We start from the raw sequence: 110,103 nt of genomic DNA, 5'->3' as shown, positions 1-110,103 counted from the left end.
GTCGCACCGGTGCGAAGCCGACCCCGCAGTTCCCGGAGACCACCGTGGTCACGCCGTGCGAGGTGGACGGGTCGAGCACCTCGTCCCAGGTGGCCTGGCCGTCGTAGTGGGTGTGGATGTCCACGAAGCCCGGCGTGAGCAGTTGCCCGGCCGCGTCGATCGTCTCGGTCGCCTCGCCCGCGAGCGCCGGGTCCGGGCCGTCGTGTCGGCGTACCGCGACGATCAGGCCGTCCCGGATCCCGACATCGCCGACGAAACGATCCGCGCCGGTGCCGTCCACGATCGTGGCGTTGATGATCTTGAGGTCGTACATATGAGCCTCCCCGGTAACGTGGGCCGACCGTACGGCTGCGCATTGTGCGAGTCAATATGCGCACTATGCGAAATGATCCAGTAGGGTGCCGAGCATGGCCCCACGACCGTCACCACAGACCGACCGACTCGTCTCCCTGATCGACGCGATCGCCGACCGGCCGGCCGAGGGGCTGACCCTGTCCGAGATCGCCCGCCACCTCGCGGTGAGCCCCGCGACGTGCCACCCGATGCTGGCGAGCCTGACCTCGCTGGGGTGGTTGATCCGGCATCCGACCCGGCGCACCTACCGACTGGGTCCGGCGCTGGTGGCGGTCGGCCGGGCCGCCGCGCGCGGGCTCGGCGTGCTCGACGTCGCGCGCCCGATCATGGCCCGGCTGCGCGACGACACCGGACTGTCCTGCCTCGCGATGACCCCCGGCGAGCACCACGTCGCGATCGCCGAGGTGGTCCGCGCGCCGGGGCCCGAGGTGCACCGGTTGCGGGTCGGCGCCCAGGCGCCGATCACCCCGCCGCTGGGCATCGGCTACGTGCCCTGGGCGGACGAACAGACGGTCCGGCGCTGGCTCGACGAGGCGCACGACCCGGCCGCGCGGGCGCGGATGGCGCGCGCGATCGACAACGCGCGGCGTCGGGGCTTCGCGATCGAGCTGGTCACCGACGTGGAGACGCGCCTGGGCGCGACGCTCGGCGAGTTGGACGAGCACCTGGAGGGGCTGGACACGCTGGGCGCGGGCGCGTCGGCGGCCCGGCTGCGCACGCTCCTGGAGGAGATCGCCGCCGAGATCGGCGGCTCCGACGGGGGACAGATCGACGAGCTGGAACCGGAGCGGGACTACCGGGCGGGCGCGATCAGCGCACCGGTGCACGACGGCGACGGCGACCTGGTGCTGATCCTGAGCCTGCGCGGCTTCGCGCCGCGCACCGACGGGCAGACGCTGGAAAAGACCGGCCGGCTGCTCGCGGAGGCGGCGGCCGAGGTGGCCGCCGCGACCTGAGCGAGGGGCACACACGAAAACCGGGCGGGGCGCCGATGCGCCCCACCCGGTCGGATCGCCGAGGGATCCGGCTCAGTCCTTGTCCTTCGCCCGCCCCTCCGGGTTGTCCTGGTCGGGGCTGCGCAGGTCGTCCTCGCGGTGCTTGAGGTCCTCTTCCCAGCGCTTGAGCATCTCCGCCTGATCCTCGGCGGCGCTCGGCTCGCTGGGCTTGCGGTTGTCCTTGTTCAACGAGGCGAGGAACTCGGGGTCGTCGTCCGGGGCCATCTGCCGTCCCTGGCCACGCCCGCCGAACCCGAAGCCGCCGACCCCGCCGGGGGTGTACTCGCGCTTGGGGCGCCCGGCGACGAACCAGCCGATCGGGCCCAGGAAGACGGGCCAGAAGAACAGGATGATGAAGACCCAGGCGATCTTGGGCAGGCTGCGGACCTTCTGCTCATCGGTGGTCAGGCAGTCGATGAACGCGTAGATCCCGACGGCCAGGGGCAGCAGAAACAGCAGGACCCTGATCATGTGGCGGTCTCCCAGGCAGTTACTCGGCGCTCGGTACTCGGATGCGTCTCCCATCCAGCGTAGACGGTCGGCTCCATGAACACCGGACGGCTCACAAGCCGGTGACCTTGCCCGAGGCGTGCAGTTCGTACACGAGGGTGATCCGACGCCGTTCGCCCGCCGCCAAACGCACGTCGTAGCGCACGATTCCCTGCTCGTCGACCGCGTCCGGCGCCGGCTCCGACAGGTCGCCGCGCACCTTGACCTCGACCGCCGACACCTCGGACACCGGGACCCGCTCGCGCAACACGACCGCCCCGGGCGGCTCCGCGTCCGGCGCGCCGACGTGCGAGAGGAAGACGGTCACCGTACGGGTGACCACCGTGCGTCCGGTGAGCGAGGCCGTGTTGCGCGACTCGGTGACCTCGCGCACCACCCGGAAGTCGTCCTCGCTGCCGAACGGCAACCGGACCTCCTCGCCCGGCGCGGCGAAGTCGAGCTGCCCGCGCCCGGTGTACCCGCTGCCGCGGACCAACTCCACCGGGCCCGCGAGCAGCGCGTGACCGGCGTCGTTCGCGAAGCGCACCACCTGGCTCACGAAGTGCGACAACTCGGGCGAGCAGGCCGCCTCGGGCTCGCACGTCGTGGTGAACGTGGTCAGCCGGATCCGATGTGGGTGCCCGTCCGAGGGCACCTCCACCGGCGTCGGCGCGGCCAACACCCGAACCTCGCCGCCGTCGTCGACCCCGGGCAACTCGGCCGTACCGCCCGCGACCCGACCGACCGCGGCGATCTCCTCCTCGCGCAGATCCACCTCGACCTGCTTCTTCTCCACCTGGGTGCGCTCGCGCAGGGTGAGCCGGTCCTCGACCAGGCTCGGCGGGCGGGCGGCCAGGGTGGGTCGCGCCGTGGACAGGGACAGTGCGACGCCGGCCCAGTCCTCGCCGGTGCGCTGCCACACCACCGCGTCGCATTCCACCTCGATCGAGCGGCGATCCGGCGCGAGCGTGGCCCGATAGGCGGGCCGCCACAGCGCGCACGGCACCAGGTGCACCACCCGCAGCTCGGCCGAACCGGCCCGCTCGGCCTCGATCACCACCTCGACGGTCGCGGTCAGCTCCCTCGGCTCCTGCTCGGCCACGCTCAGCGCCGCCCGCGCATCGCGCAGCCGGCGCTCCACCGAGGACTGCTCGTCGGCCAGGACGTGCAGCTCGGCGTGCCGCTCCTCGGTCTCGGCCGAGAGCCGGTCCAGCTCGGCGGCCCAGCGCTCCGGTTCGGCCGTGCCGAAGCCGGTCTGCTCGGCGATGTCGCGGCGCAGTTCGGTCCGCGCCTGGGCGATCAGCGTGAGCCGGGTGTGCAGCCGGTTCGAGTGTCGGGACAGCGCGACGCCGCGCTCTTCCAGGTCGTGCACGAGTCGGCGCAGCTCGGAGGCGTCCGGACCGGGGCCGGTGGCCGGGCGAGGGGTGTATTCGCGGATCACCCGCGCGTCGATCGCGGTCGCGGTGCCGTCGTCGGCGACCACCTCCACGCGCAGCGACCGGTCCACCGCGAGCGGGGTCACCGGGCCGACCAGCACCCGCTGGACGCCCTCGGCCACCTCGATCCGGCCGGACCGGGTCACCTGGGCCCGGTCCTCCAGGCAGGTCACCGCCGTGATCGGCAGCGCCTCCGGCTTGCGTTCGGCCGGGGTGCCCTGTTGCAGAGTCGGCTGAGTCACCGTCAGACCCTCCTGTTGCCGCCGACCACGGCCTTCGCTGCCGGGATCCGGATCTCGTAGCCACCGGTCAGGTTCTTCCGCTCGCCGGCGGCGAGCTCGACATGCCACACCCGCGCGCCCGGGACGTGTCGCCCGTCGCGCAACTCGGTGTCCTCCACCCAGCGCGGCGCGCCGGCGTGCTCCTCGATCCTGACGTCCTTGTCGTCGGTGACCGGCACCCGCTCCAGGATGTCCAGCCGGATCGACCGGCCGAGGTGGTTGACCGCCTCGATCTCGATCCGGTGGTCGAGCACGGCCGTACCGCCGCGCAGACCCGCCGTCGACTCGCGCATGTGCGCGTTGCGCGAGACCTGCACGCTCTCCACCACGCCCACGCCGACCCGTTCGCGCGCACCCGGCGCGAGCGTCGGCAGCGGCACGGTCATCAGGAACTCGCCGGCCACCGAGACGTCCGCCGGGCCAGCGAGCAGCGCGTGTGCCGACGCGTTGGCCAGTACGACGGTGCCGAACACCGCGTCGTCCAGCGCCGGCACGCAGACGAACTCGGGGTCGAGACCGACCTCGATCTCGCACACCGGGATGGTGTGCCACACCCCGTCGGCGGCCACCTCGGCCGGCGCCGCGGTGTCGAAGCGGTAGTCGAAGGACCCGGCCGCGTCGCGGGGCGCGTGTGCGTGCTCGGGCAGCGCCAGTCGGGTCACCGTGTCGGCGCGCCGGCGGTACTCCAGCGCGGTCCCGCCGGGCGCGTACGGCGCGGGGCGCAACCGGCCCCGGGTCGCCGCGTCGTCGGCGTCGCGCAGTTCCAGGGCCGCGTAGTCCAGCAGGTCGCTGCCCGGCTCGTATTGCTCCACCGGCGCGGGTGCGCTCTGCGCGATCGGGTCCTCGTCGGCCCCCACGTCGAAGCGGGCGAGTTCGAACGCACCGCCGGGCGCGGCCGGTGCGGCCGGCGCGGCGGCCCCGATCCGGCGGGCGCGCCGGGCCGCGGGGGCGGGGCGCGGGGGCGGCGGCGGGGCACCGTAGCCGCCCGCCATCGGCGGGGCCGGGGAGGTCACCGGCATCGGGGCCGCCGGCAGGCTCAGGTCGAAATCGGCGACCTCCTCCGCCGCGAACGCGCCGCCGGCGGCGCTCGTCCGCCGTACCTCGGACGACTCCTTGGCCGCGGCCGGCTGCGGGCGCCGCGCCCGGCTCGCGTCGTAGCCCGCGAACAGTTCGGCCAGGCCGGTCGGTGGCTCGCGCCAGCCGGCGTGCGCGGGCGCGGTCTGCCGGCGGCCCAGGCGCAGCGACTTGAGCTCGGGCAGGGCGGTGCTGCGGGCCAGGTCGGCGGTGGACAGGCCGAGGCGCACACCGGTCCAGTCCTCGCCGGTGCGCTGCGCGACACAGGCCCGCATGACCAGCGTGCCGCCGGTCATCGCCGCGTCCAGCCGCAACTGGTACATCGGCGCCCAGCGCGCGCCGGGCACGTGGTACTCCACGGCCAGCTCGACCGCGCCCGCCTCGCCGGTGTGCTCCAGGGTGACCACGGCGGTGCCGAACACCTGGGCCCGCTCGGTGCGCTGCGCCCCGGACGCGGCGTTCAGCCGGGCCCGGTAGACCTCGGTGTCGCGGATCGCCTCGCGCAACCGCTCGTCGCACGCGCCGATGCGCTCGTACAGCGCCTGGGCCCGCTCGTCGGCGAACGCGGCCAGCTCCAGCAGCGCGGTCACCGGTGCGGGGCGCGGCGGATCACCCCGTCGCACGGAGGGCGGTACGGCCTCCAGCCCGGCGATCTCGGCCAGTTCGCCGGCCAGTCGCTCGCTCTGCGCGCGCAACGCCCGAACCCGCGACTCGGCCGCCTCCAGGTCCAGCAGTACGCCCGGCAGGTCCCGCTCCTCGACCACCTCGACGTCGACCACGGGCCGGATGTCGGTGACCCGGACACCCGCGCCGCCGCCGACCACCCGCGCGCGCAGCCAATCGCCGTACGCGGTGAGCGGGAAGCCGGTGACCCGGACCCGGACCGGACCCGGTGGGCCCGCCGGCAGGTCCACCTCGCAATTTCGTACACACACCGCCCCCACGGCGTGAACGACCACCGAACGCAATTCCGAAGCGACCGTGAGCATGTACCCCTCCTGCTCGTCCGTGCGCGTCCCTGCTCGGCACGGGGGGACCAAGGTAGCCCGACCGGCCGGGTGCGCGTGCGGCCGCGGCGAGTCCGTATCGGATACTGGCACGCATGGCATACGGGACCTTGCGCGCTTTCCTGAAGGCACTGGAGAAGCGTGGTGAACTCAAGCGCGTACGCGCCGAGGTCGACCCGCATCTGGAGGTCGGCGAGATCACCGATCGGGTGAACAAGGCCAAAGGCCCGGCGCTGTTGTTCGAAAACGTCAAGGGCAGCTCGATGCCGCTGGCGATGAACGTCTACGGCACCGACGAGCGCATGCTGATGGCGCTCGGGCTGAGCAGCTACGACGAGTTGTCGGACAAGATCGGCGGCCTGCTCAAGCCGGAACTGCCGCAGGGCTTCACCGGGATCCGCGAGGCGTTCGGCAAGCTCGGTTCGGTCGCGCACATCCCGCCGAAGAAGATCAAGGACGCGCCCTGTCAGCAGGTGGTCCTCAAGGGCGACGACGTCGACCTGGACACCATCCCGGCGCTGTTCACCTGGCCCGAGGACGGCGGCTCGTTCTACAACCTGGGCCTGACCCACACCAAGGACCCCGACTCGGGGGTGCGCAACCTGGGTCTGTATCGGCTCCAGCGGCACGACAAGCGCACCATCGGCATGCATTGGCAGATCCACAAGGACAGCCGCAACCACTACCAGGTGGCCGCCAAGCGCGGTGAGCGGCTGCCGGTGGCGATCGCGTTCGGTTGCCCGCCGGCGGTGACGTACGCGTCCACCGCGCCGCTGCCCGGGGACATCGACGAATACCTCTTCGCCGGCTTCATCGGAGGTCGGCGGATCGAGATGGTCGACTGCGTGAGCGTGCCGCTCCAGGTCCCGGCCGAGGCCGAGGTGGTACTCGAAGGCTGGTTGACCCCGGGCGAGATGTTGCCCGAGGGCCCGTTCGGCGACCACACCGGCTTCTACACGCCGCAGGAGCCGTTCCCGGCGCTGACCATCGACTGCGTGACGATGCGCGAGAAGCCGCTGCTCCAGTCGATCGTGGTCGGCCGGCCGCCGACCGAGGACGGCCCGCTGGGCAAGGCGACCGAGCGTTTCTTCCTGCCGCTGCTCAAGATCATCGTGCCCGACATCGTGGACTACGACCTGCCCGAGGCGGGCGGCTTCCACAACTGCGCGATCGTCTCGATCGACAAGAAGTACCCCAAGCACGCGCAGAAGGTGATGAGCGCGATCTGGGGCGCGCACATGATGTCGTTGACCAAGCTGATCGTGGTGGTGGACGCCGACTGCGACGTGCACGACTACCACGAGGTCGCGTGGAGGGCGTTCGGCAACACCGACTACGCCCGCGACCTGCTGCTGACCGAGGGGCCCGTGGATCACCTCGATCACGCGTCGTACCAGCAGTTCTGGGGCGGCAAGGCGGGCATCGACGCGACCCGCAAGCTGCCCGAGGAGGGCTACACGCGCGACGGCGGTTGGCCGGAGATGGTCGTGTCGGATCCCGAGACCGCCGCCAAGGTGACTCGTCGTTGGAAGGAATACGGACTGTGACGTCCGCCGCGCTACCCGCCCCCGGAGCACCCTCGGAGGTGGGCCGGGTCAAGGCGTTCCTGCGCCTGGTACTGATCGAGCATTCGGTGTTCGCGTTGCCGTTCGCCTACATCGCGGCCTTCACCGCGATGTACGAGACGAACGAACGACTGCACTACCGGGAGCTGTTCCTGGTCACCGTGGCGATGGTCGGCCTGCGTACCTTCGCGATGGCCTGCAACCGGATCATCGACCGCGAGATCGACGCGCGCAATCCGCGAACCGCGACCCGGGAGTTGGTCACCGGCGCGGTGTCGGTGCGGACCGCGTGGGTCGGCGCGCTGGTCGCGCTGTTCCTCTACCTGGTCGCCGCCGCGCTGCTCAACCCGCTGTGCCTGGCGCTCGCGCCGGTCGCGGTGATCCCGATGGTGATCTATCCGTACGGCAAGCGCTTCACCAACGTCCCGCACGCGATCCTGGGGGTCGCGCAGGCGATCGGCCCGATCGGCGCGTGGTTGGCGATCACCGGTTCGTGGTCGTGGCAGGCGGTCGTACTGGGCCTGGCGGTGGGCACCTGGATCGGCGGCTTCGACCTGATCTTCGGCTGCCAGGACGTCGCGGCCGACCGCGCGCACGGCGTCAAGAGCGTGCCGGCCAAGTGGGGCATCGCCGCCGCGCTGAACGCCTCGAAGATCACCCATGTGGTGACCACGCTGCTGTTCATCTGGTTCGGCGCCCTCACCGGCGCGGGCTTCTTCTGGTGGCTGGGCCTGCTCATCGTCGGCGCGGCGTTCGTCTACGAACACTCCCTGCTCAAGCCGGACGACCTGTCCAAGCTGAACCGGGCCTTCTTCACCACCAACGGCTTCATCGGCATCGCCCTGTTCGTCTGCGCACTGCTGGATCTGGGCGTGCGGGGGCTGCGGCCGTAGGCCGGTCTTCGGGCTCGGGTGCGGGCTTGCGCGACGGCGGGAGCCGGTGGAGTCGAGGCCGGTTGCTCCGATCGCGCGGGCGCGCAACTTCGCGCAACCAGGTGGCGGGTCGGGCGGCCGGCCTCGCACACTCGGTGAAGGTGTTCCTTCGCGTCGGGGCGGACGCGATCCGAACTCCCGCTTCCCATATTGCGGTTCTTCCCGGAGGTGGACGGCACCGGTGACGACTCCGACGCTCGACGAGTTGTTGAGCTCGGTTCGAAAGCGGGCCTGGCACCTGGAGATACGGGACGACTATGCCGGTACGTCCCCGGCGTTCGTGGCCTGGCCGGCGGGGGTTGCGTACGATCGCGGCCCGGCTGATCGGGCGTGGCATGCCCTGGTGGGCTCGGCCATGGCGCATGGGGCGCAAGTGCGCAGGGCCCGGATCGTGTCCGAGCCGATCGGGGACTACATCCGATACGAGCACGAGGCGACCCCGGCGGCGAACCTCGCGGCCGGCGAAGAGGTTCGGTGGCTGCCGCGCCGACATACCGCCCTACCTGAGACCGTCGACCAGTACGTGGCCGCACCGGAAGCCGCCTCGCCTTCGGGTGGGGCGGCTTCCTTCGGGTGATCAGGTGCGCTTCAGGTCGGCGATCAGGGCCGACCAGGGCCCCCGGCCTGCGCGAATGATGCCGGCGGCACGGTCCTTGCTGTCGCGGATCGCCATCCCATTGTTTGCTGTGGGCGCTATTTCGACACAGTCGTTGGTGGGGCCGCTGCGCGAGGACTTGCGGAAAGGGCCGGCGATGTCGGGCTGCATTCGATTCGCTCCTAAAGCTCGGCGATGACCTGGTTGATCAAGGTCAGGGAATCAGCAGGGCTCTCCGCTGATGACCGGAGGTAGTCGAAGGTCAGGATGTGGTCCGCAACCTCGTTCTCGCCCTCCAGGTAGTTCGACGATGTCAGGTTCTCAAGGAACACCACATCGGGGGCGGGCGGTGGGAACGCGAAGACGACGAATGGCCTTGCCACACAGGCGATTTCGCCCTTCTTCGTCTTCAGGACCTGGACAGTGGTGGTCGGCCGTGCGACGAGTTCGGAGAGGTGCGCGAGTTGGGCACGCATCACGTCACGACCACCAACAGGAACCCGGAGCGCCGGCTCCCAGATCACCGCCCAGAACCGAGGTGGATCGGGCCGGTTCATGACGGCGTTCTGCCGCTCCATGCGGACTTTGACGAGTTGCTCGACCGTCTCCGGGGTGGTGGAGGCCGGGTTCGCAGCCGTGATTGCTCGGGCGTAGTCGACCGTCTGGAGCAAGCCGGGGATCAAACTCGTCTGCCAGGTGCGGATGTAGGACGCCTCGGCTTCGAGCCCCACAAAATCCTCGTACGGCTTCGGCAGAGTGTCACCGTAGTCGCGCCACCATCCACGTCGACCGCTCTGGCGCGCCAATTCGAGCAGAGCATCGCGAGTTGCAGCGTCGTGCACCGCGTACATATCGAGTAGCGCTCGGACATCGATCGGTCGTGCGGCGACGGATCCGGTCTCTATCCGCGAGATCTTCGGCCGCGAGCACTCAAGGTGAGCCGCAGCCTCATCAGTCGACTTGTTCGCAGCTTCGCGGAGTCGTCGCAGTTCAGAGCCCAGTTGTCGCGCTCGGATCGTCGGTCTGGCCGGCATGGCACCCCCAATTTTCGGCAACAGTCTGCCGCGTCGTCGTAACGTATCGCCACCATGTGAATGGTGCACGCGTGCATCTGTAACGGTTGAAGGTGCACGCGTGCAGGAGTAACGTGAGCATTCAGGCACGAAGGGTAGCCGTCCTGGTCGTTTCGGTGATGGTCGAATCGGGAGGCGCCTTGATGGTCCAACCGTCGTCCGCTCGAACCGAAGGTTTGCGCGTATTCGTCAGCCGCCCGTCCGAATATGGCCTCGTTCTTGCGTTCGGGTCCATGCACTGCCCACGTCTCGAAGAACTGTCCGAGGCCCGAGCGATGACGCTTCTGAAGCATCTCGCCGGCGCTCTCAGGCTCGCCATCACCGCACCGACTCCAAGGTTGAGGTGACACACATGACCGATGTCATCCGATTCGCCCTCAAACCAGACGTACTCTTGGCCCGCCGACACCATGAGACCGGCACGATCACGGTCCCCCTCATCGTCCACGAAGAAGACGGAGACCTCAGCGGCTCCGATACCCCTGTGTTGACGCTCACCAAGGCTCAGGCCGAGTTCCTGACCATGGGTCTGATTTATGCGCTCAACCAGGCGTCTACCGCCGAAGAAGAAGCAGCCCCAAGCGCAGAGTTCGCCCCGGTGTCTGCTCGGGCGAGGGCCATATGCGAAGCGCTCTCGCCATCGTTCGGAGAGGCCCAGACGTCGACGGTGCCCGTAGTCGTGAAATCCCCCGTCACCGTGTCGCGATCGTTGCCCGCAATCGCGCAGTCGGCGCGGACCGCGCGGCACCTCGTGTGGGAGGTGTGCGACGGGATCGGGATCGGCGGGGATCGGCGGACCTATGTCGGGCTGATGGTCACCGAGTTGGTGGTCGAGGCGCTTCGCGAGACACCCGCCGCGATCACCTCGTACGTACTCGACATCACGGGTGCGCTCGCCGATGGCCACCCCGTCCTGTGCGTGGAATTCCGCGAGGTCGGCCTCGATCGTCCACCGCACCGCCTGCTCGAACACGGCCGCGGCCTGGCCATCGTCCGGGCACTCGGCGTCGAGTGGCCGCACCACGAGTGCGGGTGGCTGACTCCGAAGGAAGGCCCGACATCGTGGTTCATCGTCGGCGACACCACACCCGAACACGCCCGACTGCTCAGCGCGGAACACCTGTTCAACCTGCGCGGCCTGGAGAACATGCACCACATCACCGAAGCCGCCGTCGGCACCACCCTCCGCCCCATCCATTGGGGGTGTGATCACTGAGCCGCCGACCGTCCGTCGGCCGCCCGATCCGGGGAAGGCAAAGGCAATCGTGAGGACCGACCCCCATCCCGGCCCTGAGTCCTCGGCCGACGAGTCGTTGTTCCCCGTTCCGCCGGTGTGCGAGCAGGCGTTGCGGGCGGCGGTGGTTGCGCTCGACCCGGCGGCGGCGGGTCGGTTCGAGGAGGATTTCCGGGCCACCTGGCGAGCGGCCGTGCGGGCCGACAGCACGGCTCCGATACGGGCCTTCCTGCATCGCTGGGCGGTGTTCGTCGCGTTGCGGCGGGTGCCTGCCCGGGCTCGGCGACTGCGCGAGCTCGAACGAATGGTCACGGACGCGGACACCCTCGCCGCCGCTCGCCCCGCGGTGGCCGAAGTCGCCGCGATTCTGACCCGGGCCGCGCACGAGGCCACCGGGTGAGCGGCCTCCGCGCGGGCCCAGGTGCGGAGAGCCGGGGCCCGTGCGGACGGTCGGACCGGGCCGGCTCCCACAGCTCCGGCCGGCGGACTTCCCGCACTTCAGGGACCCTTCGTCGCCTTGAGAATGCCCACGATCCGGTACCGATCCGCGCCGGCCGAAGCCACAGGGCGGATCGCCGCATAAGGTCTCGGCGGGGGACCGTGTCGACTCTGGGGGGTTGGTCATCGATGACGCATGTCGTGTTGACGACGGGCGCGAACGCGCCGCTCGGCGACGAGGTAGTCGAGGTCGTCGTGTCGTGGGAGGGGCGTGCGGGTGTCGACGTCTCGGCGTTGCTCCTGACTGCCGATCATCTGGTGCGCGGTGACGCGGACTTCGTGTTCTGGAACAACCCCGCGAGCCCCGACGGTGCGGTCCGACTCGCCGACGGCGGGCGGTTGACCGTGGTCACGAGCGCGGTCGCCGCCGACGTGGCGAGCCTGGTCGTGGTGGTCGCGGCCGACGGGGAAACGGGCGCGGACACCCTCGCGGACGTCCACGGCCTGCAGGCGGTCGTGGGCGGGACGCTCTACCGGCCCGACGACCTGAACCGGGGCCAGACCGCGGCCGTCCTGGTCGAGGTGTACCGGCGCGCGGACGCGTGGAAGGTGCGCGCGGTCGGGCAGGGCTACGCGAGCGGTCTCGCGGGCATCGCCACGGACTTCGGAATCGAGGTCGCCGAGGAGCCGGACGACACGCCGACGGCCGGCGACCTGGCGGTGGGCTTCGCGATGCCCGACGCGACGGAAGTACCCCCAGGCTTCGCCGCCCCCGCCGCCCAGCCGGCACCCGTCGCCTTCGCCCCACCCGCCGCACAACCACAACAGCACACCCCGGGGCCCGAGTTCGCCACACCCCCGGCCGCCGCAACCGCTCCGGAGTACGCCACCGGCTTCGCAACACCGGCGCCCACACCGGCCCCCGTCGGGTTCACCCCACCGCCGGCCATCGCACCACCCCCCGCCCCGGCACCCGCCACCCCACCCGCCTCCCCGATATCACGGGCCCTGTCCCGGCTGCGTCGCCGCCCGAGCGCCCCCACGCAGCCGACCCCCACCCCGGCACCCGCAGCCGCACCCGCACCCGCACCCGCACCGATCACCACATCCGTACCCACCACGTCGTATCCGCTGGCGACCCCGCACGCCCCCGCCCCGAACGTCGCCACCCCGCCGAACATGACCAAGCCGTCGCTCGGCGCCATCAAGCTGACCAAGAATCAGAGCGTGTCCCTGCCCTGGGACGGCGACCCCGACCTGGTGATCACGGCGGCACTCGAATGGAACGGGGGCGCCGGGTACAACGAATTCGACGAGGCGGACCTCGACCTGTACGCACTGTTCGTGCCACGCGTCGAGGCGGTGCCGCCGAGCTACGAACGAATACCGACCAGGGGCGCGGTCTACTACCGCGACTTCGGCTCGACGACCGCCGAGCCGTACATCCACCTGGACGGCGACGCCCGCAGCCCGGGTCGCGAGGTGATCCGGATCACCCGCCCCGACCTCCAGGGCCACGTGCTGATCTGCGCCTACAGCGCGATCACCAACGGCAGCGGAAGCTTCAAGTCCTACGGTGCCAAGGCCGTCGTCGACGACGGCCGAGGCTCGGTCGTGACCGTGCCGCTCCTCGACGACAACGCCGGCGGTTACTGGGTCGCAATCACGCTGATCGACTTCACCACACCGCAGGGTCCGACGGTCCGGCACGTCGAGCGCTACTCCGAGCAGGGCGAGGAACGCCCGATGCTCTACGCCGACGGGCGCTTCGCGATGAGCATGGGGCCCGTCGAGTTCAAGGGCGACGACAATGCCATCCACGAGTTCGAATGGGAAATGATCCTGGATCGGGACTACCACCGAGACATCAGCGAGGGCCGCAACCTCTACCCCTGACGAGCCCCGGCAGCAGCCGAGTTCGCCTCGAAACGGCGCTGCCCCGCCGCCCCGGCAAGGGGGCGACGGGGCAGACCGTTCGAGGCGACCGCGGCTCAGACGCCCGCGTACGAGTGCAGGCCGTTCACGAAGATGTTGACGCCGTAGTAGTTGAACAGGAAGCAGGAGAACGCGACCAGCGACACCGCCGCCGCCTTCGTGCCCTTCCAACCCGCCGTGGCGCGGGCGTGCAGGTAGGCCGCGTACGCCACCCAGGTGATGAAGGACCAGACCTCCTTGGGGTCCCAACCCCAGTAGCGACCCCACGCGTTCTCCGCCCAGATCGCGCCGCACACGATGGCGAAGGTCCACAGCGGGAAGATGATCGCGTTGACCCGGTAGGCGGTCTTGTCCAACGAGGCCGAACTCGGCAGCCGAGCCAGCTTGTCGTCGAAGCGGCCCGGCTTGGCCCCGGCCGGGTCGGCCTGCCGGCGCTCGTAGCCCTGCCGGAACAGGAACAGGATCGAGGCGAGCGCGCCGATGTGGAAGGCACCGAACGAGACGATCGCGGACGCGACGTGGATCCACAACCAGTACGAGTCGAGCGCCGGGACCAGTTGTTCGGAGTCGGTGTAGAGCAGCGTGACCGCCACGCCGAGCGTGGTGAGCACCGGCAGCGTGACGAACAGGCCCAGCCAGCGCACCGGATACTTCCACAGCAGCACCAGGAAGGCCGCGACCACCACCAGCGACACCGAGGTGGAGAACTCGTACATGTTGCCCCACGGCGCCCGCTCGACCGAGATGCCGCGCGTGAGCACGGAGCCGGCCTGCAGCAGGAAGGCCAGCACGGTCAGCGAGACCGCGACCCGGCCGATCCGGTCGGCGCGTTCGCTGCCGCCCGACACATCGCCCTGGTCGTCCGCACCGGCGCCGTCGTGCCCGCCCTCGCGCAGCACCACCACCGGCCGCTCGGCCAGTGCGACCCCGCCGGCCGCGCCCACGGCGGCCGGCTCCAGCACCTCGACCGACAGGTCGGCCGAGCGTTTGGCCACCGCTCCGCTGCTGCCGAACGTCCATTCCATGCAATAGGCGAAGAACGCCATCAGGTAGACGGCGATCGCCGAATACATCAGCACATTGCTGAATTGGGCGAGGTTCTCGTTGACGCCCACGCTCACTCCTTGACCTTGGTGCCGGATGAGTTCGCCGGCGCGGCCTCGCGCAACGCGTCCACGAACTCCTGTACCTCTTCGCCGAGGCCCCCGCCCTCGGTGCGGGCGAGCCCGCCGACCTCGACGACCGTGTGGCCGTCGGGGCCCTCCACCGCACGCACCCACATCCGGCGGCGGCGGACGAACAGTGACAACACGAGCCCGAGGATGGCGGCCACCACGCTGAACAGCGCGAGCCCCTTGCCCGGCTCGCTGGCGACCTGGAAGTTGGCCCAGGTCTTGACGCCGTCGAAGGTGATGCTGCCGGCGCCGTTGGGCAGTTGCACGGTGTCGCCGACCTTGAGGGCCTTGCGCCACACGTCCGTGCCGTCCATGAACTTGGCCATCTTGTCGGCCTTGAGGGCGTAGATGTTCTGCGGGATGCCCGAGTCCATGCCCAGGTCGCCCTCGTAGCCGCTGATCATCAACCGCGGGTTGAGCAGCGAGGGGAACACCGAGATCGGACCGCGCCTGGGGTCCACCAGCAGGTTGCCGTCCGGGTCCATCGGCGCGCTCGGCAGGAACTGCGCGTCGAAGCCCAACTGCTTGAGTCCGATGCTCACGTCGGGGACCTTGATCACGCCGGTCGAGGTCCGATTGCCGTCCTGGGGCAGGAAGATGGTCGGGCCCTTGTAGGCGATCTTGCCCTTGGCGTCGCGTACGGTCACCTCCGGCGCGTAGCCGGTGGCGATCATGAAGACCTTGGTGTCACCCACCTGCAGTGGGTGGTTGACCTTGATCGTCCCCGACTTGTCCTTGCCCTCGTGGCCGTACCAGGACTCGATGTGCGCGGTGAACGACCTCGGCTCGCCGCGCTTGGCGCCGGTCGGCTGGAACGTCTGATCGACGGACTTGAGCCGGAACCCGAACGGCTCCAGGTTGTCCGCGTCCACGAGCGCACCGAACTGGCGGTCGTCGTACTGGGTGAGCACGTTCGCGAAGCTGCCGCCCTCGACGACGATCTTGCCGCCCTTGACGCTGTACAGACTGCCCAGCGCGAACGCGACCAGGATGCCGAACAGCGCGATGTGGAACAGCAGGTTGCCGGTCTCCCGGGCGTAGCCCTTCTCCGCCGCGATCGAATCGGCGGTCGGGTTCAGCCGGAAGCGGCGCTTCTTGAGCGCCCCTCGTGCCACCTCCAGCACCGCGTCCGGGTCCGCCGAGGTCTCCCAGCGCGCGTACGCGGGCAGCCGGGCGAAGTTGCGCGGCGCCGACGGGGGCTTGGCCCGCAGTGTCTTGGCGTGCGCCCAGCACCGCGGCACGATGCAGCCCGCGAGCGAAATGAACAGCAGGATGTAGATCGAGGCGAACCACCACGACGAGAACACGTCGAAGAGCTGGAACTTGTCCATGATCTTCGCGCGGTCGGGATGGTCGCGGAAATACTGGCTGACCTTGATCGGACTGACCGGCCGCTGCGGGATCAGCGTCGGTGGCGTGGCCGCGACCGACAGCAGGAACAGCAGGATCAGCGCGACTCGCATCGAGGTCAGTTGCCGCCACAACCAGCGCAGCCAGCCGACCACGCCCAACTGCGGTTGGCGCATCTCCGCGTCGCCGTCGTCCTGCGCGGGCGCCGTGGACATCCCGGCATCGGCTCGCTCCTCGGCGTCCGAGGTCCGCGCGAGGTCGTCGTCCCGTTCGAGGTCGTCGTCGGTGCGGGTCTGGCTCATCAGATTCCGATCGTGTATTGCCCGGCCCAGGACTGCAGCTCGCGCATGATGTGATCCCACGCACCGGTGAGCATCAGTACGCCGAGCAGTACGAGCATGCCGCCGCCCAGGCGCATCACCCAGACGTAGTGCTTCTTGACCCACCCGAACGCCCCGAGTGCCTTGCGGAACGCGAGCGCGGTGACCAGGAAGGGCACGCCCAGGCCCAGGCAGTAGGCCACCGTGAGCAGGGCGCCGCGGTTGGCGCTCGCCTCGCTCACGGACAGGTTGAGCACCGCGGTCAGGGTCGGGCCGATGCACGGCGTCCAGCCGATCCCGAACACCACACCCAGCAGCGGTGCGCCGACCAGCCCGACGGCCGGTCGCTGGTGCAGCCGGAACTCGCGTTGCATGCCCGGCAGTACACCCATGAAGGAGAGCCCGAGCACGATGGTGATCGCGCCGAAGACCTTGGTGATGATCGCCTGGTGCCTCAGCAGCGTCTCGCCGAAGTAGCCGAACGCCGCGCCCATGGAGACGAACACGGCGGTGAAGCCGAGCACGAACAGCAGGGTGCCCAGGAAGAGCCGGCCGCGCCGGGCGTCCTTGAGGTCGGCCCCGGACACCCCGGTGACGTAGCTGACGTAGCCGGGCACCAGGGGCAACACGCACGGCGAGAAGAACGAGATCAGCCCCGCGAGCAGGGCGATCGGCAGGGCCGCGAGCAGCGACCCGGTGTAGACTGTGTTGTTCATTCCTTCGGCTGCGACCAGCACCTCGATCAGGCCTTCTCGTTCGGCACCGGCTCGTTCAACACGGGGTCGATCATCGAGCGCAGTTCCTCGATGGTGACCGCGCGCAGCACCCGGGCCGCGATCCGACCCTCACGGTCGATGATCAGCGTGCTGGGGATGGCCTTGGGGTTCAGGTTGCCGGTGAACTTGAGGATCTCGCGCGCGTCCGGGTCCCACAGGCTCGGGTAGGTGATGCCCTTGCTGTTGGTGAACGCGAGCGCGTTGTCCTGGGTGGCGTCGCGGGTGTTGATCCCCAGGAACTGCACACCCTTGTCCGCGGTCTCGGTGTGTGCCTGCTGGAAGTCGGCGGCCTCGGCCCGGCACGGCGGGCACCACGAGCCCCAGACGTTGAGCACCACGACCTTGCCCTTGAAGTCGGCGAGGCTGATGTCCTTGCCTTCGAGCGTCTGGCCGGAGACCTTCGGGGCGGCGGTACGCGCGCCCACCGCGGCCCGCGCGATGCCGCTGTTGTCGCTGTCCACGTAGCCCTTGCCGTCGCCGCCGCTCTTGCCGCCGGCGCTCATCCCACCGCAGCCGGAGAGTGCGAGCAGGGCCGCGGCGGTGAGCAGCGCGGCACGACGAGGCAGGCGGCGTGTGAGCATGTGAAAAGTTTCGCATGCCTCCACGACCGCTCCACGCGGGGTCCGTCGTGCCGCTGACACTGCTTCAATTCATCCCGATTCGTCCCAAATAAATGGGGCGTCATGCCCCGAATTCGCGGTTTTGCGTCAGGCCCCGAAGCTCTTGCCCTGCGCCTTGCCGGCGAGCTTGGCCGGGAGCAGGTCCCGGGCCGGTTCGCTGTAGCCGACGGAGACGATCTTGTCCCCCTCGTAGGTGAACGTGGTCAGCGACGCGAGCGAGCACTGCCGGTTGCGCGGGTCGTGCCACAACCGCCGCCGCTCGACGAAGGAGCGGGTCACCCAGATCGGCAACTGGTGGCTCACGCAGACCGCCTCGTGCCCGCGCGCGGCGTCCCGGGCGGCGCCCAGCGCGCCCATCATCCGCACCACCTGCTCGATGTACGGCTCACCCCACGAGGGCTTGAACGGGTTGGTGAGGTGCTTCCAGTGCCCCGGGTTGCGCAGCGAACCGTCGCCGACCCCGAAGGTCTTGCCCTGGAAGATGTTCTCCGCCTCGATCAGCCGCTCGTCGGTGGCGATCTCCAGCCCGTGCCGGCCGGCGATCGGCGCGGCCGTCTCCTGGGCACGCTCCAGCGGCGAGGACACCACGTGGGTGATGTCGCGCCCGGCGAGATGGTCGGCGACCCGCTCGGCCATCTTGTTGCCCAGCTCCGACAGGTGGTAGTCGGGCAGGCGGCCGTACAGGATGCCGTGCGGGTTGTGCACCTCGCCGTGGCGCATGAGGTGCACGATCGTCACATCGCGATTGGTCTGCGGCTTCTGAGCCATCGTCAGTTCTCCTGGGCACTCGCTGCGGCGCGGGCTGCGGCCGGCAGCGCGTCGAGGATACGGTTCACGGCCGCGTCGTCGTGGGCGGCGGACAGGAACCACGCCTCGAACGCGCTCGGCGGCAGATACACGCCGGCGTCCAGCATCGCGTGGAAGAACGCGGAGAAGCGGAACGCCTGCTGTGTGCGTGCCTGGTCGTAGTCGTGCACCGGTCGATCGGTGAAGAAGATCGAGAACATGTTCCCGGCGGTGGACACGGTGTGTGCCACACCCTCCTTGGCCAGCGCGGCCGAGACCTCGGTGCGCAGCGCGAGCGAGACCCCGTCCAGGTGCTTGTACACCGCGTCGGTGCAGTGCCGCAGCGTGGTGACGCCGGCCGCGGTGGCGACCGGGTTCCCGGACAGCGTGCCGGCCTGGTAGACCGGGCCCAGCGGGGCCAGCCGGGACATCACGTCGGAGCGTCCGCCGAAGGCCGCCGCCGGGAAGCCGCCGCCCATCACCTTGCCGAAGGTCAGCAGGTCGGGCACGACACCCTCGATGCCGAACCAACCCGCCTTGGACACCCGGAAGCCGGTCATCACCTCGTCCGAGACGAACAACGCGCCGTGCCGCTCGCACAGTGCCTTGAGCCCGGCGTTGAAGCCGGGCCGCGGGGTGACCACGCCCATGTTGCCGGGCGCGGCCTCGGTGATCACGCACGCGATGTCGTCGCCGTGCACGGCGAACGCCGACTCGACGGCGGACAGGTCGTTGTAGGGGAGCACGATCGTGTCGGCGGCCGAGGCGCCGGTCACCCCGGGCGTGTCGGGCAGCGCGAAGGTGGCCAGGCCGGAGCCGGCGGCGGCCAGCAGCGCGTCCACGTGACCGTGGTAACACCCGGCGAACTTGATCACCTTGGCCCGACCGGTGAAGCCGCGGGCGAGGCGGATCGCGGACATGGTGGCCTCGGTGCCGGAGCTGACCAGGCGGACCTGTTCGACCGGGGCGATCCGGGAGACGATCTCCTCGGCGAGTTCGACCTCGCCGGCGCCGGGGGTGCCGAAGGAGGTGCCGCGCGCGACCGCCTCGCGCACGGCCTCCTGCACCGCGGGGTGGGCGTGGCCGAGGATCATCGGTCCCCAGGAGCACACCAGGTCCACGTATTCGCGGCCGTCCGCGTCGGTCAGATACGGACCTCGGCCCGAGACCATGAAGCGGGGCGTGCCGCCGACCGCGCGAAAGGCGCGCACCGGCGAGTTGACCCCGCCGGGGGTGACGGCCCGCGCACGCGCGAACAGGGCGGCGGAGGCGGGTGCGGGGTTCTCGTTGACAGAGCTCACCCGGCCATGCTCTCAAACAAACCGGGCACCCTCGTCGCCCCCGGCGGCGCGGCGCGACGGGCGCCGAAGGAGGGGCGCCGCGGTGCCCGAATGGACCGACCGGATGGGCGCCGGGGAGGGTGTGCACGGATTCGCGTTGGTTCCCGGGGATCCGGCAACCGAAACCGGGGGCCGGGAGCAGTATGATCGGACCACCCGGACCCGTGCCCACGGGTGAGGCATGTCCGGCGGGGTGCAGCACGACGATCGGGGTGCGCGCGTGGCGGCGAGAACACGTCGGAGTGGGCGGTCCGGGCGACACCACCGGATAGCCGGCGGTCTCGGACCGGTGCTCGCGGCGCTGCTGTTGCTGGCCGGGACGGCTGCCTGCGGCGACAAGGACTCGGACGACGGCGGTACCACGGGGCTGCGCGGCGCGCTGGACGCGGTGCGGGACGACGCGTCCACCCGGGGTTGGTTCGAGTACGCCGACACGGCCGCGCTCACCAAGGCCAACGGCGGCACCGCCGCCACCGGGCCCTACGGCACGCTGCTCGGGATCGGCTCGCCCGATCTGGGCGGGCTGCGCGAACAGGTGGCACCGGCCCTGGGGTTCGACCCGAACAAGGCGCGCGAGGCGTGGTCGGCCGGCCGACCGCCGTACCAGGGCGGGGTGTTCGTCGGCGGCTTCGACAAGAAGACCGTGCTCGGCAAGCTCCAGGCACTGGGCGCCAAGCCGGATCCCGCCGAGCCGAAGGCACAACGGCTGCGTGGAGACAACGAGTTGGGCTTGGACGACGCGCTGGCCCAGAAACTGCCGCTGGGCAACAACCACTTCAACGTGATCCGGATCGCCGACCGGCAGATCGGCTACGGCTCGACGCTGCAGGGCGCCGACCTCACCCGCGGCGGCACCAGGCTCGGCGCCGACCCGACCGAGCGCGCGCTGGCGGACTGCCTGGACAAGCCGTTGGCCGCGGTGATCACCGATCGGGCCGCCGGTGGCGAGACCCCGAACGGGCCCAGGATCGCGGTCGGGGTGACCGGCAAGGCCGGCGCGCCGGGCACCGACGTGTTGTGCGTGGCGACCGGGTCGGAGCCGGCCGCCCGGGCCGAGGCCGAGCGACTGCGCGTCGTGTTCACCGGCGGCGGCAGCACCGCGCAGGGGGTGCCGTGGAGCACGGTGTTGACCGACGTGCGCGCCGCGGTGGTCGGCACGAACGTGGTGAAGATCACCGCGCGTTCCGCCGGTTCGGTGCGAACGGGCGTATTCGTCAAGGCGTTGAACGACATGTCGCTCGGCCGGACCTTCTCGGGCGGGCCGCCTGGCCGGGAGTCCTGACGCATGCCGGGGCGGGACCGGTTCCGAGTGGTGCACACCTGTTACCCAACCGCGGTACGGAATGCCCGGATGACCTGCGACGATCTTCAACGAGTCCCCTCGATCACCGATCAGACCGAGACAAGCGAGCAGGGAGCGATGGCGTCGGGCGCCACGGGTGTGCGCACGTGTCACGGAGCCGACCTCGGTCGGGCGGTGCACACGTGGGCGTGACATATGAGTACTTCGGCGCACCCGATCGCGCGACCGCGGCGCGGGTGCCTCCGCTGATCGATCCGACCGACACGGTGGAACGCCCCAGCAATTCCTACGTGTCGTTCGTGAAACCGGAGACGGTCAGCGCCATGGTGCTGTCGCTGCTCGGGGACACCCCGCAGGACGCGACGCCACCACTGGAGTTGGTCGTCCTGCACCCCGCGCACGCGGTGATGCAGTTGCCGCCGATGTTGATGGACGTGCTGCGCAACGCGACCGAGGAGGAACTGGGCGCGGCGGCCTTCATCTGGTCGACGTTCCCGGACCGTCGGGTGCCGCGCGACGCGTATCTGCTGTATCGGATGTTGCACGACTGGACCAAGTTCGCCCGCGAACTGCACCACGCCGGGCACCAGTTGTACTGCCTGATGCATTCGTAGCCGCGGCCGTCCCGGAGTGTCGGTGCCGACCCCCGTTCGATTAACCCACTTGAGTTATTAACCCGCGCGGTTTAACGTGCGTCCATGACAGGGACGCACGGCGCTTCGGCGTCGGACCGCGGTGCCGGCGCACGCCTTTTGATGATCGAGGCGGCGGAACGGCTGTTCGCCGAGCGCGGCATCAACGGGGTGTCGTTGCGGGAGATCGGTGCCCAGGCCGGGCAGCGCAACACCGCCGCGGCGCGCTACCACTTCGGGTCGAAGGAGACCCTGGTGGACGCGGTCTTTCGGCATCGCATGGAGCCGGTGAACGCTCGGCGCCTGGCGATGCTGGACGAACTCGACCGGGCCGGGCACGGGCACGACGCCCGGGGTCTGATCGAGGCGTTCCTGTACCCGCTCGCCGACACGCTGGGCGAGCCCGGCAAGCCCAGTTGGTACCTGCGCTTTTGCCTGCACGCCGCCTATGTGGAGGGCACCGCGGTGCGCGACCTGTCCCGCGAGGAGTGGACGCGCGGGATCCACACCGTGCGCGAGCGCCTGCTCGACCTGGCGGTCGAGGTGCCCGCGCGCGTCCGGGACGAACGCTGGGTGTTCCTGTCGTCCTACCTCACGCACGTACTCGCCGACCGCGAGATGGCGCTGCACCATCCCGGTCGGCACACGCCCACCGACCGGGAGGTCTTCCTGGCGGGTCTGACCGACACCGCCCTCGCCCTCTTCCTGGCCCCGGTCTCCGCCCGGACCGAGGCCGCTCTCGAACAATCCCGCTAGGTCCCGCCCGGCGCGGGACCCCCTTGGTTCCGGAGGTTCGGCCATGACAAGCACCATCGACCAGCCCACCTATGCAGACCCCACCCCCGCCTCGGCCGCCGCACTGGGCCTGGAGGTCCGGCCGATGGCCGGGAACATCGGCGCCGAGATCTTCGGCGCCGACCTGACCCGGCCGCTCACCGACGAAGCGGTCGCCGAGATCCGCGCGATCTGGCTGAAGTGGAAGGTGGTCTTCTTCCGCGACCAGCACCTCACCCAGGAGCAGCACAAGGCGTTCGGCCTGCGCTTCGGCGAACTCGCGCCCGGGCACCCGACGTTGCCCGCCGCGTTCCCCGACCACCCGGAGATCCTGCTGCTCGACAACGAGAAGTTGGGCATGGGCGGCGGCGGCAGCTTCGTGGAGAGCCGCTGGCACACCGACGTGACCTTCATTCCCGACCCGCCGACCGCGTCCATCCTGCGCGGAGTGATCGTGCCGCCCTACGGTGGCGACACCCAGTGGGCCAACCTGGCGCTGGCCTACGAGCAGTTGTCCGACCCGCTCAAGGAGTTGCTCGACGGCCTGCACGCGGTGCACCACAACACGCTGCCGATCAAGCGCGGCGAACTGCCGGGCAAACTCGCCAAGCAGTTCCTCGGGGAGGGGCTGCGCGCGGTGCACCCGGTGGTGCGGGTGCACCCGGAGACCGGCGAGAAGGTGCTGTTCGTCAACCCGAACTTCACCAGCCACATCCTCGAACTGTCCCGGCAGGAGGGCACGCACATCCTGGAGATGCTCTACGCACACATCGCCGACGCGGAGTTCAGCGTGCGATTCCGCTGGCAGCCGGGCAGCATCGCGTTCTGGGACAACCGCGCGACGGTGCACCTGGTGCCCACGGACGTGCCCCCGGGCATGCGCCGTTCGATGCAGCGGGTGACCCTGCAGGGCGCCAACTCGGTCGGCCCGGACGGCGCCGAGTCCTACGCCCTGGAGGGCTGACCGCCCCCGGGATCACCGATCGGCTTCGCGTGTGGGGATCCGGCGCCTCGTCGGCTGACGGGGCGTCGGATCCGCCGGTCGCACATCGATGCGGGGGCTTGTCGGGTCGGCCGATTCGACGGGATGCTGTTCTCCGGGTGGCGTTTGTGCACCACCCGTTCTGCGCCCTCGCTAGATGCGAGATCGCTGCCGACAGCCTTTGGGGGGCGGCCGATGGGTACACGGGACCCGATGTTCCAGGGGCGCAGGCTCCGGGCACTCCTGCGTCAGACGCGCGAGGGGTGCGGGTTCATCCAACGGGACGTCGCACTGGAGATGGACTGGTCGCTGTCCAAGCTGATCCGGATCGAGACCGGCCAGGTCAACATCTCCACCACCGACCTCAAGGCACTGCTCCAGCACTATCAGGTGGTCGAACCCGACCGCGTGGCCGAGTTCATCGACATGGCCAGGGCGTCCAAGCAACGCAGTTGGTGGTACGCGTACCGGAACATCCTGACCACCGAGGCGAAGGTGTTCCTGGGCTACGAATCCTCGGCCATGGTCATCCGCAACTTCGAACCCCTCCTGGTTCCCGGCCTGTTACAGACCGAGGAGTACGCCCACGAGGTGCTCCGGGTGGTGACCTCGCCCGACGACACCACCCTGGACGAGGCGGTCGCGCTGCGGATGGAGCGTCAGGAGCGGCTGATCCGCCCGGACGGGCCCACGCTGCACTTCATCGTCGACGAGAGCGTGATGCACCGCACCGTCGGCAGCCCGGCCGTGATGCGCCATCAGATGCGCCGCATCCGCGAGTACGCGGAGTGGCCCAACATCACCGTGCGCGTGGTGCCGTTCTCGTCCGGCCTGTACTCACGGGCCCGAATCGCCTACCAGCTCATGGAGTTCCAGGACGTCGCGGACGAGGCGGTCCTGTTCATCGAAAACCCGTCCGGTGACATCATCATTCGCGAGGGCAACCCGGAGGACCCGCCGACGGTCTCGCCGTTGTCCTACCTGGAGACCTTCTGGGGTCTGGAACAGCTCGCCGCGCGAGAGCACACACCGGCCCTGCTGGACGCCGCGCTCGAACGCTTCGCCCCCGGCTCGCCGCATCATCCCCACCCCGGCGATCCGGTCGAGTAGCGGATCTGCCGAGGGCAGAGTGGCAGCAGGCCGGCTGACTGCACGCGCGCAGCCAGGATGCGAGTTGAATACATCCCAAGAGCCACTTGGCTGATTGCTTGTTCCTGCGCATAATGACAGATGGGTATCCGTTGCTCGATGTCGATGAGCAGCACGGTTTCGCAGCGGCCACTGCGAGGCTTCGAACGAGTTGTTCCGAGGGTCAGATTTTATGACTTACCGGGGCAACTCGTTCTTTTTTGCATGGGACCCACGTATAGGGGACTCGACTCACTCTGGCGGAAGCAGACATCTCCATGCACAATCACAGATGAGGGCGCAATCGCCGTCCCCCCGCCCCTGCACGGTACACACCGTCGGCAAGAAAGGACGCCTGATCGAAGAAAGGGGGTGAACTCGTGCAGGACGACTTCGAGAGGATGCTTCGCGTGATCTTTCTGCTGGTAGCCGTGGCCGCGGTGACAGCGGGAGCGCTTTATTACACGCTCCGGGCCGCCGGACTGCTCACTCTCATCGGATAACGGATACCAACCCGCTCCGGGCCTCGTGCCCATATCCCTCGCGGCCTGCCGTCAGGCAGGCCGCCTTGCGTGTCGGAACCCGATCGGTCGTCGGGACATCACTGCCGCCGTCGCCGACAAGGAGTGCGTCAATCCGAAAGTCGACCGGTGGCACAGAGGAACGCTCCCCACGATCGATCCCCGAAGGCGAGTCGCAATACGGGCGCCTTCGAGTCCCTGACCTGGACTTCGTCACCCAGCCTGGCCTCGACACAGTTGGTCGCCGCGCTCGCACTGCTCTTGCGCCACGAACGTCCCAGCGGCTCGAACTCCGCCATGGCTTGCCTCCGGAAAAGGGCTGATGAGAATAGGGAAGCCGACAGCCGGATGATTCCGTGCAGGGTCGTCACCTCTGCGGGTTGACCGGCTTCGAGGGCGCGCGCACAGCTTAGCGCCACAGCTCCGTCGCAAGCGAAATCCGGTCACGTCCATCCGTATGAAACCCGTGGATGTCGGCTGGCGAATTGCCAGGTGGCGAATTGCCCGGTCGCTCACCCGTTTGCAGCACTCCCGACCCGCCCGGATATGCCCGGTGAACGGGAGAAGGCGAAAGCCTTGAATTCGGAACATCAGGGCCCTGATCCGTTCTTTCCCAGGCGATCCCGGAGGCCGGCGACCAATCGGAGGAACGCGTCCGTGGGGGGCACCCCGCGCGGGTCGATGACGGTCTCCTGGACCACCGCCACCACCGGGCCGCTGCGCACGATGCCGTAGTCCACGTACTGGTCCAGGTTGCCGTTGATCACACCCTGGGTGCGCCACACGTCGCCCTCTTTGTCCAACGCCTTGATCCGGGGCAGGCCGTCCGCGGCCGGATTGGGCTGATTGTCCGGACAGGATCCGGCCAGGCCGCCGGTGACGTCGGTGGCCGCCACCGCGGCAGTGCGCTCGTCCGGGTAGCGGACCAGGCGGACCAGGCCGCCGCCCTGTCCGTCGTGGTTGAACACCCGCTCCTGTGCTTCCACCGCGCCGAGCCCGGCGAGGGTCTGCGTCGCACACGGGCCCAGGTTCTCGGCCAGCGCGGTCCGGGTCTCGGTGACATGCCAGTTCTCGTACACCCCGGCCACCACCGGAAACTCCTGCGCACTCGGGAAGAGCGCGTCGCTCAGCGCCGCCGGGGTGGTACTGGTCACCGGGCTCGCCGCCGGCGGCGGCGCGGCGGCCTCCCGGTGCGGCGGCCCGTCGTCGCCGGATCCGAGTCCCACCACGGTCGCCCCACCGGCGAGCAGCACGAGCGAGGCGGCGCCGACCAGGACCCGGTTGCGCAGGCGTCGGCGGCGGACCACCTTGTGGATGCCCGCGACGGGCGGCGGCGGGACCTGTGGGGCGAGCTGCACCACGAGTTCCCGAAAACGCTCGTCGAGTCGCTCCACGTCGTGGCCGTCGTCCGCGTCCTCAGGGCTGTGCCGCATGTCCGAACTCGCCATTCCCCACTCGACCGGGCATTCGTGGCCCGACAGGCCGTTCCGCATTCGACAGGTGTTCAGTTTGACGTACGGGCCGCGCGCCATGGTTCCCGGCCGGTGGGGGGCTCATCCGGACTTGCGGGTGAGGGTGCCCCGCGATGTCGAGGTCAGCAGGCCGTTGCCCGGCGAGACGTAGGACATGGTGGGCGGCGTCAACTTGAGTTCGACGTCGCCGTCCACGCAGCCCGAGTTGCGGGTCAGGTGGCTGGTCAACCGGAGGCCGGTGTCCGCCGAGACCGAGAGCAGTTCCAGATCGGCCTCGCAGTCGGCCTTCTCGCCGAGCTGCCCGGTGGCGGTGAGCCGGCTGGTACCGACCTTCTTGTCGCCCACCTTTCCGCCGGTCAGCGTGATGGTGATCTCGGAGGCGCTGTTGTAGTCGGAGCGTGCGGACCCGGACCAGGTGCCCACGTATGTCTGCGGCAGTGCGGTCGAGCCGGTCGGGGGCGAGGCGGTGTTCGAACTGCTGCTGCTCGGTCCGCCGGACGCCTTCGGGTCAGTGTCGGTCACCGGCGACCGGCGCCCCTCGTCGGAGCTGCGCCCGCCGGCGCCCGAGCCGCCGTCGTCGCCCTCCCACGGCCGCAGCACCCCCAACGTGACGGCGCCCGCGATCAGCACGGCGGCGAGCGGGTACACCGGGCGACGCCGCCACCACGGGCGGTGCGCCGGGGTCGGCGGCGGCACGTACGTCTCGGCCGCCACGCCCGCGAAGGGTGCGGCGGCGGGCGCGGGGACCCAGGGCGGCGGGGTCGCGGGGCCCGGCGGGGTCGCGGGGCCCGGCGGCACGTCCACCGGCCGGGGCGGCGCCGTCGCCGCGCGCGAGCGGTCGTCCCACGTGGGCGCGCCGGTGCCCGCGGACACGAACGAGCCCGCGTCCGGCGCGCCGTCGTCGTCGAGTTCGAGCAATTCGATCGCGCGTCGCGACAACGCGGTGGTCAGGTCCGCGGGCAGCCAGTTGCCCGCCACCAGGTCGGTCGTACCCTCCGGCGCCAGTGCGGCGAGCAGCTCGGCGGGAGTGGGGCGCGAGGCCGCGTGCTTGGCCATGCACGCGCCGACGATCTCGCGCAGCGCGACCGGCACATCGTCCAGGCGCGGCTCCTGCGCGACGATCCGGTACATCAGTGCCTGTCCGCTGCCCTCGCCGAACGGTCCCGTACCGGTCGCGGCGAACACCAGCACCGAGCCGAGCGAGAACACGTCGCTGGGCGGCCCGATGTCGCGCCCGTCGACCTGCTCGGGCGACATGAAGCCGGGCGATCCGACGGTGTGCCCGGTCCGGGTGAGCACCGACGCGTCCATCGCGCGCGAGATGCCGAAGTCGATCACCCGCGGCCCGTCCAGGGACAGCAGCACGTTGGAGGGTTTGATGTCCCGGTGCACCAGACCGGCGTCGTGCACCGCCACCAGCGCCTCGGCCAGGCCCGCGCCGAGCGTGCGCACGGTCTCCGCGGGCAGCGCCCCGCGCCCGGACACCGCCTCGTAGACGCTGGGGCCGGCGACGTATCCGGTGACCACCCACGGCGTGCGGGCCTCGGTGTCGGCGTCCAGCACCGGCGCGGTCCAGGCGCCGCCGACCCGCCGCGCGGCGTCCACCTCGCGGCGGAAACGTTCGCGGAAGCCGGGATCGTCCGCCCACTCGGCCCGGACCACCTTGATCGCGACGACCCGACCGCCCCGGTTGCGCCCGAGGTAGACCCGACCCATGCCGCCCGCCCCCAGCACGCGGAGCACCCGGTAGCCGCCGATCTGCCGCGGATCCTCGGGCTCCAGCGGTTTCACAGGACATCCCCCTCGTCGTCCGGCAGTTGGCCAGAGAATACGCGGGTGTCCGTATTTGGGGGGTCCCGGGCGGCCGGACCGGACCGGATCCGAGGCGCTTCCCTCGGGTGGGGTCCGGGCCGGCGCACCGACGGCCGACGGGCGGCTCAGAACTCGACGGGCAGCGCGATCAGGCCGCGGATGAAGGACGACGGGCCGTGCGCGAGGGTGGCGTCCGGAGCCAACCGCAGGTCGGGCAGCCGGCGCAGGAGTTCCTCGAAGGCGACCCGGATCTCCAGCCGGGCCAGCGAGGAGCCGAGGCAGAAGTGCGGCCCGGTGCCGAACGCGATGTGCTGGTTGGGCGTGCGGAAGGCGTCGAAGCGCTCCGGCTCGGTGAACACCTCGGCGTCGCGGTTGGCGGCTCCGTACAACATCATCACGATCGAGTCGGCCGGGATCACCGTGCCGTGCAGCTCCACGTCACGTGTCGTATGCCGGGCCATGTTGACCACCGGCGACACCCAGCGCAGCGATTCCTCGACGGCCGAGGGGATCAGCGTCGGGTCCGCGCGCAGCCTGGCGAGTTGTTCGGGGTTGCGCAGGAGCGCGGCGATGCCGCCGGAGATCACGTTGCGTGTGGTCTCGTTGCCGCCCACGAGCAACAGCAGGGATTCGCCTATGAGTTCGTCGAAGCTCAACTTCTCGCCGTCGATCTCCGCACCGACCAGGATGCCGATCAGGTCGTCCGAGGGGGTCTTGCGGCGGTCCTCGATCACCTGCGTGGTGTAGGCGACGTACTCGGTGAACGCCTCGCCCGCCTTGTGGCTGAGTTCGCCGCCGTCGGAGAGCATCACCATCACGTCGGCCCAGTGCTGGAGCTGGTCGCGGTGCTCGGCGCCGACCCCGAGCAGTTCGCCGATCAGCGTCATCGGCAGCGGCGCGGAGAACTGCCGGACCAGGTCGGCGCTGCGACCGCCCGCGATCATCGCGTCGATCAGCGAGGTCACGATGTCCCGGACGTGATCCTCCATCGCGGCGATCTGCCGGGGGGTGAAGCCCTTGGAGACCAGCTTGCGACGACGGTAGTGGGTCGGGTCGTCGGAGTCGATCATCGAGGGCTGCGGGTAGCCGAGCGGGCGCGAGCCCTTGGCCGAGGAGAACAGTTCGGGATTGCGCTCGGCCCAGGCCAGGTCGGCGTGCCGGCTCAGGCCCCAGACGCCGGCGCGCTCGCTGTAGTAGACGGGTGCGTGCTCGCGCAGCCAGGCGTAGTCGGCGAAGGGGTCACCGGCGTACCAGTCCCGGTCGAGCAGGTGGATGTCGCGGGTCGTGGGAGCCGTCATGGCAAGCCTCCGAAATGGTCATGTGGGGAGCGGAACGAAGAGTCGGACGGCGGTACGCATCAGGTCCTGCACCTCGTCGAGCGCGCGGCCCCGCGCGGTGAGGCTCACCAGGCCCGAGAGCAGGACGTGACCCAGCACCGTCTCGATGTCGCGCCGCCGGGCCGGGTCGGCGCCGTCCTCGCCGTCGGCGGTGTCGCCGAAGGCCAGGCCGGTGATCCGGTGGATGCTCTGGTGGAAGGTCTCCTGCGACTGGCCGGCGGACGCGTCCGGTGCGGTCGCGGCCTGCACCACGGCCTCGGTCAGCAGCCGGTTCTCCGCGCTGACCTCGACGATGCGGCACAACAGGGCGGCCAGTCGGCCGGCCGGGTCCGCGGGCAGCGGGCGAGCCGCGAGTTCGTCGGCGAGCTCGCCGATCCACAGCGCGGACACCTCGCTCAGCAGGTGGTTCTTCGACGTGAAGTAGCGATACACGGTGGCCCGGGCCACCCCCGCGCGGTCCGCGACGTCGTGCATCGTCACGGCCGCGTAGCCACCCTCCAGGGCGAGGTCGCACGCGGCACGCACCAGCCGCTCGCGCCGGGCCTGTTGGTCCCGGGTGAGCGATCTGGTGAGGGTGATCGTCGAGCTGATGCGGGGTTCGGCCACGAGAGAGCCTGTCCTGTCGGGTCGCGCTTCGGGATGGGTGCGGCGGGCCGGGTGCGGGTCCGGCGCGGGGTCCGGCGCGGGGAGCGCCGGGTCCGAGGTGGTGCGCCGACTCGTTCCGCGGTGATCTTGCCTACCGATGAGACGGAAGTCTAGTCTGACGTCTCGTCAGATTAAGTGAGAACGTGTTTCAGTAATTTCGGGGCCCGATCGATCGCCGGAGACGCCGTGACCGCCAGAAAAGGACCCCTCGCAGGCATTCGCGTGGTGGAGTTCGTCGGCCTCGGGCCGGGCCCGTTCTGCGGGATGTTGCTCGCCGACCTGGGCGCCGAGGTGCTGCGCGTGGATCGCGCGGACGAGGCCCGCAAGGGCTTCACCAAGCCGCCGCGCAATCCGATGAACCGGGGCAAACACTCGATCGCGGTCGACCTCAAGCACCCGGACGGGGTCGAGTTGGCGCTGCGCCTGCTCGCCGACGCCGACGCGCTGATCGAGCCGTTCCGGCCCGGCGTGATGGAACGCCTGGGTCTGGGTCCCGACGTGGTCGCCGAGCGCAACCCGCGGCTGGTCTACGGCCGGCTGACCGGCTGGGGCCAGAGCGGGCCGCTCGCGTCGGCGGCCGGGCACGACATCGACTACATCGCGTTGGCCGGGATGCTGGAGCCGATCGGCCGGGCCGGCCAACCGCCGAGCATTCCGCTCAACCTGATCGGCGACTTCGGCGGCGGCGGCCTGCTGCTCGCCTTCGGCCTGGTCGCGGCGCTGCTGGAGGCGGGCCGCTCGGGCCGGGGCCAGGTGGTGGACGCGGCGATGATCGACGGGGCGGCGACGCTGGGCGCGACCTGGTTCACCATGGGCGCCGCCGGGATGCTCGGCCCGCGCGGGACCAACATGCTCGACGGCGGCGCGCCGTTCTACGACGTGTACGAGACCGAGGACGCCCGGTACGTCGCGGTCGGCGCGATCGAGCCGAGGTTCTGGGCCGAGCTGATCCACCGGCTCGGGTTGGCCGAGGACCCGGTGTTCGCCGACTTCGCCAAGCAGCACGACCGGGCGCACTGGCCCGCGATGAAGGCCCGGCTCGCCGAGGTGTTCGCGGGCCGCACCCGGGACGCGTGGTGTGCGCTCCTGGAGGGCACCGAGACCTGCTTCGCGCCGGTGCTCTCCCCCGGCGAGGCCCCGGCGCACCCGCACCACGTCGAGCGCGGCACCTTCCTGCACGCCGACGGGCTGCCCGAACCGGCCCCGGCGCCGCGCTTCTCCCGTACGCCCGCCGCCGAGCCGGCCCGGCCGGTGCACCCGGGGCCCACCGCGCAGGGCGGCGACACCGACACCGCGCTGGCCGGGTGGGGACTGGGCACGACCGAGATCGAGCGTCTGCGGGACGCGGGCGCGATCGTCTGACTTCGCGTCACCGCCCTTGCGGGCTACGGGTACCACGGATCACGGATCAGGCACAGGGATCAGGGACGAGACAGGGGAGCAGATGGAACTTCATGAAGCGCTGTACACCACACGCGCGATGCGCCGGGTCGCGCCGGATCCGATCCAGTACGACGTGCAGGCCCGCATCCTGGACGCGGCGGTACGCGCGCCCAGCGGCGGCAACACCCAGGGCTGGCGCTTCCTGCTCGTGGACGACCCGGGCGTCAAGGGTCGACTGGGTCCGCTGTACCGGGACGCGATGGACAGCCTGTGGAAGACCCTGTACGCACCGCGCGTGGCCGCCGCCGAGGCGGACCCGGACAGCGCGGAGAGCCGGTCCTTCGTCCGGGTGCGGCGCTCGTCGCAGTGGCTCGCGGACAACTTCGAGCAGGTCCCGCTGTTCATGTTCGGCTTCGCCCGGCACGATCCCACCGGCGGCTCGATCTTCCCGGCGGTCTGGAGCGCGATGCTGGCCGCGCGCGCCGAGGGGGTCGGCAGCGCGCTGACCGCGGTACTCGGCATCTCGCATCGGGACGCGGTCCTGGAGGTGCTCGGGGTGCCGCCCGGCGAGGGCTGGCACATGGCGTGTTGCGTGTCGTTCGGCTACCCGACCGGCACGTGGGGCGTGGCGCCCCGGACGTCGGCGCACGAGGTGGCGTATCGCAACACCTGGGGCGCGTCGATCGGGTTCGAGGTACCGGCACCGATGTGGCCGGCCGACGGTGCGGCGTACGTGCCCACCACGTTCGAAGGAGATGCCCGGTGACACGTGCCGACCTGCCGCTGCGGGACACGGTGGCCCTGGTGACCGGAGGGGGCAGCGGGATCGGATTGGGCTGCGCGCGACGGTTCGCCGCCGACGGCGCGCATGTGCTGATCGCCGGCCGCAGTGCGGACCGACTGCGCGGCGCGGTGGCCGAGTTGGAGAAGATCGCGCCGACCGGGGTACGAATCGCGGCCGCGGTGACCGACGTGACCGACGAGGATCAGGTCCGCGCGACGGTCGCGAGTGCGGCCGAACTCGGTTCGCTGCGCGCGGTGGTCGCCTCGGCGGGTGGCAACACCACGATGGGGCCTCTGACTTCGCTCGACACGGACAAGTGGCGCGAGACGGTCGAGCTGAACCTGACCGGCACCATGCTGGTGCTCAAGCACACGGCCCGGCTGATGGCGGCGGGCGGCGGCGGCTCGTTCGTGGCGATCTCCTCGATCGCCTCGACCCTGACCCATCGCTGGTTCGGCGCGTACGGCGTGAGCAAGGCCGGCATCGACCACCTGGTCCGGCTCGCCGCCGACGAACTCGGCGCGAGCGGTGTCCGGGTGAACAGCATCCTGCCCGGCCTGGTCGCCACCGAGATGGTCGACGCGGTCACCCAGGGCGGCCCGGTGCTGGACGACTACCTGGCCTGCACGCCGCTCGGCCGGGTCGGGCAGGCCGACGACATCGCCTCGCTCGCCGCCTTCCTGGTCGGCCCCGAGTCGACCTGGATCACCGGCCAGAACATCAACGTGGACGGCGGCCACCACCTGCGCCGGGGTCCGGACTTCCGGGCCTTCCTGGAGCCGGTCTTCGGCGCCGACGGCCTGCGCGGCATCGTCGCGGAAGGGAACTGACAATGACCCAGCGGGTATTCAACCTGGCGGACCTGTTCGAGGTCGTGGTGGACGCCTGTCCGGATCGGCTCGCGCTGGTCGCGGGCGAGGTCCGACTGACCTACCGCGAGTTGGACGAGCGGTCCAACCGGGTCGCCCACGCGTTCGTCTCGGCGGGGCTGGCCACCGGCGCGCACATCGGCATCTACTCGCGCAACCGGGCCGAGTGGCTGGAGGCGATGATCGGCGCGTTCAAGGCGCGCATGGTGCCGATCAACATCAACTACCGCTACGTCGAGGACGAACTGCGCTACATCGTCGACAACGCGGACCTGACCGGGCTGGTCGTCGAGCGTGGGTACCTGCCCAAGGTCGCCGCGGTGCGGGGCGGGGCGCCCGGGCTCGCGCACGTGTTCGTGCTCTCGGACGAGTTCGATGGGCAGGTCGACGAGCAGCTCGACGGGAGCGTCGACTACGAGAAGGCGCTTGCCGCGGAGAGCGGTGCCCGGGACTTCGGGCAGCGCTCCCCCGAGGACCGGTACATGGTCTACACCGGGGGGACCACCGGCTTTCCCAAGGGTGTCGAGTGGCGCTCGCACGACATCTTCTGCTCGGCGATGGGCGGCGGGAACTTCGGTGGAGAGCCGATCGCCGATCCCGAACTGCTCGCCGCCAAGGCCGAGGGCGCCCCACTGGTCCAGATGTTGACCACTCCGCTGATGCACGGCAACGGCCAGTGGGTCACCTGGATCACCCTGTTCAGCGCGGGCACCGCGGTGCTGTGGACCGGGCTGCGCTACGACCCGGCCGAGATCCTGCGCATCGTCGAACGTGAGGGCTGCGTGACGATGATGCTGGTCGGCGACGCGATGGCGCGCCCGATCGCGGACGAGTTGGAGGGTGGCGGTCACCGGGTGCAGACGCTCAAGGTGATCGGCTCCGGCGGCGCGCTGCTCTCCCCGTCGGTCAAGGCCCAGCTCACCCGGCTGGTCCCCGGCCTGTACATCGCCGACAGCTTCGGCGCCTCGGAGTTCGGTGCGGGCAGCTCGCAGACCCCCGGCGGACGTTTCCCGCTCAAGCCCAGGACCGCGGTGCTCGGCGAGGACCTGCGCCCGGTGGGCGTGGGCGAGAGCGGCCGGATCGCCCGGACCGGATACATCCCGATCGGCTACTACAAGGACCCGGTCAAGACCGCGGACACCTTCCACGTCGACCCGGACGGCGTGCGCTGGGTCATCCCCGGCGACTTCGCCCGGGTCGAGGACGACGGCGACGTGACGCTGCTCGGCCGCGGCTCGGTGTGCATCAACACCGGCGGCGAGAAGGTCTTCCCGGAAGAGGTCGAGGGTGTGCTCAAGGCACACCCGGCGGTGTACGACGCGGTCGTGGTGGGCGTCCCCGACCCCCGCTTCGGCGAACGGGTGGCGGCGGTCGTCTCGCTGCGACCGGGGCACACGCTGACGGCGGAGGACGTGGCCGAGCACGCGCGGGAGCAGTTGGCGGGGTACAAGATCCCGAGGGAGTTGGTCACCGTCGCGGAGGTGCCGCGGACGCCGGCGGGGAAGCCGGACTATCGGTGGGCCCGGGAGACGGCGGTGGGGGTGGTGGGGGGGTAGGGGTGGCGGAGCGGGCGGGTGGGCGGCTTTCGGCGATGCGGCGTTGCTTCTATTTGGGCGCCTTTGGCGCCGGCTCGCGAGGCACCACTTTTTTGTTCCGTCGCGGGCTCCTCCAAAAAGTGGCCCCTCGCTCGTGACTTCGTGTCCCTTCGCTTCGCTACGGGCCACGAAGTCAAAAGTTTGCGGCTCCGCCGCTCTCCGCGCTGCGCGCGTCGATCGCGCGGCTCATCTGTCTCGGGGGCGCTGACGCGCCGGGGGGTGGGGTGGGTCGGCGGGTTGGGGGAGGCCGGTTGTGGCGTGTGTGTCGCGGTGGTGGTCGTGCCTGGTTGGCTTGAACCTGTCTGGTTCGTCGCTCACTTGCCTCGGGGGGGGCGGGTGGGGGTCGGGGGTCGAAACCGGGGTGGAGGTTGGGTGCGTCCTGGGGGTGCGGGGGCTGCGATGTGGGGCACCGCTACGGTGTGGGCCGCCGGTCGTTGGGCCGGGGGGTGCGAGCTGGTTTCGATAAGGGGCTGTGGTGGCGGTTTCGGGGGCGATATCCGGGTCGGCCGGACGGATGGCGGCGGTATTGGCGGCGGGGCGGGTGGCCGCCGGGGTGGTGTCCATGGTGGCTCCGCGCGGTGGGGTGTGGTTGCGGCCCACCGCGGCCCGGGAGGCGTCGTTGCTCGGCCGCGGTCTCGGGGCGCGGGACGTGTTGTTGGGCGCAGGCGTGCTGCGCGCGTTGGCGGCGGGGCGGGGCAGTGCCGAGTGGGGTTGGCTCGTGGTGGCCTCGGATCTGGTGGACGGGGCCGGCGGGGCGCTCGAATGGCGCCGGCTGACCCCCGCGGAACGCACGTGGGTGGGCGCGGTCTTCGCGTTGGCCGCGTGCGAGGCGGCGGTGGCCCTGTCGCTGGCCGGCTCGGATGCCGAGGACGCCTGGGACATGGTGACGGGCCTGATCGAGTAGCCGGGCAGGCGCGTCGAGCGGGTAGCCGAGGCAACCGGCCTTCGCAGCCCGACGCAAACGTTTCGACCGCAGCCGGGTGATCGCTACCGTGGGTCGGGGGGCGCGGCACCGACGCGCGGCGCCGCGACCAAGTCCCCTCCCCCGCACGCTCGTACCCTGGTCGGCGCGGGTGCGGCCGTGCGGGAGTGTCACTCGTTTGCCCTATGCTCAACTCCCATGGTGGCGCGGCCGTTGGGCGAACTTGTCGAGGCAGGATGGGCGAAGGCCCTGGAACCGGTGGCGGGCCGAGTGGCCGCCATGGGCGAGTTCCTGCGAGGTGAAATCGCCGCCGGGCGGCGGTACGTACCGGCGGGCGCGAACGTGTTGCGGGCGTTCACCCAACCGTTCGCGGACGTACGGGTGCTGATCGTGGGTCAGGATCCCTATCCCAACCCTGGGCACGCGGTGGGGTTGAGCTTTTCGGTCGCTCCGGAGGTGCGTCCGCTGCCCGGTTCGCTGATCAACATCTTCACCGAGATGAACCGCGACCTGGGCCTGCCGATGCCCACCAACGGTGATCTGACCCCGTGGGCCGACCAGGGCGTATTGCTGCTCAACCGCGCGCTGACCACCGCCCCCGGTCGGCCCGCCGCGCACCGCGGCAAGGGCTGGGAGGAAGTCACCGAGCAGGCGATCAAGGCGCTCGCCGCGCGCGGCACCCCGCTGGTGTCGATCCTGTGGGGTCGCGACGCCCGCAATGCCCGGCCGCTGCTCGGCCCGGGCGCGGCCGTGGTCGAGTCCGCGCACCCCTCCCCCATGTCGGCCGCCGGCGGCTTCTTCGGCTCCCGCCCCTTCTCCCGTACCAACGACCTCCTGGTGGGTCAAGGCGCCCAACCGGTGGACTGGCGCCTCCCGTAACCCGAAGGCACCAACACCCGCCCCCGGGCCCGCCGCAGGACACCCGTGCTCCGGCCGCGGCACCGGGCACACACCGCCCCACCGGCACCGCCGCAACCGAAACGCCGACCCCGCGCGTCCACGCCTATACGCACCGCCGCCGGCGACGGAAGGTGGTGTGATCTCGATAGGGTGGCGGCCGGTACAACCGGTCATGGGCCACCGCCGGTCGGGGCCGTCGCTTGGAGGAACCTTCTTCGATGTCAGGCAATAGCGTTCCCGGCCAGGGGGGTGCGCCGCAGCGCTCCTCCGAGGCGTTGCCGCCGCGTTCCAAATTGGCGATCACCGCGAGTCGGGTGACCGCGGCCATCTCGCGGCGCGCCGGCAAGGGCAGCGGTTCGGTCATCGGCGGCAAGCTCGCGCTGCGACTCGCCCCGGACCTGCTCGCGCAGTTGTCGGTGGGGCTGCAGGTGGTGCTGATCTCCGGGACCAACGGCAAGACCACCACCACCCGCCTGGTCGCCGAAGCGATGCGCGCGGCCGGCCCGGTGGTGTCCAACGCGCTGGGCGCGAACATGCCGGCGGGCATCACCTCCGCTCTCGCGGGCGCGGGCAACGAGGCCCGCTACGGCGTGATCGAGGTCGACGAGAAGTACCTCGCGGGTGTCGCCCGCGACTCCGACCCCGTCGCCATCGCGCTGCTCAACCTCTCCCGGGACCAGCTCGACCGCGCCGCCGAGACCCGGATGCTCGCCGAGAAGTGGCGCGAGGGTCTGCGCGGGCGGGACGCGATCGTGGTCGCCAACGCGGACGACCCGCTGATCGTGTGGGCCGCGTCCTCCAGCAAGGACGTCTTGTGGGTGGCCGCCGGGCAGACCTGGCAGGAGGACTCCTGGTCCTGCCCGCAGTGCGGCGGCGTGATGCAGCGTCCGGGCGACGACTGGTTCTGCTCGGAGTGCGACTTCCGTCGTCCCTCGCCCACCTGGTCGCTCGCCGGCGATCGCATGGTCGACCCGGACGGGCAGGTGTGGCCGCTGCACCTGCAACTGCCGGGCCGGGCCAACCGCGCCAACGCGGTCACCGCCGCGGCCGTCGCGTCGTTGTTCGGCGTGCCCGTGGAAGCGGCGCTGGAGCGGATGAAGCACGTCACCGCCGTCGCCGGCCGCTACGACGTGGTCGACTACATGGGCCGCAAGTTGCGCCTGCTGCTGGCCAAGAACCCGGCCGGCTGGGTCGAGACGTTCTCGCTGATCGACCCGCCGCCCACCCCGGTGATCCTGTCCGTCAACGCGCTCGACGCGGACGGCAAGGACACCTCGTGGATCTGGGACGTCGACTTCACCCAGCTCGCCGGTCGCCCGCTGATGGTCCTGGGCCAGCGCCGACTCGACCTGGCCGTCCGGCTGGAGGTCGCGGGCCTGCAGTTCCAGGTCTTCGAGACGCTCGGTCAGGCGGTCGCGGCCTCGCCGCCCGGCCAGATCGAGGTCATCGCCAACTACACGGCGTTCCAACAGCTTCGCAAGACGATCAAGGAAGCGGCCCACGCATGATCGGTGAGAGCAGGCTGCGCCTGGTCTGGATCTACCCGGACCTGCTCAGCACATACGGCGACCAGGGCAACGCGCTGATCGTGGAGCGCCGCGCGCTGATGCGCGGCATCGAGGTCGAGCGGGTGGACGTACGCTCCGACCAGCCCGTGCCCACCTCCGGCGACATCTACCTGATCGGTGGCGGCGAGGACCGGCCGCAGCGGCTGGCCGCCGAACGCCTGCGCCGCGACCCGGGGTTGGCCACCGCGGTCGGCGCCGGCGCCGCGCTGCTCGCGGTGTGTGCCGGCTACCAGATCATCGGCAACGAGTTCATCGACGACCTCGACCAGGCCGAAGCCGGTCTGGGCCTGCTGGACGTACGCTCCGGCCGGGGCGCGCCCGGCAAGCGCTGCGTCGGCGAGGTGCTGGCCGAGGTCGACCCCGCGCTCGGCCTGCCGGTGCTCTCCGGGTTCGAGAACCACCAGGGCGTCACCCACGTGGGCCCCGGCGCCAAGCCGTTGGCCCGGGTCACCCACGGCAACGGCAACGGGACCGGCGACGGCACCGAGGGCGCGTACGCGGGTCGGGTGATCGGTACCTACATGCACGGGCCGGTGATGTCGCGCAACCCGGCGCTGGCCGACCTGCTGCTCACCTGGGCCACCGGCGTGCCGCTGACCCCGCTGGGCGACCACTGGCACGAGCAGCTCCGCTCCGAGCGCCTGCGCACGGTCCGCGCCGCCGCCTCGAACTGAGCGAAGAGCAGATGGGCCGAGGGCCCGCGTACCGCCGAGCGGTACGCGGGCCTTCGGTCTGGTCGGCGCTCCCCGTCAGCGCGTGTGCACCGTCCCGTGCGGGTCCTCGCAGTGCCCGCGTGTCGTGCCGATCGCCAGCACCGCCGGGTCGGCGTGATCGACCTGAAGCGTCGTGTGGGTGATCGCGTACCGTTCGCGCAGCCGCTCCTGGAGCCGGTCGCGGACCCGGTGGCAGTCGTCCCCGGGCTCGACCAGGACGTGTGCGGACAACGCCGGGAAGCCGGACGTGATGGTCCAGATGTGCAGGTCGTGCACCTCGGTGACGCCCTCGACCGAGGCCAGGTCCGCCCCGACCGCGTCCGGTTCGATGCCGTTGGGGGCCGCCTCCAGGAAGATCCGCCACGACTCGCGGACCAGCGCGATGCCGGACTTGAGCATCAGCGCCGCCACGATCAGCGAGGCGATCGCGTCGGCCCGGGCGAAGCCGGTGGTCAGCACCACGACGCCGGAGATCAGGGTGGCGATGAACGCCCACAGGTCGTTGAGGATGTGCTGGTAGGCGCCCTCGACGTTGAGGCTGGAGCGGTTGGCCCGGGAGATCAGCCAGGCCGCGATCACGTTGATCACGATGCCGACTGCGGCGGTGACGATCACCAACGAGCCCTCGACGTCGGGCGGCGAGATCAGCCGCCGGACCGCCTCGTAGGTGAACCACACCGCCAGGACCAGGAACGTGATGCCGTTGATCTGCGCGGACAGGATCTCCGCCCGCTTGAACCCGTACGTCCAGCGCCCACGCGCGGGCCGGGCCGCGAGCCGCATCGCCACCAGCGCGAGCCCGATCGCGAACGCGTCGGTGACCATGTGGCCGGCGTCGGTGATCAACGCGAGCGAACTCGCCAGGATGCCGACGGTGACCTCGACCACGATGAACGCGCCGATCAGCACGAGCGCGGCGGTCAGGTAGCGGCGGTCCGCGTCCGCGGCCACCCCATGCGAGTGCCCGGCGTGCCCGGCTCCCCCGTGGTCGTGCCCGCCGTGGCTGCCGTGGGCCGGATCCGGCTCGCGGGTCGGCGCCGAGGACCCGGCCGCGTCCGGGCCGTGGTCGTGGTCGCGGGTGGTCATGAAGTCCCTCCGGGGAGCTCGTTCGCGCAGCCGGTGTGATCGGTGGCGGGGGCGTGACCGATGTGCGCGAGCGCCACGTCCAGGAGCAGCCGAACGTGCGCGTCCGCGAGGCGGTAGTAGGCCATCCGGCCCGCCCGGCGCACCGTCACCACCTGGTGTGCGCGCAGCAACCGCAGTTGGTGCGAGACCGCCGATTCGCCCTGCCCGCAGGCGGCGGCCAGGTCGCGGACGCACAGCTCGCCCTCCAAAAGCGCGACCAGCAGGGTGAGTCGGCCGGGGTCGCCCAGGAGCGCGAACACGTCCGCGGTCTCGGCCAGGTGCGGGCCGTCGGGCAACCGCGATCGCACCGAGTCCACCAGGTCCGCGTCCACCGGCTGCGCCACCGGGTCACCTCCACTTTCGCGTGGTCGCCCACGTCCGCCGTCGTCTCGACTCGGACATCGTATCGTCTGAACAGCTCTTCATACGAGCATGAGAAGAAGATAGGGGCAGGGGGTATCCACACGCAAGCGCGCCGCGCCGTTCCCACCACCGCACCGCACCCGTTCCCGCAAACGCGTCACACCCGTTCCGAAGCCGCGGCCGGCCCCGCTCAACCCCGCCGAGGATCCCGATCCAGGTGCGCCCACCACCGCTGCGCCGGTTCGTGGACTTGGTGCCACGTGGCCACGAACAGGTCGCTCGCCGCCGCCCCCGGCCAATCCGCCGGCAGCAGCGCGGCGGGCAGGCGCGGGTCGCATTCGAAGGTCAGCCGCCACGCGTGCACCAGCCGGGTACGCAGCTCGAACGCCTCCGCGTCGGTGTTCGCCCGCGCGCCGGCGAACCGGTCGACGAACGCCTCCAGGACCACCCGGATCGCGGCCGGGTCCCACGCCTGTTCGACCAGGGCCCGTTCCCGCTCCGGGTCGCTCACGCTCGACGTCATCCAGGTCGCGTGCCCGGCCAGGCCCCGCTCGGCGATCAGCGCCCGCAACGCGCCCACCCCGCCCGGGTCCGCCGCGATCCACACCCCCCGCCCCAGATCGCCGAAGCCCTCGAAGGCGAGCTGCTCCTCGACCACCGCGCGGGCCTCGCGCAGCGTCGCCGGCGGGCGGAACAGCAGTTGTTGCCACTGTCCCGACCAGGGCGTCTCGCGGGTCGCCCGGGCGAGCCGCTCGGTCCATCCGGTCAGCAGCCGATACAACGACGGCGCGAGGGTCAGCCGGGTGTACCGCCCGTCGGCCCGGGCCACCAGCCAGCCCTCCCCGGTCAGCCTGGTGATCGCCCGCCGGGTGGCCGCCTCCGGCACCCCCAGCGCGTCGAGCGCCGCCACGGCCGTCGGCGACCACACCCCGTCGTGCCCGGGCCAGCGCACGTACTCCCCCAGCACGGTCAACAACAACGTGCGGGCGCTGGGCCCGCCATCGGCGGTGCGCCGGGTGCGCGGCCCGGTGCGACCGGCGGGCGTACCCCTTGTTTCCTCGCGATCCTCCATGTAGGACATAACTCATCCAAGCATGTTCTTGTGTCCTACGAAAGGTCCAGCCCGTGTCAGAGGCCGCTCCGCCGACCCGCTTCGGTGCCTTCATCGCCCCCTACCACGGCATCGACGGCAACCCCTCGCTGCAACTGCGCCGGGACCTCGACCTGGTCGAACACCTGGACGCGCTCGGCTTCGAGGAGGCGTGGATCGGGGAGCACCACTCGGCCGGATACGAGACGATCGCCTCGCCCGAGGTGTTCATCGCCGCCGCCGCCGAACGCACCACCCGGATCCGACTCGGTACCGGCGTCAACTCGCTGCCGTACCACCACCCGCTGGTGCTGGCGGACCGCATCGTGCAGCTCGACCTGCAATCGCGCGGCCGGGTGATGTTCGGTTCCGGGCCCGGCCAACTGGCCTCGGACGCCTTCATGATGGGCATCGACCCGATGCGCCAGCGCGCCATGATGGCCGAGGCGCTGGCCGCGATCGTCCCGCTCCTGCGCGGCGAGACGGTGACCATGCGCACCGACTGGTTCACCCTGGACCAGGCCCGGCTGCACCTGGGCCCGTACACGCGCGCCGGCATCGAGACCGTGTGCGCCTCCACCGTCTCGCCGTCCGGATCGGTCCAGGCCGGCACCCACGGCATGGGCCTGCTCTCGCTCGCCGCCGCCGACCCGTCCGGCTTCGCGGCGCTGTCCACGAACTGGGACGTCTACGCCAAGACCTGCGCCGAGCACGGCCACGTCGCCGACCGCGAGCGCTGGCGCCTGGTGGTGCCGATGCACCTCGCCGAGACCACCGAGGCGGCGCGCGAGCAGGCCGAGTACGGCGTGCACCACCTGGTCGACTACATCCAGGGGTTGTCCGGGATGACGATGCCCTGGGGGGCGACGCCCGGGCAGGCCGTGGCGCAGTGGACCGGCGAGGGTTTCCCGACCTTCGGCGTGGCGATGATCGGCACACCGGCGCAGGCGATCGAACGCATCACCGCGATGGCCGAACAGTCCGGCGGCTTCGGCACACTGCTCCTGCTCGACCTGCCGATCGCGCGACCGGCGGACAAGCGGCGCAGCTACGAACTGTTCGCCGAGTACGTGGTCCCGCACTTCACCGGCGCCAACCGTCCCCGGCAGTCCTCGATGGCCTGGGCGCACGACAACAGCGAGCGCTTCATCGGCGCGCTGCGTCAGGCGGTCGTCGCGGCGATGACGCCGCCCGCCTCCTGAACCCGTCCACGCACGTTCGTTTCGGCGATCCGGAGCACCGGTGAGCCGTCGACCCGACAGGGAGATTGCCCAACATGCGAGCAGCGGTACTACGCGGCGGCGCGTTCACGGTCGAGGACATCGCGGCACCCGAACCCGGCGAGGGGCAGGTCCTCGTGGAGACGGTGGCCTGCGGGATCTGCGGCTCGGATCTGTCCGCGTACAAACACACGGCCGAGTTCCTCCGGGCGTCCATCGATTCCGACACGCCGTCGTTCGTCTTCGACCCGGACGCCGACCTGGTGATGGGTCACGAGCTGTCCGCGCGGGTCGTGCGGCCCGGGCCGGGGGTGACCGGCTTCGAGGAGGGCGAGGTCGTGGTCGGCCTGCCCTGGGCGCTGGACGGCGGTGGCGTATTGCGCACGATCGGCTACTCCAACACCTTCCCCGGCGGCTTCGGCGAGCGCATGGTGATGCAGGCGGCGGCCCTGGTCAAGGTGCCCGCACACGTACCGGCGCACGTCGCCGCGCTGACCGAGCCGCTCGCGGTCGGCTTCGGCAACGTGGCCCGCTCCGGCGCGGAGAAGGGCGGCGCGGCGATCGTGATCGGCGCCGGGCCGATCGGCCTGGGCGCGATCGCCGGCCTGATCGAGCGCGGCGTGGCCCCGGTGGTGGTCTCCGAACCCTCCCCGCGCCGCCGCGAACTCGCCCGCGCGTTCGGCGCCCACGTCGTGGTCGACCCGGCCGAGCGGGACCCGTTCGTCGCGTGGCGCGAGATCGCCGAGCCGGGGCAACCGCTGACGATCTTCGAGTGTTCGGGCAAGGCCGGCATGTTCGATCGCATCACCTACGCCGCGCCGCGCGGCGCCACGGTGTTGCTGATCGGAGTGTGCATGACCGAGGACACCTTCCGACCCGTGGTGGGCATCTACAAGGACCTCACGGTCAAGATGTGTCTGACCTATCCGCCGGAGGAGTATCCGAAGACGCTGGCCCGGATCGCCGCCGGCAGCGTGGACGCGGCGGCGCTGGTCACCGGCCAGGTGGGCTTCGGCGGGGTGGCCGCGGCGATCGACACGCTCGGCCGGCCGGACGAGCACGTCAAGGTCCTGGTCCGCCCACATTTGGAGGGGTCGGGCGTACATCCCGCCACGGCGTAGCGGCGGAGCCGGGTACGGGCCGGGTCCCGGGGACGCGCGGGGCGGGTGTCACGCGTAAGGGTGGACCCCGGCCGGTCCCCCCTGGCGCGCGCCGTGCGCGGACGGCGCGCTCGCCAGGGCGTTTCGTTCGCGCACGCCCCCGAACGCCCCGCCGAGCGGGGTGTGGAAGTGTCGCAAACGGGACGCACCGGGTGTCGGAATCGGTACGCTCCGAGGGAATTCCCTCGGAAGATCCGTACACCCGCCATCGGGGACATCATGAGTCACACCGGGCACCGTCACGGTGCCGTGTCCGTCCATCGCGTGACCGCCACCGGCTCGGGAGGCGCGGTATGACCGTGCTCAATGACGCCCATCCGGTGTGTCGGTTCGATCTGCCGCCGCACGAGGCGGAGGTGTCCGCGGCCCGACGCAAGGTGGTCGCGATCGCCGTCGGGTGGGGCATGCCCGCCCACGGCGATCTCGCGGACACGCTGCGTCTGGTCGTGTCCGAGTTGGTGACCAACGCGGTCCGGCACGCGGGGGTGTTGACGCCGGCCATCGGCGTCACCGTGTGCGGCACCGACGACGGCGGGGTGCAGGTGGGGGTGCACGATCGACATCCGTTCTGCCCCAAGGCGCTGTTGGAGACCGTCGACGACGACAGCGGGCGCGGCCTGTTGATCGTCAAGGCCCTGGTCGCCGAGGCCGGCGGGTACGCGGGGATCCAGCCGGACACGACGGGCGGCAAGACGGTGTGGGTGACGCTGCCGCTGCGCTGAGCCGGCACTCGGGCCGTCGTCGGGCCGGGGCGGGCGCCGATCCCGGATCGATTTCCGGGGTCGACGCCGATCACCACTTCAGGTCGAAACGTTGCCTGACGGTGTCGATTCCCCAGGTCCGGGCCGGGTGTTCCTCGGTCAGGGCGAAACCGGCCCGGTCGTACAGGTGCCGGGAGGCCCCCAGGCCGGCGATCGTCCACAGGTAGACGCCGACCGCGTCGCGCCGACGGGCCTCGGCCAGTGCGGTGTCGAGCAACGCACCACCCACCCCGCGACCGCGCGCGGCCGGATCCAGGATCACCCAGCGCAGCCGCGTCCACCCGTCCTCGGCGCGGGTCAACCCGATGCCGCCGAGCACACGTTCGGTGTCCCGGTCTTCCTGGGCGACCCACATCCGACCGGGCCCGTCGTCGCCTTCGCGGGTTCGGGCCAATACGAGTTCGGCCATGCCCGCGGCGACGCCCGCCTCCATCGTCGCGTCCATGCCGTATTCGCGGCTGTACAGCACGCCGTGCAACGCGGCGAGCGCGCCCAGGTCGCCGGGACGCGTCGCGTCGCGAATGCTCACGCCGCGCGTGCTCGGTGTCGAGGTCATGGTCTCGATATCCTTCACTGAAACAGTTGTTTCAGTAGAGGATATGCGGATGACCGCCGACGTGAAACCCCCCACCTCCGCCCGCCGTGACGAGCTGCTCGCCGCGAGCGCGGCCTACGTCGCCGAGCACGGGCTGGCCGAACTCTCGCTGCGCCCGCTGGCCCGGGCGATCGGCTCCAGCCCCCGTGTGCTGCTCTACCTGTTCGGCGCGAAGGAGGGACTGGTCCGGGAGATCCTCGACGTCGGCCGCGCCGAGCAACTCGCCCTGGTCGCCCGCGCCGACGGCCACCCGGGCACCGCCCGGGAGACCCTCGACCTGCTGTGGACCTGGCTGGTCGCCCCCGAACGCCGAGGCGCGCTCCGCCTGTTCTTCGACGGCTACGTGCGATCCTTCGACGGGCCCGACGGGCCGTGGTCCGACTTCGCCGGCAGGTCCCTCGACGACTGGCTGCCCCCGCTCCGGCGCGTCCTGGCCGACCACCCGGTGCCGCCGACCCTGGTGCTGGCCGTGCTGCGCGGCCTGCTGCTCGACCACCTGGCCGGCGGCACGCCGGACCATCGGGACAGGGTGCAGTCGGCCTGGACCGCCTTCCTGGACCACTCCTTCCCGCCGCCCGGGTGACACCCGCCCACCCCGGCGCGCCGGCGGCTCAGCCCAGCGGAAGCTTGGCCTCCTTCTCCGGCGGCAGGCCCACCACCGGGCGGTCCGGGCGTTGCGGCACGACGCCGTTCACCGAGCGCAGCCAGGTCCACGTGTCGGCGACGGTCTCCTCGACCGGGCGCACCCTCAGGCCGGCGGCCAGCGCCTTGCGCACGTCGCGCCGGTGAATGCCGTCGTAGTCCTCGCCCGCCGGGAGCCAGATCGGCAGTTCGAGCCAGGGTTGGATGCCCGCGGCCAGGATTGTGTCCGGGTCGATCCAGCGCAGTTCGGCGTCCGAACCGGTGATCCGCACGCACAGGTCGAGCAGCTCGCCCATCGTGGTGTGGCCGGTCGGCCCGACCAGGTTGTAGGCGCCGCTGCGACCGGCCTCGGCCGCGTCCAGAGTCCACTCGGCCAGGTCGCGCGCGTCGATGTACTGGAGCTGCGCCTCACGCGGACCCGGAGCCGGGACGAGGCCGCCGCGGGCGATCCGGTTCAGCCACCACGGGAGCCGGCCGATGTTCTCCCGCGGACCCAGGATCAGCCCGGCCCGCGCGTGCACGTACCGGTCGCCGAACGCCTGCTCGACGGCGATCTCGGCGCCGCGCTTGGCCCGGGGGTAGGACACGTCGTCGCCGTCGTCGGGCGCGGCCTCGACCAGGGCCGCCTCCTCGCCCAGTCCGGCGGGCGTCGGCTGGTCGTACACCGAGCAACTGGAGATGTAGACGTAACGCCCGACGCGGTCGGCCAACAGCTCGGCCGAGGCGCGGACCACGCGCGGCGCGGCGCTCCAGGTGTCCAGGACCACGTCCCACTCGCCGTCGGCGAGCGCGGCCAGACCGCCCACAGTGGTCCGGTCACCCACCAACGACCTTATGCCGGAGGGAAGTTCGTGCCGACCGCGATTGAACACGGTCACGTCCCAGTCCCTGGCCGACGCGGCGTCGGTGACGGCGCGGCCGACGAACTCGGAACCACCCAGAATCAGAATTCTCATGCCCCGACTCTGCCCACCCGCGACGATCACCGGAAGCACCTCACGCTCTGGGCGGAATCGCTGTCGGCGTAAACCCGCGGCCACCGCTCATCCCCCGTCGCGCGGCGGGCACGAGCGCCCGTCCCGGACCGCCCCCGGCTCCACCGCCTCGTACTCGGCCAACTCCCGGTCCACCAACCGCAACAGCCGCAACAACTCGGCCCGATCCGCCTCGCCCAGTCGATCGAAGACGGCCGCACCCGCGCCCTGCCGGATCGCCCGGATCCGACGCAGCTCGTCCCGCCCCCGCTCGGTCAACTCCACCAGCGTCGCGCGCCGATCCAGCGCGGAGGTACTGCGCCGGACCAGGTCCCGCGCGGCCAGATCGTCCACCACGGTGGTCGCCGAGCGCGGCACGATCTCCAGCCGCGCCGCCAGATCCGCCATCCGCAGCGGCTCCTCGGCGTGCGCGAGCACCTTCATCGCATGCGCCTGAGCCGGCGTCAGACCCAACGGGGCGAGTTCCCGGCCGGCGCGCACCCGAATGCGCCTGGCCAGCCGCATGAACAAATCGCCGATCGGCGCCGAGCTGGATTCCGGCGAACTCACGCGTGTCACGTCCAGGAAACAGGGACCCGAGCGGATCCGAATACCCCCATTGTCCCGCCGCCCCCGACCCGGGACGACGGGGGTGGTCACGGGCCGCTCCGGACGGTCACGCCTCGGGCGCCTACTGCGATTTCGGTAGTGCGTCGTGTGGTTTCGGTAGGTCGCGGTGTCCGTAGCGGCATGACGACGGGACGGGTCCTCCCGGGCGAGCCTTGAGCGGTCATCGCTCGTGGATAGGGAGACCCTGACGTGGCGACTTTTCTGTATCGGCTCGGGCTCGGCGCTTTCCGGCGCCGCCGCCTGGTCGTCCTGGTCTGGCTCGGGGTGCTGGCCGCGGTCGCGGTGGGCGCCGCGGGAGCGCGGGGGCCCTCGGACGAGGAATTCTCGATGCCGGGGATCGAGTCGCAAAAGGCGTTCGATCTCATGGAGGAACGCTTCCCCGGGGCCGCCGCGGACGGCGCCACCGCCAGGATCGTCTTCGTCGCCCCGGACGGGCGGCAGGTGGGCACGGGCGACCTGCGCAAGGCCGTCGTGAACGCGGTGGACACGCTGGGCGGCGGCCCGCGGGTGGCCGCTGTCGCGGACCCGTTCGAGTCGCAGGCGGTCAGCAAGGACGGTACGACCGCGTACGCGACCGTCACCTACAAGGTGGAGTCCGCCGACGTCACCGATGCCGACCGGGCGGCGGTGGACAAGGCGGCGAATCAGGCCCGGGCGGCGGGCCTGACGGTGGAGACCGGCGGGTCGGCGATGGACGGCGGCGGCGGCCCCGGCGGCGTCGCGGAGATCGTCGGCCTCTCGGCGGCGGCGGTCGTGCTGCTGATCACCTTCGGGTCACTGGCGGCCGCAGGTCTGCCGCTGCTGACCGCGATCGTGGGTGTCGCCGTGAGTCTGTTCACGGTCGTATTGCTGGCGGGCCCGTTGGGGCTGTCCTCGGACACGCTCACGCTCGGGACGATGCTGGGCCTGGCGGTGGGCATCGACTACGCCCTGTTCGTGGTCTCCCGCTATCGGGAAGAGCGCGAGCGCGGCCGGCCCCCGCAGGAGGCGGCCGGGGTGGCGGTGGGCACCGCCGGATCGGCGGTCGTGTTCGCCGGGATCACCGTGATGATCGCCCTGGCGGGCCTGTCGGTGGTCGGGATCCCGACGCTGACCAAAATGGGCCTGGCCGCTGCGGGGGCCATCGCGGTCGCCGTCCTGGTCGCCTTGACACTCGTGCCCGCGCTGCTCGGGTACTGGCCCGACGCGGTCCTGGCCCGCAGGACGCGCAAGGCCCGCGCCCGGGGCGCCGACCGGACCGTGCTCCCGAGCGGCGGTGCGCCCGGCACCCGCACACGGGTCAACCTGGGCACCCGCTGGGCCGGCTTCGTGCTGCGTCGTCCCGTGGCGGTGCTGATCCTCGGCGTGGTGGGTCTGGTCGCACTGGCCGTACCGGTGGCATCACTGCGCCTGGGCATGCCCGGTGACGAGGCCAAGTCCGCCGCCACCACCGAGCGACGGGCCTACGACGCGCTCGCGGCGGGCTTCGGCCCCGGCTTCAACGGACCGCTGACCATCGTCGTGGACGCCAGGGGCTCGGCCGACCCGCACGCCGCGGTGCGCGCCGTCGGCGACCGGATCGGCGGCACAGCCGGCATCGTGTCCGTCTCGCAGGCCCGCTTCAACCAGGTCGGCGACACCGCGGTCTTCCGGGCCACCCCGTCGAGCAGCCCCACGGACCAGCGGACCAAGGACCTGGTGGAGGCGATCCGCCGGGACCGGCCGGCCGTGGAGAAGCAGGCGTCGGCGACGTTCGAGGTCACCGGCACGACCGCGCTGAACATCGACGTCGCGGCGAAGGTGCAGGCCGCGCTGGTGCCGTACCTGGCGGTGGTGGGCGGCCTGGCGGTGGTGTTGCTGCTGCTGGTCTTCCGGTCCCTGCTGGTGCCGATCAAGGCGGCCCTGGGTTTCGTGCTCTCGGTGCTCGCGGCGCTGGGCGTATTGGTGCTGGTCTTCCAGGAGGGACACGCCGCGGACCTGTTCGGGGTGGAGCAGACCGGGCCGATCATGAGCCTGATGCCGATCTTCATGATGGGCATCGTCTTCGGGCTGGCCATGGACTACGAGGTCTTCCTGGTCTCCCGGATGCGGGAGGCGTACACCCACGGGGAAGGGGCCGAGCAGGCGGTCGTGTCCGGGTTCCGGCACAGCGCCCGGGTGGTGACGGCCGCCGCACTGATCATGATCGCGGTCTTCTCCGGGTTCATCGGGGAACAGGGCGGGCTGATCAAGATGCTCGGGTTCGGCCTGGCCGCCGCGGTGCTCTTCGACGCCTTCGTGGTCCGGATGGCGATCGTGCCCGCCGTCCTGGCCCTGCTCGGCGACCGGGCCTGGTGGCTGCCGAGCCGACTGGGCCGCGTCCTGCCCCGAGTCGACGTGGAGGGCTCGGCCCTCCTGGGCCACGCCCGGCCCGCCGGCCCGGACCGCGACCCGGACGGGCCGGTCCGGGCGCACCGATGATCGACTGCGCCCGAAGGACCGCCCGAGCAAGCCGTCTCGGGCGGTCCTTGCGCCGTCCTCGTGGGCATCGGCAACCATGGACCCGGCACGCCCCCTCGCGGAGAGCACGATGACCGGCAATCTCGAACGGTACGCGGAGCGCCACGCCCGGGCCGCGGATGTGGTGACGGCGGTGGCGATGTGCGTCTGCACGCTCTTCGGGGCGCAGATCAGCACGTCCGAGTCCTCGCCCCCGCACGCCCTGTGGCCCGCCTGGATCCTCGTGGTCTCCGGCGTGGCCGTGCTCGGCGCCCGCACCCACCCGCGCGCCGCCCTCGCGGTCACCACCGGCGCGGCCGCACTGCTGACCGCGCTCGGCTACCTGCCCAGTCCGCTGCTGCTGGCCCCGGTGATGACCGCCCTGTACTGGCTTGCCGCGCTCACCGACTCGCGGACCACCGGCCGCTACGGCCGGGCGGCGGTGGCCGTGCTGCCGGCCACCTCGCTGGCCGGCGCGCCGCTCGGCGACGACCTCATCCTGCGGACCGTGGGCACCGTCCTGTGGTTGTGGCTGCCGATGTCCCTGGGCAGCAGGAGCCGTTTCCGGCGCGCCTACCTCGAATCCGTCCAGGCCCGCGCCACGCACGCCGAACGCACCCGCGAGGAGGAAGCCCGGCTGCGCGTCGCCGAGGAACGCATGCGCATCGCCCGCGAACTGCACGACGCCATCGCCCACCACATGGCCGTCGCGCACGCCCAGGCCGGCACCGCCGCCCACCTCGCCGACACCCACCCCGAACAGACCCGACGGATCCTCGCCGACCTGGTCGGCACCACCACCTCCGCACTCCTGGAACTGCGCGCCACCGTGGGCGTGTTGCGCCAGAGCGCCGACCCGGACGCCGACCCGCTGGCGCCCGCCCCCGGCCTGGACCGTCTCGCCACGCTGGTCGCGGCCTGCGAATCGGCCGGCCTGACGGTCACCGTCACCACCGAGGGCCGGGCCCGGCCGCTGTCCCCGGGCGTGGACCTGACCGCCTACCGGATCATCCAGGAGGCCCTGACCAACGCCACCAAACACGCGCCCGACCACGCGGCCCGGGTTCGGCTCCACTACCAGGACTCACACCTGCTCGTCACCGTCGACAACGACGGTTCACCCGACGGCGGGGCCGTTCCGCCGGTACCCGGAGGCGGCTACGGACTGATGGGCATGCGCGAACGCGCCCACTCGGTCGGCGGCGACCTGCGCGCCGGCCCCCGACCCGACGGCGGCTTCGAAGTCGCCGCCGCACTCCCCCTCCCGCCTCCCGCCCCGGCGGACACCCCGGCCGGACGACGACCCGAGGAAACCCGTTGACCATCCGCGTCCTGCTCGCCGACGACCAGGCCCTCCTGCGCGGCACCTTCCGGCTGCTGATCGACTCCTGCGCGGACATGGAGGTGGTCGGCGAGGCCGCCGACGGCCACCAGGCCGTGGAACTCACCCGCGCCCGGCAACCCGACATCGTCCTGATGGACATCCGGATGCCCGACGGCGACGGGCTCGCCGCCACCGCCGCCATCTGCGAGGACCCCGACCTCGCCGGCACCCGCGTCCTCATCCTGACCATGTTCGAGACCGAGGAGTACGTCGCCCGGGCACTACGCGTCGGCGCCAGCGGCTTCCTCGGCAAATACGTCACCACGGACGCGCTGCTGGACGGAATCCGCACCGTCGCCGCCGGCGAGGCGCTCCTGTCACCGGGAGCCACCCGGGCCCTGATCACCCGCTTCCTCACCACGCCCGCCTCCGGACCGCCCCTGGCCCCCGCCGAACGCCTCGCCGACCTCACCCCCCGCGAGCAAGAGGTCACCGTCTTGGCCGCCCACGGCGAGTCCAACGACCGGATCGCGGAAAAGCTCGTCCTCAGCGTCCTGACCGTGCGCACCCACATCCAACGCGCGATGACCAAACTCGGCGCCCGCGACCGCGCCCAACTCGTCGTCATCGCCTACCAGAACGGCCTGGTCCGCCCCGAACCCCCCAGCCTCTGACGGCAACGGGCCCAGCGCCCCGCGTCGACCCGCGCCCGCGCCGCTCGACGCGCCCGACCCGCGCGAGCCCGCCGCGGTGGCCCGAGTGTTTTTCGGCTCGCGGGGCGTGGCATTGTTCGGGAATGCTTCCCCTGGTCCATGCCATTCGTTACGTCACGCCGATGCGCGAGGGCGGTTCGTTGCCCGGGCTCGTCGAGGCCGACGATCTCGGCACCTACGTCGTGAAGTTCCGCAGCGCCGGGCAGGGGGCCAAGGTGCTGGTCGCCGAGGTCGTGGTGGGCGAACTGGCCCGCCGGCTCGGGCTGCCGGTGCCCGCCCTGGTGCGGATGGAGGTGGATCCGGTGATCGCGCGCGGCGAGCCGGACCAGGAGGTGCAGGAGCTGATCAAGGCCAGTGCCGGGCTGAACCTGGGGATGGACTTCCTGCCGGGCTCGGCCGACTTCACCCCGGCCACCTGGGAGCCGGACGCCGAGCTGGCCGCACGCGTGTTGTGGCTGGACGCGCTGACCTCGAACGTGGACCGTTCCTGGCGCAATCCGAACCTGCTGGTGTGGCACGGTCGGCTGTGGCTGATCGACCACGGCGCCTCGTTGTGGTTCCACCACGCGTGGCGGGCCGCGACGTCGGCCGCGACGCGTGCGTTCGACGCCGGCGATCACGTGCTGGCCACCCTCGGCGGTCCCGGTCTGCTCAAGGCGGACGCCGAACTGGCTCCGCGGATCACCCGCGCGTTGCTCACCGAGGTACTCGCGCTGGTCCCGGACGAGTGGCTGGAGTCGGGCGACGCCGAGCGCGCACTCGGCCTGGACAGCCCCGACGCGCTGCGCGAGGCGTACATCGCGCACCTGTCCGCCCGCGCCGCCGCACCGCGCGCGTGGCTCCCGGAGATCGCGCCGGAAACGGTCGCGCGACAGGGCGCGGCCTCCTCGGTGTCGAACCGCCCGGATTGGCTCAAGTGATGACGACGATCGCCCAGCGGGAGTTCTTCGAGTACTCGATCATCCGCCTGGTGCCCCGGGTGGAGCGCGGGGAGTGCCTGAACGTCGGCGTCGCGCTGTACAGCCAGGCGTTCGGCTTCCTGGGCGCCCGCACCCACGTCGAACAGTCCAGGCTGTGCGCGCTCGACCCGGACGCCGACGTCACCCAGGCACGCGCGGTACTCGCCGCGTGGGAACTGGTGTGTGCGGGCAGCGAGGCGGCCGGTGCGCCCGGCGCCGAGCCGGTCGGGCGCCGATTTCGCTGGCTGACCGCGCCGCGCAGCACGATCGTGCAGCCGGGTCCGGTGCACGGCGGATTGACCGCGAATCCGGCGGCGGACCTGGACCGGCTCTTCGACCTCTTGGTGTTGTGAGGCGCGGCGAGGGCCCGGCGGTCACCCGGCCGCCGGCCGCCGCGCCACGTGGTTCCCGGGCGCCGCGCTCTGTCCGTCTCGCGAGCTGCTGCGCTACCGTGCCAGACACCGGTTCGTTCCCGGGCTCCGAGGGTGGAGGCGACGATGATCCGTACCTACGGTCCACAGAGTCGGGGCATGGTGGCCTGCACACTCGTGCTGCTCACCATCCTGGGTCTGTACAGCGCGCTGTACGACGCGGTGGCCTGGATGTGGCTGGTGTGGTCGCTGATGGCGATCGTCACCGGCCTGCTGGTGGCCACCGACCGAGGCGTGTGAGACGCCCCGCTTCCGCTGTGCGCGCCCCGCTCACGCGACGGTGAAGCCGTGTTTGGCCCCCAGTCGGGTCAGTGACCGGCGCCCCGGGATGCCGTCCGCGTCCGAGCCGTTGTAGCCCAGTCGGCGCTGCCATTCGGCGTATGCCTTCAGGGTCGCGGTGCCGTAGTGGCCGTCGGCCAGATGGCCGGCGAGCAGGCCCTCGGCGACCAGGGCGTTCTCGACCATGCGGGTGCCCACGTAGGTGACCGGAGTGCCCTGGCGGCTCGGGTCCGACCGTGCCGCGGCGACCAGTTCGGCCAGGTCGACGGCGGGGCGCGGGGCCGGGATGTCGACGGGTGGGGTGCCGCCGGTGCCGGCCACGATGCCCGGGAAGATCCGGTCGTGGAACTGCCGTACGCGCGCGTCGCCGGGGCACGCGGTGCCGTCGATGGACCATTTGGCGAACAGCCGGTGGTAGCCGTACCCGGGGTCGTCCCACGCCCGGCACACCCGCAGCGGCAGGTCGTGCCGTTCGTGCATCCACACGCCGAGCCGGATCAGGCTGTCCACCTGGGCCTCGGTCCACGGGTCGGTGTGCTCCAGGTTGCTCGCGCTCTCGACGCTGACCGCGCCGGTGCCGTCCGACCGGCGGTTCGCCGAGGCGTTCGCGTCGGCCCGGGTCTCGGTGCCGATGAACTGCCACAGGCCGCCGTCGTACGCGCAGCCGAAGTGCGATTCGAGGTTGGTCGAGTCGCGCCAGTACTCGTACATCCGCTCGCCCGACCACGGCGCGGCGATCGAGTGCAGGATCAATTGGGTGGGGCGGATGGCGGGCTGCGCGTCGGATTCGGGCTCCAGCTCGCGCTTGGTGGCTCCGGGGTACCAGGCCATGGCGGTCTCCCTGGGATCGAGGTCGCAAATGCCCATGGTCACGACGTTTTGCCGGCTTTTCGTCGATCTTCCGCAAAGCCGGGACGATCCCGCTGAAGCAGCCCATAATGCCGCGCGCGGCTTGCCGCACCGCACGCCCCGCGAGCGTCCTCGCGCGCGCCCCGCGACTGCCCTCGCGCGCGTCCCGCCGCCCCGGATCCGTCGCTCACAACCGCCGATCATCGGCGGGTATCAGCCGTTTCGATGGCATTTGCGGAGCTGAACCGGTTACCGGTCGGTTGTGGGAACTCAACAAGTAATAGGACGTCCTCTTTATCGGTGTCGATACCCCCGCGCCGAACTTTCCCTGACAGCGTTGCGGATCAAGTGACCCGTACGCGAGCGCGCGTGGGTCACCCGTGTCGTGTTTCCACAATGCTTCGACAGAGCTGGGGTGCGTTTTATGACGCTCGGCAAGACCGATGTGGTGGTGACGGGGATGGGCGCGACCACGCCGTTGGGCGGGGACGTGCCGTCCACGTGGGCGGCCCTCCTCGCGGGCGAGTCGGGAATCGAAGCCCTGGCGGACGCGTGGGCGGCCGACCTGCCGGTCCGGATCGCCGGGCGGATGCGAGTCTGCCCCGAGACGGTGCTCGACCGGGTCCGGGCGCGGCGTCTGGACCGGTGTCAGCAGGCCGCACTCGTGGCGGCCCGCGAGGCGTGGGCGGACGCGGGCGCGCCGGTGGTCGAGCCGGAACGGTTCGCCGTGGTGGTGGGCACCGGCATGGGTGGTGCGATGACGATGCTCGCGCAGCACGACGTGCTGGCCGCGTCCGGCGTGCGCCGGGTGTCCCCGCACACGGTGCCGATGCTGATGCCCAACGGGCCGGCCGCGCAGGTCAGCATGGAGTTCGGGGCTCGCGCCGGCGCCTACACCCCGGTCAGCGCGTGCGCGTCGGGCTCGGAGGCGATCGCGTACGCCCTGGACCTGATCCGCCTCGGTCGCGCCGACGTGGTGATCGCGGGCGGCGCGGAGGCGACGATAGGCCCCCTGCCGATCGCGGGCTTCGCCCAGGCCCGCGCGTTGTCCACCTACGACGGCGACCCGGCCGCGGCGTCGCGTCCGTTCGACGCCAAGCGCAACGGCTTCGTGATGAGCGAGGGGGCCGCGCTGCTGGTCCTGGAGCGGGCCGACTTCGCGGCGGCCCGCGGCGCCGGCAGGCACGCGTACCTGGCCGGCGCGGGGGTCACCTCGGACGCCAACCACATCACCGCCGGGTACGGGCCGGGCCAGGTCCGGGCGCTGCGGATGGCGATGGCCGAGGCCGGCGTCACCGGCGCGGACGTGGATCACATCCAGGCGCACGCGACCTCGACACCGGCGGGCGACGTGCTGGAGGCCGCCTCGATCGCCGAGGCGATCGGCAGGCACGCGGCGGTCACCGCGATCAAGTCGATGCTCGGCCACCTGTGCGGTGCGGCCGGCGCGATCGGCGCGGTCGCGGCCGTGGCGGCGCTGCGCGACGGCGTCATCCCGGCCACCCGCAACCTGGACTCCCAGGACCCGAACATCGACCTCGACGTGGTCGCCAAGGAGCCCCGGGTGGGGCCGCTGAACGTCGCCGTCGCGAACGCCTTCGGATTCGGCGGCCACAACGCGTCCCTGGTGTTCACCTCGGCCGGCTGAGGCCCGACGGATCCGATCGAAACAGGAACGCCCCGGCTGAAGCCCGAGGAGACACCGCGCTCCCCGACCCCGGTCCACCGCGTCGCGACCCGACGCCCCGACCGGGGTCGTCGCATGCCCGCCGCGGGGCGCCAACCGTTCGGGGCGGACACGGCGCGGCGCGAAAAATCGGGTGCGGTCGGTGCCGGTTCTGCACCAGGGTGGTGGGCGGCACGACCGTCCCGCACCCCGGGTCGGCGGGCCCGGAGGCCAAGCGGCAGCGGGGTTTCAGCGAACCGCAGGGTTTTTACCGAACACCTCGCGCGCACCGGGTGAATCAGGAACGTCTCTGGCCTCATTCGTTTCTAGGCTGAAGGACATGAAGACCACGGGGAAGAGCAACAACGCAGCCGGCGGCAGGGCCGGGAAGTCCGGTTCGATCGCCGCGTTCGCGCGGTTCGTGGTCTTCGGGGGCGGCACCGGGATCGCCTCCTCGGGTGCGCTGGTCGTGCTCTCCGGCACGATGCCGATCGCGGTCGCCAACGCGTTCGTGACCGTGGTCTCCACGGTGGCCGCGACCGAGTTGCACAGCCGGTTCACCTTCGGCGGCGGGCGCGCCGGATTGCGCGCCCACGGCCAGTCGGCGCTCAGCGCGCTGGTCGCCTACCTGTTCACCACGACCGCGGTGCTCGGCCTGCACGCGGCGGCGCCGGGCGCGGGTGTCCTGGTCGAACAGGGCGTCTACCTGGGCGCGTCCGGCCTGGCCGGGATCGGCCGGTTCGTGGTGCTGCGGCTGTTCGTGTTCGCCCGCCCCGCCGCGCGCCCGCGCCCGCTCACCCCGACCCTGGCCCGCACCCACGTGGTGGCCGCCGCCTGACCCTCGCGCGAGGGGGACGGCGGCGGCCCGGTCCGGTCGGCGTGCTCAGCGCGGTTCGAGCGCCCACCACTGCGACGGGCTGTCGGTGTCCTCCCACTGCCGCACGTTGCCGCCGGGCTCGGTGCTGCCGTCGGCCACCTCCAGGAGCAGCCCGCTGACGTAGTTGACCAGCGTGACCCGGCCCGGCACGTCGACGTGCTCCTCCAGGATCCACTCCTGCGCGCCGAAGTTGTTCGCCCGCCACAGTTGCACGTTGGCCCCGTTCTCCTCCGAGGCCCCGGTCACGTCCAGCCGCTTCCCACTGGCCACGTGCTCCACGTGGTGGACCGCGCCGCCCGCGTGTACGGCGGTGATCCGCCAGTGCTGCGCGGCGGAACCGTCCTCGGCGCCCTGCCACACATTGGCCCCGCTGTGGGTCCGCCCGCCCTCGACTTCGAGGACCAGCCCACTGCGCACGTTCCGCAGCACATACACACCCTCGCCAACCCCAGCCACGAAGCGCTCCCGGTCCGGATCCATGATCTTGAACCAGTCACCCTCGCACGCCGCACCCACACCGGGCCCGCCGGCCGCCGACCCGGCGATCGCGCGTCGGCGCTACTTGCGCCCCCCGTTCGGGCAGTACCCGGTCATCGCGGCGTTGGTGATGGCCAGGGCCTCGTCGCGGGTGTAGGTGACGCCCATGATGCGGTTGGCGATCTCCTCCCGGTCCTTGCCCATCTGCACCCAGCCGCAGGCCACGTTGGCCATGCTCAGCAGCACGTTCAAATCGGCTTTCGGGCCCACCAGTTGCGGTGCGGAGCGACCGAGTTCGGCGACGAATCTGGCATCGACGGGCGAGCGACTGCCGTCGGCCGGCGAGGAGTCCGCCCGGCCGGCTGCGGCCGGACTCGCCGCGTCACCGTCCCCCTTGCCCTGCACCAGACTTGCCACGAACACGGCGGCGCCGATCACCAGGACGATGGCCACACATGCCCCCACGACACGGTTGCCGATCCGTCGACGCCGCTGCGGCGGTTGATTGCTCACGGGACTCCCCACAGTCGGATGCCGCGGAGGCTACGCCCCCGGACCACTCGAACGGGCGTCCTTCACCGAGTCGTGATCCATCCCGCGCCGAGTCGCCCCACAACGACATGACGGCGCCGCCCGCTGCTCCCGTAACGAACGGCGCCCGTCGTGTTCGGCCGGGCCGCAAACACACGGCCCGGCCGAGTCCCGGGTGGGGCTACTCGCCCGTGTAGTTCACCTGGAGTTCCTTGATCCCGTTGATCCACGCGTGGCGCAGTCGCCGGGGATCGGCGGCCTTGGTGATGTCCGGCATCGCGTCGGCGATCGCGTTGAACATCAGGTTGATCTCCATCCGGGCCAGCGAGGCGCCCAGGCAGAAGTGCGGGCCGCCGCCGCCGAAGCCCAGGTGCGGGTTCGGGTTGCGGGTGATGTCGAACTTCGTCGGGTTCTCGAACACGTCGGCGTCGTAGTTGGCCGAGCTGTAGAAGATGCCGACTCGCTGCCCCGCCTTGATCTCCTGGCCGCCCAGGGCGGTGTCCTGGGTCGCGGTGCGCTGGAAGGACATCACCGGCGACGAATAGCGCACGATCTCGTCCGCCGTGGTCTCCGGGCGCTCCGCCTTGTACAGCTCCCACTGGTCGGGGTTGTCGAAGAAGGCGAGCATGCCGTGCGTGATCGCGTTGCGCGTGGTCTCGTTGCCCGCGACGGCCAACAGCAGGACGAAGAAACCGAATTCGTCCGAGGACAGGCTGCCGTCGGACTCGGCGGTGATCAGCCGGGTGACGATGTCCTGCGCCGGGCACGCCTTGCGTTCCTCGGCCATGCCCATCGAGTACAACATCAGCTCGGCGGCGGCCTGCGCGCCCACCTCGGTGGACTCCGCGTACTCCGGGTCGTCGTAGCCGAGCATCTTGTTGGACCACTCGAAGATCTTCTTGCGGTCCTCCTGCGGTACGCCGATCAGCTCCGCGATCGCCTGCAACGGCAGCTCGCAGGCCACCTCGGTGACGAAGTCGCCCGAGCCCTTGAGCTTGGCGTCGCGCACGATCTGCGCGGCCCGCTCGGTCAGCGCGGCCTGGAGCGCGTTGATCGCCCGGGGGGTGAAGCCGCGCTGGACGATGCTGCGCAGCCGGGTGTGCTCCGGCGGGTCGATGTTGATCATGATGAGCTTCTGCGCATCGATGTTGGACATGTCCATGCCCTCGGCGAACCGGATGATCGCCGTGTTCTTGTTCGTCGAGTAGATCTCCGGCTTGGTGGAGACCTCCTTGACGTCCGCGTGCCGGGTGACCAGCCAGTAGCCGTCGTCGCCGAAGTTGGACACCTCGGGCGTCTGCGGGACCCACACCACCGGCGAGGTCTTGCGCAACTCGGCGAACTCGTCGAGCGGGATGCGCGTGGTGTACAGGTCGGGGTCGGTGGGGTCGAAGCCGTGGTCGAGGACCGGACACGTCATGGTGGAACTCCCGTTGCCGGAGGGTGTGCGAGGTCGCCGCGGGAACCGGCCGGGGACGGGTGCCGGAAAGCGCGGTGGTGCGGTGGCGCGGTGCTGCGTACTGGTACCGGTGGTGGGCCGGTGGTGTGCTGCCGGTCAGGCCCCGGCGACCGGGCCCGGTGCTCTGCGGCGGGGGCCCAGGAGCTTGCGGACCACGCCGCGCAGGATGCGGCCGAGTTCGTCGTCGGGCAGTTCCGCGAAGGCGGCGACGGCGGAGTAGATGCCGCCCATCGCCACGGCCGTGGACACGCGGTACTCGATCGAGTCGTCGACGTCGTCGAGGACTTCGCGCACCCGCGCGGTGATCGAGGCGAGTCGGGGCTGAATGGCGGGGTGGCGTCCGATCGAGACGTCGCGATCGAGGATGACGGCGAGGGTGCGATACCGGATGAGGAAGTCGACGTAGCCCTCGAAAAGCAGGCGCTGGCGAGCGGTGGTGCCGCGTCTGCTCTCGGCGACCTCCAACACTCGGTCCAGATCGTTCAGGGCCGGGCGCAGGAGGGCGTCGAGCAGTTCGTCCTTGGTACGGAAGTGGTAGTAGAGGGCGGCCTTGGTCACCCCGACCCGATCGGCGATGGCCTGCAACGAGGTGCCGGCGAAACCCTGTTCACCGAACAGTTCCTCTGCCGCCTGGAGCACCTTGTCATAGGTGTCCTCGGGTGCCGGGATCGCCACGGGTCCCCCTTCCTGTTGGGCATGAACATACGTCGACCTCTGCCAATCGACAAGGCTGACGGGGCGTCAATTTTCATCTCGGCACCCTTGTTCACAAGGAAAGCGGCTTGCCGTTCGGCCAGGGTCGGGGACGGCCGGACTGACGGTGGGGCAGGCCGTCCGGGTCCGTCCGGGCGGGGTGGAGTCGGACCGGCACGGCGACGCGGCCGGAGCGCCGAGGCGTCGGTGTCGGTCGTGTCCCGCCCGCGGTCGGGTGGTCGCGGGTAGGTTGCCGCCATGAGCGACTTCGACGCGCGTATCGAGGCGGAGCGGCGGCGACCGGCGGACCCGGCGGCCGGTGCGGACCCGGACGCCGGCGCGACGCCGGCCGGGCGCCGGCCTGCGGACTGGGCGCGGATCATCGAACGCGTCGAGGTGCTCCTGATCGCGACGGCGGCGGAGTTGCACGGCCGGGAGGTCGCGATGTTGCCGGTCTTCGGTCGGCCGGCGACGCGGGGGCCGGCCCGGCTCCTGCGCCGCCGGCCGACCGTCGTCGACCGGCGGCGACCGGTCCTGGACCTGTTCTCGCTCGACGGCTCGGGTCGGCCGTTCCTGGAACGTGGCGCCGTACCGGCCGAGGAGATCTGGCTGCGCACCTCGCACCCCGGTCGGGCCCACGCGCTGCGCGCGGCCGTCCTCCGCGCCGGCCTGACCCCGGACACCCTGATCCTGCGCGCGGGGCCGCCGATCGTGTTCGATGCCGACGAGGCCGCACGCACCGACCGCGCCGGCGGCTGTTTCGGTGTCGCGGCCGACGGCACGCTGCTGGTGCATCCGCCGGCGGCCGACGCCGCGCCGATCCCGCTGGTCGACGTCCTCGCCACGGCGGTGGCGAACGCCGCGCCGCGGCCCTGACCGGCGCGGCCGGCGAAGCACCCGAGCCGGCCTCCCCGCGGTCGCGCTCGACACCGACGGCCGCCCGCCGCCCGGCGGCCGGATCAGCGCACGGCCTCCGCGTACATCCCCCCGCCGCTGCCGCGCGCCCGCAGCGCGGCCCACAACCGCTGGGCCCGCTCCGCCGGCATCGCCGCCGCGCCCCGATCCGGCGTCAGTAGATGCCAGGCCCGCAACTCGTCGGTCTGGAGCCGGATTTCGGCAAGCCGGTCCGGGCCCAACACGCCGCCGTCGAACAACCAGCGCATCCCCCCGCGGTGCCCGTCCACCGGTGCCACCCACTGCGCCACGAGCAGGTTCGGCGGCCCCTCCAGCACGATCCCCAGCTCCTCCCGCACCTCGCGGACACAGCCCGCCCAGGGCGACTCCCCCGGTTCGAGGATCCCGCCGGGAAACTCCAACCCCGGCTTGTAGTCCGGCTCGACGAGCAACACCCGCCCCTCGCCGTCGAAGAACAACGCCCCGGCGGCGGCGGTCAACCCACCCGCCGCACCGCTCTCCACCAGGCTGTCCGCATGGGTGTCCATGACCACGAAGTCTGACCCAGCCTCCGCCCCACCGCCCGAACGGGGTCCCGCCCCGGCCGCCGTCGCCTCGATTCAGGGGCGCGTCGCCAGGCCCAGGACGACCACGTCGACCAGCTTGGGCAAACGCTCGGGATCGTCGCCGTAGCGCTGCTCGTGGGCCCAGGCGATGCCGTGCGCGAGGGTGAACAGCTCGTCCGTGTCGACGTCCGGGCGCACCTCCCCGGCCGCCTGGGCACGGGTGAGCAGCTCGGCGCCGGCGGCGCGCATCGCGTGACAGGAGGCGTACAGCTCCGAGTTCTCGTCGGCGAGCGTGTTCAACAACGTCGCGCTCATCCCCCGGAACGTGCCCGCGCCCTCGATCAGCAGCCGCAACCACGTGGCCAGCGCGTCGCGCGCCGCCGGGCCGTCGCGCAACGCCCGCGCCCGCGCGGCGAGTTTGTCGAACCGGTCCCGCACCACCGCCTCGACCAGCGCGTCGCGGGTGGGGAAGTGCCGATACAGCGTGCCGATGCCGACCCCGGCCCGGCGGGCGAGGTCCTCCAACGACGCGTCCACGCCGTGCTCGGCGAACAACAGCCGGGCCTCGGCGAGCAGGCGCTCGTAGTTGCGGCGGGCATCGGCGCGCATCGGTCGGGTCATCGGCGTTCCCTCTCGGACGTTGTCAAACGGAGCCTGCCTCCATATGGTGAGACAGGCAAATCGGAGGCAGCCTCCGAATAACCGGGAAAGGACACCCGATGACGCACGACAAGACCGCCCTCGGCCGGCTCGGCCTGTGGACCTTCGCGTTCGACGGGCAGCCCGCCGGCGCGGTACGCGAGGCGGCGGCCGAGATCGAGGAACTCGGCTACGGCGGCCTGTGGGTCGGCGAGGGCATCGGCCGCGAGGCCACCACCCACGCCCAACTCCTGCTGGCCGCGACCCGGACGCTCCCGGTCGCCACCGGCATCGCGATCATGTCCGAACGCACCCCGCGGCTGATGGCCGCCGCCGAGCGCACCCTCAACGAGGCGTACCCGGACCGCTTCGTGCTGGGCCTGGGCGGCCACCGCGCCGCGGGCCAGGCGGACCTGGCCGGCATGCCCAAGGCGAACACCGCCCCCGCCGTCGCCACCGTCGGCGCCTACCTGGACGAGATGGACGCCGCCGTCCTGGTCGCCCCCGCGCCCGACCGCCCCGGCCGCCGGGTGCTCGCCGCGCTCGGCCCGAAAATGCTGGCCCTGGCCGGGACCCGGACCTGGGGCGCGCACACCTACCTGGTGCCGGTGGAGCACACCGCGGCGGCCCGCGCGGCGATGGGCCCGGACCCGTACCTGTCCGTCGCGCTCACCGCGGTCCCGGACACCGACCGCGCCCGGGCCGTCGAGGTCGCCCGCGGCTTCACGGCCGGCTACCGGGTCGCCCGGCACCAGGCGAACAACCTGCGTCGGTTGGGCTTCACCGAGGCCGAACTCGACGGCGAGGGCACCCGCCTGGTCGAGGCGCTGTGCGCCCTCGGCGACACCGCGTCGATCGCCGAGCGCGTCCGGGCCCACCTGGACGCGGGCGCCGACCACGTCTGCCTCCAGGTCCTGACCTCCGACCAGGGCCGAATGCCGCTCGCGCAGTGGCGCGAACTGGCGGCCCTGACGTCCGAATTCGGATAGCCCGCAGTCGCCCCGCCGGCTCGGCCCGCGTAGGCTCCCCGGCATGGTTGAACCCACCTTCGTCCCGGCGGAGTTCGTCGTGCCCGCACCGCCGAGCACCGCGTCCTTCCGGTTGGAGCCGCTGGCCGCCCGGCACAACCGGGCCGATCTGGCCGCGTGGTCCTCCAGCATCGAGCACATCCGGGCCACCCCCGGCTACGCCGATCGCCACTGGCCACCCCTGGACGGGCTGAGCGCGGACGACAATCTGCGCGACCTGGTCCGGCACGCCGACGACTTCGACAAACGCACCGGCTTCACCTACACCGTGCTCGACAACGGTGGCAACGCCGGCGACTACGACGTGATCGGCTGCGTCTACATCTATCCCGACCACGACGACCCCACCGTCACCTCGGTGCGTTCCTGGGTCCGGGCCGATCGGGCCGAACTCGACGAGCCGGTGTACCGCGAGGTCAGTGCGTGGCTGGCCGAGCACTGGCCGTTCGAGCACGTGCGCTACGCGAAACGGTAGCCGGCACCGGCCCGGCCGCGATCACCCCGGCCGGGCCGCCGCCCACCAGGGCCCCTCGTCCCGATCGGCATCGGTGATCGCGTCCGCCAACGAGGCGAAGGCGTACGTGCGTCGCGGGTCCCAGTCGGTACTGCGCAACAGCCGATCACGCATGCCCGCCCAGCCCGGCGCGGTACCCGCCACCACCCACGCGTCCGGAGCCTGCGCGGTCAGCCGCAACGCCGGGCGCAACCACGAGGCCGCCTGCTCGGGCCAGGAGACGACGGCCGGCACCTCGCCCGGCCAGGCCGCCGCGAGCGCGTGCGCCGCGGCGGTCGAGGCGCGGTCTCGCCCGTGCCCGATCGCCAGCGTCCGGCAGCCGGCCAACCGACCCAGCAACTCGGCCAGTTCGGCGTCGGTGTGCGGCGCCGGCAGGCGACCCTTCCAGCGCGCGTAGGGCTCCGGCAGACACACCGCGCAGGGCCGGAACCCGGCCGCGATCGCGGTGGCCTCGTCGGCGAAGAACACCCGACTCGCGACATAGCCGCCGCGCGCGATCGCCCGCAGCGCGCTGCGACAGTGCAACCGCCCGTACAGCCGACCGTTCGTGGTGCCGCCCAGCGTGCCGGGCGTCGCGCTGCGGTAGGGCCGCCCGTCCGGCCCGATCAGCGTGTACCGCACGTCACGCCGCATCGTGGAAGACCAGGCCGAGGGTGCGGCGCAGCCCGGTGTGCACGGTGCTGACGCCGTGCCGCATGGGCGCCGCGGACCAGCCTCGGGCCGAGCGGATCGGCCGGTCCCGGGTGGTGAAGATCAGCCCGTGCCCCTGCGGCAGGCTGATCGCGGTGCCGCGCGACTGGGCCCGGAACCGCTGCTCGGCCATCAGGAACTCGCCGCCGGTGTAGTCGACTCCGGGTTCGTCCAGGCCGATCACCACCTGGAGCGGGAAGACCAGGTCGCCGTACAGGTCCCGGTGCAACGCGTTCCAGTCGCCCGGTCCGTAGCGCAGCAGGATCGGGGTCGGCCGGGTCTGGCCCGCTGCGTGACACATCGTCAGCCACTCGTCCAGGGTGTCCGGCCAGGGCGCGGGCCGACCCAGGCGGGCGGCCCAGGCCCGGGCGATCGGCAACAGGTGCGGGTAGCAGGACGCGCGCAGCGTCGCGATCGGCTCGGGCACGGGCGCGGCGAAGTAGCGGTACCGGCCGGAGCCGAACCGATGCCTGGCCATGTCGATGGTGGCCCGGAAGAGTTCCGGGCGGTCGTACAGTTCGGCGATCTCTCGGCAGGTGTCCGGGTCCAGGATCCGGTGGGTCAACGCGTGGCCGTGTTCGTCCACGTGCGCGGCGAGTTCCGAGGTGGTCGCCGGCTCGGCCGCGAAGAGCGTGTCCACCACGATCACCGCACCCGCGCCGCGAGCGCGCCTTCGTGCACGAGCAGGTACTCCTTGCGGTCCAGGCCGCCGGCGTACCCGCGCAGCGCGCCGTCCGCGCCGATCACCCGGTGGCAGGGCCGGACCAGGAGCAGCGGGTTGGCGCCGATCGCGGTACCGACCGCGCGCACGCCCGCCCGCGAGGTGCCCGCCCGCTCGGCGATCGCACCGTACGTGGTGGTGGTGCCGTAGGGGATCTCGTCGATCGCGGCCCAGACGCGTTCCTGGAAGGCCGAGCCGCGCGGTGCCGTCGGCAGGTCGAAGTCGTGCAACTCGCCCGCGAAGTAGGCGGTGAGTTGGCGGACCGCCTCGGCGAAGGCGGCCGGGTCCGGGCGTGAATCGGCGGGCACGGCGGCCCCGCCCTTTTGCCCCGGGACGGACAGCGAGGCCAGCGCGAGGGTGCCGTCGGGACGTTCGTCGCCGATCAGCAACAACTCGCCGAGGGGGCTGTCGAGGGTGGTGTGGACGGTCATGAGCGCTTCCTTCGTCGAGGCCGCGACGGCTGTCGCGGGCAGTGGTCGGACACCGTGTGCACTGGTCACAGGTGCTTCCGGATTCCACTGTGCGCGCTCGCGGGCCCATCGTCCGGCGGGAATCGGACATCGCGTTGGGCCCGATGCGGGCCGAGCCGGCGAGCCCGCGTTCGGGCAGGATGGTCCGATGATCGAAACCGAGCGTCTCCTGCTCCGCCGCTGGCGTGCCGACGACCTGTCCGCGCTCACCGCGCTGAACGCCGACCCCGAGGTGATGCGCTACGTGGGCGACGGTCTGCCGCGTACCGCCGAGCAGAGCGCCGCCGCCCTGGCCGCGTACGAACTCGCTTGGGAGAACCGCGGCTTCGGCCTGTTCGCGGTCGAACTGCGTACCGCCGAACCGGGCCCGGTCGGCGCGTTCGCGGGCTGGGTGGGCCTGGCCGTGCCGGAGTTCCTGCCCGAGGTGCTGCCCGCGGTGGAGATCGGCTGGCGGCTGGCCCGCCCGTACTGGGGCCACGGCATCGCCACCGAGGCCGCCGTCGAGGTGCTGCGCTTCGCGTTCGAGTACGCCCGACTGCCGCGGCTGGTCTCCATCTGCCACGTGGACAACACCGCGTCCGCCAAGGTGATGGACAAACTGGGCATGACCGAGGAGCGCCGCACCACCGTGCCCGTACAGGGTCGACCGGTCCTGGTCACCGAACTCCCGCGTGGCCGCTACCTGCGCACCCGGCACTGAGTCGCCGGACGACACCGCTCGGGCGCGGCCACCCGGCGATCACCCCGAAACGCAGAACTCGTTGCCCTCCGGGTCCTGCATCGTGGTCCAGTTCAGCCCCGGTACGTCGCGTTCGGCCACCACCTTCGCGCCCAGCGCCACCAATCGCTCGACCGCGGCCGTGCGGTCCGCCGTGGAGAAGTCCACGTGCACCCGGTTCTTGCCGGCCCGCTCCTCCGGCACGCGCTGGAAACCCAGCACCAGGGGCTGGGCCGCGACCATCACGAACTCGCCGAAGTCCTGGGCGATCTCCACGCCCAGGGCGTTCGCCCACCAGGCGGCCAGCGGGCCGGGCTCGGCGCAGTCGATCGTGATCATCTCTTGCTTCAATTCCATACCCGCACGATAGGAGGCCGGTGTGACAATCCCGCTTCCTTTCCGCCGGAGTGTCGCGGCTCACGGACGCTGTCGCGGCCCACACCGACGGCCCCCGACGGGTCCCGCGGCACCGCGGTCAGGAGCGGACGATGCCTCGGATCAGGGTACGAGCGGTGCTCGCGGCGAACTCGGCCACCGTCGGCCCGTCCTCGATGCCCATGAAGTGCCGTAGGAAGGCCCGCTGGTAGCACGCGCCGAGCAACATCGCGGCGGCGGCCTCCGGGTCGGCGTCCGGGTCGATCCGGCCCCGGTCGCGTTCGACCGCGAGGTAGGCGGCGAGCAGGCGCAGCGGGACGTGCGGGCCCGCGCCGATGCCGCGCAGCGCCTCGCGGTGGCGTTGCAACAGCGCGGGTTCGGCGAACAGCGACGAGGCGATCGGCATGCTCTGTTCGTAGAACTCGGCGGCCCGGCTCGCGATCGCGGCCAGCCGGCGCTCGACCCGGTCGGCCGCCTCGGATCCCTCGGAGTCGTGGGATCCGTCGGAGCCGTCGGAGCCGTCGAGTTCGTCGGCCCCGTCGAGTGCTTCGGCCCCGTCGGGCTCGTCGGCGAGTCGGGCGAGTTCGGCGAGCAGCGGGCCCAGCGGTGGCAGCCGCTCCTGGAGGACCGCGACGAACAGTTCCTCCTTGCCGGTGAAGTGCTTGTACAGCGCGGCCTCCGAGCAACCGGCGGCGCGCGCGATCTCCTTGGTCGTGGTCCGCGCGAGGCCGAGGGTGCGCATCAGGTGCTCGGCGGCGTCCAGGATCCGCTGCCGGGTGGGCACGACGGGTCGCGGCGCCGAATGCGGCTCCCGCTGCCGGCCTTCGGGGCGGGGTGGGTTCGGCATCGCGGCGGTCGTCCGTTCGTCGTGGGTGGGGTGATCCGGGGGCTTCGGGTGCCTCCGATGGGTTCGGGGCGATCCGTCTCGCGGACTTGACGTGGTGGTGAGCAAGTATTCACCATGTGCGGGTGAGTGAGTATTCACCCACCTTCACTCACCCACCTCGGGAGGCAGAAGATGAGACTCACCGTTTTCGGGGCGAGCGGTGCCACCGGCGAGCACGTCCTGCGCCATGCCGCAGCCGCCGGACACAAGATCACCGCCGTGGTCCGGGCGCCGTCCCGCCCCGCCTTCGAACACCCGAACATCGAGCTGCTGCGGGCCGACGTGACCGATCCGGCCGAGCTGCACGAGGCGATCGAGGGCCACGACGCGGTGTTGTCCGGGATCGGACCGCGCGGCCGCAAGAGCACCGGGATCGCCGCGGCGGCGACCGCCGCGATCCTGACCGCGATGGCCGACACCGGCGTGCGCCGGCTGGTGACGATCAGCGCGGCGCCGGTGGGCCCGACGCCGCGCGAGGACTCGGTGTTCGTGCGCGGCGCGCTGATCCCGATGCTGCGCGCGTCGCTCAGGACGGTGTACGCCGACCTGGCGGCGATGGAGGCCGAGTTGGCGCGCAGCGACGCCGACTGGACCGCGATGCGGCCGCCGATGCTCACCAAGGGCCGCGGCACCGGCACCTACCGCACGCAGATCGGCGGCAGCGTCCCGCGCGGCAGCACCATCGCCCGGGCCGACCTCGCGCACGCCATGCTCGCGATCCTGGACGACCCGGCGACCTACCGCCGACCGCTGGGCATCGCGTACTGAATCGCCGAGGCACCCGGCCGAGCCGCCCGATCGCCCGCCGGTGGGATCGCCACGAGTCGGGTACAGGCCATCGATCACCACACACGAGCGGGAGGCACGATGGCTCGACGCGGCACCACCGGCGGACCCACCATCACCGTGCGCCGGGTATACGAGCCGGTCGATCCGGACGACGGTCTGCGTGTCCTGATCGACCGGCTGTGGCCGCGCGGGATCGCCAAGGCGGACGCGCGGTTGGACGAGTGGCCCAAGGAGTTGACCCCCTCCACCGAGCTGCGCCGGGCCTGGCACACAGGCGGCCTGGCCGAGGAGGTGTTCCGCGCCCGCTACCGCGACGAACTCGACAGCGCGCCGGCGCACGCGGCCCGCGCCGCGCTGCTCACCCGGGCGGGCGACGGCCGCCTCACCCTGCTCACCGCCGTCCGCGACCCGGACCACAGCCACGCCCCGGTCCTGGTCGAATACCTGGGCGAGGGCTCGTAGCCCGTGTCCCCGACCACGCCGCAACTGCGCCCCACCCGTGGGGAGTCGCAGGCCCGCCCCGATCCGCCGAGCGCGCCGCGCGACCCTAACCGTGCGCGTGTTCGGCCGCCGGCAACATCGTCCGCGGATCCTGGCCGGCGAACCACATCCCGATCACGATCGCCGCCGTCGCCTCCAGGTAACCCGCCCGGTCCAGCCCGCCGACCGACAGCGGCACCGCGCCCACCGCCGCGACCAACGTGTGCGCCACGGCCAGCGCGGCCGGGTCGTCCCCGCACAACGGCACCGCGACCCCCCGCCCATGCGGCCCCGCCCACAACTCGGCCGCGCCCAGGTGGAACGCCTTGACCACATGCGCCCCCGGCGCCGCGTCCGCGAGCGTGCGGGCCGCCGACGGCTCGCCGTCGGTGGTCAACATCAGCCCGTCCGGCCCGGGCACGATCGGGTTCGAGCAGTCCAACAGCGCCTTCCCGACCAGCAGACCGGCCACCGGCACGACCACCTCGGCGGTCGCCGCGTGCCCGATCGCGGCCAACACCGCGTCGCCGTGCTCGGCCGCCTCGGCGAAAACGCCCGCCCGCGCCCCGATCCGCTTCGCCAACTCCTCCGCGCGCGGCGCCGAACGTGCCCCGATCAGCACGTCGTGCCCGGCCTCGACCCACTTCGCGCCCAACGCGCCCGCCATGTTGCCCGCACCCAGAATTCCGATTCGCACAGCCGCTGCTCCGCTCGTTTGGCCGGGCCGTCTCCGATTCCTCGAAGCTAGGCGGCCCGATCCGCACCATTCGGTGTCCATCGACCGGGCCACAATGGGCCGATGACCACGCACAAGGGCGAGTACGTCGCCGACTGCCGCGCCCGGATGGGCTTCGACCTGCTCACCAATCGCTGGAACAGCGTGGTGGTCTTCGCCCTGGCCGACGGCCCGATGCGGCCCGGCGCCCTGGCCGCGCGGATCGGCGGGATCAGCGCCAAGGTGCTCAACGAGACGTTGCGCAGGCTGGAGTACCACGGCCTGGTGTGCCGCCGGGCCTACGCCGAGGCTCCACCGCGCGTCGACTACGCGCTGACCGACCTGGGCGAGAGCCTCCTGGTCCCGTTCCACGCACTCGGCGCCTGGTCGCTCGAACACGGCCACCGCGTCCTGGCCGCCCAGGACGCGGCGGACACCGCGGCGGACACCGGCTGAGCCGGCGGGCGATCACCGGCCCAATCGGGCCGCCGGCGCCGTGGTGACCAGCGCCGTCGCAGCGATCGCCCAGGCCGTCAGTTCGCCGGCGTGGTGGAAGTCGGCACCCACGGACAGGTAGAGCGTGCCGAAGGCGGCCACCCCGAGCACCTGCCCGAGCTGGATCATCGTCACCATCAGCCCCGACGCGTCCGCCGCCCTGGGCAACGGGACCCGGCCCAGCGCGAGCATCATCACCGGGCTGTACGCGACGCCCAGCCCGAAGCTGCTCACGATCATCGTGGCGAGCAGGATCGCCAACGGTTGCCCGCTGCCGAACGCCCACCCGGTGGCCGCGAACCCGAGCGCGCCGATCGGCATCCCGATCGTCGGCAACCACCGATGCCACGCCGCGGGCAACCGCTGCCAGCGCAGCGACACCGTCGCGAACACGGCCGAGGACGGGATGAAGGTCAGCCCCGCCTCCAACGCGCTGTAGCCCAGACCGCTCTGCACGTACAGCGCGGTGATGAACATCAGCCCGCCGAACGCCGTCATCACCAACAACAGCGTGACCGCCCCCGCCACCACGCCCGGCATCCGCAGCAGTTCGACCGGGATCAGCGGCGCCGACACACGTCGTTCGACGAGCGCGAACAGCACGAACAACACCGCGCAGGCCCCCAGGCCGACCCAGCCCCAGGTCGGCCAGTGCAATTCGTGCCCCATCACCAACGGCACGACCAGCGCGAGCAACGCGGGGGCGAGCAGCGCCAGGCCCGGGACGTCCAGACCGCGCGCCGCGGGGGTCCCACCGGTCGGCAACACCCGGCGGGCGAGCAGGTACAGCACGATCCCGACCGGGATGTTGATCAGGAACACCGGCCGCCAGGACAGCCCGAACAGGTCGGCGCTGACCAGGAGTCCGCCCAATACCTGGCCGGCGACCATGCCGCCCGCGATGGTCGCCGCGTACCGACCCATCGCCCGGGCCCGGTCGGCGCCGGTGTAGGTGGCCTGGATCAGGTTGAGCACCTGGGGCACCATCAGCGCGGCGCCGCCGCCCTGGACCGCGCGGGCCGCGATCAGCGAGGTTTCGTCCCAGGCCAGGCCGCACAGCAGCGATGCGGCGGTGAAGACGATCAGGCCGACACCGAACACCCGCCGGAAGCCGTGCCGGCCGCCGAGCCGCGAGCCGGTGACGATGAGCATCGCGTAGACGATGGTGTAGCCGGAGATGACCAGTTGCAGTCCCGCACCGCTGGTGTCCAGGTCGGTACGGATCGTGGGGCCGGCGACGTTGACGACGGAGGTGTCCAACAACGCCATGAACTGAGCGGTCAGCAATGCGGTCAGCAGCAGCGGATGGGCGCGTCGCGCCGTGTCCGGCGCCGCGGTCGTGGTGGTCATGCCAGGAGCGTGCGGGCCGCGCGATCCTGTTGCCGAGAGTCTGTCGATCCTGGTACCCGGAGCACCTGGCAGCGGATCGGAACAGAGGCGAGGATGGCCGGATGGGTACCAACACCGCGAGCCGACGCACCGAACTGGGCGCGTTCCTGCGCAGCCGGCGCGAACGCCGGACCCCGGAGGACGTCGGCCTGCCGCCGGGCCTGCGCCGGCGTACCCCCGGGTTGCGTCGCGAGGAGGTCGCGATGCTCGCCGGCGTGGGGGTGACCTGGTACACGTGGTTGGAGCAGGGTCGCCCGATCAACGCGAGCGTGCAGGTGCTGGACGCGGTCGCGCGCACGCTGGGGCTCGACCCGGCCGAGCGCACCCACCTGTACCGACTCGCGCAGGTGCCCTGGGAGATCGAAACGCAGTCGGGCACGACGTTGCCGGTGGAGATCCAGCAGATCCTGGACGGCCTGGTCCCGAATCCGGCCGCCGTGTACAACGCCCGGTACGACGTGCTGGCCTGGAACGAGGCGTACCACAAGATGTTTCCCGGCCTGGTCGAGCAGGCGCCGGACGAACGCAACGTGATCTGGGCCACGTTCATGTCGCCCGACCCGTGCAATCCGTTCCTCGACCGGGATTTCGAGGAGCCGCGCATGGTCGCCGAGTTGCAGGCCGCGTTCGCCCGGCACGTGGGCGAGCCGGAGTGGGAGTCGTTCGTGCGACGCCTGGCGAGTTGCAGCCCGAAGTTCGCCCGGCTGTGGGCCCGTCGCGAGGTCGGCTCGGGCAATCGGCACGTCAAGCGGATCGTGCACAACGTGCTGGGCCGGATGGAATTCGCGGGCACCCGACTGCTGTTGAGCGTGCCGGAGACCCGGATGCTGGTGTACACGCCGGCCGACGACGTCACGCGCGGGCGCCTGGCCGAGCTGATGGCGATGACCACCACGCACTGGTGTTGCGCCGCGTGCCGGCGGAAGTCCCGCTGGACCCAACCCACTTCGGCCCTCGGCGTGCCGCCGGATCGACCCGACGAACCCGCCTGCGCGCTCCCGCCCGCCCGGCTGTCCGGGTGACCGCGACCGTCCCGACCGGCGCGACCTCCGATCGCGGCGGCGGCATCGAGGTACCCGTGTTCGCCGACCCGGCCCAGCGGCGGCGCTGGTGGGCCGCCCGGCGTCGGGCGCTGGAGCACGCGCTGCGGTTGGCCGCGGAGGGGCCCTCGGGCAGTGCGCTGGTGTTGCGCGGCAGCATGCCGCTGACCGTGTGGCTGGGGGCGGCGGCGCGGGAGCCGGGCGACCTGGACTGGGTGGTGGCCCGTTCCCCGGTGCGCCCGGTCGGACTGCTCGACCCGCACCCGTACGTCGCGCACCGCGCGGCGGTCCAGGAGTGGCCCGAGGTGTTCGCCGGCGCGGGTGCGGCCGAGTTGTGGTGCGACGAGGAGTTCGACACCGGAGGCATCCGGGCCTGCCCACCGCCCGAGGGGACCGCGTGGGTGCGGGTGGAGAGCTGGGGCGACGACGAGGACGACGGGCCGTCCGACGACGGCGAGGAGGGGGACGACGCGGGCGAGTCGCCGCATCACGAACTCGTCGAGGCCCTGCGCGAGTGCCCCGACGCGGGTGCCGGCGTGGTCCTGGACGGCGGTTGGGCGCACGCGGAAGGGGGCGGGTACCAAGGCGGCGAGGGTGGCGTGCGGCTGATCGTCCCCTGGCGTGCGCACGGGCTGCCCGAAGGCACGATCCGGGTCGACTACGCCTTCGACGAGCCGATGCCGGAGCCGGCCCGGTGGATGGCGATCCCACGCACGGGCGGCGGGCCGCCGGTGGTGGTGCCGGCGGCGAGCCGGGCGTTGTCCCTGGCCTGGAAGCTGCGCTGGTTGCGCCGGGACGCGGCGCGAGGCGGTGTCTTCGCCAAGGACCTGTACGACGCGGTCCTGCTCGCCGAATCCCCGCATCTGCGGCTGCCCCCGGGGCTGCTGGACCGGGTGGTGGGCGGCGCGCCGATCACCGCACCCGAGATCGGCGCCTGGCCGGTGCCCGACTGGGAGCGGTTCCGCGCGGAGCACCCGGCGGCCCGGGACGGCGCGGCGACCTGGTCGGCCGGACTCGCCCGCGCCCTGGCGTCGCTCGCGGACCGGCCCGGCTCGCCGCGGGTGTCGCGGGGGGCTCAGATCTCGTAGGCCACGGTCACCGGCGCGTGGTCGGACCAGCGCTCCGCGTAGGTGTCGGCGCGTTCGACCACGGCGGTGACGGCCGCGTTCGCCAGCTTCGGGGTCGCCACGTGGTAGTCGATCCGCCAGCCCGCGTCGGTGTCGAACGCCTTGCCGCGGTAGGACCACCACGAGTAGGGGCCGGGGCCGTCGGGGTGGATCCGGCGGACCACGTCGTGCCAGTCGGCCGCGCCGAACAACTCGTCGAGCCAGGCCCGCTCCTGGGGCAGGAAGCCGGACTTCTTGACGTTGCCCCTCCAGTTCTTGATGTCGTGCTCGGTATGCGCGATGTTCCAGTCCCCGCACACCAGCGACTCGCGCCCGCCGATCGCCGCCGTCGCGCGCATCACCTTGAGGTGCGCGACCAGGTCGGCCATGAACCGGTTCTTCTCGTCCTGCTTGGGCGTCTCCGCCTCCCCGGTGGGCAGGTAGAGGCTGGCCACGGTCACCTTGGGCAGGTCCACCTCGATCCACCGGCCGGCCGCGTCGAACTCGGCCGAGCCGAATCCGATCCGCACCGCGCTCGGCTCGACCCTGCTGTACACGGCCACGCCGGCCCGACCCTTGGCCGTCGCCGGGGCGTAGTAGGCGTGCCAGCCCTCGGGGTCGCGTACCTCGTCGGTGAGCTGCTCGGGCGTGGCCCGTACCTCTTGCAGGCACACCACGTCGGCCTCGGTCGCGTTCAGCCATGCGGTGAAGCCCTTGCCGGCGGCGGCGCGCAGGCCGTTCACGTTGGCGGTGGAGACGGTGATCATCGGTGCAGATTAGCCCGTTTCGGGGCGGCGCGAAGCCGGGGGGTGAGCCGGCGAGGGTCGGCCGGCCCGCGATCGGCGGCGCCGCCCTCGGACCTCAGCCGAGCAGCGCGGCGTGCAGCGCCGACCAGGCCGCGTCGGGGCAACGTGCGGCCACCCGGTCCGCCTCGACCCACTCGGCCGCGTCGCACTCGGACCCGGCGTCGGGCCGGGTCGGCGCGCCCGGCCCCGGCAGCCGCACCGTGTAGAACGCCTGGAACGCCCGGGTCGGATAGCGGTAGCCGGCCGGCGGCGTGCCCAGCAGGGTGATCCGCTGGCCACCGAACAGGGTGAGCCGCTCGGCGGCCACCCGCGGCCCCGCCTCCTCCGCCAACTCGCGCGCCGCCGCCCGGGCCGGCGTCTCCCCCGGCTCCAGGTGTCCGCCCGGCACCTCCCAGCCGCGTCCGGGCCGGTCCACCCGGGTCAGCAGGGTGCGCCCGAGGCCGTCCAGCGCGAGCACGAAGGCGGTGGTGACGGTGTGGCCCTCGGGCAGGTCGGCACAGCGCAGTACGTCCAGCCGGTGCGCGGTGGGGATCCAGGGCACGGTCAGCGATGCGAGCACGGTTGACGCCATGCCGCCATCCTGGCAGCGGTTGCCGAAGCAGGCTCGATCGGTCCGTCCCCGCACCGCAGACCGGGTCCTGTGGCACGGTGGGCGAATGACAAGGCTCGCCAAGGGGGCGAACACCCCGCTGTCGACGCCGACGTTGCACGCCACCCTGGGTTGGCGACCGGGTCCCGGCGTGCCGGACGTGGATGTGTCCGCACTGCTGGTGAACGGCGACCGTCGGGCGGGCGGCGACGCGGATCCGGTCTTCCACAACCAGCCGAACCACCCCTCGGGCGCGGTGACCCACCGGGGCGGACCACCCGGGTCGCACGTGGTCGCCATCGACCTCACCGCGCGCCGGCCGATCTCGACGCGGTGATCCTGGCGGCCTCGACCGACGCCGGCACCTTCGGCCGAGTCCCGGGTCTGCGGCTGGAGTTGGTCGACACGAACACGGGAGCACCGTGGCCGTGTTCGACATCGACGACGCCGGGCCCGACCGCCCGACCGCCCGACCGGCGAAGCGCACCCACACTGCGGCCGGGCCGCCGCCGGAGTCGCAAAGCGGTGCGTCAGGGGGCACAGGGGGGTGCCTCGGGGAATGCCTTAGGCCGCCTTACCCCGCCTTAGGTCGCCTTAGGGCTCCTCGGCGCGGCTTAGGTATCGGGTGGTGGTCGGGGGTGGGCATAGATGCGGCATCCGCCTCATGCCCGGCCCCCCACTGGCACGCGAAGCTGTTACCACGAGCCGGGGAGACCGGGTCGAAGTAACAGAAGGTGGACACAGTGATCGAGTACGAGCTTTACAAGAGCCGTCAGCAGGAGCTTCTCGCCGGTGCCGACCGCGACCGTCTGGTCATGGCGGCGCTGCGCACCCGGCGGGCCGCCGCCAAGGCCCGGCGCGCCGAGCGCGCGACCCACGAGGCGGTGGTGCAGAGCGCCGCCGCGATCGAATCGGTACGCATGCGTCGGAACCTGCAGCTGCTCACCCGGTGACCGCGGCGGTGACCCCCGACACGCGGTCCGGACCGACCGGACGATGTCGACGGCCGAACGCAACACCGAAACCCCCCGGCGACCCCGAGTGGACCTCAGTCCCTCGGGGTCGCTGCACGTCCGGGCCCGGTGCCCGACCCCGGTCCACCGCGGCACCGCGCCGCCGCGCGCACCGCCCGGGCGGCTACCTTGGCGGCGTTCGCCGAAGCAATCGATGGAGAGGCTCTGCCGATGAGCGTCGCGTTGTTCACACTCGGGGGCACGATCGCGATGGCCGGGGCGGTCGGCGCCGACGCCGGAACGGTGGTCGCCCGGCTGACCGGCGCGCAGTTGACCGCCGCCGTACCGGGCCTCGCCGAGTCGGGCATCACGCTCGACGTGCAGGACGTACGGGCCGTGTCCAGCGGGAACCTGACCTTCACCCAGGTCCTCGACGTGGTCGCCGCCGCGTCGCGCGCGGTCGCCGCGGGAGCGACCGGTGTCGTGGTGGCCCAGGGCACCGACACACTGGAGGAGACCGCCTACCTCGTCGACCTGGTCTGGCCGCATCCGGAGCCGTTCGTGCTCACCGGAGCGATGCGCAACCCGACGCTGGCCGGGCCCGACGGCCCCGCGAACCTGCTCGCCGCCGCCCGGGTCGCGGCGGCCGAATCGGCCCGTGGGCTGGGCGCGTCGGTGGTGTTCGCGGACGAGATCCACGCGGCGCGCCGGGTGCGCAAGACGCACAGTACGAGTACCGCCACCTTCCGCTCGCCGGACACCGGACCGCTGGGGGTCGTCGTCGAGGGCCGGGTACGGATCCTGGCCACCCCGCCGCCGCACCGGCCGCTGCCGATCCCGGAGCCGGCCGCGCTCGCCTCGGCCCGGGTGGCGCTGTATACGGTCGCCCTCGACGACGACGGCGCGCTGCTCGCCGACTACCCGACCGACCAACGGGGCCTGGTGGTCGCCGGATTCGGCGTCGGCCACGTGCCGGCGGCCCTCGCGCCGGTGCTCGGCGAACTGGCCGCGCGCATCCCGGTCGTGCTGACCTCGCGCACCGGCGCCGGTTCCGTGCTGCGGCACACCTACGGCGGGGCCGGCTCGGAAACCGACCTGCAACGCCGCGGTCTGCTCGACGCCGGCCTGCTCGACCCCTACAAGGCCCGGGTGTTGCTACGCCTGCTGATCGCCTCGGGCGCCGACCGAGGCGCCCTCGTCGCGGCCTTCGCCGAGCACGGGTGAACCCGAGGCCGGCGCCCGGTGCCGCCCGGTCGCCCGATTCCCGCGCCGGCACCGCCGGTCGATCGCTCGTACCGCGCTCGCGCCGGGCCGGTTCCGCCGGGCCGCGGCGGACGGCGGCGGGCGCCCCCGCGTCGCCGCGGGATCGAGCCGAGGGCGGTCACCCGTCCGCGCGCGAGAGAAACCGGCGCACGTCCCCCGCGAGCGCGGCCAGTTGCTCGCCCGTCTCCACCACCAGCGTCACCGAGGCGGCCCAACCGCAGCCGCCCAGCCGTCTCGGTCGCAGCTCCCAGGTCAGTTCGACCCGCCCGCCGGAGCGGAAGGCCGCCGTGACGGTGAGATCACGATCGTCGGTGTGCCAGCGGCGTTCGCCGTCCCAGCCGCCGAAGTCCCGGGCGAGATCGGTCAGAAAGCCGTCTATCTCCCTCGTCTCGCCGACCCAGCCGACCACCCGATCGAGCTGCGCGGCCATTTCGGGCGCGTGGATCTCGACGGTGTAGTGCACCAGCCGCGAGGCCGTGAAGCGCACGGCGACCTCGTCGTCGGGGTTGACCGCGTCGCGGAGGCGGATCCGGATGGCCGGATTGTCGTTGCACCGGATGATCACGTCGTTCGGGTCGGTCGATCCGGTCGGCTCGTTCGATTCGTTCGCCGCGTCGAAGTGAGGATGCATCCGCCGAACCGTAGGGCAGAGGGCCCGTCGACGTCATTCCGGTTCCCGGTACCGGGCCCACCGGCCCACCGGTCCGCGAAGGGGCCGCCCCACCACCGACACGACGAACCCCCGGGTGGGCGCGCGACTCCCGCGCCCACCCGGGGGTTTCGGGTCAGCCCCGGACGCGCTCGACGCGCCCCTCGTCCCACACCGGGCCGTCCGTCTCGCGCACCCGACCGTCCTGGCCGAAGACCAGGAAGCGGTCGAAGGAGGACGCGAACCACCGGTCGTGGGTGACCGCCAACACGGTGCCGTCGAAGGCTTCCAGGGCCTCCTGGAGCGCCTCGGCCGAGACCAGGTCGAGGTTGTCGGTCGGCTCGTCGAGCAACAGCAGGTTGGCGCCGGAGAGTTCGAGCAACAGCACCTGGAATCGGGCCTGTTGGCCGCCGGAGAGGGTGTCGAAGGGCTGCTCGGCGCCGTAGGCCAGTTCGTACCGGTCGAGCACCTTCGCGGCGCCTTCGCGGCCCAGCCCGCTGCGGTGTTCGTCGCCCCGACCGAGGATGTCGACCAGCGTCTTGCCGACGAACTCGGGATGATCGTGCGTCTGCGCGAACCAACCGGGCCGTACCCGTGCCCCGAGCCGGGCCCGACCGGTGTGCGCCACCGGTGCGATCACCGTCTCGCCGACCGGTTCGTGCTCGACCTCGGGATCGGTGCCGCCGGCCGCGAGCAGCCGCAGGAAGTGCGACTTGCCCGAGCCGTTCGAGCCGAGCACCGCGACCCGGTCGCCGTACCAGACCTCGGTGTCGAACGGCAGCATCAGACCGGTCAGTTCCAGCGCCTCGGCGATCACCGCGCGCTTTCCGGTGCGCGAGCCGCGCAGCCGCATCTTGACGTCCTGCTCACGCGGGATGTTCTGCGGCGGCCCGGCCTCCTCGAACTTGCGCAGTCGGGTCCGGGCGGCCTGCAGCCGGGAGGCCAGACCGTCGTTGTACGCCGCCTTGGTCTTGTACATCAGGACCAGCGCCTTGAGCTTGGCGTGCTCCTCGTCCCAGCGCCGGCCCAACTCCTCGAAGCGCTCGAACCGGGCCCGCCGGGCCTCGTGATAGGTGCCGAACGAACCACCGTGGATCCAGACGGTGTTGCCCGCCGCGCCGAGTTCGATGGTGACGATCCGGTCGGCGGCCTGGGCGAGCAGTTCGCGGTCGTGCGAGACCAGCAGCACCGACTTCTGGGACTCGCGCAGGGACTGTTCGAGCCAACGCTTGCCCGGGACGTCGAGATAGTTGTCCGGTTCGTCGAGGATCAACACCTGGTCCGGGCCGCGCAACAGCGCCTCCAGGGCGAGCCGCTTCTGCTCGCCGCCGGAGAGCGTGCGCACCTCGCGCCACTTGGCGCCGTCGTAGGTGGTGCCCAGCGCCGCCTGACAACACTGGTCCCAGGCCGGCTCGATGTCGTAGCCGCCCGCGTCACCGAACTCGGCGAGCGCCGTGGCGTAGCGCATCTGGTGCTTCTCGTCGTCGTTCTCCATCAGCGCCAGCTCGGCGTCGTCGACCGCGCGCATCGCGTCCCGAATCCGCGGCGGGGCGAGCGAGACGAGCAGATCACGCACCGTGGAGGCGTCCCGGATCCGGCCGACGAACTGCGGCATGATGCCGAGTCCACCCGTTCGGGCGACCGCGCCGGTGTCGGGTTTCAGCTCCCCCGTGATGATCCGGAGCAGCGTGGTCTTGCCGGCGCCGTTCGCCCCGATGAGCGCCACGGTGGTGCCGTCACCGACCCGAAAGGAGACCTCGTCCAACAGAACACGCCCGTCGGGAAGGGTGAAGCCGACGGTGTTGACATCGATGTAGCCCATGGCCTGCGCGCGTCCTTCGTCCTGCGGTCGGGGGATCCGAGGTGGTCCTCGACGGGTCGTTCCGAGGATGACAACCCTTCCTACCCGTTCCACGCCGACCGGGCCAACGCATTTCGGGCTCCCCCGCACGGTAGCGCGCCTCGGGCACGTCACGGAACGCACCGGCGCGAGCGGCGCCGGCCTGCGGGCCGCTCGAACCGCCGACCCGACCACCTTTCGCATAGTGCAACTATTGATTCGCGCATCGCAACCTGGAACGGTGACGGCTCATCAGTTTTCGGGTATTCCAAGGAGTCGCGGTGGCACACACGGAACCGCAGCAGATCGCCCGGCAGGTCGCCCTGGGCGAGCGCCGTCCGCTCGAGTTCGGGGTCTTCCTGGCCCCCTTCCATCAAGCGGGGCGCAACCCGACCCTGATGCTGGAACAGGACCTGGCCCTGGTCGAGCACCTGGACCGGCTCGGTTACGCCGAGGCGTGGATCGGCGAGCACCATTCCGGTGGCTGGGAGATCGTCGCTTCGCCCGAGTTGTTCATCGCGAGCGCCGCGGCCCGTACCCGGCACATCCGCTTCGGCACCGGCGTCGTCTCGCTGCCCTACCACCACCCGCTGCACGTCGCGGATCGGCTGGTCCTGCTCGACCACCTCACCCGCGGCCGGGTCATGCTCGGCGTGGGGCCCGGCCAACTCGCTTCCGACGCACACATGTTGGGCATCGACACCGCACGTCAGCGGGCGATGATGGAGGAATCGCTGGAGGCGATCGTCGCGCTGCTGGCCGGTCGCGAACCGGTGACCCGGGAGAGCGACTGGTTCACGCTGCGCGATGCCCGGTTGCAGTTGCGGCCGTACACCCACCCGTCGCTGGAGCTCGCCGTCGCCGCGACCTTCTCGCCGGCCGGTCCGCGTACCGCCGGGCGGTTCGGCGCGGGCATGCTCTCGATCGCGGCGAGCCAGGAGGGCGGCTTCGACGCGCTGGGCACGCACTGGGGCATCGCGAACGAGGTCGCCGGTCGGCACGGGCAGACCATGGACCGGTCCAAGTGGCGGCTGATGGGCATGATGCACATCGCCGAGACCGAGGAGCAGGCCCGCCGCGAGGTGGCGTACGGCCTGGAGGGCATCCAGAACTACCAGGCCAAGGTGCTGCCGATCCCGCTGGACACGTCCACTCCGCTGGCGGACCGCATCGACCACGGCAACGCGACCGGCTCGTTCATCTGTGGCACGCCGGAGATGGCGATCCGTCAGATCGAGCGGTTGTGGCAGAAGTCCGGCGGTTTCGGCACCTACCTGTTCATGGGCGCCGACTTCGCCGACCCGGAGGCGACGAAGCGTTCCTACGAACTGATCGCGCGCGAGGTGATCCCGTACTTCACCGGTGCCGCGCACGGCCCGCTCGCGTCCCAGGACTGGCAGGTGGGCCTGTCCCAGACCTGGCGCGACCAGACCGCGCACGCTGTCGGCGGGGCCGTGAAGGACTACGAGAACACGAAGGGAAGCACGGCGTGAGCACGCGGATCGAGGGCGGCGCCGGCCCGGGACGCGTCGCGGGCAAGGTCGCCCTGGTGACCGGGGCGGCGGCGGGCATCGGGCGGGCCGTGGCACACCGCCTGGCGGCCGAGGGCGCGTACGTGCTGGCGGGCGACATCGACGCGGCCGGACTCACGACGCTCGCCGACGAGTTGGGCCCGGAGCGGTGCGCCACCCGGTTGTGCGACGTGACCGTCGAGGACGACGTGGCTGCGCTGGTCCAAGCCGCCGTGGACGAGTTCGGCGGCCTGGACATCGCGGTGGCCAACGCGGGCGGCGGCACGGCGGCCGAACTGGCCGACCACGAGTACGCCGCCTGGCGTCGCGTCGTCGACCTGTGCCTCAACGGCGCGTTCCTGACCGTCAAGCACGCGGGCCGGGTGATGCGCGCCCAGGACGGCCGAGCCGGTTCGATCGTCAACCTGGCCTCGCTCAACGCGGTCCAGCCCGGCCGAGGCATGGGCGCGTACTGCGCGGCCAAGGCCGGCGTGGTCGCCCTGACCGAGGTGGCCGCCCTCGAACTGGGGCCGTCGGGCATCCGGGTGAACGCGGTGGCCCCGGGCCTGATTCGCACCCGGGCCACCGCCGGCATGTGGCATGTCCCGGGCGTGGTCGACGAATACGTCGAGAACGCCCCGCTGGGCCGGTTCGCGGAACCCGAGGAGGTGGCGGCCGTGGTCCTGTTCCTGGCCTCCGACGAGGCCTCGTTCGTCTCCGGCAGCGTCTACGGCGTCGACGGCGGCGCCCGCACCCGACGGTATCCGGACCTGATCGGCGCGCTGGAGCGGTTGTCGGACCGGGGGTGACCACGGCGCCGGAGCGATCCGCCGGCGCCGCGATCGTCCGCCCGGCGACCGAACGGTTGTCGGGCGGACGATCATGGGGCGATCCGGTCGGTTGCGAGCAGAGCGCCGGATCGGTGATCAAGCGGCTGATCAGCGACTAAATAGGGCGGGAAGGCTCCTCTTCCGGTTACTGACGCAGCGTCATATTTCTGTTCGGTAATGGCGCTATCGCCTTCGAATGGACGTCTCCGCGATCGGTTGGAAGCCGGGTCCGGCCGGGTTCGACCTCTTCGTTCGGAGGCGGTTTTCCGGCCTCGCAGCGGGGAAACCAGAGGGCACCGAACGGGAGGGGAGGGGACCTGACACCCCCACTGCGCGACGGCGCACCCCCACCCCGCGGGTATCAAGGCGCCGACGGTCGGGCCCACTCCCCCGTGCCCGACCGTCGGCCGCCGCGAACACCGCGCCGCGGCCGGGCGGTCCCCGGCCGCCGACCCGATCCCCGCCCGCTCAGCGCACGTCGATGCCGCGCAGATGCCGCGTGTCGTTGTAGCGGATCGCCCGCAGCCGCCCGTCGCGCGCACGCCAGCGGGAGATCGAGGCGTTGCCCACCGGATCGGTCCGGACCAGGCGGTCGACGTCCGTCTCGGTGAGGCCCTCCAGGATGTAACGCAGCATCAGCACGGTCGCGTCGTGCCCGACGATCAGCACGTGCGCGCCCGGCGCCTCGTGCCGCAGGTCGGTGAGCAGCGTGCGCAACCGCAGCGCGACGTCGGCGAGGGATTCGCCGCCGGGTGGGCGGTAGTACAGGTCGCCGACCCGACGCCGACGCTCGGCCTCGTCCGGGTGCAGCCGCTCGATCGCGGCGGCCGTCCGCAGCTCCAGGACGCCCATCTCGCGGTCGCGCAGCCGTTCGTCGCGACGAGGTCGCGGCAACAACAGTCCCGCCCGGGCCGCCTCGCGGGCGATGATGCGCATCGTCGAGCGGGCCCGGCGGTACGGCGAGACCAACACCACGTCCGGCGTCTCGGCCCGGAGCGCCAGCCGTCGCCCGACCGCGGCGGCTTGATCCTCGCCTCGGGCGCTGAGCGCGATGTCGGCGTCCCGACCCACCGTCGCCGGATCGAACTCGCCCACTCCGTCGCCCACTTCGGCCACCCCGTCGACCGGGGTGCGGTCGGGGCCGGCTTCGGCGGCGGCAGCGGCAGCGAAGGCCGCGTTGGCCATGCTCTCGCCGTGGCGTACGGCGACGATCTCGGCGGGCCCGAAGGGCGCGGTGTCCGACGTGCCGACCACGGTGCCCCCAAGCCTCGTTCCCTGTCATGGTTCTCACCCCGCCGGCCGCACCGAAACGCCCGCGGGCGGACCGACGGCGATCGCCGGCCCGAGCCGACCGCGCCCTCGCCTCCACCCCGGTCTCCGCGCCACACCCGACGCACGCCCCCACGAGGTCCGCCGTCCGACGAGCGAGCACACGCCAACCACCTCGTGGGTTGTTCGGTCGGGACACGGCCGGACTTGGGTGATCTTCCATCCGCGTATCCGGATAATCTGACCGCATGATCGAACCTCGCGTCGCCCTCGCCACCTGCGCCGAGCTGCCGGACCTCGACCCGGACGAGCGCCTGCTCTTCGCCCCGCTGGCCGCGCACGGCATCCACGCCGAGGCCGTGGTGTGGAACGACCCGACGGTGGACTGGGCCGCCTACGACCTGGTGGTGCTGCGCTCGGTATGGGACTACCCGACGCGCCGCAAGGAGTTCATCGAGTGGGCCGCGGGCGTGCCGCGGCTGGCCAACCCGGCGTCGATCGTGGCCTGGAACACCGACAAGACCTACCTGCGCGACCTGACCAGGGCCGGCCTGCCCGTCGTGGAGACGATGTGGCTGGAGCCCGACTCGACCGTGACGCTGCCCACCTCCGGCCTGCATGTGGTCAAGCCCGCGATCAGCGCCGGATCCCGCGACACCGAGCGATACGACCTGGCCGCACCCGAGCAGCGCGCGCTCGCCGCCGGACACGCCACCAGCCTGCTCGCGGGCGGTCGGACCGTGATGGTCCAGCCGTACCTGGAGGCCGTCGACACCGTCGGCGAGACCGCACTCGTCTACTTCGACGGCGTCTTCAGCCACGCCGTCCGCAAGGGCCCGATGCTCGACGGCACCGCCGAAATGGTCGACGGCCTGTTCCGCAGCGAGCGGATCGAGGCACGCGAACCCTCCGCCGCGGAGTTCGCGGTCGCCGCCCGGGTGCTGACCGAGATTCCGGTCGGCCCGCTGCTGTACGCCCGCGTGGACCTGATCCCGGCCGCCGACGGCACGCCCACCCTGCTGGAACTGGAACTGACCGAGCCGTCCCTGTTCCTCGGCCACGCCGACGGCGCCGCCGGCCGCTTCGCGGACGCGATCGTGACCGCGCTGCACCCGTAGCCGAAAGCCCACCCGCCGCCGGGCCCGACCACCCGGCCGGGTCCGGTGCGCCGGGCCGGGAAACGACCCGGCCGGACGGCGGTACGCGAGCTGTGCGGCCGTCCCGACCGGGGCACCATGGATCCATGAAGCGCGACATTTCCCTCGAATGGGCCGGCGACCCGGCGGCCGAGGAACGGCCGGCCACGGAGGTGTACGCCTCCGTGGACACCGGGGCCGGCGTCGCATCCGACCCGGACCCCTCCGGCACCCGTCTCGGGACCGTCACCGCGCGCCGCGCCGGCCGATCGCTCGGCCGGCTGAGCATCCACGGCGACGGCGAGGCCGCGGTCACCACACAGGGCGAACGTGCGGATCGGCTCGCACGCCGACTGGTCCGGGAGTCCCGTACCGGGGAGGTCCCCGCGACCGCCGAGGAACGGGACGCGTTCGTGCGGATGTACCGGCGGGCCGCCGAGCAGGCCCGTGCCGTCGGGGCCCGGGTACTGCATTGGAGCGGCACCGAGACCGGCCCGGAGGGCGAGGCGGCCCGGGCGCTCGCGGCTCGCACCACCGGCGAGATCGCCCGGATCTGGACGGTCGACCCGAACGGGTGGTGGCCGCCGGGCGGCCTGCCCGCCGTGCGGGTACGCGCGCTGCCCCTGCCCCGGGTGGGCCTGATCGGCGAGGGCGCCGAACTCACCGTCGCCGTCGAAGGCGACCGGGCGTACCTCGACGCGGGCGAGGCGATCACCGCTCCGGGCGTCGCGGCCGACATCCTCGCGGCCCTGGTCGCGGAACTGGTGGAGTCGATCCGCCGGAACCACCCGAACGTACGCGAACTCGCCGTGTTCGAATTCGACGGCGACACCGAGGGCACCGTCCGCCAGGCCCTGCCCCTGGCCGGCCTGCGCATCGAACACCGGGTCTGGGACTTCGAACTCGCCCTCGACTGATCGCCGCCGCCGCGTCAGGTCCGGCGGTAGGTCGCGACGGACATGCCGCCGGCGAGCACCGTGCCACCCGTCCGGGTGAACGCGGTGACCTCGAATCCACCGGACACCATCGGGATTCCGGTGCCGATCAGGATCGGGTAGGTCTTGATCACGAGTTCGTCGATCTCGCCCATCAGGGTCCCCGCCAGGCGCCCGCCGCCCGCCAGCCAGATGCCCTTGCCGGTCGGCTCGGCCTTCAGCTCGCGGACCTTGGCGACCGGGTCGTCGGCCACCAGGGTCACCGCCGGGTCGGGGCTCTCGATGATGCTGCCGGTGACGACATACGTACGCAGGTGGCCGTACGGGTTCGGGAATCCCGCGTGCAGACCCGGTTCGTAGGTGGCCCGGCCCATCACCACCGTGTCGAAGTGCCGGAACTCGGTGTCCGGCCCGACTCCCACGTGCGGGGCGATATGCGCCGGAAGCGTCTCCGGGTATTCGGCGACCAGGTGCGCGACGACGTCCTCGCCCACCGGGAAGAAGTCGAAACCGCCGTCCTCGGCGGCGATGAAGCCGTCGAGGGTGGTGCCGACGAGGTACGTGAGCTTTCGCATCCGGGCTCTTTTCCATGGGTGACGTCCAGCAATGACTACAGTTATAGTACTTCACATGTAGTGGTTGCAATCCCTTTCTCGCGTCGTGCCGCCGGCCCCCTCACCAGGGCCGCGCCCCGGGCTCCGGCAACGGCCGCAAACCCGGCCAGGCGGTGACCATCCGCCCGCGCAACCGCCTTGCCAGCAGGCCCAGTTCCCGCAGCGGCTCGGATGTCGTGTCGGCGACCACGCCGAGCCGGTGCACGAGTCGCTGGCGCGCCGAGACCGAACCCCACGTGAAGTCGGCGACCGGTACGCGGGCCAGTTGATCGGTGCGATCCCGATGCGCCCGTTCGACCAGCGCGTCGCCGCGGATCAGCCAGCCTGCGCACGCGTCGGCGATCCCCGCCCCCGGATCCGCCGCCTGCCCGGTCAGCGCCCGCCGGGTCGACGCGTACACCGCCTCGACCTCGGCCAACGGTGTGGCCGGCACCGCCATCGCACACCAGCAGGTCGGGAAGCCGATCCGGAGATAGGCGAGTTCGACCAGACCGTCGCCGAGGGCGGCCTGTTCGAAGTCGACGAAGCGCACCCCGTCGACGGTCCGCAGGTCGTTGCCCGGACACGGATCGCCGTGCAACAGGGCGTACCGACCGGCCGGATCCAGCCGGGTGAGCAACGCGGCCAACTCGCCAAGCACGCCCGGCGGGATCGCCACACCCAGGGTCGTGGCCAAGGCCAGGAACGACTCGGCGTCGGCGCCGGTCGGTGGTCGCCACGCGGGCAACGCGCCGGCATCCGCCGGTCCGGTCAGCGCGTGCAGCCGGGCCAACGCCTCGGCGTAGCCGGGCAGCCAGTCGTCCGTGCGCCCCAGGTCGTCCAGGTATTCCAGGACCATGACGCACCCGTCGGGATCGGCGCCCAAGACCCGGGGGCCGACCGGGCCGCGGGCGGCCAGCCGCAGACCCGCGACCTCGCGGGCGAACCGCTCCGGCGCGCCGTACCGGTGGTCGCCCCCGTCGGTGATCTGCTTGACGATCGCCCGCTCACCGCCCAGCTCCACCCGCCACACCCGCGAACGGGGGCTGCTGTCCAGGAGTTTCGCCTTCTTCGGCGGGCCCAGCGCGGCCCGCAACGTATCGCCCATCGGCACCCGAAACCTCATGGAACGAACACCCTAGCCGGCCCCGCCCGGGCCACCGCGCACCACGCGCCCGCGCATCGACGGCGGCCACACCCGGGTCGGGGCCCGCCGCCCGGGCCGGCAGACTCACCGGGTGGAGATCAACGGCGCCCCCGCCCACCCCGACGACCTCGCCGCACTGGCCCTGTCGAACATCGGGCATTTCACCTCGATGCGCGTCGCGGACGGCCGGGTGCGCGGGCTCGACCTGCACCTGGCCCGCCTGGTCCGGGACTGCCGGGTCGTGTTCGACGCCGAACTCGACCCGGAACGTGTGCTGACCCTCGCCCGCCGGGTCACCGACGACCGGCACGACACCTTCGTCCTGCGGGTGACCGTGTTCGATCCGGCGATCGGCCTGGCCGATCCGACCGCACCGGCCACGCCGCACATCCTGATCACCACCCGGCCGGCCGGACCGTCGGCGCTGCCGCCGCTGCGGGTGTCGCCCTCGGTGTTCCGGCGCGACCTGCCACAGGTCAAGCACGTGGGCCTGTTCGGCCAGTTGCAGCAGCGCCGGCGCGCGATGCTCGCGGGCTACGACGACGCGCTGTTCGTCGAGCCGGACGGCCGGATCGCCGAGGGCGGCACCTGGAACATCGGCTTCGTGGTCGGCGACCGCCTGGTGCGTCCCGACGCGCCGTGCCTGCGCGGCGTCACCGCCGACCTGCTCCAGGCCCGACACCCGGCCTCGACCCGCCCGGTCCGGATCGACGAACTCGCGTCGATCCAGGCCGCGTTCGCCACCAACACGGCAATCGGTGTACGCCCGATCGGCGCCATCGGCGAGCACGAGCTGCGCACCGACCACCCGCTCCTGGCCACCCTCGCCGACACCTACCGCGCGCTCCCCGGCAACCCGTTGCGCCCGGGTCAGGGGTAGTCGAAGAACCGGATCCACCACGTCGGCCCATCCTCGACCGTGTAGTGGTCCGCCAGCCGACTCGCCCCGTCGTACGTCGTCCGCAGCAGATCCTCCGGCACGACCCGATAGCCCAGGTCGTCGAGCGCCGCCTCGACCCGCTCCAGATCGGCCGGCGCCACGTACGCGGGCGCCGCGCCGACCGGGTCCTCGTCCGGCGTATCGACGCTCGTGACGACCAGATCGCCGAAGTTGCTGACCACCAGGGTGACTCGTCCGGTTCCCGCCAACGCCGCCGCCGGCACCACGATCACCCCGTGTCGGCTCGCCGCCCGCGCCGTGCCCTCGACCGCACACCGACACCCGAAGTCCGCGTCCAACCGCTCGACCAGCCGATCGAAGCGCTCGGCGGTGGCCGCCGCGTCGTAGTCCGCCGGGGCCGCCAGATGCTCCGGGTCGTCCAAGGCGCGCAGCAGCGCCCACGCCTGGTCTTCGTCGAGCAACGTCATGGGTCAACCGATCCGTGCGGTCCGCGGCGCCTGCGCATACCCGAGAGCGGGCACGAGCACACAACGACATGTCCGCTTCCCCACGACCGTCGATCGTCCGGCGGGACACCCGCATCATGCCGGCCACCGGCCCGCCCGCGCCGGTGCGATGATCTTGCCGTCCCGACAATCGCCCGCCGCCGGCGACGGTCGGCATCGCCCCGACTCGGGGCGGGCCGAGTCCGTGAGTCACGCTGTGCGTCGACGCGTCCCTTCCACATCTGGTGGTGAACCCGGCATGACCGCCTTGGACCCGGCGATATCCCAGTCGTCCGACCCCGAGCGGGTCGACCGATCGGCGCTTCAACGGCGGACCGTGCGCACCCTGATCGCCGCGCAGGTGGTCGGCGGCGTGGGGATGGGGTCGGCGCTGACCGTCGGCGGGCTGCTCGCCGAGGACCTGTCCGGATCCAAGAGTTGGTCGGGTCTGGCGACCACCGCGATCACCCTGGGCGCGGCACTGTTCGCGATCCCGATGTCGCGCGCGGCGACCCGGTACGGGCGTCGGGTCGCGCTCACCACCGGCTGGGCACTCGCCACGCTCGCGGCCGGCGGGGTGATCCTGTCGGCCGTGCTGGAGTGGTTCCCGCTGCTGATCGCCGCGCTGCTCGTGTTCGGCGCGGGCACCGCCGCCAACCTCCAGTCCCGGTTCGCCGCGACCGACCTCGCCGACGACGCCGGCCGGGCCAAGGCCCTGTCGATCGTGGTGTGGTCGACCACCGTCGGCGCGGTCCTGGGCCCCAACCTGAACGAGCCGGGCGCCGTGGTCGGGCGTGCCCTCGGCCTGCCCGAGTTGGCCGGGCCGTTCCTGTTCTCGATCGTGTCCTTCGCCGGCGCGGGCGCCATCCTGTGGGTCGCGCTGCGCCCGGATCCGCTGCTGATCGCCCGGGCCGACCTCGGCGACCGGCAGCAGCCGCGCGGCGACCTGCGCAGCGCGCTCGCGGTGATCCGCCGGGCGCCGCAGGCCATGCTCGGTCTGGCCACGGTGGCGTTCGGCCACGTGGTGATGGTGTCGGTGATGGCGATGACGCCGGTGCACATGAAGGACCACGGCACCGCGTTGACCCTGGTCGGGCTGACCATCAGCCTGCATATCGCCGGCATGTACGCCCTGTCGCCGGTGGTCGGCTGGGCCGCCGACCGGTTCGGTCGCATCCCGGTGATCCTGAGCGGCCAGTTCGTGCTGCTGCTCGCCGTGTTCGTGGCCGGCACCTCGGGCCACTCCACGTGGCGCACCATGGTCGGCCTGATCCTGCTCGGCTTCGGCTGGTCGTGTTGCCTGGTCGCCGGCTCGGCGCTGCTCGGCGAATCGGTGCCGGCGGACGCGCGAACGGGCGTGCAGGGCGTGTCGGACCTGCTGATGAACCTGGCCGGCGCGGCGGGCGGCGCCGTCTCCGGGTCGGTGCTGGGCCTGGCCGGCTACGGCGGTCTCAACCTGGTGGCCGGCTTCCTGACCGTCCCGGTCCTGTGCGTCGCGGCCGGCTTCGCACTGGGCCGATCCCGGCGCCCGGCGGGCTGACCGCCCGAGCCGCCGGCGCGCCGCCTCGGATGGCCCGCCCCGGTCGTGGCCCGCCGACGAGCCCCATATGTTTGGACAAAATGTGCCAAATGGTCGCGGGTTACCTGCCCCGGCCTTCCCGGAAGGGGCAACCATGGTGCAGCGGGTGGTCGTCGTCGGAGCAGGATTCGCCGGGTTCGAGACGGTGCGCAAACTGGAACGAACCCTCGGCCCGCGCGAGGCCGAGATCGTGCTCGTGAGTCCGATGGACTACATGGTCTACCGGCCGCTGCTGCCCCAGGTCGCGGCGGGCGTGTTGTCCTCGCGGACCACGGCGGTGCCGCTGCACCGGATGCTCAAGCGCACCCACGTCCTGCCCGGCGGCGCGATCGGCGTCGACCTGGCGGCCAAGGTCTGCGTCGTACGCAAGATCTCCGGCGACATCACCAACGAGCACTACGACAAGCTCGTCCTGGCCCCGGGCAGCGTGACCCGCACCTTCGACATCCCCGGGCTGACCACCTACGGCCACGGCATGAAGAACCTGGCCGAGGCGGTCTACCTGCGCGACCACGTGATCGCCCAGTTGGAGATCGCCAACTCCAGCACCGACCCGGCCGAGCGCGCGTCGCGCTGCCAGTTCATCGTGGTCGGCGGCGGCTACGCGGGTGTGGAGACCGCCGCGTGCCTGGAGATGCTCACCACCAATTCGCTGCGGCACTTCCCGCGCCTGGACCCGGCGCAGGTGCGCTGGATGATCGTGGACGTGGCCCCGCGCCTGATGCCCGAACTCGGCGAGAACCTGGGCAAGGCCACCTTGCAGATGCTGGCCAAGCGCGGTGTGGACGTGCGGCTGGGGATCAGCGTCCAGGAGATCACCGAGGACTCGGTGACGCTGACCACCGGCGAGAAGTTGCCGTGCCGGACGCTGGTGTGGACGGCGGGCGTCACCGCGAGCCCGCTGGTGGGCACGATGGGCACCGAGTTGGTGCGCGGTCGGCTCTCCGTCGCCGCCGATCTCGCCGTGCCCGGCAACCCGGACGTGTTCGCCCTGGGCGACGCCGCGGCCGTGCCCGACCTGGCCAAGGGCGACGGCGCGATCTGCCCGCCCACCGCGCAGTACGCGCACCGGCAGGCCAAGATCGCCGCCGCCAACGTGGTCGCCTCGCTGCGCGGACAACCGCTGAGCCCGTTCCGGCACAAGGACCTGGGCCTGGTCGTCGACCTCGGCGGCACCCAGGCGGTGGCCCGGCCGCTGGGCCACGAGATGCGCGGCCTGCCCGCCCAGGCGATCACCCGCGGCTACCACCTGATGACGGTGCCCTCGATCCGGGCCCGCACCCGGGTGTTGTCCAACTGGGTCCAGCACGCCTTCGCGGGCGACGACCTGGTCCGGCTCGGCTTCATGTCCGACCTGGACGGCCGGATGGGCAACCTGGAGAAGACCGACGCCTACCTGTCGGTGGACGAGGTCGCCGCCCGCACCGGATCCCGCGCCGCCCACCCGTGAGCCCTGACTCGGTGCCGGGTGCCGACGCCCGTCCGGGCGGGTACACCGGGGCCATGAACGACGAGCACACGGCGGCCCGGCTGCGGGCGGCGCTGGTGGAGCGGCTGTGGGTGACCGGGAGCGTGCGCACCGAGTCGGTCGCGGACGCGATGTCGTGGGTGCCGCGCGAGGTGTTCACCCCCGGCGCCGGCTCACTGGCCCGTGCCTACGAGGACCGGGTCGTGGTGTTGTCCACCGACGAACGCGGGCTTCCGGACAGTACGGTCAGCCAGCCGGCGATGGTCGCGCTGATGCTCGAACAGCTCGCCGTCCGGCCCGGGATGCGGGTGCTGGAGATCGGCACCGGAAGCGGCTACAACGCGGCCCTGTTGGCCCGGCTGACCGGCCCCGAGGGGGAGGTGGTCAGCGTCGAGGTGTCCGCCGAGTTGGCGGTCGCGGCCGCCCGGCGGCTGGCCCGGCTCGGCACCCGGGTGGACGTGCGGACCGGGGACGGCTGGGTCGGGGTCGCCGACCGGGCGCCGTTCGACCGGATCGAGGCCACCGTGGGGGTGCCGGACCTGCCGCCGGCCTGGGTGGAGCAGCTCGCGCCGGACGGGGTGCTGGTCGCTCCGATGTGGCTGCGGCCGGGCCTGGAGCTGGCCGTCGCGTGGCGGCGCGGCACCGGTGGCATGTTGGTGAGCACGTCGGTGGCGCGCTGCGGATTCCTCCAGTTGCGCGGCCCGCATGCCGGGCCGGGCCGGACCCACGCGCTGACCGGCGACCTCGCGGTGATCGGCGAGGATCTGCCACCGGCCGCGTTGGACGTGTTGCGGGGTCTGCTCGACCACGGTGCGGTGGACGCGGGGCCGGTACTGGGTCCGGTGGACGTGCGGCTGACCGGATTCGCGTTGGCCGAACCGCGCTCGGTGTTGTTCCTGGGGCATCCGGGCGACGGGATGACATGGGGTCTGTTCGACCCGGAGCGGCCCGCGCTCGCGGTGCTCATGCAGGACCGGATCCTGGTCTACGGCGACCGCGACGCGGCGGTCGACCTGTACTACGGCGTGGCCGGCGCGCCGGTGGTGAACGCCGACCGGCTGCGGCTGGAGGCGATCCCGGTGGCCCCCGGCCTCCCGGACTCGGCCGACGCGCCGGACGCGGGCGGCCGGACCTGGACGGTGGAGCGGGAGCACTACCGGTATCGACTCACCGAGACGTGAGCCGATCCGCGGCGCGGTCGCCGGGCCGCGTGTCGCCGGGCTACACGGGGGTGCGCAGCAGGCAGAACTCGTTGCCCTCGGGGTCGGTCAGCACCTGCCAGCTGTTGTCGCCCTGGCCGATGTCGGCGGGCTTGGCACCGAGTGCGAGCAGCCGGGCCAGTTCGCCCTCCTGGTCCGAGCCGATCGCCGGGCTGACGTCGATGTGCAGCCGGTTCTTGACCGTCTTGCCCTCGGGGACCGGCTGGAACAGGATCGTGGGCAACGATCCGTCGGGCGCGTTCAGTTCGATGTCCTCGCCTTGCACGGTGAGGTCCCAGTCGAGCACTCGGCGCCAGAATTCGGCGAGGGCGGGCACGTCGTTCGCGTCGACGACGAGTTCGGAGAACACGGCGGCCATGGTGGCTCCTGGGTTCGGGATGGGTGAGGCGGACCCGGACGGGTGATCGCTCACTGGGGCGGCAGCGCGCGGACCACCTGTCCGAATCGCGCGGATCCGGTCAGCGTGGCGTGCTCCGGCCCCTGCCAGTTGACCTCCAGCTCCTCCAGGATGCCCTCGTGCCACCAGAACATCCCGGTGGACAACGGCTGCTGATCCCGGGTCAATCCCTGTGCGGTCTTCAGTACGAAGCCGGCCATCCCCACGGTGCGCTGCGAGGTCAGCGGCAGCGCGAGCAGGCAGTTGTCCACCGGCAGCGAGACCAGCGCACCCGCGCGCAGCGGGTCCCCGATCGCCTCGCCGAGCCGGAACAACTGGGCGGAGCCGGGCCAGCCCTGGCCGAGCAGCGAGTGCAGCGTGCTGCCGGTGGAAATCTCCATCGGCGTGCCGCCGTAGCCCTCCATCCGCAGGTTCGTCGCGGCCTGGAGCCAGACGTCCTCGACCGCCATGCCCCACTGCTGCACCATCGGCGTCTCGACCGTGACGGCGGCGCCGTCCGGGCCCTTGACACACGCCACGGCGACGATCTCGCCGCGCTCGCCCAGCGGCCACACCATGCCCTGCATCCCCAGGTGCGGGCCGGGTCGGCTGATGATCAGCCGCAGGTCCTGGCGGATGCGATCCGGTGGCGCGCTCATCAGCACGCCGCGCACGTCCTGCCCCCAGGCGGTGTTCTGCGGGCTGCGGGACTGGCGACGAAACAGCGCCACGGGAGGCTCCTCGTGCGGGTGGCGGGCGGGCCTGACAAGTCATAGTCAACACCCCCCGCCCGGCGCAACATCAGCGGGCACGACCACCCCCGCGGCGATCCCGGTCGGGGCTCGACCGGGACTTCCTCTCCGCACCGACGAGTCACATCATCGGACGATGGAAATCAAGGGCTGGGCGCTGGTGCCGGAGATGGCCGGGAAGTACCGGACCGGCTACGTGCGCGTGAAATGGCCGTTGGCCAGGCTACGGATCGAGACCGGTCTGATCGGTCTGCGAAGCCGCCCGGCTTGGGTGACGACCGCGTTCAACGGCGAGCCGTTGGCGGTGAGTTCACCGACGGACATCGAAGTGGTCTTCGCGAGCGTCGGGACGCTGCGGCTGCCCCTGGTGGGCCTGCGCACGGCCACCGGGCTCACGTACTGCTTCGGGCCCGGTCGTGGCACCTACTTCCGGGCCTCCCGCCGCGTGGCCGAAATCCTCGACCTGTGCGAACTGGAGGGCTTCACCGTGTCCCGGGAGGCCCGCAGGCTCGACCTGACCGGATGATCCGCCGGGCCCGCGCTCGGGCGCCTCACGCCTGGCGGGTCGGGAGGATGACGATCTGGCGCAGGTTGACGTGGCGCGGTCGGGTCGCCACGTAGGCCACCAGGTCGGCGACGTCGGTTGCGGACAGGCTGCCGATCGTGTCGAACATGGCGCCGAGTTGGCCCGATTCACCCAATTCGGCGTTGTCGATGTGCGAGCCGAGCTCGGTGTCGGTCAGGCCCGGCTCGATGTTGGTGACCCGGACGTCGCGCGGGCCCAGTTCGCTGCGCAGGGACGCGGACAGGTGGCTGAGCGCGGCCTTGGTCGCGCCGTACACCGCGTAGTTCGGGAAGGTCACGTGGGCGCCGATCGAGGAGATGTCGACCAGGTCGGCGGGCCGCCCGTCGGCCGCGGCGGCCACCAGGTCGGCGGTGAACGCGCGGATGATCCGCAGCGCGCCGGTGACGTTGGTGTCGATCATCCGGGTCCACTCGTCGATCCGGCCGTCGTCCACCGGGTTGGGCAGCATCACCCCGGCCGAGTTGACGACCAGGTCGACCCGGCCCAGTTCGGCGCGGATCCGGGCCGCGCCGGCGTCCACCGACTCCTGGTCGGTGACGTCGACCACGACGGCGAGGGCGGTGCCGCCGGCGGCGTCGATCTCGGCGGCCAGGTCCTTCAGCCGATCCTCGCGGCGGGCGAGCAGCGCGACGTGCGCGCCCTGGGCGGCGAGCAGCCGGGCGGTCTCGGCGCCCATGCCGCTGGCGGCTCCGGTGACGACGGCGATCCGACCGGCAAGCGTGGTGTGGCTCATGGGAGGGCTCCAGTGGAAGCGGGGCGGGGCGTGTTCCCCGCCGACTCACCCCACCTTGCCGGTGCCCGCGAGACGCACCCAGACCCCGCGTTTTCCTGGGTCTGCTCGTACCACCTTCGGGGCCGGGGCGACCACGCGCGCCGCCGGACGCGGTGCTGCTCGGCGCGGGATCGAGCGCACGCCCTAAGGTCTTGGGGCATGAGCAACGCGTCGTTCGAGCAGCTTGGTGACTTCCTGCGTGCGTGTCGGGCCCGGGTCGCGCCCGAGGCGGTCGGGCTGCCGGTGTTCGGGCGCAAGCGTCGGGTGGCCGGGTTGCGGCGCGAGGAGGTCGCGCAGCTCGCGGGCGTGAGCGTGGACTACTACGTGCGGCTGGAGCAGGGCCGGGGGCAGCACGTCTCGGATGCCGTGCTGGACGCGATCGGACGCGCCTTGCGGTTGGATCCGACCGAATCCGAGCACATGTGGGATCTGGCCCGGCCGACCCGGGCGGGTGTGCGGCGGGTCGCGCCGTCGACGGTGCGGCCGGGCGTACAGGTGCTCCTCGATCGCATCGACGCGCCCGCGTTCGTGCTCGGGCCGTGCATGGACGTGGCGGCCTGGAACGCGGCGGCCGACGCGGTGATGGGGTTGAGCGCGATGGCGCCGCACGAGCGCAACATGGCGCGGCACACCTTCCTGTCGCCGGACGCGGGGCGCTTCTATCCGGATTGGGAACGGGTCGCCGCCGATACGGTCGCGTTCCTGCGTCTGGACACCGCGCGGCACGCCGCGGATGCGCGAATGGCCGCCCTCGTCGAGGAGTTGACGGCCGGCAACCCGCGCTTCCGGCCGTTGTGGGACGCCCACCAGGTGGCCGAGAAGACGCATGGCAGCAAGCGCCTGCGGCCCGCCGACGGCAGCGTGCTGGACACCGCCTACGAGAGCCTGTCCTTCCCCGGCGACCCCGACCTGCTGCTGATCGTCTACACGACCGCGCCGCGCCCGGTACGCCCCGGCATCGAGCCGGCGGCGACGGCCGGCCGGGCCTGAACCCGGCCCGGCGGCACGCCTACGCGGTCAGTTCGCGGTCCAGCGGGACGCGGAAGCGGGGTGTCACGCAGGTGCCTGCCAACCATGCGGCGTGGCGGGCGACTTCGGCCTCGATCGCCTTGGTCGCCTCCGGCGGGAGGTCGGCGACCAGTGCCTGCCAGACCAGCTCTCCGTCCGCCCGGGTGGCCCATCCGCCCACGACCCGGCCGTTCCACCACACGGTCGGGCCGATGTTGCCCATCCGGTCGAACAGGCGCTCGCGCAGCTCGGGCGTGATGTACCAGTCCCGTGCCTTCCAACCCATCGGCGTGGCGTCCAGCGCCGGCAACAACGCCGCCCACGGCTCCGGTGTCGGCCCCGGCTCCTCGTCGCCGGGCAGTACGTAGCCGACGCTTCCGTCGTCCAGTGCGACCTCCACCGCGCGCACCGCCGCGAGCGCGTGTCGGGTGTCGGTCATCGTCCAGCCGGTCCACCACTTGAGGTCGTCCACCGTCCCGGGGCCGAACGCAGCCAGCCAGCCGCGCACCAGTTCGGCCTTGGCCTCGGTCTTCCCGATCTCCGGCAACGACGGTGCGATGGCGTAGCGGAATCGGCTGGACAACCACGACCCCTGCGGCCGGGCCCGGACGATCCTGCCCTCGCAGGAGAGGGTGAACAACAGCCGCGTGGACACGCCCTGGTTCGCCTCGTACGGCTTGCCGATCGCCACCCGGATCTGGGTGCGCAACTTCGGTACCACCTCGCCCAGTTGCATCGCCGTCGCCTCGCCCAGCCCGGTCAGCGCGGCCACGGTGGCCTCCTCGACCTCGTCCAGCCACGCCTGGTCGTAGCCACCCGACGCCAGGAACTGGAGCATCACCCGGCGCTGCGTGATCGCGACCGCGTCGGTGCTGGAGCGCTGGACCACGTGCACGATCTCGCGCGGGACCACGTAGACGGTGCGCCGCATGCCGGGCATCCGGACCAGCGACTTGTCGTCGTAGAGCGCCCGTTCGACCTCGGTCGACGACGCCTCGGCCAGGCGCGCGCACAGGGACAGGTAGACCGTGGCGGGGTCGGTGGCGTGCAGCAGGAGCACGGCCCGGGCCGCGTCCTCCGCGTTCGCGGCTCGCGCGCCGGGCGCCAGGCGATGCCGAATGCCCAAACGCGCTCGTCGTTCGTCGTCGCTGATCCGTGGCAACGCAGTGCTCATGCGCCGACCATAGGGGTCCGGTCCGACATGTGGCCGGGAATCATACGGCGCGGCGATTCCGGATCGTTTTACCGTGGCGGGTCGGTACACGGAAGAATCGAGTACCGAGTAGCGCGCACCGAGTTCCTCCCCCGTACCACCGCACGTCCGTGTGAAGGAGTCACCATGCCGTCTGCGGGATCGTCCCGATTCGATTGGCGTCGAATGACGCTCGCCCGCAGGGCGGCGAGCGCGGGTGGTCCGCGCCCACCGAAGGCCGGGAACGGTCTGGTGATCGGGGCGGTGATCATCGGGGCGATCGTGCTCCTGGCCTGGTGGTTGTTGTCCTCCGGCGGGAGCGACAACGGCAAGAAGTCGGCCGCCGCGACCGCGCTGCCCAACGCGTCCGGATCGGCGAATCCGTCCGCGCGCACGAGTGGCTCCTCGGTGCCCACGCCCACCTCGACGGCCAAGATGGCGGTCATCGCGCGCCAGTCGATCGGCCTGGAGATACGGGAGAAGCCGGGCAAGGGCAAGACCGTCGCCGAGGTGAGCGCGGGCACCAAACTGACCGCGACCTGCCGGGCCAAGGGCACCAACATCTACGGCTGGCGTGGTGGCAAGAGCGATCAGTGGGTGCTCGTGACCACCGGCCAGGGCACCGGCTACGCGCCCGAGGCGTGGTTGGAGACCACCGGCTCGGCGAAGGACCTGCTGCCCGTCTGCTGAGCCGCCGGCGCGGGCCCGGACCCCCGGGTGGATCGGGCGGATCGGGCCGACCGCCGGCCCGGCGCCCGTTCGCGGCCGATCAGCCACGGGCTCAGCGGGGTCCGCGCGACCAGCCAGGCGAAGCCGGCGGCCGCGACGGTGACCACGGCCGCCAGGACGGCGGTGTCGACGGCGGGCGACCAGGGCAACGCGGCGGCGAATCCGTTCAGTTCGAGCAGTCGCAGGATCATCGGGTGCACCAGGTAGACCCCGAAGGCCAGTTGCGCGCCGCGCGCGGCGGCGGGCCGACTCGGGATCGGCGTCCGGGCTCGTTCCCAGCGGCCGGCGACGGCGTACAGCGCGAGCACCGCGACCGGCCCCCACAGCAGGCTCGCCGGCTGGGTGGCGATCGAGGCGGTCGCGGTGTCCCGGCCCGCGGCCACGGTGTGCCGGTACCACGCGTAGGTCAGCGCGAGCGTCGCGAGCGTGCCGACCGCGATGGTCCTGGTGTGCCCCAGGACCCAGGCGTGGAAGGCGTCCAGGTGCACCGCGGCGAGCGCGCCGGCCAGCACGAAGAAGCCGTAGGTGGGCAGCAGCATGCCGCCGTGGACGCGATACCACTCCAGCGGCCCGCTCAGCGGCGTGGGATGGAACAGCACCACCAACGCCGCGAGTTGCCCGAGTCCGGCGATCGCGAGGAGCAACACGTGGCGACCGGCGCAGGCCCGGACGAGCTTGACCAGGAGCGGGAGCAGTACGGCGATCTGGAGCGACACGAGCAGGAAGTACAGGTGGTACCAGGATCCGCCCCAGACGATGCCGCCGCGCAGATCGCCCAGTGCGCCGGGCAGGTCCTGTCGGATCCGCACGTGGTCGCCCAGCACCCAATAGGCGGTGGACCACAGCAGATACGGCACGCCCAGGAGCTTGAACCGCTTGCCGAGAAAGGCCCCGACCCGCAGTGGGCGGCCGTAGGCGCTGTGGAAGAGCACGAACGTGCTGACGAAGAAGAACACCGCGCGCGTCGAGTGCAGGACGAGCTGGGTGAAGGCCGGGCCCTCGCCCGGGAACGGGTAGGTGACGCCGATGACGTGCACCACGATCACGCACACGAAGGCGATGTCGCGCATCAGGTCGACCCGGTGCAGATGCGGCCGGCGACCGGTGCCGCGCGCGTCGGTCGGTGCCGGTGCCGGTGCCGATGCCGGTGCCGGAGCGATCGTCGGGCGGAGGTCCCGGGCCCGCTTGTCGTGGGTGCCGAAGGAGATGGCCATCACCAGGCGCCTGCCCCGAAAGCGGCGATCACCTCGCCGCGGGCCCGCCGATTTCGCCCGGGTGCGACGGGCGGTCGCGCCCTCCGAGCGGGGTGCGAGCCGGATCGAACCGCAGGACGCGGGGTGCCACAACGCGGAAAGTCCATGTAGGCAGCATGGACGTGCTACATGAGCGAATGATTAAAGCGGCCCCGAAGACCCCTTGACGTTGCGTCAGGTTCGGGCAAAATCCGCCGACGCGCACCGGGCCCGGTCCGGCGGACAGACAGGGCCCGGTGCGTGTCGGCGGCCGGATCGAAGGGTGAGGCGGCGGACGTCGGGCGGGGTTCGGGCCGGATGCCGCTCAGCCGCCCGGCTGGGGATCCGGGACGAACACGGCGCGGTCCCGGTGGAAGGTCATGGTGCCGGCGGTCGAGCCGTCCCAGCCCAGTCCGGCGGGTTCGTAGCGCTTGCTGACGGTGGCCCACCACAGGTTGGAGGTCATCACGTGGCCCACCTCGTCGAGGTAGGCCCGCATCCCCGGTTCGCCGCCGTGCGGCCCGGCCATGATGCGATCGCACAGGTCGAGGAACTTGCGTTCGGTGGCGTCGATCAGCCCGCAGATCTTGTTCATCGCGCCTTCGAGGTCCAGCCCCTCGGCCTCGCCGAGGTAGTAGACCAGGTTCACCCGGTCGTCCATGACCAGTTCCTTGCGATACGAGACCAGGTCGTTGATCAGCGTGTATCCGTCTATCGCGGTGTCGTGCAGGGCCACCATCTCGGCGGTGCGAAACGCCTCCTGGGACAGTGCGACCCCCGGGACGCCCTCCTCGGCGAAGCCGAACAACCAGCGCACGCCCAGGCTGTGCCGACGGTCGTCCATGTAGGTGTCGTAGTCGGATATGCCGGCGTCGCGCCAGCTCTCCAACTCGGTGGTGAAGCCGTGCGCGAAGTCCTCCATGTAGGAGACGAAGCGGATCCAGCGGGCGGGCGGCATGCGCTCGCGCAGCCAGGAGAAGTCCTCCCGCAGAGGGGTCGAGCCGTCCCCCCAGCCGAGCAGGTCGGACATGAAGCGGCCGAAGACGTTGCGGGTGGCGAACGAACTGCCGCCCAGCCCGGCCTTGTCGACCAGGCTGTTCTCGATGCCGATCAGGTAGTTCATCACCTTGGCGGTGGTCAGGGCGAGTTCGTAGTCGGCGTGTGGCACGGACAGCGCCACCAGCAGCGTGCCGTCCACGTTCTTGTCGATCCGAGCCGCGTCGCCGGCATACGCGAAGCCCAGATGGCGGTGTGCCCACCAGCGGGATTCGCGCATCAGCCGGTCGGTTTCCGGATGGAACGTCATCGGCAGGAGGTTCGCGAGCTTCGGCAGATGGAAGCTGATCGGGAGGTCGACGACGGTGGGTGTGCTCACGCCGGGCTCCTTTCGCCGGTCTGCGTCGGAGTGTTCCTGCCCCCGCCGCGCGATCCGGCGGTGCCGGGTGCGGGGGCGCGCAGAGTCGTGGGGTGTGCTGCCGACCGGCCCGGGCCGCACGGGCTGCCCGGACGGCGGTGCGATCGCAGGGCCAGTCGATTGCCGAGGTGACCCAGGGCCAGCAGGGTGAAGTGGTCGGCCAGGCACGGGATCACGTACAGGAACGGTCTGGTGCCGAGCATGTCCGGCACCGACTCGATCCCGCCGTCGCCGCGTTGCGCGCCCAGCAGGTGCTCGACGCCGCGCGCCACCGGGCGCGGGTCGCTTTGCCGACACAGCGCGATCAGGGCGTACGCGGTGCTGATCGCGTCGCTGGGGTCGCCGGGTTGTTGGCCCCAGCCGCCGTCCGGGTTCTGCCCCTCGCGGATGGCGCCGAGGGCCCGCTTGACGGTGGCCCGGTAGGCGTCCGGGCCGCACGCGTCGATGGCCAGCAAACCGCGGAAGATCGCGTGGAAGCGGCTGCGGCTCCAGTCCGGCTCGAACGTGCCGTCGGGGCGCTGCGCGGCGGCCAGGAACCGGCGTCCGGCGGTGATCCGTTGCACGTGTCGCGACGAGCGTACGCTCAGCGCGTTGACGGCGGCGGCGGTCATGCACGCCTCCGAGGGCGCGCCGGTGATGTACGTGGGGAATCCGCCGTCCGGGCCCTGGTAGGACCACAGGGCGCGGAGGCCGAGGTCGATGGTGCGCCGGTAGCGCACCGGGTCCGTCGTGTGCAGGAACTCGATCGCCACCGAGGTGTCGTCCACGTCGGCGAGTACCGCCGCGTCGGTGTACGACCAGCCGCCGTCCGGTCGTTGGCCCGCCGCGAGGTGGTCGCCGATCCGCCGGCGGACCTCGTACGGGGCACCGGAGGCGTCCAGCGCGATGCCCGCGGTGACCGCACACCACGTGTCCGTGTCGGTCACGAACGGCACCCCGCCGTCCATGCGTTGGTGGGCCAGCGCCTTGGCCACGCCGTTGACGAGCAGCGCGTCCAGGTGCGGGCGGTCGGCGAGGGCGTGCAGCACCAGCAGGTGCACCAGGAGGTTGCCTTCCCAGACCCCCGAACCCTGCTGGGTGTCCAGGAGCAGGCGCAGTTCGGCCGGGGTGATCTCGTCCGCGTGGCCGGTGAGGTCGGCCAGCGCGACCTTGAGCGCGACGGTCTGCACGTGCGCCCACGGGTGCAAGTTGCCGGTGTCGAACGCTCCCGCGTCGAAGGGCCGTCGGGCGGCCCGGCGCGGTGGGCCCAGCAGGGCCAGGACGGTCTCCAGCATGACCCGCTTGCGCACGTTGAGAAACGCCGGCGCGCGTTGCAAAAAGCGGTCGAGCACATCGCCCGCATCCTGCTCGGAGGGCTCGCCGACATGGCCTGAAGCAATCGTTGCCAGCAATCGATCGAGGGGTTCGGCACTGTCCAGGCGATCGGTGAGGAATCCGGCCACCCGACGATGGTGATCGGCCTCTATGCCGGTGCGCTCCAGAAGGCGCAACAACAGTGCCGATTCGAGCACCCGGCTTCGACACGGACCGCGCACCGCGCCGTCGGGGCGGACCGAATCGGCGACGCGTCGACGCAACCGAGCCGTGGCCACCGGCAGTTCGGGGACGAACAATTCCGCAGGCCACCCCGGCAACCGGGTGTCTCGCACGCGCATCGGTCAGCGCCTCCCCCACACGTCCTGTCGCAAGCTGTGCCGTGCTATCCGGTGTACGGGTATGGCGCCGAGCGGGCAATGGGTACTGCGGTCGGGGGGACTCGGCGCGGAATGCGCGCCCCGGCAAGTGGAGGACCCCCATCGCTCGAACCGGGTGTGTCCTCAACACGAAATCACCCGAAGGCGTGAATGCGGAAGCCTGTACTCGTTTGTTGTCTGAATTGGTGAGTAATCGCCATCAAATGTGCTGGAAATGAACGGCTATTGACGGCACTTCAGACCACCGGGAGCAGCCCTTCGAGTCCGGGAGCGGTCCTGGTGGGCGCGAATTCGACAACGTCGTACGCCGCCACGCCCTCGCGTCGGAACGGATCCTCCGCCAACAGCGCGTCGAGCGCGTCCCGATCCGCGGCGCGCGCCAGGATCACTCCGCCGGTCCGCGGCACCCGACGACCGGAGGCCACCAACGCGCCGGCCGCATAGTGGCGGTCGAGCCACTCCAGGTGTTCGGGCATGAGCGCATCGACGTCCTCGATGGGGGCGGTGTAGGTCAACGTGATCACGAACATGCCCCGATCGTAGGGCGTGCCGGGGGCCGGCCGAGGGGGGGTTGTGCCCATTCGGCACGCATCGGTCCCGGGCGGACGCCCCGATCCCGCCCGGGTGCGCGGCGTGGGCGCCGTTGCCGCCGCCTTGTTCGAGCGGGGTCGGTTGGGCCATTCTCGGCACATGATCACTCCCGAGACCAAGAGCTGGACGTGGGTCCTCGAGTCGGCCTGTCCCGACTGCGGCCTGGACACCCCGGCCGTCCCGCGTACCCGGGTCCCCGCCCTGACCCGTGCCAACGCCGCCGCGTGGCACGAGTTGCTCGTCTCCGGTGGCGAGGAACTGCGCATCCGGCCGAATCCGGACACCTGGTCGCCGACCGAGTACGCGTGCCATGTCCGCGACGTGTTCGTGCTCTTCGACGAGCGCCTGCGGCTGATGTTGACCCGGGACGCCCCGGACTTCGCCAACTGGGACCAGGACACGACGGCGGTCGAGTCCCGCTATGCCGAGCAGGACCCGGCGGCGGTCGCGGTCGACCTGGTGGCGGCCGGTGCCACGCTGGCCGACGCGTTCGCGGCGGTGACCGAGGAGCAGTGGGCCCGTACCGGCAACCGCAGCGACGGCATGGTCTTCACCGTCGAGTCCTTCGCGCGCTACTTCATCCACGACCCGATCCACCACCTGTGGGACGTCACCGGCGTCCCGGCCGGCTGACCTCGCGGCACGTCCGCCCCGACCGGATGGGCGGCCGACGAGCGAGTTCCTACCGTCGGGTGAGTTCCTCGCCCAGCGCCTCGGCCACCGCGTCGCGGACCGCCGACTCGGTCGGTGTCGCCCGGCCGGTTTCGGCGGCGAGTTCGGCCAGGGACGTCATCGTGGTGTCCGGGAGGGCACACGCGGTGAACGTGGTGAAGGCGCTCAGGTCGGGGTCGATGTTGAGCGCGAAGCCGTGGCTGCTGACGCCGCGTCGGATCCGCATCCCGATGGACGCGAGCTTGCGGTGGTCCGGAGTCCAGATGCCCACCAGGCTCGACGCGCCCGCCGGGGTCTCCCGCCGGATCGCCGGGAAGCCGAGTGTGTCCAGCGCGGCGAGCAGGCCGTTCTCCACCCGCCGCACCAGATCGCCGGGCCCGAGCGCCCGCACGTTCACCACCAGGTAGCCGATCAGTTGGCCGGGTCCGTGATAGGTCGCGTGGCCGCCGCGGTCCACCTCGACCAGCGGGATCGGCGACGCCGGATCCGGGAGGTCGGTGACCGGGGTGCGTGCGCTGTACGTGATCACCGGCGGGTGGGTGAGCAGGAACAGCCGGTCGGGAGCCGACTCCTGCTGCCGCTCGGCGACCCAACGGTCCATCTCGACCTGCGCCGTCGGGTAGGCCACCACGCCCAGGTCGACCCGCAACGGCGTGGTCGTGTTCCGGATGCCCTGCTCGTGCACGCGCCGACCTCCTAGGCGGTCGTCGTATCGTCGGTGCGGCGCCAACGCATCGCGGTGGCGAAGGACAGGTCGACGAAGTCCGCGCCCGGGAAGACCTCACCGTAGCGGTCCCGGTACTGCCCGCGGGTCAGATAGTGATCCGACATCAGGTGGTCCAGCCAGGCCGCGCCGGTGCGGAAGCGGTACAACCACCAGGCGTCCCGGGCACGCATGCCCCGCAGGTCGCGGGCCAGTTCGCGCGCGGCGCCGGCGATGTACTGCCGGCGTGTCGCACCCGGCACGGTGGCCACGTTGTCGACCAGGACGATCTCGCCACCGGGTCGCACCAGCGATTTCAGGTGTGTCAACGCCGCGCCCAGGTCCGGGAGATGGTGCAGGGTGCCCATGCTCAGCACCAGGTCGAAGCCCTCACCGTCGTGCACGTCGGTGAGCGAGGCGACCCGGTAGCGGACGCGCTCGTGCGGACGTCGGACCCGCGCGACCTCGATCAGCGGCGCGCTCACGTCCGCCGCCAGCACCTCGACATAGGAGCCGGCCAGGGCCAACGCGTGCCGGCCGGAGCCGCAACCGGCGTCCAGCGCACGGCCGCCGGTCAATTCGAGCCCGGCCAGCCACTCGCCGAGGGGGTCGCACAGTCCCGCATAGCGGTCGTAGTCGCCCGCGAAGGCGTCGAAGAGCCGGGGGTCGGCCTTGAGCGGTTTCATTGACTTGGTCAAGAATGGCTTGCGTGTCCCGAACCACGTACGGGTCCCGAACCAGGTGCGCACCGCGGACCAGGCACGCGCCCCGAACCGGCCGCCCGACGCCGCACGTTTCGCGTCGGCCGGCTCGCGGCCGGCCGCCCGGTCGACGATCGGGCGATTCGCCCCGATCAGTGCCACCGGAACGGCATTTGCACCCATTCGTTCCCCGGTTGCCCGGTCCGACGCCGTGCGACTCGAAGCCCTTCGCCCCTCAATCATGCCGAGGATGACGCCCCCATGTCCTTCGTACTCGTCGACAAACCCCGCCCGCACATCACGCTCATCACCCTCAATCGACCGGACCGCATGAACGCCATGGCTTTCGACGTCATGGTCCCCTTTCGTGAGGCGCTGGAAGCCGTGAGCGCCGACAACGATACGCGTGTCGTCATATTGACCGGCGCGGGGAGGGGCTTCTGCTCCGGTGCGGATCTGGAGAATTCCGGCCGGATCCCCGGCATCAAGGGGTTGACCCGAACCAGCATCGCCCGTCGCTCGATGGAGATCCTGGACGACGTGATCCTGGGGCTGCGCCGGATGCATCAACCGGTGATCGGCGCCATCAACGGCCCCGCGATCGGCGGCGGCTTCTGTCTCGCCACCGCCACCGACATCCGAATCGCCGCCGACACGGCCTACTTTCGGGCAGCCGGCATCAACAACGGACTCACCGCGAGCGAGCTCGGAATCAGCTATTTGCTCCCCCGGGCGATCGGGTCGTCTCGGGCATTCGAGATCATGTTGTCCGGACGGGACGTGGACGCGACCGAGGCCGAGCGGATCGGACTGGTGTCGCGCGTGGTGTCGGGCGAGAAGTTGCTCGACGACGCGTACGAACTCGCCGAGCGGATCATCGGGTTCAGTCGAGTGGGGGTGGAAGTGACCAAACGGTTGCTGTGGTCCGGCATGGAGGCCGGCAGCATGCACTCGCACATGGACCACGAGGGGCACGCCCAGTTGTACGTGCGCCTGACGACGCAGAACTTCGAGGAGGCCATTCGGGCCCGCAAGGACAAGCGGCGGCCGGAGTACAAGGACTGACGGACATTCGGACAGAGCTTGAGGCCGCCTTCGGCCGACCGGCGGCGACCTCCGGCGGAAGTTCAGCCGAAAGGCTGACGGATATTCAGCCGGATGCGGGCGTGACGTCGACCCGATGTCGGTGTCACATGTCCGTAATTACTTGGTCCGGACTTCACACGTTGAGTGAATGTTGAACATGTGTTGACCGGGAACGGGCAAGCTCAGGCTCATAGTGCGGCGGTCCGGCCGGATCCGGCGGGGCCGCCGCCCACACCGCGGGGGTGTGAGCGAGATGCGAGGAGAGTTTCCGTGCTTCACGGAAGGAACGACGAACTGGCCGCCGTCACGGCACTGCTGCAGCGGACGCGCGCCGGTGACGGCGGAGCGGTCGTGCTGCGCGGGGCCGCGGGGACGGGCAAGACGACGCTCCTGGCCGAGGCGATGTGGGAAGCGAAGGGGATGACCGTCCTGCGGACGGCCGGCCCGCGCGGCGGCGGCGCCCTCCCCTACACCGGGCTCCGCCAACTCCTCGCCGGCCTGCACCCCAGAATCGGCCGCCTCCCGCACACCCGGGCCCAGGCCCTGCGCACCGCACTCGGCCTGGCGCCGGGCGCGGCCGACCGCGGCGTGGTGGCCGCGGCGGCCTGCTCACTGATCCTGATCGCCGCCCGCGAACAGCCCGTCCTGCTCCTCGTCGACGACACCCACTGGCTCGACGCGGCCTCCGCGGCGGTCGTCTCCTACATCGCCGGCCGCGCCGAGGGCCTCCCGATCGCCGTCCTGCGCGCCACCCGCGAAGGCGCGAGCGGGGCGCCGAAGCCGACGGAGGGCGGGAGCGAGGGCACGGCGGACGCGGCATCGTCGGTCGACGACGCGGCCGGCGCGGACACCGTCGCCGCCGACCTCGACGAGCCGGCGACGAACGTCGCGACGCCGAGCGAGGCGACTCCCGACCGGGACGACCTCGACCCGAACCACGCGCGATGCACCGCGACCACGGACCAGCCCTCGGCACTCGAACACACATCCGACACGGGAACGTTCGAAGCCGGCACCACACCCGACGGCGCCGAGCGGGAGGGCGACCCGGAGTCGGTCGCCGCCCCGGGTGAGTCGGGCACATCGAACGGGTCGCCTGCCGAGCGGCCGATGTCGCCCGGGCGGGCCGCCGGAACCGACGTGTTCTGGGGTGCCGAAAGCCGGGAAAGCGGCAGCGGCGCGAGCGCCGGCCCCGTCCCGGGCGCGGACCGGCCCGTCGAAGCCGGGCGGGTTCCGCCGTCCTCGGAGACCGGCCGAAGCAACGGGCGCGACCACGAGCAAAGCGGCAACGGGACCAACGACGCGAGCGACGACCGGAGCAACGACCGGAACGACAACCGCAACGGCAACCCGCACAACAGCCGGCACGACGACCAAGGCAGCGGCCGGGACGGTGGGCGCGGTGCCGCCGCCGAGGCCGGGGCGCGTCGGGCGGGGTCCGGTGCGGCGGTCGCCGGTGGGGACGTGTCGTTCGCGGCGCTGCCGGAGGACGCTCGCCGCCTGCTCGCCTTGGCCGCGCTCGAACCGGCCGCCGACCTGGACCAGTTGGCCGTCGCCGGTCGCCGCATCGGGATCGGACGGAGTGCTCGGCTCGCGGTGCTGCGGGCCGGTCTGGTCGACGCCGCCGAACATCGGGTGCGCTTTCGAAACGCGGCGGCGCGCGAAGAGGTACGCCGCTCGCTCACCCCGGCGGAGCGCCGCTCGCTGCACGGGGCACTGGTCTACGCCGCGAGCGGGGCCCTGGCCTACCGGCGACCGTGGCACCTGGCCGCGCTCGCCACCGGCCCGGACGCCGACCTCGCCGCCGCCCTGGAGGCCGGCGCCGGCCGTACCCGCCGCGAACTCGGCGCGGGTGCCGCCGCCGCGACCTGGGAGCAGGCCGCCCGGCTGACCTCGGACCGCCCGGTCGCCCGCCGCCGGTACGTGGCCGCCGCGTACGCCGCGTGGGAGGCCGGCTTCCCGGCCCGCGCGCGCACCCTGCTGGACACCGCCGACGCGACCGACCTGGACGGCGTCGCCGACGAGGGCTCCTCGGCGCACTCGTCCGGCACCGCGATCCGGCTCCGCGCCGCGCTGCGGCATGCCGAGGGACATCGCTCGGAAGCGGGAGCGCTGCTCCTGGAGGCGGCGCACGGTCGCGCCGCGCTCCTGCTCGCCGCGACCGGCGCCGCCTGGGAGGCGGGTGACCGGGCCCGGACGACCCAGGCCCGCGCCGCCCTGTCCGCCCTCCCGCTGGCCGCCGACGACCCGCTGCGCACCGTCGTGGCCGCCCTCGGCGCCGACGGCGTCTCCCCCGCGATGGTGGCGCCGGCCACCCGGGCCCGGCTGTACGGCCTGGGCATCGCGCTGTGGGAGGTCACCCCGCTGGCGGTGCACGCGGCGGCCACCGACCAGGCCGCGTACGAGGTCCTCCTCGACGAGGCCGCGGTCCTGCGCACGCACGGCGCGCGCGGCGCCCTGGCCGCGGCACTGATGCCGCTCGCGGTCGCCGGCGCGCTGTCCGGGCGGGCCGTGGAGGCCGAAACGCACGCCGCCGAGGGCCTGCGCCTGGCCCGCTCCACCGGCCAGGGCACGCTGGCCGCCTGGTTCCTGGCCGCACTCTCGATGGCCGCGACCACCCAGGGCCGCATCGCCGAGGCCCGCGACGGCGCCTGGCAGGCCCTGCGGCTGACCGGCACCACGGGGCTCACCCCGGTCGGCGCCTACGCCCTCTACGCCCTCGCCGTCGTCGAACGCGCCGAGGGCCGCACCGAAGCCGCCTGCGAACTCCTCGCCAAGGCCCTGGCCGCACCCGCCGGCGCCCTGATGGAAGTCCGCATCCGCGCCGAACTCGCCACCGCCGGCCCCAACCGCACCGGCCTCGCCGCCCTCCCCCCACGCCCCACCCACCCCAACACCCCACCCCTCGCCCTCACCGCCCGAATCCCCCGCACCCCCCAACTGGCCACGGGCAGCGCGTAGGGAACACCTCCGGGGCGGCGGTGGTGGTGGCTTGGCAAGCGGGGTGGGCCAATGGGGGCGCGGGTCGCGGGCGCAGCGGGCGGGGTGGCCGGGGCCCGAGCGCAGCGGGCGGGGTAGGCGGGTCGTGAGCGCAGCAGGCGCAATGACCGGGCGGCGAGCGCAGCGCGTGGGTGGGGCTGAGTCGCGAGCGCAGCGAGCCGAAAAGCCCAAGACGCCAGCCGAACCCGACACCGGGGCCGGGGTCGCGAGCGCAGCGAGCGGAATGACCGGGCCGCGAGCGCAGCGCGTGGGCGGGGCTGAATCGCGAGCGCAGCGAATCGAGAAGCCGAAGACGCGAGCCGGACCCGACACCGGGGCCGGGGTCGTGAGCGCAGCGAGTGGGGTGGGCGGCTTTCGGCGATGCAGCGCTGCTTTTTATTGGGCGCCTTCGGCGCCGGCTCGCGAGGGGCCACTTTTTTGCTCCGTCGCGGGCTCCTCCACAAAAAAGTGGCCCCTCGCTCGTGACTTCGTGTCCCTGCGCTTCGCTCCGGGCCACGAAGTCAACGTTTTGCGGCT

General features: G+C 71.9%; 114 protein-coding genes (1 of these 114 only partly in view). 59 read left to right on the top strand and 55 right to left on the bottom strand.

The annotated features are described in order from the left end of the window. Nucleotides 1–313 carry the beginning of an amidohydrolase family protein gene (locus ABZ374_RS17545; RefSeq protein WP_360311833.1) on the bottom strand. The gene continues 1,463 nt to the left of window position 1, outside the view, so only the first 313 of its 1,776 coding nucleotides appear in the window; the start codon lies at nucleotides 311–313; its stop codon lies beyond the left edge, outside the window. Nucleotides 314–407: 94 nt separating this feature from the next. Between ABZ374_RS17545 and ABZ374_RS17540 the strand changes: the two genes are divergently transcribed. Then, on the top strand, nucleotides 408–1,310 hold the full coding sequence (locus tag ABZ374_RS17540; RefSeq protein WP_360311831.1) for a helix-turn-helix domain-containing protein: 903 nt from the start codon (nucleotides 408–410) through the stop codon (nucleotides 1,308–1,310). Nucleotides 1,311–1,382: 72 nt separating this feature from the next. Here the strand turns inward: ABZ374_RS17540 and ABZ374_RS17535 are convergent, their stop codons facing one another. The 3 genes from ABZ374_RS17535 to ABZ374_RS17525 form a co-directional block, all read right to left on the bottom strand. Beyond that, nucleotides 1,383–1,820 (bottom strand): PLD nuclease N-terminal domain-containing protein, encoded by a 438-nt coding sequence (locus ABZ374_RS17535; RefSeq protein ID WP_360311829.1) that lies wholly within the window; start codon nucleotides 1,818–1,820, stop codon nucleotides 1,383–1,385. A 91-nt stretch (nucleotides 1,821–1,911) separates the two neighbouring features. After that, nucleotides 1,912–3,516: a mucoidy inhibitor MuiA family protein gene (locus ABZ374_RS17530; RefSeq protein ID WP_360311827.1), complete on the bottom strand. Its 1,605-nt coding sequence runs from the start codon at nucleotides 3,514–3,516 to the stop codon at nucleotides 1,912–1,914. Nucleotides 3,517–3,518: 2 nt separating this feature from the next. Continuing rightward, a complete protein-coding gene (locus ABZ374_RS17525) occupies nucleotides 3,519–5,618 on the bottom strand; it encodes a DUF4139 domain-containing protein (RefSeq protein WP_360311825.1) in 2,100 nt (699 codons plus the stop codon). A gap of 113 nt (nucleotides 5,619–5,731) precedes the next feature. Here ABZ374_RS17525 and ABZ374_RS17520 point away from each other — a divergent pair, with 113 nt between their 5' ends. The 3 genes from ABZ374_RS17520 to ABZ374_RS17510 all read left to right on the top strand — a co-directional run bounded on the left by ABZ374_RS17520 (nucleotide 5,732) and on the right by ABZ374_RS17510 (nucleotide 8,710). Beyond that, entirely contained in the window at nucleotides 5,732–7,183 is a 1,452-nt protein-coding gene (locus ABZ374_RS17520; protein ID WP_360311823.1) for a menaquinone biosynthesis decarboxylase, read from the top strand. Then, nucleotides 7,180–8,094, top strand: coding sequence for a menaquinone biosynthesis prenyltransferase MqnP (mqnP, locus tag ABZ374_RS17515; RefSeq protein ID WP_360311821.1), 915 nt, complete (start codon nucleotides 7,180–7,182; stop codon nucleotides 8,092–8,094). The genes ABZ374_RS17520 and mqnP overlap by 4 nt, the downstream gene beginning before the upstream one ends. 220 nt (nucleotides 8,095–8,314) lie before the next feature. Next, nucleotides 8,315–8,710, top strand: a complete 396-nt coding sequence (locus ABZ374_RS17510; RefSeq protein WP_360311819.1) for a DUF6879 family protein — start codon at nucleotides 8,315–8,317, stop codon at nucleotides 8,708–8,710. Here the strand turns inward: ABZ374_RS17510 and ABZ374_RS17505 are convergent, their stop codons facing one another. Both ABZ374_RS17505 and ABZ374_RS17500 read right to left on the bottom strand, forming a co-directional pair. Beyond that, nucleotides 8,711–8,899, bottom strand: coding sequence for a DUF397 domain-containing protein (locus tag ABZ374_RS17505; RefSeq protein ID WP_360311817.1), 189 nt, complete (start codon nucleotides 8,897–8,899; stop codon nucleotides 8,711–8,713). Between the two features lie 11 nt (nucleotides 8,900–8,910). Further along, nucleotides 8,911–9,762 (bottom strand): helix-turn-helix transcriptional regulator, encoded by an 852-nt coding sequence (locus ABZ374_RS17500; protein WP_360311815.1) that lies wholly within the window; start codon nucleotides 9,760–9,762, stop codon nucleotides 8,911–8,913. Between the two features lie 113 nt (nucleotides 9,763–9,875). Between ABZ374_RS17500 and ABZ374_RS17495 the strand changes: the two genes are divergently transcribed. The 4 genes from ABZ374_RS17495 (at nucleotide 9,876) to ABZ374_RS17480 (ending at nucleotide 13,369) form a co-directional block, all read left to right on the top strand. Further along, nucleotides 9,876–10,148, top strand: a complete 273-nt coding sequence (locus ABZ374_RS17495) for a hypothetical protein (protein WP_360311813.1) — start codon at nucleotides 9,876–9,878, stop codon at nucleotides 10,146–10,148. Between the two features lie 5 nt (nucleotides 10,149–10,153). After that, nucleotides 10,154–11,017, top strand: a complete 864-nt coding sequence (locus tag ABZ374_RS17490; RefSeq protein ID WP_360311811.1) for a hypothetical protein — start codon at nucleotides 10,154–10,156, stop codon at nucleotides 11,015–11,017. Between the two features lie 49 nt (nucleotides 11,018–11,066). After that, nucleotides 11,067–11,435: a hypothetical protein gene (locus tag ABZ374_RS17485; protein ID WP_360311809.1), complete on the top strand. Its 369-nt coding sequence runs from the start codon at nucleotides 11,067–11,069 to the stop codon at nucleotides 11,433–11,435. 227 nt (nucleotides 11,436–11,662) lie between these two features. Next, nucleotides 11,663–13,369, top strand: coding sequence for a TerD family protein (locus ABZ374_RS17480; protein WP_360311807.1), 1,707 nt, complete (start codon nucleotides 11,663–11,665; stop codon nucleotides 13,367–13,369). Between the two features lie 95 nt (nucleotides 13,370–13,464). On the opposite strand, the gene ccsB is transcribed toward ABZ374_RS17480, so the two are convergent. The 6 genes from ccsB to hemL all read right to left on the bottom strand — a co-directional run bounded on the left by ccsB (nucleotide 13,465) and on the right by hemL (nucleotide 19,736). Beyond that, the gene (gene ccsB, locus ABZ374_RS17475) at nucleotides 13,465–14,481 is read right to left on the bottom strand and encodes a c-type cytochrome biogenesis protein CcsB (RefSeq protein ID WP_360311924.1); all 1,017 of its coding nucleotides are present in this window, start codon (nucleotides 14,479–14,481) and stop codon (nucleotides 13,465–13,467) included. A gap of 44 nt (nucleotides 14,482–14,525) precedes the next feature. Next, nucleotides 14,526–16,235: a cytochrome c biogenesis protein ResB gene (locus tag ABZ374_RS17470; protein ID WP_360311805.1), complete on the bottom strand. Its 1,710-nt coding sequence runs from the start codon at nucleotides 16,233–16,235 to the stop codon at nucleotides 14,526–14,528. Then, nucleotides 16,235–16,969 carry a cytochrome c biogenesis protein CcdA gene (locus ABZ374_RS17465; RefSeq protein WP_360311803.1) on the bottom strand — a complete coding sequence of 245 codons (735 nt, stop codon included), beginning with the start codon at nucleotides 16,967–16,969 and terminating at the stop codon, nucleotides 16,235–16,237. Before ABZ374_RS17465 ends, ABZ374_RS17470 begins: the two co-directional genes overlap by 1 nt. Before the next feature lie 26 nt (nucleotides 16,970–16,995). Next, nucleotides 16,996–17,610 (bottom strand): TlpA disulfide reductase family protein, encoded by a 615-nt coding sequence (locus ABZ374_RS17460; RefSeq protein ID WP_360311801.1) that lies wholly within the window; start codon nucleotides 17,608–17,610, stop codon nucleotides 16,996–16,998. A 126-nt stretch (nucleotides 17,611–17,736) separates the two neighbouring features. Further along, nucleotides 17,737–18,417: a histidine phosphatase family protein gene (locus tag ABZ374_RS17455; RefSeq protein ID WP_360311799.1), complete on the bottom strand. Its 681-nt coding sequence runs from the start codon at nucleotides 18,415–18,417 to the stop codon at nucleotides 17,737–17,739. Between the two features lie 2 nt (nucleotides 18,418–18,419). Continuing rightward, the gene (hemL, locus tag ABZ374_RS17450) at nucleotides 18,420–19,736 is read right to left on the bottom strand and encodes a glutamate-1-semialdehyde 2,1-aminomutase (protein WP_360311797.1); all 1,317 of its coding nucleotides are present in this window, start codon (nucleotides 19,734–19,736) and stop codon (nucleotides 18,420–18,422) included. 328 nt (nucleotides 19,737–20,064) lie between these two features. Between hemL and ABZ374_RS17445 the strand changes: the two genes are divergently transcribed. From ABZ374_RS17445 to ABZ374_RS17425, 5 genes are all read left to right on the top strand, one after another. Further along, the gene (locus ABZ374_RS17445; RefSeq protein WP_360311795.1) at nucleotides 20,065–21,057 is read left to right on the top strand and encodes a hypothetical protein; all 993 of its coding nucleotides are present in this window, start codon (nucleotides 20,065–20,067) and stop codon (nucleotides 21,055–21,057) included. A 203-nt stretch (nucleotides 21,058–21,260) separates the two neighbouring features. Continuing rightward, nucleotides 21,261–21,692 (top strand): hypothetical protein, encoded by a 432-nt coding sequence (locus ABZ374_RS17440; protein WP_020556484.1) that lies wholly within the window; start codon nucleotides 21,261–21,263, stop codon nucleotides 21,690–21,692. An 84-nt stretch (nucleotides 21,693–21,776) separates the two neighbouring features. Further along, complete coding sequence (locus ABZ374_RS17435; RefSeq protein ID WP_360311793.1) at nucleotides 21,777–22,466, top strand: TetR family transcriptional regulator; 690 nt, start codon at nucleotides 21,777–21,779, stop codon at nucleotides 22,464–22,466. 43 nt (nucleotides 22,467–22,509) lie between these two features. Then, nucleotides 22,510–23,448, top strand: a complete 939-nt coding sequence (locus tag ABZ374_RS17430; RefSeq protein ID WP_360311791.1) for a TauD/TfdA family dioxygenase — start codon at nucleotides 22,510–22,512, stop codon at nucleotides 23,446–23,448. Nucleotides 23,449–23,661: 213 nt separating this feature from the next. After that, entirely contained in the window at nucleotides 23,662–24,576 is a 915-nt protein-coding gene (locus ABZ374_RS17425) for a helix-turn-helix transcriptional regulator (protein WP_360311789.1), read from the top strand. A gap of 649 nt (nucleotides 24,577–25,225) precedes the next feature. Here ABZ374_RS17425 and ABZ374_RS17420 read toward each other — a convergent pair. From ABZ374_RS17420 to ABZ374_RS17400, 5 genes are all read right to left on the bottom strand, one after another. Further along, a complete protein-coding gene (locus ABZ374_RS17420; protein ID WP_360311787.1) occupies nucleotides 25,226–25,414 on the bottom strand; it encodes a DUF397 domain-containing protein in 189 nt (62 codons plus the stop codon). 291 nt (nucleotides 25,415–25,705) lie between these two features. After that, nucleotides 25,706–26,548: a hypothetical protein gene (locus ABZ374_RS17415; RefSeq protein WP_360311785.1), complete on the bottom strand. Its 843-nt coding sequence runs from the start codon at nucleotides 26,546–26,548 to the stop codon at nucleotides 25,706–25,708. Nucleotides 26,549–26,668: 120 nt separating this feature from the next. Next, the gene (locus ABZ374_RS17410; RefSeq protein ID WP_360311783.1) at nucleotides 26,669–28,378 is read right to left on the bottom strand and encodes a serine/threonine-protein kinase; all 1,710 of its coding nucleotides are present in this window, start codon (nucleotides 28,376–28,378) and stop codon (nucleotides 26,669–26,671) included. 146 nt (nucleotides 28,379–28,524) lie between these two features. After that, on the bottom strand, nucleotides 28,525–29,697 hold the full coding sequence (locus ABZ374_RS17405) for a cytochrome P450 (RefSeq protein WP_360311781.1): 1,173 nt from the start codon (nucleotides 29,695–29,697) through the stop codon (nucleotides 28,525–28,527). 18 nt (nucleotides 29,698–29,715) lie between these two features. Next, on the bottom strand, nucleotides 29,716–30,342 hold the full coding sequence (locus ABZ374_RS17400; protein ID WP_360311779.1) for a TetR/AcrR family transcriptional regulator: 627 nt from the start codon (nucleotides 30,340–30,342) through the stop codon (nucleotides 29,716–29,718). 225 nt (nucleotides 30,343–30,567) lie between these two features. On the opposite strand from ABZ374_RS17400, the gene ABZ374_RS17395 reads away from it, so the two are divergent. From ABZ374_RS17395 to ABZ374_RS17360, 8 genes are all read left to right on the top strand, one after another. Beyond that, nucleotides 30,568–31,743, top strand: coding sequence for a CaiB/BaiF CoA-transferase family protein (locus tag ABZ374_RS17395; protein WP_360311777.1), 1,176 nt, complete (start codon nucleotides 30,568–30,570; stop codon nucleotides 31,741–31,743). Nucleotides 31,744–31,825: 82 nt separating this feature from the next. Beyond that, nucleotides 31,826–32,530 (top strand): nitroreductase family protein, encoded by a 705-nt coding sequence (locus ABZ374_RS17390; protein WP_360311775.1) that lies wholly within the window; start codon nucleotides 31,826–31,828, stop codon nucleotides 32,528–32,530. Continuing rightward, the gene (locus ABZ374_RS17385; protein WP_360311773.1) at nucleotides 32,527–33,378 is read left to right on the top strand and encodes an SDR family oxidoreductase; all 852 of its coding nucleotides are present in this window, start codon (nucleotides 32,527–32,529) and stop codon (nucleotides 33,376–33,378) included. The genes ABZ374_RS17390 and ABZ374_RS17385 overlap by 4 nt, the downstream gene beginning before the upstream one ends. 2 nt (nucleotides 33,379–33,380) lie before the next feature. After that, a complete protein-coding gene (locus tag ABZ374_RS17380) occupies nucleotides 33,381–34,973 on the top strand; it encodes an acyl-CoA synthetase (RefSeq protein ID WP_360311771.1) in 1,593 nt (530 codons plus the stop codon). 514 nt (nucleotides 34,974–35,487) lie between these two features. After that, the gene (locus ABZ374_RS17375; RefSeq protein ID WP_360311769.1) at nucleotides 35,488–35,916 is read left to right on the top strand and encodes a hypothetical protein; all 429 of its coding nucleotides are present in this window, start codon (nucleotides 35,488–35,490) and stop codon (nucleotides 35,914–35,916) included. Nucleotides 35,917–36,132: 216 nt separating this feature from the next. Beyond that, on the top strand, nucleotides 36,133–36,813 hold the full coding sequence (locus tag ABZ374_RS17370) for a uracil-DNA glycosylase (protein ID WP_360311767.1): 681 nt from the start codon (nucleotides 36,133–36,135) through the stop codon (nucleotides 36,811–36,813). A gap of 239 nt (nucleotides 36,814–37,052) precedes the next feature. After that, complete coding sequence (locus ABZ374_RS17365; protein ID WP_360311765.1) at nucleotides 37,053–38,342, top strand: MurT ligase domain-containing protein; 1,290 nt, start codon at nucleotides 37,053–37,055, stop codon at nucleotides 38,340–38,342. Then, on the top strand, nucleotides 38,342–39,076 hold the full coding sequence (locus tag ABZ374_RS17360) for a glutamine amidotransferase (RefSeq protein WP_360311922.1): 735 nt from the start codon (nucleotides 38,342–38,344) through the stop codon (nucleotides 39,074–39,076). The genes ABZ374_RS17365 and ABZ374_RS17360 overlap by 1 nt, the downstream gene beginning before the upstream one ends. Before the next feature lie 75 nt (nucleotides 39,077–39,151). Here ABZ374_RS17360 and ABZ374_RS17355 read toward each other — a convergent pair whose 3' ends face one another. From ABZ374_RS17355 to ABZ374_RS17345, 3 genes are all read right to left on the bottom strand, one after another. Further along, nucleotides 39,152–40,201: a cation diffusion facilitator family transporter gene (locus tag ABZ374_RS17355; RefSeq protein ID WP_360311763.1), complete on the bottom strand. Its 1,050-nt coding sequence runs from the start codon at nucleotides 40,199–40,201 to the stop codon at nucleotides 39,152–39,154. After that, the gene (locus ABZ374_RS17350; protein ID WP_360311761.1) at nucleotides 40,198–40,584 is read right to left on the bottom strand and encodes a metalloregulator ArsR/SmtB family transcription factor; all 387 of its coding nucleotides are present in this window, start codon (nucleotides 40,582–40,584) and stop codon (nucleotides 40,198–40,200) included. Before ABZ374_RS17350 ends, ABZ374_RS17355 begins: the two co-directional genes overlap by 4 nt. Nucleotides 40,585–40,793: 209 nt before the next feature. After that, complete coding sequence (locus ABZ374_RS17345) at nucleotides 40,794–41,684, bottom strand: PaaX family transcriptional regulator C-terminal domain-containing protein (RefSeq protein ID WP_360311759.1); 891 nt, start codon at nucleotides 41,682–41,684, stop codon at nucleotides 40,794–40,796. Nucleotides 41,685–41,728: 44 nt separating this feature from the next. Between ABZ374_RS17345 and ABZ374_RS17340 the strand changes: the two genes are divergently transcribed. From ABZ374_RS17340 to ABZ374_RS17330, 3 genes are all read left to right on the top strand, one after another. After that, on the top strand, nucleotides 41,729–42,895 hold the full coding sequence (locus ABZ374_RS17340; RefSeq protein ID WP_360311757.1) for an LLM class flavin-dependent oxidoreductase: 1,167 nt from the start codon (nucleotides 41,729–41,731) through the stop codon (nucleotides 42,893–42,895). A 74-nt stretch (nucleotides 42,896–42,969) separates the two neighbouring features. Continuing rightward, nucleotides 42,970–44,034: a zinc-binding dehydrogenase gene (locus tag ABZ374_RS17335; RefSeq protein WP_360311755.1), complete on the top strand. Its 1,065-nt coding sequence runs from the start codon at nucleotides 42,970–42,972 to the stop codon at nucleotides 44,032–44,034. Between the two features lie 332 nt (nucleotides 44,035–44,366). Then, on the top strand, nucleotides 44,367–44,795 hold the full coding sequence (locus tag ABZ374_RS17330) for an ATP-binding protein (RefSeq protein WP_360311753.1): 429 nt from the start codon (nucleotides 44,367–44,369) through the stop codon (nucleotides 44,793–44,795). Nucleotides 44,796–44,865: 70 nt separating this feature from the next. On the opposite strand, the gene ABZ374_RS17325 is transcribed toward ABZ374_RS17330, so the two are convergent. Continuing rightward, complete coding sequence (locus ABZ374_RS17325; RefSeq protein WP_360311751.1) at nucleotides 44,866–45,390, bottom strand: GNAT family N-acetyltransferase; 525 nt, start codon at nucleotides 45,388–45,390, stop codon at nucleotides 44,866–44,868. Between the two features lie 49 nt (nucleotides 45,391–45,439). Here ABZ374_RS17325 and ABZ374_RS17320 point away from each other — a divergent pair, with 49 nt between their 5' ends. Beyond that, nucleotides 45,440–46,012 carry a TetR/AcrR family transcriptional regulator gene (locus ABZ374_RS17320; RefSeq protein ID WP_360311749.1) on the top strand — a complete coding sequence of 191 codons (573 nt, stop codon included), beginning with the start codon at nucleotides 45,440–45,442 and terminating at the stop codon, nucleotides 46,010–46,012. A 28-nt stretch (nucleotides 46,013–46,040) separates the two neighbouring features. Here the strand turns inward: ABZ374_RS17320 and ABZ374_RS17315 are convergent, their stop codons facing one another. Both ABZ374_RS17315 and ABZ374_RS17310 read right to left on the bottom strand, forming a co-directional pair. Beyond that, on the bottom strand, nucleotides 46,041–47,027 hold the full coding sequence (locus ABZ374_RS17315; protein WP_360311747.1) for an NAD-dependent epimerase/dehydratase family protein: 987 nt from the start codon (nucleotides 47,025–47,027) through the stop codon (nucleotides 46,041–46,043). An 87-nt stretch (nucleotides 47,028–47,114) separates the two neighbouring features. Then, nucleotides 47,115–47,615 carry a MarR family transcriptional regulator gene (locus tag ABZ374_RS17310; protein WP_360311745.1) on the bottom strand — a complete coding sequence of 167 codons (501 nt, stop codon included), beginning with the start codon at nucleotides 47,613–47,615 and terminating at the stop codon, nucleotides 47,115–47,117. A 249-nt stretch (nucleotides 47,616–47,864) separates the two neighbouring features. Here ABZ374_RS17310 and ABZ374_RS17305 point away from each other — a divergent pair, with 249 nt between their 5' ends. From ABZ374_RS17305 to ABZ374_RS17280, 6 genes are all read left to right on the top strand, one after another. Beyond that, nucleotides 47,865–50,114: an MMPL family transporter gene (locus ABZ374_RS17305; RefSeq protein ID WP_360311743.1), complete on the top strand. Its 2,250-nt coding sequence runs from the start codon at nucleotides 47,865–47,867 to the stop codon at nucleotides 50,112–50,114. A 109-nt stretch (nucleotides 50,115–50,223) separates the two neighbouring features. After that, entirely contained in the window at nucleotides 50,224–51,453 is a 1,230-nt protein-coding gene (locus ABZ374_RS17300) for a sensor histidine kinase (RefSeq protein WP_360311741.1), read from the top strand. Continuing rightward, complete coding sequence (locus tag ABZ374_RS17295) at nucleotides 51,450–52,130, top strand: response regulator transcription factor (protein WP_360311739.1); 681 nt, start codon at nucleotides 51,450–51,452, stop codon at nucleotides 52,128–52,130. The genes ABZ374_RS17300 and ABZ374_RS17295 overlap by 4 nt, the downstream gene beginning before the upstream one ends. Nucleotides 52,131–52,252: 122 nt before the next feature. Next, nucleotides 52,253–53,089: a HipA family kinase gene (locus ABZ374_RS17290; protein WP_360311737.1), complete on the top strand. Its 837-nt coding sequence runs from the start codon at nucleotides 52,253–52,255 to the stop codon at nucleotides 53,087–53,089. After that, the gene (locus tag ABZ374_RS17285) at nucleotides 53,089–53,481 is read left to right on the top strand and encodes a DUF3037 domain-containing protein (RefSeq protein ID WP_360311735.1); all 393 of its coding nucleotides are present in this window, start codon (nucleotides 53,089–53,091) and stop codon (nucleotides 53,479–53,481) included. The genes ABZ374_RS17290 and ABZ374_RS17285 overlap by 1 nt, the downstream gene beginning before the upstream one ends. A gap of 144 nt (nucleotides 53,482–53,625) precedes the next feature. Next, nucleotides 53,626–53,799 (top strand): hypothetical protein, encoded by a 174-nt coding sequence (locus ABZ374_RS17280; RefSeq protein WP_360311733.1) that lies wholly within the window; start codon nucleotides 53,626–53,628, stop codon nucleotides 53,797–53,799. Nucleotides 53,800–53,829: 30 nt separating this feature from the next. On the opposite strand, the gene ABZ374_RS17275 is transcribed toward ABZ374_RS17280, so the two are convergent. Further along, nucleotides 53,830–54,669: an N-acetylmuramoyl-L-alanine amidase gene (locus ABZ374_RS17275; RefSeq protein WP_360311731.1), complete on the bottom strand. Its 840-nt coding sequence runs from the start codon at nucleotides 54,667–54,669 to the stop codon at nucleotides 53,830–53,832. A 442-nt stretch (nucleotides 54,670–55,111) separates the two neighbouring features. On the opposite strand from ABZ374_RS17275, the gene ABZ374_RS17270 reads away from it, so the two are divergent. Together ABZ374_RS17270 and ABZ374_RS17265 are read left to right on the top strand one after the other, a co-directional pair. Then, entirely contained in the window at nucleotides 55,112–56,335 is a 1,224-nt protein-coding gene (locus ABZ374_RS17270) for a beta-ketoacyl-ACP synthase II (RefSeq protein ID WP_360311729.1), read from the top strand. Nucleotides 56,336–56,693: 358 nt separating this feature from the next. After that, nucleotides 56,694–57,191: a hypothetical protein gene (locus ABZ374_RS17265; protein WP_360311727.1), complete on the top strand. Its 498-nt coding sequence runs from the start codon at nucleotides 56,694–56,696 to the stop codon at nucleotides 57,189–57,191. Between the two features lie 45 nt (nucleotides 57,192–57,236). Here ABZ374_RS17265 and ABZ374_RS17260 read toward each other — a convergent pair whose 3' ends face one another. The 4 genes from ABZ374_RS17260 to ABZ374_RS17245 all read right to left on the bottom strand — a co-directional run bounded on the left by ABZ374_RS17260 (nucleotide 57,237) and on the right by ABZ374_RS17245 (nucleotide 60,372). Then, complete coding sequence (locus ABZ374_RS17260) at nucleotides 57,237–57,686, bottom strand: RICIN domain-containing protein (protein ID WP_360311725.1); 450 nt, start codon at nucleotides 57,684–57,686, stop codon at nucleotides 57,237–57,239. Nucleotides 57,687–57,788: 102 nt separating this feature from the next. Next, a complete protein-coding gene (locus ABZ374_RS17255; RefSeq protein WP_360311723.1) occupies nucleotides 57,789–58,220 on the bottom strand; it encodes a DUF732 domain-containing protein in 432 nt (143 codons plus the stop codon). 199 nt (nucleotides 58,221–58,419) lie between these two features. Continuing rightward, entirely contained in the window at nucleotides 58,420–59,658 is a 1,239-nt protein-coding gene (locus ABZ374_RS17250) for a cytochrome P450 (RefSeq protein ID WP_360311721.1), read from the bottom strand. A gap of 135 nt (nucleotides 59,659–59,793) precedes the next feature. Further along, nucleotides 59,794–60,372, bottom strand: a complete 579-nt coding sequence (locus tag ABZ374_RS17245; RefSeq protein ID WP_360311719.1) for a helix-turn-helix domain-containing protein — start codon at nucleotides 60,370–60,372, stop codon at nucleotides 59,794–59,796. 276 nt (nucleotides 60,373–60,648) lie between these two features. Between ABZ374_RS17245 and ABZ374_RS17240 the strand changes: the two genes are divergently transcribed. Further along, the gene (locus ABZ374_RS17240; RefSeq protein ID WP_360311717.1) at nucleotides 60,649–61,266 is read left to right on the top strand and encodes a hypothetical protein; all 618 of its coding nucleotides are present in this window, start codon (nucleotides 60,649–60,651) and stop codon (nucleotides 61,264–61,266) included. An 83-nt stretch (nucleotides 61,267–61,349) separates the two neighbouring features. Here the strand turns inward: ABZ374_RS17240 and ABZ374_RS17235 are convergent, their stop codons facing one another. Together ABZ374_RS17235 and ABZ374_RS17230 are read right to left on the bottom strand one after the other, a co-directional pair. Beyond that, entirely contained in the window at nucleotides 61,350–61,832 is a 483-nt protein-coding gene (locus tag ABZ374_RS17235; protein WP_360311715.1) for an NUDIX hydrolase, read from the bottom strand. A gap of 72 nt (nucleotides 61,833–61,904) precedes the next feature. Then, nucleotides 61,905–62,471, bottom strand: a complete 567-nt coding sequence (locus ABZ374_RS17230) for a helix-turn-helix domain-containing protein (protein ID WP_360311713.1) — start codon at nucleotides 62,469–62,471, stop codon at nucleotides 61,905–61,907. Between the two features lie 98 nt (nucleotides 62,472–62,569). Between ABZ374_RS17230 and ABZ374_RS17225 the strand changes: the two genes are divergently transcribed. Both ABZ374_RS17225 and ABZ374_RS17220 read left to right on the top strand, forming a co-directional pair. Beyond that, nucleotides 62,570–63,478 (top strand): TIGR03620 family F420-dependent LLM class oxidoreductase, encoded by a 909-nt coding sequence (locus ABZ374_RS17225; RefSeq protein WP_360311711.1) that lies wholly within the window; start codon nucleotides 62,570–62,572, stop codon nucleotides 63,476–63,478. A gap of 43 nt (nucleotides 63,479–63,521) precedes the next feature. After that, nucleotides 63,522–63,992 carry an N-acetyltransferase gene (locus tag ABZ374_RS17220; protein WP_360311709.1) on the top strand — a complete coding sequence of 157 codons (471 nt, stop codon included), beginning with the start codon at nucleotides 63,522–63,524 and terminating at the stop codon, nucleotides 63,990–63,992. Nucleotides 63,993–64,013: 21 nt separating this feature from the next. On the opposite strand, the gene ABZ374_RS17215 is transcribed toward ABZ374_RS17220, so the two are convergent. The 3 genes from ABZ374_RS17215 to ABZ374_RS17205 are packed head-to-tail and all read right to left on the bottom strand — an operon-like array spanning nucleotide 64,014 to nucleotide 65,873. Further along, a complete protein-coding gene (locus tag ABZ374_RS17215; protein ID WP_360311707.1) occupies nucleotides 64,014–64,664 on the bottom strand; it encodes a hypothetical protein in 651 nt (216 codons plus the stop codon). Then, a complete protein-coding gene (locus ABZ374_RS17210) occupies nucleotides 64,654–65,364 on the bottom strand; it encodes a 2OG-Fe(II) oxygenase (RefSeq protein WP_360311705.1) in 711 nt (236 codons plus the stop codon). The genes ABZ374_RS17215 and ABZ374_RS17210 overlap by 11 nt, the downstream gene beginning before the upstream one ends. Nucleotides 65,365–65,366: 2 nt before the next feature. Beyond that, on the bottom strand, nucleotides 65,367–65,873 hold the full coding sequence (locus tag ABZ374_RS17205) for a methylated-DNA--[protein]-cysteine S-methyltransferase (RefSeq protein ID WP_360311703.1): 507 nt from the start codon (nucleotides 65,871–65,873) through the stop codon (nucleotides 65,367–65,369). A gap of 187 nt (nucleotides 65,874–66,060) precedes the next feature. Between ABZ374_RS17205 and ABZ374_RS17200 the strand changes: the two genes are divergently transcribed. Then, nucleotides 66,061–66,612, top strand: a complete 552-nt coding sequence (locus ABZ374_RS17200; protein WP_360311701.1) for a GNAT family N-acetyltransferase — start codon at nucleotides 66,061–66,063, stop codon at nucleotides 66,610–66,612. 39 nt (nucleotides 66,613–66,651) lie between these two features. On the opposite strand, the gene ABZ374_RS17195 is transcribed toward ABZ374_RS17200, so the two are convergent. Continuing rightward, the gene (locus tag ABZ374_RS17195; protein WP_360311699.1) at nucleotides 66,652–66,987 is read right to left on the bottom strand and encodes a VOC family protein; all 336 of its coding nucleotides are present in this window, start codon (nucleotides 66,985–66,987) and stop codon (nucleotides 66,652–66,654) included. 118 nt (nucleotides 66,988–67,105) lie between these two features. Then, a complete protein-coding gene (locus ABZ374_RS17190; RefSeq protein ID WP_360311697.1) occupies nucleotides 67,106–67,852 on the bottom strand; it encodes a helix-turn-helix domain-containing protein in 747 nt (248 codons plus the stop codon). Between the two features lie 171 nt (nucleotides 67,853–68,023). On the opposite strand from ABZ374_RS17190, the gene ABZ374_RS17185 reads away from it, so the two are divergent. Further along, on the top strand, nucleotides 68,024–68,659 hold the full coding sequence (locus ABZ374_RS17185; RefSeq protein WP_360311695.1) for an NAD(P)-binding oxidoreductase: 636 nt from the start codon (nucleotides 68,024–68,026) through the stop codon (nucleotides 68,657–68,659). A gap of 99 nt (nucleotides 68,660–68,758) precedes the next feature. Then, complete coding sequence (locus tag ABZ374_RS17180) at nucleotides 68,759–69,142, top strand: DUF488 family protein (RefSeq protein WP_360311693.1); 384 nt, start codon at nucleotides 68,759–68,761, stop codon at nucleotides 69,140–69,142. A gap of 85 nt (nucleotides 69,143–69,227) precedes the next feature. Here ABZ374_RS17180 and ABZ374_RS17175 read toward each other — a convergent pair whose 3' ends face one another. Continuing rightward, nucleotides 69,228–69,857 (bottom strand): NAD(P)-binding domain-containing protein, encoded by a 630-nt coding sequence (locus ABZ374_RS17175; protein ID WP_360311691.1) that lies wholly within the window; start codon nucleotides 69,855–69,857, stop codon nucleotides 69,228–69,230. 102 nt (nucleotides 69,858–69,959) lie between these two features. Here ABZ374_RS17175 and ABZ374_RS17170 point away from each other — a divergent pair, with 102 nt between their 5' ends. Beyond that, nucleotides 69,960–70,331: a helix-turn-helix domain-containing protein gene (locus ABZ374_RS17170; protein ID WP_360311689.1), complete on the top strand. Its 372-nt coding sequence runs from the start codon at nucleotides 69,960–69,962 to the stop codon at nucleotides 70,329–70,331. 12 nt (nucleotides 70,332–70,343) lie between these two features. Here the strand turns inward: ABZ374_RS17170 and ABZ374_RS17165 are convergent, their stop codons facing one another. After that, entirely contained in the window at nucleotides 70,344–71,720 is a 1,377-nt protein-coding gene (locus ABZ374_RS17165; RefSeq protein WP_360311687.1) for an MFS transporter, read from the bottom strand. Between the two features lie 101 nt (nucleotides 71,721–71,821). Here ABZ374_RS17165 and ABZ374_RS17160 point away from each other — a divergent pair, with 101 nt between their 5' ends. Both ABZ374_RS17160 and ABZ374_RS17155 read left to right on the top strand, forming a co-directional pair. Next, entirely contained in the window at nucleotides 71,822–72,781 is a 960-nt protein-coding gene (locus ABZ374_RS17160; protein ID WP_360311685.1) for a helix-turn-helix transcriptional regulator, read from the top strand. Then, nucleotides 72,778–73,887: a nucleotidyl transferase AbiEii/AbiGii toxin family protein gene (locus ABZ374_RS17155; protein ID WP_360311683.1), complete on the top strand. Its 1,110-nt coding sequence runs from the start codon at nucleotides 72,778–72,780 to the stop codon at nucleotides 73,885–73,887. The genes ABZ374_RS17160 and ABZ374_RS17155 overlap by 4 nt, the downstream gene beginning before the upstream one ends. On the opposite strand, the gene ABZ374_RS17150 is transcribed toward ABZ374_RS17155, so the two are convergent. Further along, the gene (locus ABZ374_RS17150) at nucleotides 73,875–74,672 is read right to left on the bottom strand and encodes an exodeoxyribonuclease III (RefSeq protein WP_360311681.1); all 798 of its coding nucleotides are present in this window, start codon (nucleotides 74,670–74,672) and stop codon (nucleotides 73,875–73,877) included. The genes ABZ374_RS17155 and ABZ374_RS17150 overlap by 13 nt on opposite strands. Before the next feature lie 94 nt (nucleotides 74,673–74,766). After that, nucleotides 74,767–75,282, bottom strand: a complete 516-nt coding sequence (locus ABZ374_RS17145; protein WP_360311679.1) for an NUDIX domain-containing protein — start codon at nucleotides 75,280–75,282, stop codon at nucleotides 74,767–74,769. Nucleotides 75,283–75,367: 85 nt separating this feature from the next. Between ABZ374_RS17145 and ABZ374_RS17140 the strand changes: the two genes are divergently transcribed. From ABZ374_RS17140 to ABZ374_RS17130, 3 genes are all read left to right on the top strand, one after another. Then, a complete protein-coding gene (locus tag ABZ374_RS17140; RefSeq protein ID WP_360311677.1) occupies nucleotides 75,368–75,637 on the top strand; it encodes a TerD family protein in 270 nt (89 codons plus the stop codon). A gap of 406 nt (nucleotides 75,638–76,043) precedes the next feature. Beyond that, the gene (locus ABZ374_RS17135) at nucleotides 76,044–76,253 is read left to right on the top strand and encodes a hypothetical protein (RefSeq protein ID WP_360311675.1); all 210 of its coding nucleotides are present in this window, start codon (nucleotides 76,044–76,046) and stop codon (nucleotides 76,251–76,253) included. Nucleotides 76,254–76,484: 231 nt separating this feature from the next. Further along, entirely contained in the window at nucleotides 76,485–77,477 is a 993-nt protein-coding gene (locus ABZ374_RS17130; protein ID WP_360311673.1) for an asparaginase, read from the top strand. 157 nt (nucleotides 77,478–77,634) lie between these two features. On the opposite strand, the gene ABZ374_RS17125 is transcribed toward ABZ374_RS17130, so the two are convergent. Further along, complete coding sequence (locus tag ABZ374_RS17125; RefSeq protein ID WP_360311671.1) at nucleotides 77,635–78,147, bottom strand: DUF6228 family protein; 513 nt, start codon at nucleotides 78,145–78,147, stop codon at nucleotides 77,635–77,637. A 154-nt stretch (nucleotides 78,148–78,301) separates the two neighbouring features. Then, nucleotides 78,302–79,987, bottom strand: coding sequence for an ATP-binding cassette domain-containing protein (locus tag ABZ374_RS17120; protein ID WP_360311669.1), 1,686 nt, complete (start codon nucleotides 79,985–79,987; stop codon nucleotides 78,302–78,304). Nucleotides 79,988–80,286: 299 nt separating this feature from the next. On the opposite strand from ABZ374_RS17120, the gene ABZ374_RS17115 reads away from it, so the two are divergent. Both ABZ374_RS17115 and ABZ374_RS17110 read left to right on the top strand, forming a co-directional pair. After that, the gene (locus ABZ374_RS17115; RefSeq protein WP_360311667.1) at nucleotides 80,287–81,498 is read left to right on the top strand and encodes an LLM class flavin-dependent oxidoreductase; all 1,212 of its coding nucleotides are present in this window, start codon (nucleotides 80,287–80,289) and stop codon (nucleotides 81,496–81,498) included. Beyond that, the gene (locus ABZ374_RS17110) at nucleotides 81,495–82,325 is read left to right on the top strand and encodes an SDR family NAD(P)-dependent oxidoreductase (protein WP_360311665.1); all 831 of its coding nucleotides are present in this window, start codon (nucleotides 81,495–81,497) and stop codon (nucleotides 82,323–82,325) included. Before ABZ374_RS17115 ends, ABZ374_RS17110 begins: the two co-directional genes overlap by 4 nt. A 489-nt stretch (nucleotides 82,326–82,814) precedes the next feature. On the opposite strand, the gene ABZ374_RS17105 is transcribed toward ABZ374_RS17110, so the two are convergent. After that, nucleotides 82,815–83,600, bottom strand: a complete 786-nt coding sequence (locus tag ABZ374_RS17105; RefSeq protein ID WP_360311663.1) for a histidine phosphatase family protein — start codon at nucleotides 83,598–83,600, stop codon at nucleotides 82,815–82,817. A 263-nt stretch (nucleotides 83,601–83,863) separates the two neighbouring features. Here ABZ374_RS17105 and ABZ374_RS17100 point away from each other — a divergent pair, with 263 nt between their 5' ends. After that, nucleotides 83,864–84,733 (top strand): hypothetical protein, encoded by an 870-nt coding sequence (locus ABZ374_RS17100; protein ID WP_360311661.1) that lies wholly within the window; start codon nucleotides 83,864–83,866, stop codon nucleotides 84,731–84,733. A gap of 125 nt (nucleotides 84,734–84,858) precedes the next feature. Continuing rightward, a complete protein-coding gene (locus ABZ374_RS17095) occupies nucleotides 84,859–85,668 on the top strand; it encodes a hypothetical protein (RefSeq protein WP_360311659.1) in 810 nt (269 codons plus the stop codon). Nucleotides 85,669–85,682: 14 nt separating this feature from the next. Here ABZ374_RS17095 and ABZ374_RS17090 read toward each other — a convergent pair whose 3' ends face one another. Together ABZ374_RS17090 and ABZ374_RS17085 are read right to left on the bottom strand one after the other, a co-directional pair. Continuing rightward, nucleotides 85,683–86,261 (bottom strand): dihydrofolate reductase family protein, encoded by a 579-nt coding sequence (locus ABZ374_RS17090; protein WP_360311657.1) that lies wholly within the window; start codon nucleotides 86,259–86,261, stop codon nucleotides 85,683–85,685. A gap of 100 nt (nucleotides 86,262–86,361) precedes the next feature. Then, the gene (locus tag ABZ374_RS17085) at nucleotides 86,362–87,405 is read right to left on the bottom strand and encodes a phosphotransferase (RefSeq protein WP_360311655.1); all 1,044 of its coding nucleotides are present in this window, start codon (nucleotides 87,403–87,405) and stop codon (nucleotides 86,362–86,364) included. A gap of 112 nt (nucleotides 87,406–87,517) precedes the next feature. Between ABZ374_RS17085 and ABZ374_RS17080 the strand changes: the two genes are divergently transcribed. After that, on the top strand, nucleotides 87,518–88,306 hold the full coding sequence (locus ABZ374_RS17080; RefSeq protein ID WP_360311653.1) for an aminotransferase class IV family protein: 789 nt from the start codon (nucleotides 87,518–87,520) through the stop codon (nucleotides 88,304–88,306). Here ABZ374_RS17080 and ABZ374_RS17075 read toward each other — a convergent pair. After that, nucleotides 88,297–88,794 (bottom strand): hypothetical protein, encoded by a 498-nt coding sequence (locus tag ABZ374_RS17075; RefSeq protein ID WP_360311651.1) that lies wholly within the window; start codon nucleotides 88,792–88,794, stop codon nucleotides 88,297–88,299. The genes ABZ374_RS17080 and ABZ374_RS17075 overlap by 10 nt on opposite strands. A 277-nt stretch (nucleotides 88,795–89,071) precedes the next feature. Here ABZ374_RS17075 and ABZ374_RS17070 point away from each other — a divergent pair, with 277 nt between their 5' ends. The 3 genes from ABZ374_RS17070 to ABZ374_RS17060 all read left to right on the top strand — a co-directional run bounded on the left by ABZ374_RS17070 (nucleotide 89,072) and on the right by ABZ374_RS17060 (nucleotide 93,040). After that, the gene (locus ABZ374_RS17070) at nucleotides 89,072–90,352 is read left to right on the top strand and encodes an MFS transporter (RefSeq protein ID WP_360311649.1); all 1,281 of its coding nucleotides are present in this window, start codon (nucleotides 89,072–89,074) and stop codon (nucleotides 90,350–90,352) included. A gap of 133 nt (nucleotides 90,353–90,485) precedes the next feature. Next, on the top strand, nucleotides 90,486–91,841 hold the full coding sequence (locus ABZ374_RS17065; protein ID WP_360311647.1) for an NAD(P)/FAD-dependent oxidoreductase: 1,356 nt from the start codon (nucleotides 90,486–90,488) through the stop codon (nucleotides 91,839–91,841). 53 nt (nucleotides 91,842–91,894) lie between these two features. Continuing rightward, nucleotides 91,895–93,040: a methyltransferase domain-containing protein gene (locus ABZ374_RS17060; RefSeq protein ID WP_360311645.1), complete on the top strand. Its 1,146-nt coding sequence runs from the start codon at nucleotides 91,895–91,897 to the stop codon at nucleotides 93,038–93,040. A gap of 40 nt (nucleotides 93,041–93,080) precedes the next feature. Here ABZ374_RS17060 and ABZ374_RS17055 read toward each other — a convergent pair whose 3' ends face one another. Next, nucleotides 93,081–93,437 carry a VOC family protein gene (locus tag ABZ374_RS17055; RefSeq protein WP_360311643.1) on the bottom strand — a complete coding sequence of 119 codons (357 nt, stop codon included), beginning with the start codon at nucleotides 93,435–93,437 and terminating at the stop codon, nucleotides 93,081–93,083. A gap of 50 nt (nucleotides 93,438–93,487) precedes the next feature. After that, nucleotides 93,488–94,186 (bottom strand): hypothetical protein, encoded by a 699-nt coding sequence (locus ABZ374_RS17050; protein ID WP_360311641.1) that lies wholly within the window; start codon nucleotides 94,184–94,186, stop codon nucleotides 93,488–93,490. 157 nt (nucleotides 94,187–94,343) lie between these two features. On the opposite strand from ABZ374_RS17050, the gene ABZ374_RS17045 reads away from it, so the two are divergent. Continuing rightward, nucleotides 94,344–94,733, top strand: coding sequence for a hypothetical protein (locus ABZ374_RS17045; protein WP_360311639.1), 390 nt, complete (start codon nucleotides 94,344–94,346; stop codon nucleotides 94,731–94,733). Between the two features lie 25 nt (nucleotides 94,734–94,758). Here the strand turns inward: ABZ374_RS17045 and ABZ374_RS17040 are convergent, their stop codons facing one another. Continuing rightward, the gene (locus ABZ374_RS17040) at nucleotides 94,759–95,526 is read right to left on the bottom strand and encodes an SDR family oxidoreductase (RefSeq protein ID WP_360311637.1); all 768 of its coding nucleotides are present in this window, start codon (nucleotides 95,524–95,526) and stop codon (nucleotides 94,759–94,761) included. 198 nt (nucleotides 95,527–95,724) lie between these two features. On the opposite strand from ABZ374_RS17040, the gene ABZ374_RS17035 reads away from it, so the two are divergent. Further along, entirely contained in the window at nucleotides 95,725–96,555 is an 831-nt protein-coding gene (locus ABZ374_RS17035; RefSeq protein WP_360311635.1) for a helix-turn-helix transcriptional regulator, read from the top strand. A 19-nt stretch (nucleotides 96,556–96,574) separates the two neighbouring features. Here ABZ374_RS17035 and ABZ374_RS17030 read toward each other — a convergent pair whose 3' ends face one another. Further along, on the bottom strand, nucleotides 96,575–97,747 hold the full coding sequence (locus ABZ374_RS17030; RefSeq protein ID WP_360311633.1) for a winged helix DNA-binding domain-containing protein: 1,173 nt from the start codon (nucleotides 97,745–97,747) through the stop codon (nucleotides 96,575–96,577). 165 nt (nucleotides 97,748–97,912) lie between these two features. On the opposite strand from ABZ374_RS17030, the gene ABZ374_RS17025 reads away from it, so the two are divergent. Further along, complete coding sequence (locus ABZ374_RS17025) at nucleotides 97,913–98,455, top strand: hypothetical protein (protein WP_360311631.1); 543 nt, start codon at nucleotides 97,913–97,915, stop codon at nucleotides 98,453–98,455. Here the strand turns inward: ABZ374_RS17025 and ABZ374_RS17020 are convergent. The 4 genes from ABZ374_RS17020 to ABZ374_RS17005 all read right to left on the bottom strand — a co-directional run bounded on the left by ABZ374_RS17020 (nucleotide 98,392) and on the right by ABZ374_RS17005 (nucleotide 103,364). Further along, entirely contained in the window at nucleotides 98,392–99,708 is a 1,317-nt protein-coding gene (locus ABZ374_RS17020; RefSeq protein WP_360311629.1) for an acyltransferase, read from the bottom strand. The genes ABZ374_RS17025 and ABZ374_RS17020 overlap by 64 nt on opposite strands. A 343-nt stretch (nucleotides 99,709–100,051) precedes the next feature. Next, on the bottom strand, nucleotides 100,052–101,101 hold the full coding sequence (locus ABZ374_RS17015; protein WP_360311627.1) for a hypothetical protein: 1,050 nt from the start codon (nucleotides 101,099–101,101) through the stop codon (nucleotides 100,052–100,054). Continuing rightward, nucleotides 101,098–102,795, bottom strand: coding sequence for a prenyltransferase/squalene oxidase repeat-containing protein (locus ABZ374_RS17010; RefSeq protein ID WP_360311625.1), 1,698 nt, complete (start codon nucleotides 102,793–102,795; stop codon nucleotides 101,098–101,100). The genes ABZ374_RS17015 and ABZ374_RS17010 overlap by 4 nt, the downstream gene beginning before the upstream one ends. 275 nt (nucleotides 102,796–103,070) lie before the next feature. After that, nucleotides 103,071–103,364, bottom strand: coding sequence for a YciI family protein (locus tag ABZ374_RS17005; RefSeq protein WP_360311623.1), 294 nt, complete (start codon nucleotides 103,362–103,364; stop codon nucleotides 103,071–103,073). A 160-nt stretch (nucleotides 103,365–103,524) separates the two neighbouring features. On the opposite strand from ABZ374_RS17005, the gene ABZ374_RS17000 reads away from it, so the two are divergent. After that, entirely contained in the window at nucleotides 103,525–104,058 is a 534-nt protein-coding gene (locus ABZ374_RS17000; RefSeq protein ID WP_360311621.1) for a DinB family protein, read from the top strand. 49 nt (nucleotides 104,059–104,107) lie between these two features. Here the strand turns inward: ABZ374_RS17000 and lipB are convergent, their stop codons facing one another. Then, a complete protein-coding gene (lipB, locus tag ABZ374_RS16995) occupies nucleotides 104,108–104,782 on the bottom strand; it encodes a lipoyl(octanoyl) transferase LipB (RefSeq protein WP_360311619.1) in 675 nt (224 codons plus the stop codon). A gap of 11 nt (nucleotides 104,783–104,793) precedes the next feature. Further along, nucleotides 104,794–105,498, bottom strand: coding sequence for a class I SAM-dependent methyltransferase (locus ABZ374_RS16990; protein ID WP_360311617.1), 705 nt, complete (start codon nucleotides 105,496–105,498; stop codon nucleotides 104,794–104,796). Nucleotides 105,499–105,762: 264 nt separating this feature from the next. Between ABZ374_RS16990 and ABZ374_RS16985 the strand changes: the two genes are divergently transcribed. Together ABZ374_RS16985 and ABZ374_RS16980 are read left to right on the top strand one after the other, a co-directional pair. Continuing rightward, nucleotides 105,763–106,566 carry an enoyl-CoA hydratase gene (locus tag ABZ374_RS16985; protein WP_360311615.1) on the top strand — a complete coding sequence of 268 codons (804 nt, stop codon included), beginning with the start codon at nucleotides 105,763–105,765 and terminating at the stop codon, nucleotides 106,564–106,566. Between the two features lie 291 nt (nucleotides 106,567–106,857). Next, nucleotides 106,858–109,548, top strand: coding sequence for an AAA family ATPase (locus ABZ374_RS16980; protein WP_360311613.1), 2,691 nt, complete (start codon nucleotides 106,858–106,860; stop codon nucleotides 109,546–109,548). The last annotated feature ends 555 nt before the right edge of the window (nucleotides 109,549–110,103 follow it).

Origin of the sequence: Embleya sp. NPDC005971, from assembly GCF_040629175.1 — a bacterium.
Taxonomy (GTDB): Bacteria; Actinomycetota; Actinomycetes; order Streptomycetales; family Streptomycetaceae; genus Embleya.
The sequence above is the reverse complement of the archived record's forward strand: the minus strand, read 5'-3'. Positions and strand labels throughout refer to the sequence as shown.

Bases quoted from the DNA above. Each gene is read 5' to 3' on its own strand.
- ABZ374_RS17520 (WP_360311823.1), top strand. From the start codon at position 5,732: ATGGCATACGGGACCTTGCGCGCTTTCCTGAAGGCACTGGAGAAGCGT.
- ABZ374_RS17160 (WP_360311685.1), top strand. From the start codon at position 71,822: ATGGGTACCAACACCGCGAGCCGACGCACCGAACTGGGCGCGTTCCTG.
- ABZ374_RS17205 (WP_360311703.1), bottom strand. From the start codon at position 65,873: ATGACCGTCCACACCACCCTCGACAGCCCCCTCGGCGAGTTGTTGCTG.
- ABZ374_RS17130 (WP_360311673.1), top strand. From the start codon at position 76,485: ATGAGCGTCGCGTTGTTCACACTCGGGGGCACGATCGCGATGGCCGGG.
- ABZ374_RS17040 (WP_360311637.1), bottom strand. From the start codon at position 95,526: ATGAGCCACACCACGCTTGCCGGTCGGATCGCCGTCGTCACCGGAGCC.
- ABZ374_RS17065 (WP_360311647.1), top strand. From the start codon at position 90,486: ATGGTGCAGCGGGTGGTCGTCGTCGGAGCAGGATTCGCCGGGTTCGAG.
- ABZ374_RS17120 (WP_360311669.1), bottom strand. From the start codon at position 79,987: ATGGGCTACATCGATGTCAACACCGTCGGCTTCACCCTTCCCGACGGG.
- ABZ374_RS17320 (WP_360311749.1), top strand. From the start codon at position 45,440: ATGACCGCCGACGTGAAACCCCCCACCTCCGCCCGCCGTGACGAGCTG.
- ABZ374_RS17460 (WP_360311801.1), bottom strand. From the start codon at position 17,610: ATGCTCACACGCCGCCTGCCTCGTCGTGCCGCGCTGCTCACCGCCGCG.
- ABZ374_RS17540 (WP_360311831.1), top strand. From the start codon at position 408: ATGGCCCCACGACCGTCACCACAGACCGACCGACTCGTCTCCCTGATC.
- ABZ374_RS17415 (WP_360311785.1), bottom strand. From the start codon at position 26,548: ATGCGGCACAGCCCTGAGGACGCGGACGACGGCCACGACGTGGAGCGA.
- ABZ374_RS17045 (WP_360311639.1), top strand. From the start codon at position 94,344: ATGGAAATCAAGGGCTGGGCGCTGGTGCCGGAGATGGCCGGGAAGTAC.
- ABZ374_RS17275 (WP_360311731.1), bottom strand. From the start codon at position 54,669: ATGGCCTGGTACCCCGGAGCCACCAAGCGCGAGCTGGAGCCCGAATCC.
- ABZ374_RS17455 (WP_360311799.1), bottom strand. From the start codon at position 18,417: ATGGCTCAGAAGCCGCAGACCAATCGCGATGTGACGATCGTGCACCTC.
- ABZ374_RS17430 (WP_360311791.1), top strand. From the start codon at position 22,510: ATGACAAGCACCATCGACCAGCCCACCTATGCAGACCCCACCCCCGCC.
- ABZ374_RS17280 (WP_360311733.1), top strand. From the start codon at position 53,626: ATGATCCGTACCTACGGTCCACAGAGTCGGGGCATGGTGGCCTGCACA.
- ABZ374_RS17300 (WP_360311741.1), top strand. From the start codon at position 50,224: ATGACCGGCAATCTCGAACGGTACGCGGAGCGCCACGCCCGGGCCGCG.
- ABZ374_RS17355 (WP_360311763.1), bottom strand. From the start codon at position 40,201: ATGACCACCCGCGACCACGACCACGGCCCGGACGCGGCCGGGTCCTCG.
- ABZ374_RS17070 (WP_360311649.1), top strand. From the start codon at position 89,072: ATGACCGCCTTGGACCCGGCGATATCCCAGTCGTCCGACCCCGAGCGG.
- ABZ374_RS17525 (WP_360311825.1), bottom strand. From the start codon at position 5,618: ATGCTCACGGTCGCTTCGGAATTGCGTTCGGTGGTCGTTCACGCCGTG.
- ABZ374_RS17335 (WP_360311755.1), top strand. From the start codon at position 42,970: ATGCGAGCAGCGGTACTACGCGGCGGCGCGTTCACGGTCGAGGACATC.
- ABZ374_RS17140 (WP_360311677.1), top strand. From the start codon at position 75,368: ATGACAAGGCTCGCCAAGGGGGCGAACACCCCGCTGTCGACGCCGACG.
- ABZ374_RS17330 (WP_360311753.1), top strand. From the start codon at position 44,367: ATGACCGTGCTCAATGACGCCCATCCGGTGTGTCGGTTCGATCTGCCG.
- ABZ374_RS17420 (WP_360311787.1), bottom strand. From the start codon at position 25,414: ATGGCGGAGTTCGAGCCGCTGGGACGTTCGTGGCGCAAGAGCAGTGCG.
- ABZ374_RS17025 (WP_360311631.1), top strand. From the start codon at position 97,913: ATGCCGTCTGCGGGATCGTCCCGATTCGATTGGCGTCGAATGACGCTC.
- ABZ374_RS17000 (WP_360311621.1), top strand. From the start codon at position 103,525: ATGATCACTCCCGAGACCAAGAGCTGGACGTGGGTCCTCGAGTCGGCC.
- ABZ374_RS17195 (WP_360311699.1), bottom strand. From the start codon at position 66,987: ATGGAATTGAAGCAAGAGATGATCACGATCGACTGCGCCGAGCCCGGC.
- ABZ374_RS16985 (WP_360311615.1), top strand. From the start codon at position 105,763: ATGTCCTTCGTACTCGTCGACAAACCCCGCCCGCACATCACGCTCATC.
- ABZ374_RS17505 (WP_360311817.1), bottom strand. From the start codon at position 8,899: ATGCAGCCCGACATCGCCGGCCCTTTCCGCAAGTCCTCGCGCAGCGGC.
- ABZ374_RS17220 (WP_360311709.1), top strand. From the start codon at position 63,522: ATGGTTGAACCCACCTTCGTCCCGGCGGAGTTCGTCGTGCCCGCACCG.
- ABZ374_RS17240 (WP_360311717.1), top strand. From the start codon at position 60,649: ATGAGCGACTTCGACGCGCGTATCGAGGCGGAGCGGCGGCGACCGGCG.
- ABZ374_RS17465 (WP_360311803.1), bottom strand. From the start codon at position 16,969: ATGAACAACACAGTCTACACCGGGTCGCTGCTCGCGGCCCTGCCGATC.
- ABZ374_RS17005 (WP_360311623.1), bottom strand. From the start codon at position 103,364: ATGTTCGTGATCACGTTGACCTACACCGCCCCCATCGAGGACGTCGAT.
- ABZ374_RS17185 (WP_360311695.1), top strand. From the start codon at position 68,024: ATGAGACTCACCGTTTTCGGGGCGAGCGGTGCCACCGGCGAGCACGTC.
- ABZ374_RS17150 (WP_360311681.1), bottom strand. From the start codon at position 74,672: ATGATCACCGTCTCCACCGCCAACGTGAACGGCCTGCGCGCCGCCGCC.
- ABZ374_RS17200 (WP_360311701.1), top strand. From the start codon at position 66,061: ATGATCGAAACCGAGCGTCTCCTGCTCCGCCGCTGGCGTGCCGACGAC.
- ABZ374_RS17490 (WP_360311811.1), top strand. From the start codon at position 10,154: ATGACCGATGTCATCCGATTCGCCCTCAAACCAGACGTACTCTTGGCC.
- ABZ374_RS17165 (WP_360311687.1), bottom strand. From the start codon at position 71,720: ATGACCACCACGACCGCGGCGCCGGACACGGCGCGACGCGCCCATCCG.
- ABZ374_RS17345 (WP_360311759.1), bottom strand. From the start codon at position 41,684: ATGTCCTACATGGAGGATCGCGAGGAAACAAGGGGTACGCCCGCCGGT.
- ABZ374_RS17075 (WP_360311651.1), bottom strand. From the start codon at position 88,794: ATGACGTTGCTCGACGAAGACCAGGCGTGGGCGCTGCTGCGCGCCTTG.
- ABZ374_RS17390 (WP_360311775.1), top strand. From the start codon at position 31,826: ATGGAACTTCATGAAGCGCTGTACACCACACGCGCGATGCGCCGGGTC.
- ccsB (WP_360311924.1), bottom strand. From the start codon at position 14,481: ATGTATTCGGCGATCGCCGTCTACCTGATGGCGTTCTTCGCCTATTGC.
- ABZ374_RS17285 (WP_360311735.1), top strand. From the start codon at position 53,089: ATGACGACGATCGCCCAGCGGGAGTTCTTCGAGTACTCGATCATCCGC.
- ABZ374_RS17060 (WP_360311645.1), top strand. From the start codon at position 91,895: ATGAACGACGAGCACACGGCGGCCCGGCTGCGGGCGGCGCTGGTGGAG.
- ABZ374_RS17020 (WP_360311629.1), bottom strand. From the start codon at position 99,708: ATGGCCATCTCCTTCGGCACCCACGACAAGCGGGCCCGGGACCTCCGC.
- ABZ374_RS17500 (WP_360311815.1), bottom strand. From the start codon at position 9,762: ATGCCGGCCAGACCGACGATCCGAGCGCGACAACTGGGCTCTGAACTG.
- ABZ374_RS17225 (WP_360311711.1), top strand. From the start codon at position 62,570: ATGACGCACGACAAGACCGCCCTCGGCCGGCTCGGCCTGTGGACCTTC.
- ABZ374_RS17235 (WP_360311715.1), bottom strand. From the start codon at position 61,832: ATGGACACCCATGCGGACAGCCTGGTGGAGAGCGGTGCGGCGGGTGGG.
- ABZ374_RS17535 (WP_360311829.1), bottom strand. From the start codon at position 1,820: ATGATCAGGGTCCTGCTGTTTCTGCTGCCCCTGGCCGTCGGGATCTAC.
- ABZ374_RS17090 (WP_360311657.1), bottom strand. From the start codon at position 86,261: ATGCGAAAGCTCACGTACCTCGTCGGCACCACCCTCGACGGCTTCATC.
- ABZ374_RS17405 (WP_360311781.1), bottom strand. From the start codon at position 29,697: ATGACGGCTCCCACGACCCGCGACATCCACCTGCTCGACCGGGACTGG.
- ABZ374_RS17470 (WP_360311805.1), bottom strand. From the start codon at position 16,235: ATGAGCCAGACCCGCACCGACGACGACCTCGAACGGGACGACGACCTC.
- ABZ374_RS17250 (WP_360311721.1), bottom strand. From the start codon at position 59,658: ATGACGTGTCCGGTCCTCGACCACGGCTTCGACCCCACCGACCCCGAC.
- ABZ374_RS17190 (WP_360311697.1), bottom strand. From the start codon at position 67,852: ATGCCGAACCCACCCCGCCCCGAAGGCCGGCAGCGGGAGCCGCATTCG.
- ABZ374_RS17265 (WP_360311727.1), top strand. From the start codon at position 56,694: ATGAAGACCACGGGGAAGAGCAACAACGCAGCCGGCGGCAGGGCCGGG.
- ABZ374_RS17085 (WP_360311655.1), bottom strand. From the start codon at position 87,405: ATGAGGTTTCGGGTGCCGATGGGCGATACGTTGCGGGCCGCGCTGGGC.
- ABZ374_RS17030 (WP_360311633.1), bottom strand. From the start codon at position 97,747: ATGAGCACTGCGTTGCCACGGATCAGCGACGACGAACGACGAGCGCGT.
- ABZ374_RS17380 (WP_360311771.1), top strand. From the start codon at position 33,381: ATGACCCAGCGGGTATTCAACCTGGCGGACCTGTTCGAGGTCGTGGTG.
- ABZ374_RS17145 (WP_360311679.1), bottom strand. From the start codon at position 75,282: ATGGCGTCAACCGTGCTCGCATCGCTGACCGTGCCCTGGATCCCCACC.
- ABZ374_RS17095 (WP_360311659.1), top strand. From the start codon at position 84,859: ATGAAGCGCGACATTTCCCTCGAATGGGCCGGCGACCCGGCGGCCGAG.
- ABZ374_RS17125 (WP_360311671.1), bottom strand. From the start codon at position 78,147: ATGCATCCTCACTTCGACGCGGCGAACGAATCGAACGAGCCGACCGGA.
- ABZ374_RS17055 (WP_360311643.1), bottom strand. From the start codon at position 93,437: ATGGCCGCCGTGTTCTCCGAACTCGTCGTCGACGCGAACGACGTGCCC.
- ABZ374_RS17230 (WP_360311713.1), bottom strand. From the start codon at position 62,471: ATGACCCGACCGATGCGCGCCGATGCCCGCCGCAACTACGAGCGCCTG.
- ABZ374_RS17170 (WP_360311689.1), top strand. From the start codon at position 69,960: ATGACCACGCACAAGGGCGAGTACGTCGCCGACTGCCGCGCCCGGATG.
- ABZ374_RS17010 (WP_360311625.1), bottom strand. From the start codon at position 102,795: ATGCGCGTGCGAGACACCCGGTTGCCGGGGTGGCCTGCGGAATTGTTC.
- ABZ374_RS17100 (WP_360311661.1), top strand. From the start codon at position 83,864: ATGATCGAACCTCGCGTCGCCCTCGCCACCTGCGCCGAGCTGCCGGAC.
- ABZ374_RS17365 (WP_360311765.1), top strand. From the start codon at position 37,053: ATGTCAGGCAATAGCGTTCCCGGCCAGGGGGGTGCGCCGCAGCGCTCC.
- ABZ374_RS17325 (WP_360311751.1), bottom strand. From the start codon at position 45,390: ATGACCTCGACACCGAGCACGCGCGGCGTGAGCATTCGCGACGCGACG.
- ABZ374_RS17435 (WP_360311793.1), top strand. From the start codon at position 21,777: ATGACAGGGACGCACGGCGCTTCGGCGTCGGACCGCGGTGCCGGCGCA.
- ABZ374_RS17215 (WP_360311707.1), bottom strand. From the start codon at position 64,664: ATGCGGCGTGACGTGCGGTACACGCTGATCGGGCCGGACGGGCGGCCC.
- ABZ374_RS17315 (WP_360311747.1), bottom strand. From the start codon at position 47,027: ATGAGAATTCTGATTCTGGGTGGTTCCGAGTTCGTCGGCCGCGCCGTC.
- ABZ374_RS17370 (WP_360311767.1), top strand. From the start codon at position 36,133: ATGGTGGCGCGGCCGTTGGGCGAACTTGTCGAGGCAGGATGGGCGAAG.
- ABZ374_RS17290 (WP_360311737.1), top strand. From the start codon at position 52,253: ATGCTTCCCCTGGTCCATGCCATTCGTTACGTCACGCCGATGCGCGAG.
- ABZ374_RS17480 (WP_360311807.1), top strand. From the start codon at position 11,663: ATGACGCATGTCGTGTTGACGACGGGCGCGAACGCGCCGCTCGGCGAC.
- ABZ374_RS17425 (WP_360311789.1), top strand. From the start codon at position 23,662: ATGGGTACACGGGACCCGATGTTCCAGGGGCGCAGGCTCCGGGCACTC.
- ABZ374_RS17035 (WP_360311635.1), top strand. From the start codon at position 95,725: ATGAGCAACGCGTCGTTCGAGCAGCTTGGTGACTTCCTGCGTGCGTGT.
- ABZ374_RS17270 (WP_360311729.1), top strand. From the start codon at position 55,112: ATGACGCTCGGCAAGACCGATGTGGTGGTGACGGGGATGGGCGCGACC.
- ABZ374_RS17180 (WP_360311693.1), top strand. From the start codon at position 68,759: ATGGCTCGACGCGGCACCACCGGCGGACCCACCATCACCGTGCGCCGG.